Origin of the sequence: Leclercia sp. 29361 (genome assembly GCF_011290365.1) — a bacterium.
In the GTDB taxonomy this organism is placed as follows: Bacteria; Pseudomonadota; Gammaproteobacteria; order Enterobacterales; family Enterobacteriaceae; genus Enterobacter; species Enterobacter tamurae.
Genome location: NZ_CP049786.1, coordinates 517424 through 632766, shown reverse-complemented (window position 1 = coordinate 632766; position 115343 = coordinate 517424). Strand labels below are relative to the sequence as shown.

Here is a 115343-nt window from a genome sequence, read left to right as displayed (position 1 = left end):
GGTGGGTATGGCGCAGGCTCTTTTCACGGAAATCGGCGACGATATCGCTCTGGTTGTTTACCAGCGCCAGCGCCGCCGAGCCGGAGGCGGCATAAAAGCCGGGACTCAGTTGAACGTTGCTGACCGTGCCGTCGGCCTCGGCGTAGATTTTGGTCCAGCCGAGGTTGAGTTGAGCCTCGTCCAGCGCATTGCGGTATTTTTGCAGGGATACGTTATGCTGTTCATCCCGCTCGCCGCGCTCAATACGCAGCTGATGGATGGTGGCCTGCAGATTCGCCACCGACTGCTCGCTGCCCTGCCAGGTGGTACGCACCTTATCCAGATCCGCCTGGGAAACATTCTGCAGGGTGCTGAGTTTCTGATAGCGATCGAAGGTGACTTTATCGTTGCGGGCGGTGAGCTGGGCGGTTTTCAGGCTGGCCTGGGTCGCCACGATCTGCGCGTCCAGCTGCTGATTGGCGAGACGCGCCTGCTGCAGGGCAATCTCAGCGGCCTCCACCTTATTACGGAACGGCGTCGCATCGAGCTCAAACAGCAGATCGCCCTTCTTCACCTGGCTGTTGTTGTGGACATGCACTGCCGCCACATAGCCGGAGACGCGCGCCGACACCGGCGTGACCACGCGCATCACCGTGGCGTCCGGCGTCAGCGGGATCCAGATATCGGCGACGATAAAATAGACAAACATCAGCAGGAAAGAGGCAATACTTACCCTTACCCAGCGGGCAAACTTTTGTTCAGGGGTCATGATTATTGGGTCTTGTTATCTTCTTCGCGGATTGTCCGCAAATTGCAGGCGATTTGATTAAGTGTGGCGCTGAAAATCTCCAGATGCTCCGGGGCGATATTCTGCGATACCCGTTTCTGGAACGTTTCGATAACCCGGGTCAGCGTTTTCAGCACCGCGTTCCCTTCGGGTGTGAGCGTCAGCAGCCGGATGCGCTTGTCATAAGGCGATGTGGTGCGCAGCAGATAGCCCTGCTTTTCCAGCTGTGAAAGGGTGCGCATCAGCGGCGGCAGCTCAATGCCCTGCACCTCCGCCAGTTCGCTCACCGAGACGTTCTCCCCCAGTTGATCAAGCTGCATCATCACCGTCCAGCTCGACTGGGTTAACCCGGTCTCGAGAATGGCGTCGTTAATCACCGCGCGCCACTGACGCACAATCATTGCCATCCGCATGCCCATAGGCCTGCGGCAGAACAGATCTTCTTCACGCATGGGGGAACCTCGCTTCACACGCTGAGAAGATAATAGTTATCAGGGTAAGTATCAAGAAACGAGGATGTTAAGAGCAGGAATTGCGAAAGCGTGCATGCCCCTCAAAGGATCAAACACGCTGATCAAATTTCTTATACAAGCCGGTCAGATTGGTCACGGCGAATTTTCGATAAATATTGCGTCGATGATGGCTGACGGTTTTTCCGGTCACGTCCAGGTAACGGGTAATTTCTTTATTCTTTTTCCCCGACACAATATAGGGCAACAGCATGGTCTCCATGCGTGTTAAGCGTTGCTCTTTTTCAAGATGATGCCAGCGGGCATTTTTAAAAATAGTGACCGGCTGATCTTCCTGTGCAAGGTGGGTAAGACAGGCGTGTAATTTTCGCACGGCACTTTTACAGTCGATGGTGTAATCGGCGATGGTATTAATGAGAATATTTTCAATCGTGCTTTCGTAGCACACATCCCGGGTAATAAAAATAAAATAGCTCTGCTCGTAACGGTTTTTAACGTCCAGCAGCGCATTCAATACTTTAATATCCGACTCGCCATAATCCACCACAATGGCTTTGGTCAGGGCAAGATCCTCTTTCGTCGCTTTTTTAATGTCATCAAGATAAAGCACCCGTTGAAATGAAGGCGCGTCGATCATTAACCGATCGACCAGCATGTTAAAGCCCTGCTGAAAGTATCTACAGGATGTTAATACTATAATCATTGCTCATATCCTTATCATCACTGTGGATTTAATCATAATCCTTGAGAATGTAATTATTTTCAATTAACAGTTTTCCGGGGGATTGTAGGAATATTCTCAAGCAATTAGCGGCAATTCGTGCTGTTGCTCACAAAAAAGCATATTTAAAGAAAATATTAATCAATTATTACAGCGGGATATCCGACTAATTAAGATTTTTCCAGGCAAGGAAAGATCAATCCGACCCTGAGTTTTATTTTCTTTTGATATGCTGCGAAATGTAACGAAGGATTAAACGGTGTATGCATTTTTATATTCGCCATCGCGAAATAAAATCATTACGTAATTAGAGGGACACCTTATGAATAAATCATTTCGCCTGAATCAACTGGCTATCAGTATGAGTATGATTCTGGGCAGCAGTTTAATTTTGGCACCAGCACTGGCAAATACCTGCGCGGGCACGGTATTTACCGGGACCTGCGGGTTAACGCAATATGACATGACGTCCCCGATAAATCCAAAACCTACCGCGTGGTATTTTACGCAAAAAACGCAGGATGCGGCCATTAATAGTGCGGCTGAAGCGAAAAACATCTATTTTGCCAGCGGCAGCTCTTCCCGAACCTCTTCGGATATTCAACAGCTTCTTGTCGATGGCGCGAATCTGAGCGGTCATTATATCAACATCAGTAAAGATGGTTCAGCCACCGTGGTCCTGAACAATGGGGCCGCGGTGGATGCCATTGAGGCGGGAAGCTCAAAATACGAAACAAATACCCATATCATCGTTGATCACTCAACCCTGAACGGTGCCGCTAAGGGGGTGGATTATGATATGAAAAACACTGCGAATCCGAAGAGTTATTTTGTCGGGAGTGCCATTTATCTGGATGCCGCTGACGGCGGCAATACCGATATTGATATCCAGAACAATAGCCTGATTACAGGCAAGATCTACGCAGGCGGCGCGGGGACACACGACATTAATGTGCAGGACAGCCGTATTCTGGCAGGCAGCATTTTGCTGTACAACACCAAAGATAACAACACGATTAGGGTTGAGCGCAGCACCATCGATACCACCGATGCCGTTGCCAAAACGGCCAATGCAATAGAAATCACTAACCTCAGCGTCACAGATAAAACGCACGCAATTGTGGTCGACCACAGCCAGTTGACGGGCTCGGTGGCCCTCGCGACCTCAGGCAGTAACAGCACGCTGTCCGTTACGGATTCCAGTATCACCAAAACCACCCAGAAAGACGGTAACGCCATTAGCATGTCTAATGGCAAAACCACCCAGCTGACCGTCAACAACGACAGCACCATTGTCGGCCATGCGGTGCTTTCCGGCTCGGACAGCATTACCGCCTCGCTGGCAGACTCCTCCCTTAACGGCAACCTGATTGCCAACAAAGCCGCACTGATAGCGATGAATATCACCCGCTCCGTGCTGACGGGCAATATCGACGCCAGCACCGGCAAAGGCAGCGTGGATCTGCATCTGACCGACAGCACCCTCTCCGGGGATGTCAATCTGAAAGGCACAACGGTGCTCCGCTCCGACATCTGGCTGGATAACACTGAGGTGGCGGGCAATCTGTACGGCAGCGGCGACGCAAGTACCCTGCACCTGGCGAACATGCCTGAGTTTGGCGGGACGCAGTTCAGCAACTTTGGCAAGCTGGCCGTCGCGGGCGACCTGGTCCTGACCGACGGCTTTACTGACGCCAACGTGGGCACCGCCCTGACCGTTAACGGCACCACGATGACCGCCCCGGTGCAGCTGAGCAGCGGCAATTTAACCTTTGATAACACCAAACTGATCGCCGATACCCTGGCGCTGAGCAGCGGCGCGTCGCTGAACATGGTCAACCATAGCCAGCTGCAAACCAGTTCCGACCAGCTGTTCAACCTGGCGGCCTCCTCCCTGCTGCCTGAGGGCTATAACGAGACCGGGGCAGGCATGAGCTTTACCGACAGCACGCTGATCCTGACCGATGACACCTACCATCTGGACTATGTGAAGGCGGTCAATGATCTGCTGGGCGCGACGGAAGGCAACAGCCTGGTGATGCTCGGCACCCTGCAGAATGCGGATAACGTGGCGGGCACCGCCAGCGTAATCGACGCCGCTATGACCCAGGCGGTGCTGGCCAATACCCAGGTCACCTCCAGTAAAAACCAGCTCAGCATCGGCGAGAAAGATGCGATCACCGATGATGCCATTTTCGTGCGTAACGGCTTTGGCGCGGCACAGCTGCGGTTTGAAGGTGAAGGCCAGCCGTCAGTGGAAATTGGCGGCAACCAGACCCTGACCCTGACCGGGGCTGCAGGCGCGTTGTTCGACGTGGCTGGCGCACCGGATACGCCTGTTGCGGTCGCGGTCAATAACGGAACGCTGAACTTAGGCACCACGGCGATGCAGGATGTGACCAGCCACCTCACCGGTACCGTCACCGTGGCCCCGGAAGGCACACTGAACATCGTGGCAGGCGACCATACTCTGGTCTCCGGCGGATCCGCGGCCGGCGTTATCAGCAGTGGCCTGGTCACCGTGCAACAGCAGGCCACCCTGCACAGCGACATGGCGCTGCAGGAAAGCGCCCAGCTGGCGGTGAACGGTTCCCTGCAGGCAGGGCAGCTTACGGCCAGCCAGGATGCGCAGATCACCGTCGGTGATGTCACCGCTGCGGGTACGCTGATGGCAGAACGTTTGGATCTGCAGGGCGCGCGGATGTTTATCGACCCGGCATGGACCGAGGGCGGCACGCTGGCTAACGCCTCCCGCGTGACGAGTGGCGGCAATGAGATCAACGGTCGCGTGACCGTGGGTCAGAACGCCCTGCTGGTACTGGGGGATACCACTACTACCGCAGCAGAAGCCCGTTTCGCCGACAGCGGCTTAACCTGGGGTGAAAATGCCATCACGGCGGCGGTCTCTGTCCATACCCCGCAATTCCTTAACGCCTCCCAGGGCGGTCTGCGGGTCGACGGCTCTCTGACCGGCAACTCCGCCGACCGTGACGCCGCCTTTAATACTGTCGACTTTGCCGACCACTCTCTGCTGATGGTTAACACCAAAGAGATGACCAACGGCCAGGCGGCGCTGAATGCGATCGACGGCAGCCTGAACGTGGCGGACAGCGCCGCACTCTACGTTGCCGATGCGAAGGCCAACCAGACCTACGCGGTTGCCCGGGGCTTTAGCGACGTCAATCTCACCGGAAACGGCTGGCAGAACGAGAACCTGCTGCTGAACAAACTGCTGACGGCCACCACCGAAGAGCGTGACGGCGCGGTGCTGGTCACCACGCAGGCCCGCGCGGCACAGGACGTCCTGCCGGGCGTAGTCACCACCCATGCGCTGGATCAGCTTATCGCCAGCGGGGAGAACTCACGTTCTGCCAGCCAGGCGGGGGCGCGTTATCTGTCGGTTGCCATCGATACGCCACAGGCGAGCGTGGATGAGGTGGTGAGAACCGTCAACAGCGCGGCGCAGATCGCCACCGCGGGTGGGGTGCAGCACAACACCTGGGCGGCGGGCAATGCGGCGGTGGATGCCGTCCTGGAGCGTAACTCCGTTGCTAACCTGGCTCTTCAACCTGCGGACACCGACGCCAGCGTCTGGGTTCACACTCTGTACGGTAACCCGCGCAGCAGCGACCTGAACGCCGGGAACCTGAGCTACGGCCAGAACAGCAAATTCTATGGCCTGATGATGGGAGGAGATAAAGCCTGGCAGACCGAACACGGCACCCTGCGCAGCGGCGCGGCGTTCCATGCCGGTAATGGCGACAGTGATTCACGCGGCGACGTCAACGCCACCCACAATGATTTCAGCTTCTGGGGCGTTACTCTGTACCAGAACTGGAACCAGGATCGCTGGAACCTGACGGGCGATGTCAGCCTGACCCAGACCAGCAACGATGTTGACCAGAAACAGCCGGGCTGGATGGAAGCAGGCAATAAGCTGAAGGCGAACGTGGACGGGATGCTGTTCAGCGCGGGCGTGCGGGGCGAGTACCTGATCGAAACCGACGTGCTGGATATCATTCCTCATGCGGGCGTGCGCTATAACCAGCTCACGACCGAGGCCTTTGATACCAAAAATGGTCAGGATGAACGTGTCTTCCATACCGATAAAGGCACCCAGAACATCTGGCAGTTCCCGGTAGGGGTGAAAGTGGCGAAAACCTTCGCGCTGGATTCCGGCTGGAAGATGAGTACTCAGGCCGATGCGGGCGTGGTTGCCGTCACCGGCGACCGGGAGAGTCAAAATACCCTGCGCACCGTGGGCATCAGCGGCAGCGATACCATCCGCGCAGAGATCATGGACGATACCGCCTTCAACGGCCAGTTGGGGGTCAAAATGCAAAAAGGCACGATGACCTTCGGCGTGGGCTATAACGTGAATGCCTCTCAGCACGACACCAATCAGACAATGAGCGCCACCTGGTCGCTCGCCTTCTAAAACAAATAAGCCGCATACGTGAGTATGCGGCTTTCTTTTATAACCAGAGGCGAATATTAATTTATCGCGTTATGCGAATGACGCTCAGATCCGTTTTTCCCTTCAGAAAATAACAGAAACTGTGACGCCGAAATATATTGTTCAACCGCATTCCACGCCACCACGTCAGTATATAACTCCGTAATCAGGGTCAGCAGACACTGCTTTTTGCTCATCCATGCGGCATGACTGCCGGTCTGGCTGTAGTTTTTTTCGATAAGCGCTGCCAGAAGGCCTTTAACATCGTTAAGCGCTTTGCGCAGCGGAATGGGGACATCACTGCTTCCGAGACGGGATATATAATTTTCGGACAGTGCGGCAAGGCTGTCTACCGTCCCTGTGCCCTCCGATAATGAAATAATACTCTGGAACAGCACGCTCTCTGCGTAACTCTTCATTTTAGACACAATATATCTTCTCCCTGTTAATACATTGCACTTTTAAACAACTCGCTATTTAGCTGGCGGGATCGCAGCTTAATTTTTTATGCTACATGAGAATCCTCAATCACGATAATAGTAAAAAGCGACATGCGAAAATTCTCAAACCAAATAGATTTAATTTATGAATAAGTTCAGCGTTACATATAAGCGATGCAAATAATTATGAAGTAGCGTTACGCGCTGACGCCGGGTGGGTGCTGTTTTTGTAGGCCCGGCAAGCGTGCGCCGCCGGGCGTTGTCTCAGTGGCTAAAATGCCGCTCGATGGCACGCTGACCTGATGCTGTCACTGCCACTTCGCGAAACCCCACGACCCGCTGGATCCAGCCTTTGGTTTCGAGATGCACCAGCAGCGCCGCACCCGCCTCGCCGCCCAGATGAAACCGCCGCTCGCTCCAGTCCAGACAGGCGCAGCAGGCTTTACGCCGGGTTTTGCTATTTAACGTGATCCCCAATGTCAGAAACGCCTCGCGCCCGCTCAGGGTGAGGCCCGACCCATCTGCCACCAGCCAACCCTCCGCCTGCATAAAATCATAGATCTGCACCGCGACCGTGCCCGCCAGATGGTCGTAGCAGGTGCGGGCGTGACGCATCGGTTCCGGCGCGGTGGTCTGCGGCGGCGTGATACGTCCCCACGACAGCCCCATCATCTGCTCCACCAGCTCCGCGACGTCATGCCCCGCCAGCCGATAGTAGCGATGCCGACCCTGAGACAGGCAGGTGATCAGCTTCCCGTCCAGCAGCCGGGTAAGATGCCCGCTGGCGGTAGAGGGGGCCACATCCGCCACGGCGCTGAGCTCGGTGGCGGTCCACGCCCGCCCGTCCATCAGGGCGCAGAGCATTTTTACCCGGGACGGATCCGCCATCGCCGTCGCAACGGCCGCAACGGCCAGCTCCAGCGCGGCGCTGTTATCAGGAGGTAAACTGGTCTTTAGCATTGGCAACCCACGGCCCGGTGATCTCTGCGGCCAGCTTATCATTATCCGTCAGCAGAATAAGATGGTTCGCATGATCGCTGTACTGGGTGAGGATGGACACTCCCTGCCCTGCCAGCGCGGCGGCGATCTCCCCCAGCTCGCCGGGACGCTCCTGTTTCAGCTTACGGATCAGCGGCTTGCGCACCGCCTGCACGTTAAACCCGCCATCGAGCAGCACGCGCCGGGCCTTTTCACCCTCCTCCACCAGAAAATGCGCCTCCACGCCAAATACGCCGCCGCCCTCCAGCCCCACGCCGTGTTGCCCCAGCAGCTGACCAAAGCGTGCCAGCTCCCCGGGCACGTCGTTGAAAATCACATGGACGTCATACATCGGCGTGCCCTCCGGTTTCTGAGGCGTATTCCCGTATCACCTGCGCCACGCGAATGCGGTAGCAGGCAAAGATCGACGCTCGCCCTTCGGCCTGCGCGGCCTGGTGAAAGACGTTTTGCTTCCAGCTCCGGATCGCTTCTTCGTCCCGCCACCATGAGAGGGAGAGGATTTTGCCGTCGGTGGTCAGGCTCTGAAAACGTTCGATATCGATAAAGCCGTCGATATCCGCCAGCAGCGGCTTCAGCTCGGCGGCCAGCTGCAGGTAACGCGCCTGATGCGCGGGTTGCGCTTTGGCTTCAAACAGGACTGCAATCATGAGGATCTCTCCGTTGTGAGGGTCAGGAGAGGATGAAGGAAAGAAAAAGGTGATGCTTCGGTGAGGAGCGAAATGTTATTGCCGGGTGGCCGCGTGGCGCTGCGCTTCCCCGGCCTGGAAAGGCCCAAACCGTAGGCCCGGCAAGCTTGCGCCGCCGGGCGTTTTTTAGCCGAGGATCGACTTCGGTTCCATAAACGCGTTTATCCCCCACGTCCCCATCTCGCGCCCCACGCCGGAGTGCTTGAACCCGCCAAAGGGCGCTTCAGGCTCATGGGCGAGGGTATTTACCAGCACACGACCGGACTGGATCTGCTCCGCCACGCGGCGGGCGCGTTCCGCGTCACTGCCCAGCACCAGCGCGCTCAGGCCGTAGTCGGTGTCGTTGGCAATAGCGATGGCTTCTGCCTCGTCGCGATACGGGATCACGCACAGCACCGGGCCAAAAATCTCCTCCCGGGCGATGGCCATCTGGTTATGCACATCGGTAAACAGCGTTGGACGGACAAACCAGCCGTCCCGGGTGCCTTCCGGCCGTCCTTCCCCGCCCGCGAGCAGGCGCGCGCCCTCCTCCAGCCCTTTGCGAATATACCCCTGCACCCGCTGCCACTGTTTTTCACTGACCATCGGGCCGACTTCGGTGGCGCTATCGCGCGGATCGCCCGATTTGACCGCCGCGATAGCCTGGGCCAGGGCCTGCTCGAATTCCGCTTTCTGCGACTGAGGCACCAGGATACGCGTACCGGCCACGCACGCCTGCCCGCTGTTCATCAGCCCGGCCTGCACCGCCAGCGAAACGGCCTGTTTGATATCGGCATCATCAAGAATAAGCGTCGGGGATTTGCCGCCCAGCTCCAGAGTGACGCGGGTAAAGTTCTCTGCCGCGTTGCGCAGGATCGCTTTGCCGGTCTGCGTTGACCCGGTAAAGGAGATTTTCGCAACAAGAGGGTGACGGCTGATGGTCTCCCCCACCGTATCGCCGCGCCCGGTAACGATGTTAAACACCCCCGGCGGCAGGTCGGCGGCGTGCAGCGCCTCGGTCACGATCTGCGTCTGCAGGGCGCTCATCTCGCTGGGTTTGATCACCGCCGTACAGCCCGCGGCCAGTGCCGCCGCCAGTTTGCCGCAGATAAAGCCCGCGTCGCTGTTCCACGGGGTGATCAATCCGGCAACGCCCAGCGGAATCATCTCTACCCTGGCCGCGCCTGCCGTGGTGGTGAATTCGAACGCCTTCAGCGCCGTAATCGCCTGGCCAATAACCTCCGCCGGATAGCTTGCCATCCACGCTGAGCGCGACGCGGGTGCGCCGTACTCCTCAATCACCGCCTCCAGCAGATCGTCGTGGCGGGCCGCCACCGCAGCCTGCATCCGTTGCAGCGCGGCAATACGCTCCTGCTTCGTGGTTTGCGACCACGCCGGAAAAGCGGCTTTCGCGGCGGCAATGGCGCGTTCGGCATCCACCGCGTCGGCCAGCCGCACCTGACCGATCGTTTTCGCCGTCGCCGGATTACAGAGATCAAAACGCTCAGTGCCGTGTGGGGTGACAAATTCACCGTTGATATAGATCTGTTCGATATGCTGCATATAAACCTCCTCAGGCTGGATGAACCCAGTCTGGCACGCCTTCTCCGTTGCGATAATCCACGCTATGCTGCAAAGGTTGTTTCGATTTTCAGGATAATCTATGCACCGTTCAGGACTGACCGAGCTGGAAGTGGTGATGGCCGTCGTGCGTCGCGGCAGCTTTCGCGCCGCCGCCCAGGAGCTGGGGATGTCGGCCACCGCCGTAAGCAACGCCATTGCCGGGCTGGAGAACCGTCTGCAAACCCGCCTGTTTAACCGCACTACCCGCAGCGTGGGGCTTACCGACGCCGGGCAGCGCTATGTGGCGCGCATCGGCCCGGCGTTGCAGGAAATACGTCAGGCAGATGAAGAGATCCACAGCGACACCGACGAGCCTGCCGGCACTCTGCGCCTGAACGTTCCGAACAACGTCGGCACGCTGTTCCTGGATGCGCTGCTGATCGACTACATGATCCGCTACCCGAAAATGCGCGTCGAGGCGGTGAGCGAAGCGCGGATGATCGATATCGTGGCGGAGGGCTACGACGCCGGGGTGCGCCTCGCGGAGTCGGTGCCGCAGGACATGATCGCCGTCCCGCTCACCCCCGACATTCGTCAGCTGGTCACCGCCACGCCGGATTATTTTGCCCGTTACGGCATACCGCAAACCCCGGACGATCTGCTGCATCACCAGGGGATCGGGATGCGGATGGCCCACGGGGGGATCTATCGCTGGGAGCTGGCGCGGCGCGGGGAACAGATCGCCCTGGCGGTGCCGCCGCGTTTTGCCACCTCGGATCTGTTTGCTTCGATCCGGGCAGTAAAAGCGGGTCTGGGGGTGGGATTTTTACCGGAACTCTATATTCAGCAGGAGCTGGAAAGCGGGGAGCTGGTGAGCGTGCTGGAGGAGTGGTCCCAGCCCTTTGCCGGGCTGCGTCTCTACTACCCCGGGCATCGCCACGTCCCGCCCGGGCTGCGGGCGCTGGTGGCGATGATCCGCGAGCGCGGTCTTACTCGAGGTTAGCTTTGTTCAGGCCGTAGGCGCCATCCAGCGCGCCGGGTTCCATCCGGGAGGTGATCCCTAAGCGGTTCCAGGCGTTGATCGCCACGATCGCAAAGTTCAGCTCGGAGATCTCAATTTCCGAATAGTGTTCCGCCACGCTGCGGTACAGCACGTCGCTGACGCCGTGCGGGCCGATCTGGGTCAGGGCTTCGGTGAAGGCCAGCGCCGCTTTTTCACGGGCGCTGAACAGCGGTGACTCGCGCCATGCGGTCAGGTGGTAGAGGCGCAGCTCGCGCTCGCCGGCAATTTTGGCCTCTTTCGCATGCATATCCAGACAGAAGGTGCAGCCGTTGAGCTGGGAGACGCGGATGTCGATCAGGTGCTTCAGCGCCGGGTCGATGGAGGTCTGGCTCACCGCCATGCTCAGGTCGGAGAGCGCTTTAGCGAGGGCAGGTGTGGCTTTATGGTGGTTAACGCGAGTGCTCATTGTCTTTCCTCTTGATGTGCGGCATATGAAATGCAATGGGGCAAATCTACGCCGTTCATGACATAGTAAAAAGATACAAAAAGCGCGAAATGAGGTAGGACATGAAGCCGGGCTATCACGACATCTACACCCGCTACCGGGACAACATCACCCGCGGCGTCCTCAAACCCGGCGACAAGGTGCCCGCCATCCGCGTGATGGCGGAAGAGCTGAAGGTGGCGCGCAAAACGGTTGAAACCGCCTATGCCATTCTGATCGGCGAGGGCTATCTGGTGAGCCAGGGGGCGCGCGGCACACGGGTCAACCCGGACTTAACCCTTCCCGCCATGCCTCCACCGCCCGATGACCCGCTGACGGGCAAACTGCCGGAATCGCTGGTCAGCCAGCGGGAACGGGCGGGCTTTTTGCGCCCCGGCATCCCGGCGCTGGACAGTTTCCCGTATAAAAAGTGGCTGCTGCTGGCCGGACAGGCGGTGCGCGCCATGCGTCAGGAGGAGATGCTCAACCCGCCGGTGATGGGCTGGGGGCCCCTGCGCCAGGCGATCGCCAGCTACCTGAATATCTCCCGTGGCTTGTCCTGCACGCCGGACCAGGTGCTGATCACCAGCGGCTACAGCGGCAGCCTGCGGCTGATCCTCGACACCCTCGCCAGCCGCAGCGACAAGGTGGTGTTTGAAGATCCGGGCTATTTTATGGGCCAGCAGCTGCTCCGGCGGATCGTGCCGCGCCTGCACACCGTGCCGGTGGATCGTTCCGGGATGGACACCGACTATCTGCTGCGCCAGCACGCCGACGCCCGCTTTGCCATTGTCACTCCGTCGCACCAGAGCCCGCTGGCGGTGACGCTGTCGCTGCCACGCAGGCAGCAGCTACTCGACTGGGCCGGGCAGAACGAGGCCTGGATCATCGAGGACGACTACGACGGCGAGTTTCACTACACCCGCAAGGTGCTGCCGTCGCTGAAAAGCCTCGATCGTCAGGATCGGGTGATCTACATGGGTACCTTCAGCAAAACGGTGATGCCGTCCCTGCGCCTCGGCTACGTGGTGATGCCCGCCAGCACGGTATCGGCCTTTAACGACTGCGCCGATCTGCTCGCCAGCGGCCAGCCGGTGCTGACGCAGAAGATCCTCACCGCCTTCCTCAACGACGGCCACTTCTTCCGCCATCTGAAAAAGATGCGCGCCCTCTATCAGCAGCGGCGCGACTGGATGATTGCCGCCCTGCACGAGGTCTATGGGGATCGGTTCTTCACCGAGCAGAACGACGGTGGGATGCATATCGTGGCGTTTTTAACCACAGGCAGCTGCGACCTGGAGATCGCCCGCTGCTGGCAACAGCAGCAGCTGCAGGTCAATGCCCTGTCGGCGTGGTACAGCGGGTCGGACAAGCGCTACGGGCTGGTGATGGGGTACAACAACGTGCGCAGCTATGACGAGGCCGTTGCCCTACTCACGCGACCGAAGATCCAAACCTGCGATCTTCTTAAATAGCAACCCCCTGATTTTGCACCATAAAAGGCTGGATTCAGATAATGATAAAGGTATGAATTACCGCGACGGCCTTTATAATCAACGCGCAAATTTAACACCTACAGGGACAAGAAAAATGAAATCACTTCTGGGATTCGATTATCTGTTAACGCCGCGCGTGCTGGTCTTCTTCTACTGGATCGCCATGCTGTTTATCCTCATCGGCGGGATTTACTCCATGTTTACCGAACATCTGATCGCGGGCTTTTTCGGGATGCTGTTCAGCCTGATCGGTACCCGCGTGATGTTCGAGTTGATCATGGTGGCATTTAAAAATAACGAATATCTGCGCCGTATTGCGGAAAACACCGGAAAACCTGGCGTCGAGTGATGCCTTTTATGCCGGGTGGCGGCTGCGCCTTACCCGGCCTACGATTCGGATGTGTTTGTAGGCCCGGTAAGCGCAGCGCCACCGGGCAATACACTACACATCAAATCGCGACAGCCCGACATCCTTTAACTGCTCATCGCTCATGCCGTGCAGAATCCGGCGCGTGCGGTTAATGCGATACCACTTTTTCACCGCCCGCCCGATCCAGATAAACACCGCAAACGGCCGTTTGGCCCGGTTTTCGTAAAATTCCATGATGCGCTCCTCATCGTGTCAGTAGGCTTATCATCACGGAAATCGGGAGCGGCAATACAGATTCAAAAACAACTTTTGTTTAACATACAGATCCGCTAATAATGCCTCTGAATGGCATTTATTGCCGCAATCTGTACTGGTCTTTACATCTGTATGGTGAAAACAAAGGATACAGCATGACGCGCTACCAACATCTGGCCAATCTGCTGGCCCAACGCATTGAACAAGGGCTGTATCGCAGCGGGGAGCGTTTACCCTCGGTGCGCACGCTGAGCCAGGAGCATGGGGTCAGCATCAGCACCATACAGCAGGCCTATCACATCCTCGAAAATTTACAGCTGATCACCCCCCAGCCGCGCTCAGGCTACTTCGTCTCCTCACGCAAAGCGCAGCCGCCGGTTCCGGCGATGACCCGCCCGGTGCAGCGCCCGGTAGAGGTGACCCAGTGGGATGAGGTGATGATGCTCCTCGATGCCCGCGCCGATAAGGAGATGATCTCCTTTGGCGGCGGCTCGCCGGATCTGAACCAGCCGAGCCTGAAGCCGCTGTGGCGCGAGATGAGCCGCATCGCCCAGCATAATCCCGGGGAAATGCTGAGCTACGACGTGCTGGAGGGGCGGCAGGAGCTGCGCGAGCAGATCGCCCGTCTGATGCTGGACGGCGGCTCGACGGTGGCGGCAGATGAGATTGTGATCACCAACGGCTGTCACGGGGCGCTGTCGCTGGCCCTGCTGTCGGTATGCCAGCCGGGGGATATCGTGGCGGTGGAGTCGCCGTCGTTCCACGGCACCATGCAGATGCTGCGCGGGTTTAACATCAAGGCGATTGAGATCCCTACCGATCCACAAACCGGGATCAGCATTGAAGCCCTGGAGCTGGCCCTGGAGCAGTGGCCGATCAAAGCGGTGATCCTGGTGCCCAACTGCAATAACCCGCTCGGGTTTATCATGCCGGAGGCGCGCAAACGTCAGGTGCTGGCCCTCGCCCAGCGCCACGATATTGTCATTGTGGAGGATGATATTTACGGCGAGCTGGCGGCGGAGTACCCGCGCCCGCGCACCATTCACTCGTTAGATATCGACGGCCGCGTGCTGCTCTGCAGCTCCTTTACCAAAACCGTGGCCCCCGGGCTGCGCGTCGGCTGGATTGTGCCGGGGCGGTATTACGACCGGGTGATGCACATGAAATATGCCGCGGGCGGGTTTAACGTGCCGGGCACGCAGATGGCGGTGGCGGCGTTTATCCGCGACGGGCATTACCATCGTCACGTGCGCCGTATGCGCCAGATTTATCAGCAGAATATGGAGCGTTACACCTGCTGGGTGCGGCAGTATTTCCCGGCGGAGATTTGCGTCACGCGCCCGCAGGGCAGTTTCCTGCTGTGGGTTGAGCTGCCGGAACAGGTGGATATGGTGTGCGTCAGCAAGCAGCTGAGTCGCCTGAAGATCCAGGCCGCGGCGGGATCGCTGTTTTCGGCGTCGGGTAAGTATCGCAACTGCTTGCGGATCAACGTGGCGTTACCGCCGAATGAGAAAAACCGCGAGGCGTTGAAAAAGATGGGTGAGGCGATTCATATTGCGATGGAGGAGTAGTGCGGCATAGTGCGGCCTGTTTGCCCTCACCCCGGCCCTCTCCCACGGGGAGAGGGAGCAAACACAAAAAACGGCAACGAGGTTGCCGTTTTGCTTTTACCTCCACATCAGAACTTCCACGACACGCTGCCAACGATGCTGCGCTCGGCACCAAAGTAGCAGTATGACAACGAGTTACACGCCGCCACGTAGCTTTCGTCCGTCAGGTTGTTAACGTTCAGCTGGGCACTCACTCCCGTCAGCCCGACCTTCGACAGGTCATAGCCCACCGCCAGATCCACCAGCGTGTACGACGGCAGCGTATGGGTGTTCATGCGATCGCTGGTCACACCGTTCACATACCGCACGCCGGAGCCCACCGTCAGGCCATCGAGAGGTCCGGTTTTGACGTCATAGCTGAGCCAGCCGCTGGCCATATTGCGCGGTGCATAGACCGCACGCTTGCCCTCTTCCTCCGGGCTGCTCTTCTTGTAGCGGATGTCAGTGTAGGTATAGGCCGCCTGCAGACGCAGGTTGTCGGTCAGCTGCCCTACCGCCTCCAGCTCCACCCCTTCGGATTCGATCTCGCCGATAGAGCGGTACGGATCGGTCGGCTCCTCTTTGGTGGCGATGTTCTTCTGGTTGATGCGGAACACCGAGGCGCTGAACTGGCTGTTCATCCCTTCCGGCTCAAACTTCACCCCCGCTTCCCACTGCTTGCCTTCCATCGGATCCAGCAGATCGCCGTTGGCGTCGGCAAAGCTGGTCGGCGTAAAGGCGGTGGAGTAGCTGATGTACGGCGCGATACCGTTATCAAACAGGTACAGCAGCGCCGCACGGCTGCTGAAGTTGTTCTTATCCAGATCGCTACGGGTATCGTTGAGCTTGTCGATATTCGACACGCTCACCTGGTCGTAGCGCCCGCCCAGGGTCAGACGCCAGCGGTCCAGCGAGAGCTGATCCTGTAGGTAGTAGCCGGTCTGGCGCAGCTTGTGCTTCTCCTGACTGTACATGGTGATGTAGTCAGGCTTCGCACCGTACACCGGGTTAAAGGCGTTGATCGGCGGGAAACCGCCGTAGTAGCTGGTGGTATTGTTGCTGCGATCCTGATAGTCGAGGCCAATCAGCACCCGGTGGTTCACCGCCCAGGTATCGAAGCTGCCGTCGATCTGGTTATCGAGGGTGATGGCATCCATCTTCTCGTCCGAGCCGGAATATCCGCGGTTAAGCTCGGTTTCGTTCAGCCAGCCGGCGGCGTAGACCTGATTCAGCTCCACTTTGGTATGCAGATAGCGCAGCTTCTGGCGCACCGACCAGCCGCTGTCAAACATATGCTCAATGTTGTAGCCGACCATCTCCTCGCGGCGATCGTACTTGTCATAATCATCCTCGCCTTCGAAGAAGGTGTTGGAGATCATCTTCCCGTTATGCGGCACCACGGTGCCGTCGTACGGCAGGCCGGAGTGGCTCCCGCCCTCAGGGTCGCGGTGCAGATAGGCCATCAGATCCAGACGGGTGTTATCGGTGATGCGCCAGGTCAGGCTTGGCATCAGGGCGTAACGCTCTTCCTTCAGGGGATCGAACTGGGAGTCGGCATAGCGGGTCATGCCGCTAAGACGGGCTGCCACGCGGTCGTTGTCGTCCAGCGCGCCGGTGACGTCAAACATCGCCCCGCGCTGATCGTTATTCCCGGCGAACAGCTTGATCTCGCCGCCCGGATCGAACGAGGGTTTGCGCGAGGTGAGCGCCACGATCCCGCCCGGAGAGGAGCGGCCATACAGCACCGAAGCCGGGCCGCGCACCACTTCAATATTTTCCAGGAACCAGGGATCGACCACCAGCGAGCTGTGGGAGTTGGTGTCGCCCATCATCTTCAGACCGTCGAGGTAGACGTTGTCCAGGCTGCCGTCGGAGAAGCCGCGCAGCACGATGTAGTCGAAGCGGTTTGAGGCGCCGATCTGGTTGCTGTAGACGCCCGGGGTGTAGCTCACCGCCTGACGTACGCTGGTAGCACCCTGCTCTTCGAACTGCTCGCGGGTAACGATCGACACCGCCTGCGGGGTCTCGATATCCGGGGTCGCCAGCTTGGTGGCGCCGCTCTGCATTTGCGAGGTCACCACCACGGTTTCGGTTTTCGGCGTCTCCTGCGCCATCAGGGGGAGTGCAACGCTCCCGGTAACCCATCCCACTACCAGTGCCAGCCGCGATTTAGCGAACATGAAAATCTCCAAAACCATTTCTAATTGTTAATAAGAATTATTACCTTTTTCATTTGGAAGATAGCTATGCGCGCCGCCAGAGTACGTATGCGTAATGCCAAACCGCATCAATAGCGTTGGCGATCGGGGAAAAGCGGGTTAACGGCTGCTGCGGATCGTGCCGGGACAGACGCCGTAGCGACGACGAAAGGCGGTGGCAAAGTTGGTGGCGTGCTGATAGCCCGACATCCACGCCGCCTGCTGCACGCTGTGGCCTTCCAGCAGATAGCGCCGCGCCTGCGCCAGACGACAGTCGCGCAGGTAGTCGAACACCGTGCAGCCGTAGGCGTGACGGAATTTGCTGCGCAGGCTGCTGGGGCTCATCGCCGCCCGGGCCGCCAACTGGGCGAGGGTGTAATCCTGCTCCGGGGCCTGTTCGAGCAGGTGACGGATCTGCTCCAGCCGGGCGTGCTCCCCGCTGGACGCCGCTGCCAGCGCCGTACCCTGCTGCTCCCGCAGGTGCAGGCCGTGGCCCAGCAGTTGGTACATCACCCCTTCAAGCAATAGCTGGCGCGAGAGGCTGCTCCGCTCGCGCTGTCGGGCATGCTGAATGCCGGCCAGCACAAAATCGGGTACCTGCCAGACAAAGGTGGGCGCGTTAAGTTTCTCCCACTGCGTCAGCAGAGAGGCGAGCAGGCTTTCACGGCGGGCATCATCAGGGTAGACGCCAAAGGAGAGGGTTTTCAGGGCAATATCCGCATCGTGACGGGCAGACATCGCCTGCTGTTCGCTCAGCCTGGCGCTGAACGCCATGCCGGGCCGGACCGAGTAAACTTCGCCGCTGAGGGTCAGGGTCACGCAACCTTCCAGCACCACCAGCACGTACAAGGGGCTGCTGTGGCGGGAGGTGGTTTCATAGGGTTGCAGCACGCGTACATCGGAATGGGTTAACGAAATGCCGGACGAGAGGGTCATCTCTTCGACATCACCGTGCAGCACGGGGCTGGTGTTGGCACAGGAATCGGTCAGCAGGGGAAAGCGGTAGTCAATGCCGTAGCGCTCGCCAAATACCTTAAAGTCTGCCACGGAAAAGGTTTTTTTCGTTGCAGCGGTCGGATTATGGAGCCTTGTGTTGGACATGCCTGCGCCTGGAGGAAGCTATTAAAAATAAAACAGTATCACTCCTTTAGCGCGGCGGCAATGCAGGTAAAATTGCCGCCTTTGCAGCAATATTAAGCTCCGGCGAAACGCCAGAGCCAAATATTAATAAAGTGGATCGTCAGAGAATTACGCCTCTTGCCAGCTCGCAAACGTCTCTTCATGATTTTTATTCAGCACCACTTTATTGCCGTCAATTTTATCGACCCATTCCAGCGGGATATAATGGTGTTTGCCGCCGGATTCGGAATCGTTTTTTGCCAGCTTAATACGCTCGCCGTCAAGATGGTCAACCGTGCCGACATGGTGACCGCAGCTTGCAACAACCGGAGCATGTTCCTTGATTTCACTCTTGTTTACCATGGTTAATTCTCCTCATCATGTGTTTGCGCGTTGTGATACGAAACTAACTGTAGACCATAAATCCATTATTTACCGCTTCATTAGCATTTCGAAACATTATTTATGCAACGGCCTGGAGGTTATATTAAATATATAAGAATGTGCCGAGAAATATTCTACACCCGTTACTGTGCGACATAATTAATATCACGCACTCAACACGGAGGCATATATGGTAGAAGCAAATCACATCGAAATATCCCTGGCTCTTGGTGAAGCGGTTTTAGAGGTTGTGCAAAAAGGCCAGGAGGTGTCGAGAGAAAATCTTGCCCGGGCCATGAAAAGCAAAGCCGAGCGAGAAAGCGATGACGAGCGTCTTCTGGATTACTGGAGAGCCTGTCATATCCTCGCGGCTTAACGTTGGCGGCGTGGGGCCTGCGCCCTGCGCCGCCGGTACGATCACTCGTCGAAGAACCAGTACCCCTGGTTAATCAGACCGGTCAGCTCTTTTACAAATGCCGGATTTTGCAGCGCAGCGCCCAGCTCCGCCTGGCCCAGCTCGGTGTAGCGGCACAGGGCATCCGCCGCCGTCGCGTCCACCGTTTCCAGCTGTTCGCTGTTGATAAAGACGCTACCGCCGATATTCAGCACCCGCAGCCCGCTCAGGCGCGTCAGGATTTCACCGCCGAGCAGCGCGTCGAGCACCTCTTCAGACGTATATTCCGGCTCGGCAGGAGCGATATCCAGCTCGTGACGCGGGGTGGAGATGAAGCTGCCAAACCACTGTTTAAAGTCGTCCGGCTGGCTGATCATCTCGATCATCATCTTGCGCAGGCGTTCGAGTTCGTACTCCTCTACCCGACCCGGGTGTTCGCGACAGGTCAGATCCGGATCGCTGTAGTGCTCGCCGCCCAGATCGTTTTCCAGCGCGTAATCGGCAAAGCTGCTGATCAGATCGCGGCCGTTCGGACCACGGAAGCCCACCGAGTAGTTAAGGGCCGTCTCATGGGTGAAACCGTCGTGCGGGAATCCAGGTGGAATGTAGAGGATATCGCCCGGGGCCAGATCTTCGTCGATGATCGGCTCAAAAGGATCGACATGCAGCAGCGCCGGATGCGGGCAGAACTGGCGCATCGGCAGTTTGTCCCCCACGCGCCAGCGACGACTGCCCATTCCCTGGATGATAAACACATCGTACTGGTCGATATGCGGACCCACGCCGCCGCCCGGGACGGAGAAGGAGATCATCAGGTCGTCCAGACGCCAGTCCGGCAGCACGCGGAACGGACGTACCAGCTCGGCAGCCGGGGCGTGCCAGTGGTTGACCGCCTGCGCCAGCAGCGACCAGCCGGTTTCGCCCAGACCGTCGAAGTGCTCGAACGGACCGTTGCTGGCCTGCCATTTACCTTCTTTATGGCTGACCAGGCGACTGTCCACTTCCGGCTCCATCGCCAGCCCTGCCAGCTCATCCGGGCTGATAGGATCGATAAAATTGGGCAGGGCGTTTTTTAATACGACAGGTTTCTTTTGCCAGTATTTTTCTAAAAATTCCGGCCAGTTGAGGTTGAGTTGATACGCCATGGTTAGCACCAGTGAAAAGACAAACGGGCCTGATTATAGAAAGAGGCCGGGCCAGGCTGCTTTGTCGTGGGTCAAGCGGGGATGAAATCTGCTGCATTCAGCCATTCGCATGACACAGCCTGACAGTTTCACGCTTTATCGTGAGCGCGAGTTACAGAGCGACTTATATCGTTAATGACAAAGAGTGTATTGCTATGAGGCCTGCCATGAGCCCATTTATCGAATTGCCCGTTTCCGCCAGTGTGAAGACCCTGATGGGGGTCTATACGCGAAAACAGAACCCATCCGTTTTCGCACCTGTGGCCGACGAGCTGCCTGCGGGGAGCCGTATCAGCGTGCAGGCGACAGTGGTGGGCGATGCGGTGCAGGGCAATCCGCACTGGTACCGGATTGATGAGGAGACGTTTATCTGGTCGGGTGCCTGTACCCGGATTGAGCCTTGCCCCGCGTTTCCGCCATATACCAGAGTCAAATGGACGGCGGTGGTGTTTGAGGTGCGTTAGGCGATGATCACCCGCACATCCTGCGCCGCAAAGGCCGCGATCGCCTCCTGATCCAGGTTCGCCTCTACCACCAGCACGTCGATGTCGCGGCTTTTCGCCACCACAAAGCGCGCCACGCCGGGGATTTTATCGGTGGTGAGCGCCACAATGGTCTGGCTGCTCTGGGCGATCACCGCTTTCTTGAACTCACAATCGGCAAAGTCGAACCCGGTTAACCCCATCCCCGGATCCATCGCGCAGCCGCCGATAAACGCCTGATCGAAAATAATCCCCTGGATCTGGCTCGCCGCCGTGGCCCCCACCGCGCCGCCGGAGCTGCGCTGGATCTGGCCGCCGGTAATAATCACCTCGCAGAGGGGATGACGCAGCAGCTCCGCGGCAATCGCCGGAGAGTTGGTCACCACGGTGATCGCCAGATCCGGCGGCAGGGCCTTCGCCAGCGCGAGGTTAGTGGTGCCGGTATCAATAAAAATAGAGCTGCCTGGTTTGATGAGGGTTGCCGCTTTCTGCACGATCGTGACCTTTTTTGCGTAATTTTTTTGCTCGCGGCTAAAGAAGTTCCCGGCATCCGCCAGCTGCAGCACCGCCCCGCCGTAGACCTTCTTACAGAAACCCTCTTTGCTAAGCTCATGTAAATCCCGGCGAATAGTGTGTTCCGAGACCTGCATTCGGGTCGCCAGCTCGGCGCACACTACCCTGCCATTTTCCTGCAGGATCTGGCGGATCAGATCTTGTCGTTGTTCCGGGAAAGCTGCATAATCGAGCATAAATTATCTTCTCTGGATTTGAATCGAGCAACAATGCGCATAATGTTGCATGACGGCGCACTCTGTCAATCCACCAGGCCCGAAACCGGAGCGTCACGATGAAATACGATGATAATTACCGCCAGCAGGTGCCCGCCACCAGGCCCCATGACGGCTTCCTGTTTGAGCCTGTAACCGCCAATGCGCGTGCCGGGGAGAAGGAGCAGCATAAAACACCGGCCTCCCCGGGACTGAAACCTTATAAGGATGTGAAATGACCCAGCAGACCACCGGCGCCGTTCAGCGGCTTGCCACCCGGATCGTCTTTTTTATTGCCGGCTACGTCACCGCCACCTGGGCGGTGCTGGTGCCCTACGCGAAGGCCAATACTGGTGTCAACGAGGCCACGCTCGGCTCGCTGCTGCTGTGCCTGGGAATGGGGGCGCTGATTGCGATGCCCCTCACCGGGATGCTGACCAGCCGCTACGGCTGCCGTCGGGTGATTGTCACCGCGCTGGCGATCGTGATGCTCACCACGCCTCTGCTGGCGATCATTCCGGATCCGCGCCTGCTGGCCGCCGCATTGCTGCTGTTCGGCGTGGGCGTAGGGGTGACGGACTGCGCCATGAACATTCAGGCGATCATCGTCGAGCGCGACTCGCCCACGCCGGTGATGTCCGGTTTTCACGGTATGTACAGCGTCGGCGGGATTGCGGGCGCGGGGGCGATGACCCTGCTGCTGACCCTCGGAGCCAGCGCCTTTGCCGCCTGTCTGATCATTATCCTGAGCGTCATTCTGATGCTGGCCGCCAGCCTGAAAGGGCTGCTGCCGTGGGCCAATCCTGCCTCCGGCCCGGCCTTCGCCGTACCGCGCGGCGTGGTGCTGCTGATTGGTGCCATCTGCTTTGCGGTGTTTCTCGCCGAAGGGACGGTGCTGGACTGGAGCGCGGTGTTCCTGACCGAAGTGCGGGGCGTACCGGAGTCGTTGGGCGGGCTGGGCTTCACCTGCTTTGCGGTGGCGATGACCCTTTTCCGCTTAACCGGCGACAAACTGATTGCCCGTACCGGCGCCCTGCGCGCGGTGGTCGGCGGCGCGCTGGTAGCTGCCGTCGGTTTTGCTCTGGTGACCTTTGTCCCGCAGTGGCAGCTGTCGCTGGTCGGTTACGTGCTGGTGGGTGCCGGCTGCGCCAATATCGTGCCGGTGATGTTCTCCGCCGTTGGCCGTCAGACCCGCATGCCGCAGGCGGTTGCCGTCCCGGCCATCACCACGCTGGGCTATCTCGGCGTGCTCGCCGGGCCGGCGATTATCGGCTACGTGGCGCATGCCACCTCGTTAACCCAGGCGTTTATGGTCATTATGGTGCTGATGCTGGTCGTCGCCGCGCTGTCTGTGACCGTCACCGCCAACCAACCCGCCCGCAGCGAGGGATAAGATGAATATTGCACATGTCGCACTCTGGACCCGCAACCTGGACGCCCAGGTTCACTTCTGGGAAACGGTGTTTGGCGCACGCCGCAACGAACGCTACCTGAGTAAAAACCGCCCGGGGTTTGCATCGCACTTTATGACCCTCAGCGACGGGCCGACCATCGAGCTGATGACCGTCCCGGATTTGCCCGATGCCCCCGCCCACCCGGAGTTTATCGGCTGGGCGCATATCGCCCTGAACGTCGGTAGCAAAGCGGATGTGGATCGCATGGCGGAACAGGCGCGGTTAAACAACACGCTGCTGAGCGCCCCACGAATGACCGGAGATGGCTATTATGAGGCGGTGATTGCGGATCCGGATGGGAACCGTATTGAGCTGGTGGGGGAGTGAGTACCCACTGAATACTATCTAAAGTAAAAGCCCCGCAATGCGGGGCTTTTTCGTTTATTTCGTTTGTTGTGCTTTTCGTTTGTTTCGATTACAGTTCTCTATGGTGTACTTTTACTCACCGTAAACATGAAACTCGACACTAGTGGAATACTGAAATGACAAACTCACTTCTGAACAGCCTTACGTTACCGGCTCCAAAGGAGATTGAGGCAGCTGTACGCGGACAAAGGGAGCTTGCTACGTTCCTGTCTACAAAACAGGAAACGCAGAAAATTACGATTCAGGATGCACAGGATGTGACCCATCAAATAGAGCTACCCACATCTTCACTGACGCTTCTGATGAGTATTCTCGGTGAACTTGCTGCGGGCAACGCCGTCCAGGTTGTGCCTGTGCATGCTGAATTAACGACGCAGGAAGCTGCCAACATCCTGAACGTTTCTCGCCCACATATGGTGAAACTTCTCGAGGAAGGCAAGCTACCGTTCCATAAAACTGGCCGTCATCGCCGTATTCTTTTTGCAGACCTGATGAAGTACAAAGATCAGCGTGATGCAGAAAGCATACAAGCACTTCGCGAGCTGGCGGAACAAAGTCAGGAGCTTGGCTTTTACTGATGACACACTCACCCTATCCCGTCGTTCTTGATGCCTGCGTGCTATACCCATCAATGCTGCGGGATCTTCTCATGCACATAGGGAAGACTGGCTTATATCAGCCCAAATGGACTACCCAGATACACGATGAATGGCAGCGAAATCTGCTTATCAACCGCCCTGATATAACCCCAGACCAGCTGAAGCGCACCGAAATGCTAATGAATAAAACCTTCGGTGACGCCTGCGTATCAGGGTATGAGAGCATTATTGATGGCCTTAACCTGCCGGATCAGGATGACAGGCATGTGCTCGCCGCGGCTATTCGTTCGGATTCCGAAGTGATTGTGACCTACAACCTTGTCGATTTTCCTGGCGGAAACCTCGCTGAATTTGATGTCGAAGCGCTTCACCCTGATGAGTTCTTATCAGACCTTTTTGACCTGAACCATGCGCTGGTTCTCGAGGCGGTGAGAATGCAGCGTTCGCATCTGCGTCATCCGCCCCTCACCCCAGACCAATTTTTGCAAGGCCTGCTACAGCTGGGCTTGCCGAAAACAGTGACTGAGCTGGAAAAATATAGAGTAATGATTTAGCCCTCTCTCCGGCATGCGCCTGAACCCACTGCGTTTATCACTCACCGCTTCTCAATTGCCGACAATTTAACCATTTCTGGCCTACGCTTACTCAATGTGAAAAGCGGTTTTGAAAAACCACATATTGCTTTCATATAGTTATCATATTGTTAAATGATAATGAGAATTAATGTGTTAGAGTAGTTGCGTTCGAAGGCTGCCACCATAATCGCTTGAACATCAGGGGGTGGTTTTCACGCTGAGCGAAAATCCTCTCATCTCTGTCAGGCTGAATCATTGGGGCTATTAATGGAACACATTGTTTACGTCGTTGATGATGATCACGCTGTCAGGCGGTCCGTGGTCGGGCTGCTGGAGTCTGCCGGGCTGAACGCCCTCGACTTTTCTTCGGCAGAATCTTTTCTGCAACACACCTTTGAAGATGTGCCCTCCTGCGTGATCCTCGATATGCAGATGCCGACCATCAGCGGGTTTGAGGTGGCGGATGCCCTGAAGGCCGGCGGGCGCGAAATCCCGATTATCTACCTCACCGGCCACGGGACCATTCCCATGTCGGTGAAGGCGATGAAGGGCGGCGCGTACGAGTTTCTTACCAAACCGGTGGCGTCGAACGATCTGATCGACTCCATTGGTGCGGCGCTGAAGCTGGCGGAAGATAACGCCTCGCACCTGCGGGAGCAGTACTCCCTCAAGCAGCGCCATCTCTCCCTCACCCCGCGCGAGCAGCAGGTGTTACAGCTGGCGATCAGCGGCCTGCTGAACAAGCAGATTGCCGCCGAGCTGGGGGTGAGTGAAATCACCGTCAAAGTCCATCGCCGCCGGGTGATGGACAAGATGCAGGCCCGCTCGCTGGCGGATCTGGTCAGGGCCGCCGAGCGCCTGACCTGAAGCCTGCCGTCAGAGTGATTCCTCGCTCGCTGCCAGCGGCAGGGTAAAGGCGAAGATACAGCCGTGCGGCTCGCGATTGCGGGCCGTCAGCTTGCCCCGGTGCCGCTCGATAATGCTGTAGCTGATGGTCAGTCCCACCCCCATCCCCTGGGCTTTGGTGGAGTAGAACGAGTCAAAGATGCGCTCGCTCAGCCCCGGTCCGATGCCGGTACCGCTGTCGGCGATTTCAAAGGTAATCCCCCCGCCCTCCGGGTTCGAGGTCGACAGCAGCAGGGTGCCGGGACGATCCTTGATCTCGGCCATCGCCTCCACCGCGTTCATCACCAGGTTCAGCAGCACCTGCTGGATCTGCACGCTGTCCCCCACGATAAAGCTGTCCGCCGCCGCCAGGGCATAGTTGACGCTGATGCGTCGCTGCTCCAGCTCGCTGCGCGACAGGGTGATAATGTGCCGCACCAGATGGTGCAGATCGATGCGGGCGAAAGCCGGGTCCTGCTTGCGGGTGAGAGATTGCAGGCTACGAATGATCTCCCCTGCCCGCTCGCCCTCGGAGACGATCTCCTCCAGCCCGATGCGGGCCTTATCCAGTCGGGCTGGATCGCGGTTGAGCCAGCGCAGGCTGGCCCCGGCGTTGGAGACAATCGACATCAGCGGCTGGTTGATCTCATGGGCAATCGACGAGGTGAGTTGCCCGACGGTGGTGGCGCGCGAGACGCGGGCCAGCTCCGCCTGCGCCACCCGCATGGCGTCTTCCGCCGTCCGCTGGGTGGTAATGTCGGTGATGATGCCGTAATACTCGTTCACTTCGCTGCCCACCCCCACCGGATCGCCAATCCCCAGAATGGTGCGGGTGGCGCCGTCGGCGCGGATGATGCGGAACTCGGCGCGCATGGTCAGGCCATCGCGCACGCTCTCGGTCACCAGGGTGCTGATGCGCGGGTAGTCATCCTGATGCACAAACGTCAGGAACTCGGCCATCGAGATCATCTTCTGCTGTTCGGGCAGGCCAAGAATACGGGCGTACTCTTCCGACATAAACATCAGATCCTGCTGCAGCTCCCAGCGCCAGCTGCCGGTGTGGCTGATCTGCTCCCCGAGCATCAGCGAGGTCTGGCTGGCCCGTAGCTCTTTCTCAACCCGACGGCGCTGGAGGTTCTCTTCCAGCAGCTCGGCATACAGCCGGGCGGTCTCCAGCGAGATGGCGGCGTGTGCCCCCAGCAGGCTCACCACCCGGGAGTGTTCCACGGTAAAGACTTCCGGCATCAGGCGGTTCTCCAGATAGAGCACCCCCACCAGCCGCGCCTGCTTGAACATCGGGACGCACATCACCGCCGCGCCGGAGGTCACCAGATACGGGTCCTGACTGAAAGGATGGAACTCCTCCGGTTTGCCGGTGTGGATCTCCTGCCCGGTGCGGATCACCGCCGCCAGTACCGTCAGCGGCATGTCGGTGGCCAGCGGCACCTGTTTGCGGATCTGCACCCGCACCCCGTCGGTGGTGGTGCTGGCGCTGGCCTCGATCTCCGGGATGTTGTTGTCATTCACCCGGATCAAAAAGCCGCGCTGGGCCCCGGCCCGCTCCAGCAGGATGGTCATCAGAGTTTCGATCAGCCGCTCGAGGTTGATCTCCTCCGACAGGGCGCGCGAGGCCTTGATCACGCTCTGCAGATCGCGGATCTCCTCGTTGCGGGCAAAGGTCACCGTGTCCCAGGCGTTGGCCTGGCCGGGGGTCAGCAGGTAGGGGAAATCCCGCTCCAGCTGGCGCACTTTAGACTGCGCCCCGGCCCGGCCCCAGGCGGTTATCGCCCCGCGGAAATGGGCATCGGCGGCGGTGGTATAGCCGCAGGCGTGGGCGAAGCGTCCCGCCAGCTCGTGGGCCAGAGCATTGAACGCGTTAAAGCCCCCCTCGCGCGACAGGCGCACCGCCTTCTCGTACTGCTCAAGGGCGATGCTGTTCATGCCGTCGAGCCGCACGATCTCGGCGTAGATCAGCGCCTCTTTATCAGCAAAGGTGCCGGGATTGATCCGCGCCCAGAGAACGATTTTATCGTAATGAAGGTGGATCTGACGGCGCAGATCGGCGGAAAAGGTCTCCGGCGTCAGCTGCTGCGAGAGCGTCAGGGCGCTGTAAAGATGGTAATCCAGGAGATGAATATGGCCCGGCGCGGACCAGGCAAATCGCCCGGCCTGGGCGAGGTTATCCGCCGCCTGCGGGAACTCGCCGCAGGCGAAATGGGCCATCCCGCGGTAGAGCCAGAACCAGAACAGCATGGTGGAGGTCTGCTCCGTGGCCTGCTCTGGCGCGGCAGGCAGCAGGGTTTGCGGCAGTACATCGATGGCGGTCCAGTGGCCGCTCGCCGGGGTGCGCAGGTGCTCCACGTAGTGGCGCTGGATCATCAGGATCGCCTCCACGTCCTGGAAATGGGTTTTGCGCACAAAGGCCAGCCCGCGCTCGATGCTGGTCAGCACCCCGTCGAGATGATCGCCCCGGGTGAGGAAATTGATCACCTGGTGGCAGGCGGCAAAGCAGGCCATCGTCATGTCCCCATGGGTCACGGCGGAGGTGAAGCAGGCTTTGGCGCACTCGATGGCCCAGGAGAGCGGCTGGGTCCAGACGCTGAGCTGATCCAGCGGCAGCAGGGTTTTGGCCTCAAAGGCGTCGAAGCCGTGGCGGTTGACCAGATCCCGCGCCAGGATGCCGTACTGGAACCCGAGACGATACTCGGCGTAACGGTGACCAATCAGCACCCCGAACCAGGCGATCGCCGGGGCGGAGGCGCCGGTAATGCCGTGATCGAGGGTCAGGTGCATCATCCGGCACAGCAGAACGAAATGCAGGCGCGAGCGGGTAAAGCTGGCGAACACGCAGGCGCTGTTGAGCAGGTTCATCACCGCTTCGGTGTCGCCGTCGTTCATCAGCGGCAGCCCGGCAAAGTGGCCCTGCGGGTTATCGCCGACGCGGTTGCACAGGCTGTGCCAGGCCTCATCGCACTCGGCGGCTTCCGGGTAGCGGCTGACGTGAATGCCAAACACCGCCAGCCAGCTCAGGGCCGCCTCCAGCGCCAGCCGGTTGTCGGACTGGCGCATATAAACTTCCGCCAGCAGGTTGGCCGCCCGCGCTTTTTCCGCCAGCCCGCCGGGGGAGTTGAGAATGCGGTCGCACAGCTGGCGGGTGCTGTCGAGATTGCCCAGCGCGAACTGGCACCCGGCCTCCTCGCTGTCGAGGGTGAAATCGCTGGCGCTCTCCGGCAGCGCACCGGCGTTGCCCAGCGCGCGGGCGGTCTGGATATAGCTCAGGGCCGACAGGTAATCCCCCGAACGCCGGGCGCGGCGGGCCGCCAGCAGGCTCAGCTCGCGGAACATCTCCCGCTGGGGCGCAGGCTGAATGCAGTCCAGCGCTGCCGTGACGTGATGCACGGCGCGGAACAGGATCTCGTTGCCCGCCGCCTGACGGGCCGACTCCGCCAGCAGGCTGGCGGTGGTAAGGTGCAGACGGCTGCGCTCGGCGTTATCCAGCAGGGCGAAGGCCGCCTCCTGGACCCGGTCGTGGGTAAAGGCATAGCTGCCGTCGCTGAGGGTCAGCAACTGCGCCGTCACCGCCGGGTGCAGGGCATAGCGGATCTCCGGCACCGACATTGCCACCACGCGGCAGACCATCTCCAGCTCGCCGCTGCCGCCGAGACAGGCGATGCTGCCCAACAGCCGCCGGGTCTCTTCCGGCATCTCCTCCAGCTGCTGCAGCACCAGGGTGACCACGTTTTCGGTGTAGTGCCGGATGCGGATGGCGTGCAGATCGTAGTGCCACTTATCCTGATATTTATTGTGCGTCACCAGCCCGTCATCAACGATGCGGCGAAAGAACTCATGCACAAACAGCGGGTTGCCGCCGGTTTTTTCGTGGATCAGCCCGGCCAGATCGGCGGTGTTCGCCGAGCGGGTATGGAAGATGCTCGCCAGCCAGCGCGAGACCGCCTTCACCGACAGCGGCTCCGGGCGCAGCTCGGTGGTATTGCGCGAGGCCCGGTGCAGGCTGGCCAGTTGATTGTGCAGGACATTGTCCGGCAGCGAGCAGGCATCCCGGTGCGCCACCACCATCAGCAGCGGCACGCTGCCGCCGTGGGTCAGCAGATACTCGAGAATTTGCAGGCTGGCGGGGTCGATCCAGTGGATATCGTCCAGCAGCAGCACCAGCGGGCTGCCCGCGCTGGCGAAGGTGTTGACCAGGGCCAGCACCATGTGGCTGAAGCGCGCCCGGGCATCGATGGAGAAGGTGTCGCTGGAGAAGCGCGGTTTGCTCTCCAGCAGCAGCCGCAGCTCTGGCACCAGGCTGACGGCTAAGGCTTCGTAGCCCTCCAGCTCGCGCGACAGGCGGACCTTCCACTGGACCACCTCCTCCGCCGACAGCCCCAGCAGATGCAGCACCAGGGTACGAAACGCCGAGGTCAGCGCCGCGTAGGGCAGCGTGGGGGAAAACTGATCCACCTTGCCCACCGCCAGCAGCACGCTGCGGTGCTGCAACGCTTTCAGCCCGGAGGCGATCAGCGAAGATTTGCCGATCCCCGACGGGCCGCTGATGGCCACAAATCCGGCGAGCTTATCGCGGCTCACCCGGTCAAAGGCGTGGATCAGATCCGCCGCCTGGGGATGGGCGGTGTAAAGGGTGTCGGTGAGATGAAAGGCCGGAGAGCGATCCTGCAGGCCAGGGGTAAAGGCGGCAATCTCCCCGTCGTCGCTGAGGGTGGCCTGGCAGCGGCGCAGGTCGGCAATCAGGCCATCGACGGTCTGGTAGCGATTCTCCGGTTTTTTTGCCAGCAGTTTGAGGACGATAGCCGACAGCATGGCGGGCACGCCGGGGTACACCGCGTCGGGAGAGCGCGGTTCGGAGGCGATGTGATAGTGCGCCCACTTGCCCTGATCCTCGCCGCTCAGTTCAAACGGCAGGCTGCCGGTGAGCAGTTCGTAGAACACCACCCCCAGGCTGTAGAGATCGCTGCGGCTGTCCACCGCCCGATGGGTGCGGGTGGTGTGCTCCGGCGACATGTAGGCGGGCGTGCCGCCGATGGTTGTCAGCCGCGCCTGCTGTAGCTCTTCTGAGGTGCCGGACGACAGGCCAAAGCCTCCCAGCCGACAGCTGTTGTCATCGTGAATAAAGATATTGCCGGGCTTGATATCCCCGTGCACCAGGTTGCGCAGGTGCATCAGGCGTAAAGGCAGGCTGATGCGGATCGCCAGATCGAGAAAGCTCTGGATACAGGCTATCGGCGCACCGACGATCCTGGTTAGCAGCACAAATGAAAAGGGGGCATAAACCAGTGCAAAGCGCCCGTGGTACTGCGTGCTGGCCACCGGGCGGATAGCCCAGTCGTCACTCAGGTACTCCCGCAGGGCAAACTCGTTGCGCAGCAGGCGCGTTGCGCTGGCCTCTTCTTCATCGCTCACCCCGGTGGCGATGATAAACGACCCGCCGGAACTGGGCAGGCGGGCATTCAGCCAGCAGAGGCTCCCCTCCTGCCCCAGCGGGGTAAAAATGACGTCTTCTTTAAGCACAAAAGCCCGCCCTTCGGATAAATTTCCGGGGGCGGGCCAGAGTGCAGGCAGCGATGTATTGTTCATCCACGTTCCTTATTTTTCTTCATTAATGGTTCTCGTGGGGATGTTTGCAGGTGTTGTCAGGTGGTGAGCGCGCGCTGAATGTGCGCCAGCAGCACATCGACATTAATCGGCTTGCGCAAAAAAGCAACGGCGCCGTGATCAACAGCGTAGCGCTGGATATTGTCATCCGCATGACCGGAGATAAAAATAAGCGGGGGCGGCGAGGTGGCGATAAGGCGCAGTTTGTCGAGCATCTCGAGCCCGGTCATCCCTCGCAGGCGGATGTCGACAATCACCAGCGCCGCGTCTGTCAGCGCGGTGGGGTGGCTGAGAAAACACTCCGCCGAGTCGAAGGCTTCCGTTGCGTACCCCTCCGACTGCAGCAGGTTGCTTAACCCGCTGCGAACAGACCGTTCATCATCAATGATGGCTATGCGCTGCGGCATGCTCTCTTTCCTCAAACGAAACGTGATTAACCCTCGCTACCGTCACCGGGACGGGGTGGAGGCGCAGTGCCGCTGATTTTGGGGACGCATTCATGGCGAAACCAGCTCATCGTCAGCTGACGGCTGAACAGGCGGCGGCCAATCGGGATCAGCTGTTCCCCCACCAGCATGCCAAACAGCCCTAACAGGGCGACAACGGGTGGCGCGGGCGAGTGTACATCAATTGCGGCATAAATCACCCCTGCCAGAATTCCACAGCTCAGCGAAACAACCCAGGCTTTCATGACGAGGCTCCTGTGGAGAGGGTGACGGGCGCTTTTTGCGCGGTGTCATCAGCATGCAGAAAATGGCGGGTGGCCTGTTCGCCTGCCAGCATCCCCAGCAGGCCAATCAGCGCCAGCGCGGGCGGTGCGGGGGAACGGACTTTCAGCAGCGCGTACAGCAGGCCGATTAACACGCCTGCCGCAAGGGAAATTAACCCAGTACTCATGGTGGACTCCAGAGAGGTCAACGGCAGGCCGGATGAGGGCCCAGCCTGCCGCTGAAAACTTAGCGAACCGGAGCCGGAACTGGCGCCAGGGTTTCGTGCTCGCTCTTCTGGCGAGATGGGGCTTTGTGCACCATGGTGTAGGCGTAATCCACGCCCATGCCGTAGGCGCCGGAGTGCTCACGCACGATATCCATCACCGCGTTGTAGGTCTCTTTGTGTGCCCAGTCACGCTGCCACTCCAGCAATACCTGCTGCCAGGTAACCGGGATCACGCCAGCCTGGATCATGCGCTGCATCGCGAAGTCATGGGCTTCTTTCGAGGTGCCGCCGGACGCATCCGCCACCATGTAGATCTCGTAGTCGCCTTCCAGCATTGCGCACAGGGCGAAGGTGTTGTTGCACACTTCAGTCCACAGGCCGGAGACCACCACTTTCTTCTTGCCGTTAGCTTTCAGGGCGTCACGCACTTTCTGGTCATCCCAGGAGTTCATGGAGGTACGCTCAAGAATGTCTTTCCCCGGGAAGACGTCCAGCAGTTCCGGGAAGGTGTTGCCGGAGAAGCTCTGGGTTTCAACGGTGGTGATGATGGTTGGGATGTTGAACACGTTGGCCGCTTTCGCCAGCCCTACCACGTTGTTTTTCAGCACCTGACGGTCGATAGACTGCACGCCAAACGCCATCTGCGGCTGCTGGTCGATGAAGATCATCTGACAGTTATCCGGGGTTAACACTTCGAGTTTTGAGTTAGACATAATGGTATCCAGTGAGGTGAACAAGTGAAATCCGTCGCACGACGCGGCGACGATGCGATACCTGTATCCTGGATGACTCTCCGCGCTGGCGTAATTATCTCTTTGTATAATTAACCTTTCGTATAGTTATACGCAGGTATAGTTATACTTTGGTATAGCTATACCTGCGTATAACTGGTTTTTTCCGGTAACCGGTTCCAATAATCCTGACATTTCCCCTCTCAGTCAGGAGCAGTTATGACTTCCTCTGCTAAAGCAGATTTGATTCTGGTGAATGGCCAGTTTCATACCGTCGATCGTGAAAACCCGCTTGCCGAAGCCGTGGCCGTGCGCGACGGCAAATTCCTTGAAGTGGGCACCGTTGCCGAGGTGATGCAGTACCACGACGACGCTACCAAAGTGGTGGATCTGAAAGGCCACACCGCTATTCCCGGTCTGAACGACTCGCACCTGCACCTGATCCGCGGCGGGCTGAACTACAACCTCGAACTGCGCTGGGAAGGCGTGCCGTCGCTGGCTGACGCCCTGCGGATGCTGAAAGAGCAGGCCCTGCGCACCCCGTCTCCGCAGTGGGTCCGCGTGGTGGGCGGCTGGAACGAGTTTCAGTTTGCCGAGCGCCGGATGCCGACCCTGGACGAGATCAACGCCGCCGCGCCAGATACCCCGGTCTTTATCCTGCACCTGTACGATCGCGCCCTGCTCAACCGCGCGGCGCTGAAGGTGGTGGGTTATACCAAAGATACGCCGAACCCACCGGGTGGTGAGATCCAGCGCGACGCCAACGGCAACCCGACCGGGATGCTGATCGCCCGTCCGAACGCCATGATCCTCTACGCTACCCTCGCCAAAGGGCCAAAACTGCCGCTGGAACAGCAGGTGAACTCCACCCGCCAGTTTATGCGCGAGCTGAACCGTCTGGGCTTGACCAGCGCCATTGATGCGGGCGGCGGTTTCCAGAACTACCCGGAAGACTACGAGGTGATCGCCGAGCTGCACGAGAAAAAGCAGATGACGATCCGCATCGCCTACAACCTGTTTACCCAGCGTCCTGGCCACGAGCTGGAAGATTTCGAGAAGTGGACCGATATGCTCAAGCCGGGCCAGGGCACCGACTTCTTCCGCCATAACGGCGCGGGCGAAATGCTGGTCTTCTCCGCTGCCGACTTCGAAGATTTCCTCGAGCCGCGCCCGGATCTGGCCCCTGGCATGGAGGACGAGCTGGAGCGCGTGGTGCGCCATCTGGTGGAGCACCGCTGGCCGTTCCGCCTGCACGCCACCTACGATGAGTCCATCAGCCGCATGCTGGACGTCTTCGAGAAAGTTAACCGCGAGATCCCGTTCGACGGCCTGCACTGGTTCTTCGACCACGCCGAGACCGTCACCCAGCGCAACATCGACCGCATCAAGGCCCTCGGCGGCGGCATCGCCGTGCAGCACCGCATGGCTTTCCAGGGCGAGTACTTCGCCGAGCGTTACGGGATGGAAGCGGTGCGCCACACGCCACCGGTCACCCGGATGCTGGAGACCGGCGTGCCGGTAGGTCTGGGCACCGACGCTACCCGCGTGGCGAGCTACAACCCGTGGACCGCGCTCTACTGGCTGGTCTCCGGCCGCACCGTAGGCGGGATGCAGATGTACGATCATAGCGCCCGTCTGGATCGCGACACCGCCCTGATGCTCTGGACCCAGGGCAGCGCGTGGTTCTCCAACGAGCAGAGCCAGAAAGGCCAGATCAAAAAAGGCCAGCTCGCGGATCTCGCGGTGCTGAGCAAAGACTTCTTCCGCGTGCCGGAAGAGGAGATCAAAGGCATCGAGTCGGTGCTGACCGTGGTGGATGGCAACATCGTCTACGCCGCAGGCAGCTTCGGCCCGCTGGCCCCGCCATCCATCCCGGTATTGCCGGAGTGGTCGCCGGTGGTCAAGGTACCAGGCCACTACCGCAGCGCGCCACCGCAGGCCACCCGCGTGGGAATGCAGGCTGTGCACCACTGCAGCGGCCCGTGCGGGGTGCATAACCACGGGCATGATTTCGCCCGCAGCGCAGAGATGCCGGTGTCCGACGATAACGCCTTCTGGGGAGCGCTGGGCTGCAGCTGCTTCGCGTTTTAATCATGATGAACTCACACACACAGACCCTGCCCCGGATTGACCTGGGGCTGTTCTTCCTGCGCATCACCGGTAGCCTGCTGCTGCTCTACGTGCATGGCCTGCCGAAGGTGCTGCATTTCAGCGAAGAACTGACGCGGATCGAAGATCCCTTTGGCTTCGGGCCGTATTTCAGCCTGATCCCGGCGATCGTCGCCGAAGTGATCTGCCCGATCCTGATCCTGTTCGGCGTGGCGACCCGGCTGGCCTGCGTACCGATCATCGCCGTGCTGCTGGTGGCGATGCTGGTGGTGCATCCGGGCTGGTCGATTGCTGAAGGCCAGTTTGGCTGGCTGCTGCTGATCATCTTTACGACGCTGGCGATCACCGGCCCCGGCGCGTGGCGGGTACGCTCGCGTGTTACGGAGAGATTCGCATGACCCAGATTACCGACGCGCACGTGGAGCATCCGCCTGCCCCGACGATGTCCACCTGGCAGCCGCTGCACCAGCGGGTATTCCGCATGCTGTGGATCGCCACGGTGGTCTCCAACGTTGGCTCCTGGATGAGCGACGTGGGGGTCAACTGGAGCATGTTGACGCTGAGCGCCGATCCGCTGGATATCGCCCTGGTGCAGGCGGCGAGCAGCCTGCCGATGTTCCTCTTCGCCCTGCCTTCCGGGGTGATGGCGGACATCGTCGACCGGCGTAAATATCTGCTCTTCTCCCAGCTGTGGATGTTTATTGCCGCCGCGGGGCTGGCGGTTCTGAGCTTTACCGGGCAGGTCACGCCGACGGTGCTGCTGGCCGCGGCGTTTCTGCTGAGCGTCGGCAGCGCCATGAGCTCGCCGCCGTTCCAGGCAGTGGTGCCGGATCTGGTGAGCAAGGCGGAGCTGGGCCCGGCGGTAGCGCTGAACTCGCTCGGGGTGAACATCAGTCGCGCCATCGGCCCGGCGCTGGGGGGCTTTTTGCTCTCGCTGGCCGGGCCGTGGATGGTGTTTATGCTCAACGCCCTGTCGGTGTTGGGCGTGGCCTGGGTGCTGTGGCGCTGGAAGCCTGCGGCATCCGTGCAGCGCCTGCCGCCGGAGCACTTCTTCTCGGCGGTGCGCGCCGGGGTGCGCTACGTCCACGCTGCTCCGGTGCTGCGTAACGTCTTGATCCGCACCGTGGCGTTCTTCGTCTTCGCCAGCGCGGGCTGGGCGTTGCTGCCGCTGGTGGCGCGTCGCGAGCTGGGCCTCGGTCCGGCGGGGTACGGCATTATGCTGGCCTGCATCGGGCTGGGGGCGATTGCCGGGGCGGTGCTGCTGCCGCGTCTGCGCCAGCGTCTGAACGCCGACCAGCTGATGGTGGCGGCAAGCCTGGTCTTCGCCCTCACCATGCTGGCTCTGGCCTTTGTGCGCCACTTCTGGCTGCTGAACCTGTTTGAGTTCTTCACCGGCTTTGCGTGGATTGCGGTGCTCTCCACCCTCAACCTGGGGGCGCAGCGCAGCGCCGCACGCTGGGTAAAAGCCCGCGCGCTGGCGGTCTATCTGACGGTCTTTTTCGGCTCGATGACCGCAGGCAGCGCCATATGGGGACAGATTGCCTCGCACGTTAACACCGCCACGTCACTCTGTGTGGCGACGATCGGGATGCTGCTGGCCAGCGCCACGGCGCTGCGCTGGAAGCTGGAGAAAGATCCCAACCTGAACCTCGATACCAGCGGCCTGATTGCCGACGACGCGCGGGAGAGCATCCCCAACGAGCGCGGCCCGGTGCTGGTCTCCTGTGAGTATCTGATTGATCCTGAAGCGGTAAGCGATTTCCTGCAGGCCGTCCACGAGCTGCGCCGGGTGCGCCGCCGCGCGGGCGCCATCAGCTGGGCGGTGTATGAAGATATCGACCAGCCGGGTCTCTATATCGAGACCTTCCTGATGGGATCCTGGGTGGAACACCTGCGCCTGCAGGAGCGTCACACCATGAATGACCACCTGCTGCAAAGCCGCGTGCTGGCTTTTCATCAGGGCGATGCACCCCCGGCGACCCGTTACATGGTGGCGCCGGTTTAAAACCTAAAATAACTTTTTGAGGAAGAGACTATGGCGACGATTAAAGCGAAAGATGGTACTCAGATTTACTACAAAGACTGGGGTGCAGGTAAACCGGTTCTGTTCAGCCACGGCTGGCCGCTGGATGCCGACATGTGGGACAGCCAGCTTAACTATCTGGCTGAGCGCGGTTTCCGTGCCATCGCCTTCGACCGCCGCGGCTTTGGCCGTTCGGATCAGCCGTGGAACGGTTACGACTATGACACTTTTGCGTCCGACATTAATGACCTGATCACCACGCTGGATCTGCGCGACGTGACGCTGGTGGGCTTCTCAATGGGCGGCGGCGACGTGAGCCGTTATATCGGCACTTACGGCACAGAACGCGTGGCGGGCCTGGCGCTGCTGGGTGCGGTAACGCCGATCTTTGGCAAATCCGACTCTTACCCGCAGGGTGTGGATCAGTCTGTTTTCGCCGGTATTCGTGACGGACTGCTGAAAGATCGCGCCCAGTTTATCAGCGATTTCGCCACCCCGTTCTACGGCCTCAACGCCGGGCAGAACGTCTCTGAAGGCGGCCTGACCCAGACCCTGAACATCGCCCTGCTGGCGTCGCTGAAAGGCACCCTCGACTGCGTAACCGCTTTCGCCGAAACCGACTTCCGCCCGGATATGGCGAAAGTCGACGTGCCGACGCTGGTGATCCACGGCAGCAACGACCAGATCGTACCGTTCGAAACCACCGGCAAAGTGGCGGCGGAGCTGATTAGCAAGGCGGAACTGAAGGTGTATGACAACGCACCGCACGGCTTTGCGCTGACCCATCAGGACCAGCTGAACGAAGATCTGCTGACGTTTGTGAAATCGCTGTAAGTTCAGCGCTTAACGCCGGGTGGCGCTACGCTTACCCGGCCTACTTCCGTTTGTAGGCCCGTGCAAGCGCAGCGCCGCCGGGCATCAGGCTGACGTAAAGACCATTCCCGCATAAGGCTTCTGCCGACACGCCGCCAGCCGCGCGGCGAGATCCCCCACGTGCAGTTCCAGCTTATGCCCGTCCGGGTCAAGAAAGTAGAACGACTCCCCTTCGCTTTTGTTCTCTTTCCAGACGGTGACGCCAGCGTCCCTGAGCTTTTGCGTGAAGCTTTCGAAGTGTTCTGGCGCGATGGAGAAGGCGTAGTGGGTGTAGTCGCTGCTCTGCGGCGGGACGAATTTTCGGGTTTCATCATATGACAGGCAGAGCCAGAGATCGCCGCAGGTGAGATACGCCCCGGTGTGCCATTCGGCGTGCTGGCGCAGACCGAGAAGATCGCGCCAGAAAGCGATGCTGGCCGGCAGATTGCTGACGGCGAGGGTCACATGGTTGAGGGCGTGGAGCATGGGGGCTAGTCCTGGATAAGGGTTAATGTCACTTCTTTAGCATGTTTATCGACGTATAAATAGAAACGCCGGGTGGCGCGTAGCGATCCGGCCTACAAAACTCGTAGGCCCGTGCAAGCGAAGCGCCGCCGGGCAATGCCTACTGCCCTCTTTTAGCCCAGGCGGCACGCATAACCGGAATAAACACTGGCGGGATGACGCCCATTTTGGGCAACGGCGTAGCGATCTCCACGCCCGGCGCAACTGCAAACCACTCCGTATTGAAAGGCAGCTTTTGCAGCCGATTAAGATCAAACTTCGTCGGCCAGCTCAGCCCTGCCGTTTCAAGCTGGGTATCGATCACAAACTCGCCTTTATAGACAGGTTCCGTTCGGGATGTGCCGTAGACGATCAGGACGGCATGGAGATCCGGGAAGACATTTAAAATCAGACCGGGGCGCGCTTTTGGCCCCGGATGCCCCAGATCCTCATGTTGAGGAAACTTACACCAGATAATGTCACCGATTGCCGGTAACGGGTTGTAATTATTAATCATAAGCATCCTGCTTATTTAAATAATGGAGAGTCCAGATCGTCCTCGGCAATATCGAGTCCTGACAGTTTCTTGACGGCGGCATGTTGTGCATCGGTCAGCGGGCCATCGTCCTGTTGGTAGGCGGGCAGCACCTCTTTGGCGAGGTTGCGTAACGCCTTATGGACCAACTCGGTCTGGTTCAGGGAAAGCTCAGCCATCAGACGAGCAAAGGTGTCCTCGCTGACGCCAAATTCGTTATCAACGGAACGGAGCTGAAACAGGAATTTTTTCGGCGCGGTACGGGTTGGGGTGGGCATGATTATCCTCTCTTCTTTACAGCTATATGCAAAGTATATAGAGAGGCGAAAAAATGATCCATATAGAATGTATATCCCCTTGCCCTGGCCTGCGGGTGTGAGGGCGCAGGCAGTTTCGCCAGAAGGTAAGCTGATCGACGACTTTTTATTTGTCACCACGCCGCGCACCATCCATACCTGTAATGCCCCCTCTCCGGCGGCGACCTCGGCGATCCCGATTGGTGCCCATATTGTGAGCAAGGTTCAGACCCTGCTCGCCAGTCAGCACAACCCCGGGCGTTCGCTGCGGGCAGCCGGGAGTGTGGAGACCTTACATGCCGCGTTTACCCGTTAATCATTCTGAGACAGGAAGCCATCATGCAACTCAACGATCCCAGCTTATTCCGCCAGCAGGCTTATATAGAAGGAGAGTGGTGCGACGCCACCCGTCAGGAGACGATCGCCGTGACCAACCCGGCGAACGGCGAGACCCTGGGCAGCGTGCCGAAAATGGGCGCCGACGAGACCCGCGAGGCGATTGAGGCCGCGAACCGCGCCCTGCCCGCCTGGCGAGCGCTCACTGCCAAAGAGCGCGCCACTATCCTGCGCCGCTGGTTCGATTTGATGATGGCCAACCAGGACGATCTGGCCCGGCTGATGACCCTCGAGCAGGGCAAACCGCTGGCGGAAGCCAAAGGTGAGATCGGCTATGCCGCCTCCTTTATAGAGTGGTTCGCCGAAGAGGGAAAACGCGTCTACGGGGATACCATTCCGGGCCATCAGGCGGACAAGCGGTTGATCGTGATTAAACAGCCGATTGGCGTGACGGCGGCCATCACCCCGTGGAACTTCCCGGCGGCGATGATCACCCGTAAGGCCGGCCCGGCCCTGGCAGCCGGCTGCACCATGGTGCTCAAACCCGCCAGCCAGACGCCGTTCTCCGCGCTGGCACTGGCCGAACTGGCCCACCGCGCCGGGATCCCGGCAGGCGTGTTCAATGTGGTGACCGGTTCGGCGTCCGATATCGGCAACGAGCTGACCGGCAACCCGCTGGTGCGCAAGCTCTCCTTTACCGGCTCGACCGAGATTGGCCGTCAGCTGATGGCCCAGTGCGCGAAGGACATCAAAAAGGTCTCGCTGGAACTGGGGGGCAACGCGCCCTTTATTGTCTTTGACGATGCCGACCTCGATAAAGCCGTGGAAGGGGCGCTGGCTTCGAAGTTCCGCAACGCCGGGCAGACCTGCGTCTGCGCCAACCGCCTGTACGTGCAGGACGGCGTCTACGACCGCTTTGCCGAAAAACTCCAGCAGGCGGTGGATAAAATGCAGATCGGCGACGGCCTGACCCAGGGCGTGACCATCGGGCCGCTGATCGACAGCAAGGCGGTGGATAAGGTCGAAGAACACATTGCCGACGCGGTGGAGAAAGGCGCGCGGATTATTACCGGCGGATCGCTGCATAAACTCGGCGGCAACTTCTTCCAACCGACTATTCTGGTAGATGTACCCGGTGATGCGAAAGTGGCCAAAGAGGAGACCTTCGGCCCGCTGGCGCCGCTGTTCCGCTTTAAAGATGAAGCCGACGTGATCCATATGGCTAACGACACCGAGTTCGGCCTCGCCGCCTACTTCTATGCCCGCGATTTGAGCCGCGTGTTTCGCGTCGGCGAGGCGCTGGAGTACGGCATCGTCGGGATCAACACCGGGATTATCTCCAACGAAGTCGCCCCGTTCGGCGGCATTAAAGCCTCCGGCCTGGGTCGGGAAGGTTCTAAATACGGCATCGAAGATTACTTAGAAATCAAATATATGTGCATCGGCCTTTAATTCAGGAGCATCCAATGAGCACCAACAAAGAGTTAATGCAGCGTCGTAGCAATGCCGTGCCCCGCGGCGTGGGTCAGATCCACCCGATTTTTGCCGCCCGGGCCGAGAACTGCCGGGTGTGGGACGTCGAAGGCCGTGAGTATCTTGATTTCGCCGGAGGCATTGCGGTGCTGAACACCGGGCATCTGCACCCGGAGGTGGTCAGCGCCGTGGAAGAGCAGCTGAAAAAGCTGTCGCACACCTGCTTCCAGGTGCTGGCCTATGAACCCTATCTGGAGCTTTGTGAAACCCTGAACCAGAAAGTGCCGGGGGATTTTCCTAAAAAGACCCTGCTGGTGACCACCGGCTCCGAAGCGGTCGAGAACGCGGTGAAGATTGCCCGCGCGGCGACTAAGCGCAACGGCACCATCGCCTTTACCGGGGCCTACCATGGCCGCACCCACTACACCCTGTCGCTGACCGGGAAAGTGAACCCTTACTCGGCGGGCATGGGACTGATGCCGGGCCACGTCTATCGCGCGCTCTATCCCTGCGCCCTGCACGGCATCAGCGATGACGACGCCATCGCCAGTATCCATCGCATCTTCAAGAACGATGCCGCGCCGGAAGATATCGCCGCCATCGTGATCGAACCCGTGCAGGGTGAAGGCGGATTCTATGCCACCTCCCCTACCTTTATGCAGCGCCTGCGCGACCTGTGCGACGAGCACGGCATCATGCTGATCGCCGATGAAGTACAGAGCGGCGCGGGCCGTACCGGGACCTTCTTCGCCATGGAGCAGATGGGCGTGGCGGCGGATATCACCACCTTCGCCAAATCCATTGCCGGCGGCTTCCCGCTGGCGGGCGTCACCGGCCGTGCCGAAGTAATGGATGCCATCGCCCCGGGCGGGCTGGGCGGCACCTACGCCGGGAGCCCGATCGCCTGTGCCGCCGCGCTGGCGGTAATCAAGGTCTTCGAGCAAGAAGATCTACTGGGCAAAGCCAACAAGCTGGGTAACACCCTGCGCGAAGGGCTGCTGGCTATCGCTGAAAAACACCCTGAGATCGGCGACGTTCGCGGTCTGGGGGCGATGATCGCCATCGAGCTGTTTGAAGAGGGCGACCACCATAAGCCGGACGCCGCCCTGACGGCGCAGATTGTGACCCGGGCGCGGGACAAAGGGCTGATCCTGCTCTCCTGTGGCCCGTACCATAACGTGCTGCGCATCCTGGTGCCGCTGACCGTGGAAGAGGCGCAGCTCCAACAGGGGCTGGCGATTATCGCCGCGTGTTTTGACGAGGCGAAGCAGGGTTAATCTTTACGCCCGGCGCAGGCCGGGCCGTATTCAAGGAGCACGACCATGACCATCATTTCTCAGGCAACGGCCATCGACGGCTACCGCTGGCTGAAGAACGACATTATCCGCGGGGTGTATCACCCGGATGAGAAGCTGCGGATGAGCCTGCTGACCTCCCGGTATGAACTGGGCGTCGGCCCGCTGCGCGAAGCGCTGTCGCAGCTGGTTGCCGAGGGGCTGGTCACGGTCATTAACCAGAAAGGCTACCGGGTGGCCCCCATGTCCGAACAGGAGCTGCTCGATATCTTTGATGCCCGCGCCAATATGGAGGCGATGCTGGTGCGCCTCGCCATCGAGCGCGGCGGTGAAGAGTGGGAAGCCGACCTCCTCGCCCGGATGCATCTGCTGAACAAGCTGGAATCCCGCGACGCCAGCGAGACCATGCTGGACGAGTGGGACCAGCGCCATCAGGCATTTCATACGGCGATGGTGGTGGGATGTGGGTCGCAGTATCTGATGCAGATGCGGGAGCGGCTGTTTGATCTGGCGGCGCGGTATCGGTATGTGTGGCTAAGGAAGACTGTGCTGTCGGTGGCGATGCTGGAGGAGAAGCACGTGGAGCATCAGAAGCTGATGGATGCGGTGCTGGCGCGGGATGCGGATAAGGCGGGGGAGCTGATGTATCAGCATTTGCTGACGCCGATTCCGATAATTAGGGGGGCGATGGGGGTGGGTCTGGCGACCTGAAGAGGGAAATGCACCTTAAAACAGGCACTTTGAAGTGGATGCGTGTTTGTGGGCCTGAAAGCGATGCGGCACTGGCGGATGCAGATGCGCCGCGCCCCGTCAGAACCCGTAAAACATAAAGTCAATCGCGCCTTTAATCAGGTCGCTCTGGTGGCGCAGGTCCGCCACCTTATCCCCAAAAAGTTCATTTGGCGCGGCCACAATATCGGCCGTAATAAGGCGGTATTGCTGCCCGTTGATGACTACCAGCGGGAACATCCGCTCAGGTATTTTGCTGGAGAAAAAATCACTTTTCGCGAGCGGGATCACCAGCTTCGCCCCCAGATAATCATCCGCCAGTGGGGACTGCACCTCCAGCAGGTACGGATAGGCCTTGTTCTTTCCTTTATTGCGGTAAACGCAGAATTGCATCACAGCTTCCCTAGTTCGTCAGAAAAACGGCCGTGGGTTTCAAAGAAGCGGCGCATCTCTTCCAGCCCTTCCCTGTTCTCTTCTGTCCAGCGAGCGGCCTGCAGCCGTTTCTGTTCGTCGAGCAATGCTTTATTAAGGAGAGCGGATATGTTCGCCCCAGATTGCTTCACTTCATCATAGAGGGCCGGGTCCACGGTCAGGGTAACGGCTCTTTTTGGTTCTGTACGAATCATGATATTTACCTTTATACGTATTGCGGTACATACCCATTATGGCTGGTCCGCCAGTGAAAGCAATCTGCCTTTAAGCACAACCTTCCCACAAGATAATCGGAAGGCCGTATCAGAACGTCAGGAATAATGACTAAGGGGCGCTATTTCCCTTACCTGCGGGCTTAACATCCGCCACCCAGGTAGGTAAATCCCAGGTGCCCCCGAGGTGCAAATTACGGCACATCCCGGTCGTGGCTTCGCGGCTTTTGCGGAATGTCTCACCATCCCAAATCCAGCTTGCCATGCCCCAGCAATCTCCGAGGCCGCGCCCTTTCTGACTCATGTAAATCTTACCCACATCATGATCAGAGCCGGAAACCGTGATCAGTTCTGGTTTTCCCTCAAGCTTGCTATCAACCACCCAGTAACCTTTACCTTCGTTATACGCCGCCCGCCAACAGAGCGCAGAAATCAGGGAGTGCGCATCATCCAGTGGTGTCAGGCTGATCTTTTCTGCCTCTTCATCCTCGGTAGGCTGGATGCGATCGCAGTCGCCATCCTCATTAAGCGTTGCCAGAAGTTTTGGCTTCAATACTGCCAGCTCAGGCGCAGTGAGGGGTCTTTCTTGCGATTTCTCAGGCTTAACCGGGTGAATAACCGGAGCAGGAACGGCAACCCGGACGTTGCTTTCCGGTTTATCGCCTTTTTTGGTCAGCGCGCCTGGCGTTCCGAGCCGCCCCTGAACATCATCCATTTTCAGCAGGACGGCATAGGCCCCATCACCCGAAAGCACGAACGGATCGGGTCCACCTTTAAACTCCACTTTCCCGCTGCCTTTGACCGCCGTAATAATGCCCTGGGTCTGTATGGCCGACAGTGTCCAGCCCTCTTTTTCAGACTTCACTTCTCCTGCTGGCTGGTCATTGATCCAGAGCGTCAGTTTTTCAGGCATAACATCGCTTTCACTCATTTCCGCCAACATTACTTCTCCCGAGACAGCAGTATTTGCTCCAGCCTGACGGGTGAACAATACCGACCCACCGATTCCGTCTTCAGAAGTGTACCCTGCAGCCCGGCAGGTCAGCGTGTTATCGCACACGACTTCCCAGTCCTTATGGCTGAAGGATACGCCGCTTTGTTGCGCTATTCCTGGGGCGCTCAGTATCGCCAGAGCCAATAATCCTGTCCGAAATCCGTTTTTCATGTCATCTCTCCGTAATGGGTAATACCTGTAGTTTGACCCTAATGCGCCTGCGAATAATCCAAATATTATGGCGTTTTAGAAGCGCTTTTAATTATTTTCGTAATGAATCTGTAGCCAAAAACGGCAGACAGCAGATGAAAGCCAAAGGCAACTGTCATAACAAAGTTGGAGTGTGTCTCACCGGCAGGAAAAATCATATCATAGGGCAGCAAACGGAGCAGCGCCCAAAACAGAAAGGTAAAAAGAGCTATTTTCCCGAATCGCCTTAATATGGATAACGCCCACTCTTTTGGAAGCTCAGCAGACTTCGTTTTACGGGTAATAGCGTTATAAGCGCTAATAATCACACCCATTAAAGGAACGCTGATTAGCGTGTTGATGATAAGGCTTATGTAATCGCTGATTGAATCATAGGGTTCAGGATAGGGTTCGCCTAATATCTGTTTCGTAATTTTCTCTGCTTCAGAGTAACTTATGTGCGTGTAGATGAAGGTATCCACGAGATCTTCATAGGGCATCCCCCATGCGACAGCTAGCATGACGATAAAGAAAAGTACGATCCTGATTGATGTCCATATTCCCTGTAAAAACATGCTCCACCTGATGCGCCTGAATAATATGCACGCTATGGTAAAAGGTTTATATTAATCACTCCATATTAACCGTCTGGATAGATTCTTATTTCAGTACCAGGATGATTGATTAAAGGGAGATTGTCTTTATGGAACCAACACTTGAGCAGGTTATTGAGATCATTCAGGAAAACTTCGGGCCTTATCGCAAACCTATCGACGGGAATTCACGCGTTGAAGAGGACCTGCATATCTGTGGCGACGATGGCATAGACCTTTTAGAGGCCTGTGAACAAGCCTTTACTATTTCATTTGATACTGAGGATAATAGCTTCCGTAACAGGTTCTCGCTCGCCGAGGATGAGTACCTGTTTACCGGTGAAGGACTTGATCTTTTTGGCATCTGCCGGTTTGTTGACTGGCTACGCGGCATACCGAAGCCGGTTATTCGGGATGTCACAGTAGGTAAATTGCATCGTGTAATAGTTGAAGCTGTTAGAGAGCAAAACAGGATTGAACGTATATAAATTTATTATCACTAATACAGCATTAAGCCATTCATTATATTAATAGCTAAAAGCCGTCTAATCGCGCTTATTACGTTTTATATTACTCTGGACATATTTTTATTTACTGGGTAAATTTACAGGTGTTATTTAACGCAATACGGGCATGCGCCAACATGCCCGTATTGCTCATCACAATCACTATTTAGAAGGAATAGTAATTATGACTGATATCGATTGTATTGCAGAATCACTGCAACCAGAAGTATTTGAAGCTGACGACCGCGTATTTACCGTGAGTTATGCGACGCGGTATGGAGATTACACCCGCATCCCAGCGTTTATCATGAAAGGCCTGTGGCTCAATGAAGCCGGGTTTAGCACCGGAACGAAGGTGGACGTGAAGGTAATGAAGGGCTGCATGATCCTGACGTCCCGGCAGGGAGAGCCGGAGATAGAGACGCTGATGCGTGAGGTGAGCCAACTGTCGGACCAGAAGCAACAGCAGGTGATGGACTTTGTTGGGGTGATCTCCGGGAAGCTTCGAAAGGCAGACTAAACGATGGAATGAGTAAGGCGCCGGTGGGCGCCTTTCATGTTTGTAGAAAACGGGCTGATGGGTAAAAAGCGAGGCTTCCTGAAAACATACCGGAAGCCCGGGTCATATTATTTTATAAACTGAACACTCCAGCGAATGAATTCAATTATGGAATACTGCCCAAACAGTTCACCCTCATTTGTCACCCAGATCGGGAAAAACAGTAACAGGGACGTTGTGAGCAGGCTTGTCAAAATAAAGCTCATGAACCAGCCGCTACGTAAAATCTTCCTGTTAACCGCCCACTTAGCCAGATGCTGACCCATTCGCCAGCGGACCCATCCCCTGCGCCATAAATAACCCAGGAAAGCGATCGCAATGGCAACGATGGCGATAAATAAGCCACAGTAACGCGCCAGTATTTCCAGGGAAGTGAGTAAATTATGCTGGTTATCCCAGCGCAGGAGCGGGGTAAGATAGACCCGTCCTGTCATGTCGTTGAACCAGAAGTCGCCATAGGCCGTGTACAGGGGCATAAACAGATAGATTACGACCGCGCTGAAGATTGCCCACTTCACCACCGACCAGTTCTGGACCGCCTGGGTAATGGCTTTCAGGCTGGTCAGGGCTTCATCAATATAGGTTGTGGTAACTCCTCGATTCATCGCTTCGCGGAGCATCTCCCCGGATTTACCCGCGCGGTTCGCATCCAGCATATCCTGGTGAGCTTCCGATTCCATAAAGGTGGCCACCGTTTTACGGCTAACCGCCGCAACAAGCGGGTTCAGCAACTTCCCTTTTGTGCTTCGATAGACAAGCTCATTGAGATCGTTTTTCAGCATCAACTCAACGACATGTCCCGCATCCAGTATTTGCGGATGACGACCGTAAACGACCCAGTTAACAGGTTGTTCAGCAAGCTGAGCCTGACGTAACTGGCTCGTAAATCGGGCAAAGGGTACGCTGGCGTTGTAGATAAAATTAACGTTACGAAACCCCTCATCAATACTGGAATCCGCCAGCTCAACGGCGCCATAACTTGCCAGTTCCGGGATGCCCGCTTTGTAGAGGCCATCTTTAATGAACGTCGGCACATCTTCACGATGGTAGATCAACTGGTAACGAGGCACGGCAACGCTGGCAAGCCGGGTAATGCGGGTTGTTTCGCCTGTTCCGTCGCAGGGGGAACAGCGCTGGTTTCCCGAGCCGCTACAGTGGCCGCAGTTCACCTTACCGCCTGTGCAGGTGTAGCACATCCGGTAGTGGCTCTCCGTGCGATACTGATTGGTGTAGTGATCGAAATGGCTTCGCTGTTCCAGTACCTGCCCACTTCCTCCACAGGTGGTGCAGCTCACGCGACCAGAACCATAGCACCAGGAGCAGTTGACCTGTCCGCGTCCATTGCAGCTAGTGCAGTTTTCAATTAAACAGAGGCGTGTTGGATGGGAATAGATCTCTTGCTCTTTTTCAAGAGCCCCGTAAGGCTGGGAAAGGACCAGCGCGTGAGCTTCACGCAGTGTTTCTGCCCGGGACAAGACCGCGCTGGTTTCCGCCTGGAGAGCCTCGTTGTACTGGAAATTACCCGTAAAAATCCGCGTGCCGCTCCCGGGGCTGACTCTCCCCACCTGAGTATATTCTGTAGCCTTAATACGAAAATCGAGACTTAAGTTAATCTGGTAGTCAAAATCGATTTTTTCGACCAGGTCCAGTTCAAGATTATCTGGCTGTAGCCTCGTAGAGCGTTCCACGAAGTTTTGGATGGTGGTAGAGCACGTATCCAGCCACGCGTCTTTCATCTTCATTCCCTAAATTGAGATTTGTTTCGGCAGAATGATATGGCTTTGCCTACGTCAGGCAACTACTAATAAACGGAGTTGGGGGCATTAAGCATGACGCATCGTGCATATATAAAACGAAATGAGTGGAAATCGAACTGAATTAACGCCTCGCGTAAAGCCAATAATTAATTCATTTTTATTAAATGTCATCCCACGCCTGAAAGGCCTAAAAAAACTCATAACCTCAATTTTTTAAAGGTTGCTGATCGACTGAAGCCGGAGCCAGCGCTCTTAGCCTCAGCGCATTTTCGATTTAAACCTCCACCCGCTCAAGGATCCTTCCCAGATATTCCTCAAGCTGATGTTTATGCAAATAAGCCTCAATTTCCCGCGCCCAGTTTTCTCCGTCGCCAAGCAGGGCACGACTATGAGTTGAAGCATAGAGATAGCGGGTATCATAGAGATTAATCAGCGTCTGATTTATCCCCTCAACGTTGCATGCGGGGTTTTTACGTTGCTGTAGCTCCAGCGCATGGACAATACGCTCCTGATGCTGCGGATCAGAGGGAAACTCTCTCTCATGCAGTTCACTGAGCACCAAAAACTGCGGTGGGATCCCCTCTGCAATGGCCGCCTGCAGACGATAATGACCATCAAGGATCACAAAAGACGCCAGCCCGGCAATGTGCCTGACCAACACCGGCGGCAGTGCGCCTTCACGGCATTTTTTACGCCACCATTTCAGCCGCCCCGCATCGGTGTTTATCGGGTAACGTCCCAGCAGCAAATTACCGCCCCACCACCAATCTACATACCTGACTTTTTGCGGATCCGCTAAATCAGGGAAGTCCTCGCCATAGAGCACCCAGTCGCAGCCCATATTTCCGGCGCTGGCGGGGGAATCAAATCGCCAGTCTGCGATGGGTACAGAGGGTTGTGCGGTGTGACTTACCGGTGCCATAGGCCTTAACAGCCAACGGCCCGCAGTCAGCAATGGCACTGGCGAATCCATCAGCCGCCGGGCAAAGTAGCGACACCATTCGCCTGTCCATGCCTGCGCGCCCTGCGCTTTAACCGACTCCACATCTGCCGAGGTCACTGACGGTAATAGCGCCTGCTGACCGGGATGATCGGCATTAAAGACCAGCCAGACGCCGGAATGATCTTTCAACACTGTGGCCCAGAACAGCGTCTCGCCCTGAAACTGCAATGCCATGCGCCCATGGTGGCCGCTGAGCATCTCCATGGCATGACCGGGATGCTGCTCAGCCCGGACCGTCAGCTCCAGCCCCTGCCAGCAATTGTTCCGATCCAATAAATCTTTCCACCAGTATTGCGTCATTTTCCCTTCCCTGTGAGCGGCTTGCAGTGCATTAAAAATATAGGTGATGGTAATGGCAGAGTAAATTTGGTCACCTGATTAAAGGTATTGGAGTGATATCGGCGAAGGCTTCGAGAGGCTGAGCAATCAGATAAGTAAGTAAGGCGTCGGTGGTCGCTTTTATGTTAAGCCGTTGGCCGCTCGCTGCGGTTTAAAATGAACGGGATCACATCATCGCCAGAATGCGCTTTTTCTTTTCAGCATCCATTTTTATCCAGCTCATAAGTAGCGATGCCAGGTCGTCATCTTCGGTATAGAAATACGCCAGGGGGACTTCAAGTACGGCAGAAAGCTGCTGCACAACTTCGATGTTTGCCTGATGGACGCCCTTTTCATACCGGTTAATGCGCGTGCTTGCGACAAACTCATCGATACCCGCAAGGATACCGAGACGTTTTTGAGAGAGTCCCTTCGCCAGGCGCACTTCTTTAAGACGCCGACTAAAGATTTGATTATGAGTAGTAAGTTCGTTCATAACTACGATAGTCGTAGTTATTGTACTTAGCGGATACTACGCAAAACGTAGCTTTAGAATTTTCTCTCCTTCATACATTGGTATTTCACAAAAACTCGATCCTCTTTCCAGAGTTACGATAAACGTAGTTTTCAGTATTCACCTTACGCTACGAATAACGTAGTCTTTTCTTTATAGATAGCTGACAAAAGGAAAAGCACATGAAAATGGACTGGCATAAAGCTGACATCATCGCATCGTTAAGAAAGAAAGGGACTTCCCTTGCTGCGCTCTCCAGGGAGGCGGGATTGAGTTCTTCAACATTATCTAACGCGCTTGAGAGGCCGTGGCCTAAAGGGGAACTCATTATCTCTGAGGCGATTGGCGTTTCGCCGGAGGAGATCTGGCCGAGTCGGTATTATAAGGATGGGGAGCTTGTGGATCGTCGGTTACTGATGAGGAAGAGAGTGGCGTAACCCCTGCCCGCGTACCATCCACTGAACCACCTCACAAATTCATCAATTCGATAGATTCACGGTTTACATCACCCTTCATTTGTTATGTGATCCTGTTACAGGTTTCGGTAGTTAGCTACCTCCCTCACCGTAACAGGATTTCATTGATGGAATTTTACCAGGCTGACCCTACGCTGGAGAACTACTGGCGCGGGGTGATTCTTTTTGGAAAGAACGTCGCATCTTACAAGTTCGCACTGGCCCATGCCCTGTATGAGATTGATAAGACGGGCAGCGACATCATCACCCTCGACGAACTCGCCGTGCCGTTCAGCCGCCATCTTTGCGAACACCTGAAACATGCTCCGAAGCAGATCACCTCGAGCCGCAGCCAGTTTCTGGATACCTGCGCGCAGTTTAATAACGACGAGGTTTCTCATAACCAGCTGATTGAAACTACGGTACGGCGCGGTTTTGCCAACGTGATTGATGCCTTTCACAATGTGAATGGCGGTGAGATCGAGAAACGCTTTTTCATCGATGAGCGTAAAACTAATAACGGCATCCGCCTGACGGATAACTTCTTTCATCTGGGCGAGCGTCAGCAGTATCAGAACCTGGCTTATGAAACCACTGCACGCTGGAACCTGGTCGAGCAGGCCTGGGCGATGGGCGTGTCCCGCAACCTTGTTGGCGTTGAGTTCGACGAAGATAATCAGTTGCTATTCAGCCATGTGAACGCGCGCCGGGTGAATATTACCAGCTGTCGCGACAGTTTAAACGGCTACCAGAAAGGACGTTGCTTCTACTGCTTCAAACCCATCAGCCTGACCCCGGGCGATCCTGACCTGGCCGACGTTGACCACTTTATCCCATGGGCCGCCCGCGATGAGGTTGCCAATATCAATGGCGTGTGGAATCTGGTGTTGGCCTGCCAGTGCTGTAATCGTGGTGCTGAAGGGAAGTTCGCGCGCCTGCCTGGACGCACACTCCTGCAACGATTAAATGCCCGCAACGAGTACTTTATACAGAGCAAACTTCCGCTGCATGAAACCATTGTCCAGCAGACCGGAAACCAGCCTGCCGCGCGGAAAAACTTTCTTGAAAATAACTGGAACGCTGCCAAAGTGAGGCTGTTCCATATCTGGGAACCTAAAGCCGAAGGCGAGGCCACATTTTAATGACGCTTAAATACTATCAGGACAATGCGCAGACCTTCTTCGACGGGACGGTGAATGTTGATATGTCCTCACTGTACGAGACCTTTACCAAACATCTTGCCCCGGGGGCGCGGGTGCTGGATGCGGGGTGCGGTTCCGGGCGTGATGCGAAGGCGTTTTTGGGGATGGGGTATCAGGTGGAGGCGTTTGATGCGTCGCCAGCGATGGTTGAGCTGGCGCGGGAACATACTGGGTTGCCGGTTCAGTTGATGACCTTTGCGGATGTGGACTGGAAGGAAGAGTTTGATGGGATTTGGTGCTGTGCTTCGCTTTTGCATGTTCCGGCGGTTGAGTTGCCCGGGGTGATGCGAAGACTTGCGGATGCGCTTAAGCCTGGAGGGGTATGGTACGTGTCGTTTAAGTATGGGGATGGTGAGCGGGAGGTTGATGGACGGTGGTTTACGGATATGGATGAGAAGGGGTTGCGGGTGCAATTGGGGGCGGTAGAGAAGATTGAGATTGCTGAGTTATGGCTGACTCAGGATAAACGTCCGCAGAGGGATGAAATTTGGTTGAATGCAATATTGAGTAAGGGCTTAGCCCAACGATAGTGTAATGTCATCAATCTTGCTGGTATTGAGCTGGCAACATACAACTGATGTTTTTCAGTCCCTCACATCGCTTCTCATCCACTAATTTTTATGAACCTATATCTGCAGGTTCTAATTAACTTAAACTATTGATATGCAGGCCAGGAAAGTTTGCCCTTCTGGCCCTTACAAAAAAATATTACTTAACCGTTAATAACGTACTTGGCACACCGTACGAAGAAACAAACAGCCCTTTTACCGCGCGGGTTGCAGCCACGTGGAGCAACGCTCGTTCATTAAATAATGCATCGCGCTGTTCAATAGGGTCGTCAGATGCTATTGCTTTTACTTCCGGAACAACGCCATCGTTGATACCCGCAAGGAACACATACTGGAACTCTAGCCCTTTAATGCGGTGCATCGTTGCAATGCGAACACCAGCCCGTTGATCACTATCGCCACTATCATTCCCTAAATTAAAAGTTTCAATTCCCGCTTCATTCAGAGCTGATACATAGCGCTCATTCGAATGCCTCGTGCGGGAAGTAATGCAGATATCCTGGGAACGAACATCATTGGCTAACAGTGCCTGAATTTGCTTGATAAGCGTCTCAGCCTCTTCTTTAAAATCTGAAGCATGAGTAATCATGGGTTTTTCACCGTGAAGCAATGATAAATAATCGTTGCTGGCATCAGTTTCACCATCCAGGTTGTCAACCTTAACTCCGGTTAATAACCCGACAGCAAACTGTCGCGTCTCTTCTGTAGTCCGGTAGTTAATCTTCAGTTTCTTACTACGACGCCCACGAACGTTAATCCCACACTGACCGAGCACGACTTTATTGCGGTAAATACGCTGATGTCCATCACCCACGATAAAGAGATCGTTAGGAGACTCCGGGACCAGGCTACGAAGAAGGGTAAAGGCCGGTGCACCTATATCCTGAGCCTCATCAACTACGATACTGCTATAAGGCAATTGCACCTGTTTTTCTTTAAACAGAATAATAGCCTCATGCATGGCATCCCCCATTTCTCGCAGTTTGGCACGCGCCATTTGTGCCCGGAACTCTTCGAATACAGGCCAGATTTTCGCACGCTGAATACGTGATAATGCTGTGCCACGACCAATACGGCTCACCTTCAGATATTCTTCACGGCTATAAACAGCATTCGGCTGAACAATACGTTGCCACTCTTCTGAATAAAAGTTCTCTGGTAATCCCATTTCAGTAGGGACTTGCTGCAGGGCATAGTTCCAGCATTTACGTCGCCCTTCATCGTTGTTATACACCACGCGGAAATCATATCCATGGCGTTTCAGCTGCTCACTCATCCAGGCATCAATGTTAACAACTTCAATACGCGCCATTTCATCACGACTACACAAACGCTGGAGGTTGGCGCGAATATCAGCCGCCAAGTTGCGGGTGAAGGTCGTGAACAGAATTTTCTTACCCGGTTTATCGGCCAGGCGTTGGGATAACCAACGAGCACGATGCATCGCAACGACTGTTTTTCCCGTACCTGCACCACCTAATACACGTACCGGACCATTTGCCGGAGACTCCACCAGTTTTCGCTGGCTCGGGTGCAGGAATACACGCCATTTTTCCAGTGGCGCATTGAGCATTTGCAGTAACTCCTGTTCATTTTCAACGACATGGAAGCGACGTTTACTTCGCTCAATCGCCTCAATAAAGTCGTTGGTATCAACAGGTTCATCATGATGATCGTTAAACTCTTCCAGCACTTCCTGGTACTCCAGCCCTTCTGCCAGCCAGTGTAGGGGTTCCCAGGCTTCTGCTGGCATCACGCTTTCTAGCTGATTTAGCTCATCTGTATCTACAAGAGCCATTACCTGCTCAATAAACACAGGAGGAACACCGAGCGCGAGGATCTGTTCTGCCGTGTAAGCAGTAAAGAGTTTGGGTTTATCAACAACAGCAGGTTCGGAGGCGGGTTTAATATAGCTGATATCAATCACCTGAATCGCACCAGTAACCGGGTGAATTGCACAATCATGTCGCCGTGCCCAGTCATAAGCTTCGTCGTGCTTATCCACCCACATCAGCATATATAGATCCCCCTGTTCGGGTTTCAGGACTATTCCCCGGTAGGTCTGATCAATACGCACGGAATGCACGTTATTGCTGCGCGCATCGTGGATTTTTTCGTAGTTAATTCCATTACTCGTCGGATCCTGGCGGAACTTGGAGATGAATTCCTGGACCTTTTTTTGCTGTGCTTTAGGAATCCGCGCAAAAGCCCCCAGAAAACCATCAGAAAGTGCCACCATTGGCGTTTGAACCGTCATTTGTCACCTCCGAACAGATGTTGCAATGTACTTTCGTCAATAGGCCCGCACGCAACGTGCCAACCCTTACTTTCGAATAAAGGAATAAAGTCCTGATTATCGATAATCATGGCTTGCTTTTGTAACGGCCAGGCGAGGTCGGCTTCCGCAATAATTTCGCCATCGTCATTCTGTAATTCATATCCGACTGTCGGTGCAGGTAGTGATAATGACTGAAGCAAAGCGATTTCTTCGGCACTCAATAAATCAAACTCAATTATCTCCGCCCAACTCTCATCAGACTGAATCTCTGCCACTACCGGCGTCTCAATTTTTGCCGTTCCAGACTCTTGCGGCGAGTTAACCGCTTTACGACTGGTAAACGTCATATCTGGCAAGAACTGCAATAGATTCACCATCCGCCAGAAACCGTTGAATCCAGCTTCAAAGCCATTATCTTGGGAATAGCGATCGTCAAAGCAAATATGCAACCTTAGCCAATTTCTCATTTGTTCGATACTTGTGCTTTGCTTAATGGCTTGTTGCGGTACAACAGCTGCCAGCTCAATGAACTGTTGCGATGAACTACAGCTATCCAGTAAACCACCAAATACAAACGGTTCAGCAGGCAAAAGTGCATTCAACCGATAAGCAGGAGCGTTCTCCTGCATTTCATAGGCGTACTTTTGTTTGATTCCGGTGTCCTGCGACTTTTTAGGATCCAGCCACACCCAGGTATAGGCAGCGGCCATTTTCTGCCATAGCAGAGTTTGATTACCGGGATCAGAGAGATAATCAAGTAGCAGTGCGAAACTGTTTCTCTCCCTGAATGAACCCTCTAGCGTAGCAAAGTTTGTATCATGGAACAGGTTATAAAACTTAGGCTGTTTCATATCCGGGTTATGCCCAAGCCCCATGACATCCTGAACATGTTTGAGTCCTTGTTCTTGAAGGTCTGCCCAGGTCACTGTCCATACCCAAAAATTCCCGCTGTCTTTAATTGCCTGCCGTTTTTGGACATCATCCGACACGCTATCCTTATGGAATGCAAAACCATCAAGGAAAAGTGCTACCGGTTTTATCTTCTCTGACTGTATTAGGGGGTAGAGCACATAATCTGGTCGGCTGAGGATACCAATCCCTTCTTTAACGCCTAAATCAACCTGTGCTTTGAGATGCCAGCTCATCGCTGGTTCTGTACGGGTATTAATAATCCAGCCTGCATTCTGATGGGCATAACTTCGGCTCACGAGAAGGTTTTTGTTATCTTGCAGGCAGTGAATAAACCGTTTTTCCAGTTCGCTTCCCATCATGGCATCTAGTGAAATGTTTTTGATGGAATCAATGGCCCGTATCGACGCGCTGGCCTTAAGGATTTTTGCAAGCAAAAGACGCGCCTGATCTCTCGACACATACTTCATACGCCCACGGTCACGGTAAGCGTACACACAGCGGTAGCAGCCATCTTTATGCGTATCATGGTTGCAGCTACATTCCGCTAGTGCCTTGTAGGCCAGCTCAAGTAATTTCAGCAGGTTGTCAGGTGTTCTCATCAATTCTTTGAGTGAGCCGGTCCCCCCTGGTGACCTGCCCCCAGGATTAGATACAAGGCTCAGTTAGTAATGTCGGATCCTTCACTCTCAGAATTACCCTTTCTCCAGCTCGCTGCAAATTCAGACGGCGTCTGATAATTCAGCGTGGAGTGCGGGCGACATTCGTTATAATCCTGACGCCATTCGCTGATGGTTTTCCTGGCATGATTGACGTCGCTGAACCAGTGTTCATTCAGGCATTCATCGCGAAAGCGTCCGTTAAAACTCTCAATAAATCCGTTCTGCGTCGGCTTGCCGGGCTGGATAAGTCGCAGCTCCACTCCATGCTCAAAGGCCCACTGATCGAGCGCGCGGCAGGTAAACTCCGGGCCCTGATCGGTTCTTATCGTAGCCGGATAGCCGCGAAACAGCGCAATGCTGTCCAGAATACGCGTGACCTGCACGCCTGAAATCCCGAAGGCAACAGTGACCGTCAGGCATTCCTTTGTGAAGTCATCGACGCAGGTAAGGCACTTGATCCTGCGACCAGTAGCCAGCGCATCCATGACGAAATCCATCGACCAGGTCAGGTTGGGCGCCTCCGGGCGGAGCAGCGGCAGACGTTCTGTTGCCAGCCCTTTACGACGACGTCTGCGTTTAACGCCCAGCCCGTTCAGATGATAAAGGCGGTACACGCGCTTGTGATTAACCAGAAGCCCTTCACGGCGCAGTAACTGCCATATGCGGCGGTAGCCAAAACGCCTGCGCTCCAGTGCCAGTTCAGTAATGCGCCCTGATAAATGGGCATCAGCCGCCGGACGCTGAGCGTCATAGCGGCAGGTCGACAGGGACAAACCTGTGAGTCTGCAGGCACGACGTTGCGACAGACCGGTCGCATCACACATCAACACCACGACTTCGCGCTTCTGGTCTGTCGTCAGTACTTTCGCCCAAGAGCCACCTGAAGCGCCTCCTTATCCAGCATGGCCTCGGCGAGCAGCTTCTTGAGTCTGGCGTTCTCTTCCTCAAGCGACTTCAGGCGCTTAACCTCAGGCACCTCCATGCCGCCATACTTCTTACGCCAGGTATAAAACGTGGCGTCGGAAATGGCGTGCTTACGGCAGAGTTCACGGGCAGAAACTCCGGCTTCAGCCTCGCGGAGAATACTGATGATCTGTTCGTCGGAAAAACGCTTCTTCATGGGGATGTCCTCATGTGGCTTATGAAGACATTACTAACATCGCGGTGTATTAATCAACGGGGAGCAGGTCACTATTGATGGTTATTTGTCCACTTTCGAGCAGAATCTTTTCCACTTGCATGGGAGCAAGATGCAAGGCTTTTGCAATTTCATTGATAGTATTGGATAGAGGTTCGTGTGGATTGCTAATCGTGAAGTGGTTTAGGGCTGCAGCAACGGTATCTGGATGCAATGCTTTTCTGAGAGTGGGAAAGGTGAGGCTGTAATCGTATAGCGCCAAATCATTGTTTATCAGACAGCGAAACAGCTGTTTAGTGGGATCACCTCCAGGACGGCTAGCAAATGCCAGGATTTTTGCCTGTTCGAGTCGATACAACAATGCTGCGGCATCACGATCAGGTGAGTTAAATGCTGTGTAAAGTAGCTGGCTAAATGGCATCGTAGCATTCAACCGTTTATGCTTGAGCAATGATGAAAAATGTTGGCGTGTTAGAGTGAGTAATTTACAGTCTTCTTCGATAGTCCATTTTTTCATTTTTCCTTCCTCTACATCTCAGTCTGAGATTTTCAATTATGTATTTTAAAACGAAAAAAAATAATAAAATATAAATATCGCCAAATTATCACACTAGCTGATAAAATCCATCATTACACAGCCCGCAAACTATTTAATATGAATCCAACAGATGAAAGAGCTAACTTAAACTATTAAAATCATTTACCTACCTTTTGCGAATATAACATTTAACTAATTCATTTACTGAGAAGTAAGTCATAAAGGGCTGAAAACTCTCTGCAAGATACACATAAAAAATTATGCAAAAACCATTTAATCCCAGAAAATTATATCTTAATTATGCCTTTAAATGTTAATTATTATAATAAGAAGTTATAAATCTATTGCGCTTATGTATTTCTTGAGCATAAAAAATAATTAACTGGCAACTATAATAACAATTTAAAAAAATTATGGAGATATTATATATCAGTATTAACAAATAATTTAAATTGAATAAGCTGAAATAGGTGGACTGAAAAAGCGCAAGATACCTTAATGACAACACATCTCAGACACAAAAAAAGCCGCCCTTAAGCGACTTAATTTTTGCATCTTTTGGTGCCGAAGGCCGGACTCGAACCGGCACGTATTTCTACGGTTGATTTTGAATCAACTGCGTCTACCGATTTCGCCACTTCGGCACTGAAGGGGATGCGGAAACGTTGTGGATTATACCTGTCGCGCGCCGCCATGCAAGCGGCGACGCGCTAAACCGCGCTAAGTGCCCAAAAAACCAGCGCCCCTATCAATCCAGTTCCGTAACCGCCAGCCGAATCACCCTCGCCGCCTTCTGCTCCGGCAGCGCAAGCACCTTGGCCCACATCGCCTGCACCAACTCGCAGGTGAGCTTCTCTTTGCCCACTGCGTTCTCCGGCATTACCAGCAGCTGGATCGCCACCCCGTACTGGCTGGCGAGTTCCTGCATAATCGGCCGCACATCATCCACCGCGGCAGCATGTTCCTCCGGGGTAACGGTGTGGCGATCTTTACCCCAGCCCGCGCGCATCATCTCGGCGTCGGCCTGCAGGCGGCGCTGCATCATCGGCTTATCCAGCACACGCATCGGGTTGACGCCCCCCTTCACGGCCGGGAATAAGAAGCGGAAACAGGCGTCGTCACTCACCTTCTGAATGGCGGCGGTCTGCTCCATGTTGATGGTCATCCAGGCCACCGCATTCGCGTCGGGGGCATATTGCAGGCGAGACATCTGCAGCGCGAGGATCTGCGGCTGGACCACGTCGATGATCTCCTGCTCAGACTCCCCCGCTTTCTGCATGGTGAGGATCTGCTCACGGATGCGTGTCACAAACCGGGGGTCCTGCTCTTTCAGCACCTGCCAGGAGGGCATGGCGTTGAGAACGGTATCAAGTCGATGTTCGGGGGTGTTCTGCAGGCGCTGCTTGTCGTAATAAACCCAGAAGGCCACTGCTGCGGAGATAACCGCTACCACTGCTATACGAGTCCACGCTCTTCTCATCGTTACGCATCCTTGTTCCTTTAGCTATGCCGGTTTACACCGGCACGCCGCTATGGAAGCGAAACGTATTGTCCGGTGATGAGATCAGTGTGGCTTCAATTTCGCCAAAAAGCTGTATGCGGGGAGAGATATCGTCATCGCTGACCTGTTGGGCAAGCGTCAGATAGTCCTGATAATGCCGCGCCTCGGAGCGCAGTAAGGATAAATAAAACTTCTGCAACTCCTCGTCGAGGAACGGGGCCAGCGCGGCGAAGCGTTCGCAGGAGCGCGCTTCGATGTAGGCGCCGCAGATCAGCTTGTCGATCAGCGTCAGCGGCTCGTGGGTGCGCACGGCGGACAGCATCCCTTTGGCGTAGCGGCTGGCGGTGATTTTGACATAGGGGATGTTGCGGGAGAGCATCGCCTCGCGCACCTGCCAGAAGTGGTGCAGCTCCTCTTTAATCAGCAGCACCATGCTGTCGATAAGCGCCTGGCCCCAGGGGTCGTTGGTCTTCGGCATCACGCTTTTGCCAATCTGCTTATGCAGGGCGACAAAATCCGGTTCCGGGCCTTCACGGAAGGTAAAGGCTTCATAGGGCTTGAGCCACTCGAGCAGGGCGTCGGCACCGCTCTCGTCGGCAACGTATTTTCGCACTAATAATAGCGCGGTCTGGGCGGCTTTAAGTTCGCACACCATATGGTCGGTGAGCAGCAGCGGCAGGTTGGCCGGGTCGCGGGCTTTATCAATCCATGCTTGCGGGGTCGGGCACTGGAGGAAGTTGAGAACAGGGGCGAGTATCTGCGGGTAATCCATTTTCTGCCTTAAAGTAGCGGCAGCCGAAGCTGCCGCAAATCATACTTAGTGACGCACGCCGTTATCGTCTTCGTCGAAATCTTCGTCGTCTTCTTCGTCACCCTCTTCGCCGTTCGGATCTTCGAAGTAGGTGCCCCAGCCGTCGTATTCCACTTCAAAACGTTCAGCCAGGTCCATCAGCTGTTCAACCTGGGCGTCGATCAGCTCTGCCTTCAGCGCGCCTTCGCTCAGGATGTCGCAGCAGATGACGGTGTCGCCCTCTTCCACTTCCAGCTCTTCTGGCTCTGTCACTTCGTAACCCAGACGGAACGCTTCAACCGCCAGCTTTTCCAGCGCTTCGAAATCATCCGCAGAGAAATGGTGCTCGATGGTGTACAGCGCATCCGGATCGCTGCCGTCTTCCAGCAGTTCTTCAATAATCAGTCGCGTCTCTTCGCGCTGTTCTTCCAGCAGTTCTGGGTTTGCCATGGCTCGTTCCTCTTTAAAGTGCGGCAGATACTTCTATTTTCACACACGGATGTGTTTGCCTCCACCTTTGTAAGAAAGATTTGTGAAACAGGGTTGCAACTGCATATTGATACATATAAATTGAATTTTAATTCAAAAAGTGGCCTTTGCCATGTGAGGATAAAATGTCTGAACTGTATAAAAAACACTTCCTGAAATTGCTCGATTTTACCCCTGCACAGCTCAACTCCCTGCTTGCCCTGTCGGCACAGCTGAAGTCCGATAAGAAAAAAGGGATTGAAGTACAGAAGCTTACTGGAAAAAATATCGCGCTCATCTTCGAAAAAGACTCAACCCGCACCCGATGCTCTTTCGAAGTTGCCGCATTTGACCAGGGCGCACGCGTAACTTATCTGGGGCCGAGCGGCAGCCAGATTGGGCATAAAGAATCAATTAAGGATACCGCCCGCGTGCTGGGGCGGATGTACGACGGCATTCAGTATCGCGGTCATGGCCAGATTGTTGTCGAAACCCTGGCGGAATTTGCCGGCGTGCCGGTGTGGAACGGGCTGACCAACGAGTTCCATCCGACCCAGCTGTTAGCCGACCTGCTCACCATGCAGGAGCATCTCCCGGGTAAGGCGTTTAACGAGATGGTGCTGGTCTATACCGGCGACGCGCGTAACAACATGGGTAACTCGATGCTGGAAGCGGCGGCGCTCACCGGGCTGGATCTGCGTCTGGCGGCCCCGAAAGCCTGCTGGCCGGAAGAGAGCCTGGTGGCGGAGTGCAGCGCCCTGGCAGAGAAGAACGGCGGCAAAATCACCCTGACCGAAGATGTCGCCACGGGGGTGAAGGGCGCGGACTTTATCTATACCGACGTGTGGGTGTCGATGGGCGAAGCCAAAGAGAAGTGGGCGGAGCGGATTGCGCTGCTGCGCGGCTACCAGGTGAACAGCCAGATGATGGCGCTTACCGGTAACCCGGACGTGAAGTTCCTGCACTGTCTGCCGGCGTTCCACGATGACCAGACCACCCTGGGTCAGCAGATGGCGAAGGAGTTCGATCTGCACGGCGGGATGGAAGTGACGGACGAGGTATTTGAGTCGGCGGCGAGTATTGTATTTGATCAGGCTGAGAACCGGATGCACACCATTAAAGCGGTGATGGTCGCCACGCTGGGTGAATAATCTCTGCGTTTAAAATCACGGGAGGGTTGTCGCCCTCCTGATATTTATATTATCCACTCGGGATATTAATTATTTGCCGCGACCCGCGTCTTGCCGTAGGGGCACTTTTTAAAAATACATTTTGCCGTAGCAGTGCACGTCGTACTGTCAGGCTCGCGATGGCCGGGGCAGCTGGACATGTTGTGCATCACGCGCCACAGGGTGGGACTGTATTTGTCGATCTGCAAGATATTGATATCGCATAGCTCGTCATTGACGAATAGACGGTTGTAACACACCTCTATTTTGTCGCCGGGTTTAAATAGCTGCTCGCCGTTATACCACAGAATATATTTATGATTGTGCTGAGTAAGAATTTTGGAAAATAACGTTCCAGTAGCCGGACTGGCAATTGTACCCAAAGAGATCCATGTTTTCGAAGCAGTCATAAAATACCTTTTAAACGAGCCATGCAAAATGCGGAAAGCCATACGGTTAATGAGTGTAAAAGAACAATTACCCTATGAGTAATAGGCACAGCCTATCTTTTTAATTGCAATCCATAAGCATCAGATATGACTTAAGTCAAATTTTACAGCCATGCTCATCAGGGCCGTTATTGCGATCAGCCGGGGCCGCGCCTGCCGGGTCGATTGATTTTTCAGCGCAAACAGGGTAGGTTTTGGCCTTAATTCCAGCGCGGATGTGCCGATCTTATGCCTATTATTCAATCTGTTGAACGTGCCTTGCAGATCCTCGATCTGTTTAACGAGCAGGCGACGGAACTCAAAATCACCGACATCAGTAAACAGATGGGCCTGAGCAAGAGCACAATCCACTCGCTTCTCAAAACCCTGCAGCTGCACGGCTATATCGATCAGAATCCGGAGAACGGCAAATACCGCCCAGGCATGAAGCTGGTCGAGCGCGGTCACTTTGTGGTGAGCACCATGGATATTCGCCAGAAGGCGAAGCACTGGCTGACAGAGCTGTCGGAGCGCACCGGCCAGACCACCCATCTGGGCATTCTGGACGGGCGCGAAGGGGTCTATATCGAGAAGATTGAAGGCAAGCTGGCGGCCATCGCCTACTCGCGCATAGGCCGTCGCCTGCCGGTGCACGCCACCGCCATCGGCAAGGTGTTGATCGCCTGGCTGAGCGACGCCGAGCTGAACACCCTGCTGGAGGGTTATCAGTACACCACCTTTACTCCCGCGACCCTGGCCTCACGCGAGGCGCTGCTGGCCGCGCTGGCGCAAACCCGCGAGCAGGGTTATGCCCTCGACAGCGAAGAGAACGAGCAGGGGGTGCGCTGCGTGTCGGTCCCGGTGCGCAACCACGAATCCCGGGTGATCGCCGCCCTTAGCCTGTCGACCCTGACCTCGCGTGTTGATGATGCTGAACTGACCCACTTCCGCGAGCAGTTGCAGGAGGCCGGGCGCCAGCTCTCACGCGCCCTGGGCTACCCGGCCTGAGCCGTTATACCGGCTCGTAGGTGAAGTAATCAAAATCAGCGTGGCAGCCGTCACCGCTGATGTCCTCGCAGTGCAGCCCCACAAAGGCGCCGGTGAAGAAGCCGCGCCCGCCGATATAATCATCCGACAGTTTCCACGCCTCATACGTGACGGGCACGGTGTGCCACTGCTCCCCGTCAAAGGAGTAACTGTAGCGATAGACCAGTTTATCCACTTCCACGCGCAGCCAGATGCTCTTTGCGCTCTCCGGCACCGGAATAGGCTGCTCGTGCAGCGGCCACGACGGCACGTTGTGGTCAAGCTGGATAACCTTGATGGTTCTGCCCTGCCCCTCCTCGAAATCGACAAAGCAGTAGCTCCAGTTTTTGCTGTTGTAGTAGCAGGTCAGGCCCGCGCTCTGCTGGAAGTGACGCGGGGCGAACTCCATCCGCGTTTCCGCGCGGAAGGCAAAGTGCTGCCAGCGGCGCGCCACGGTGGACTGGGTGAAGGTCGAGTTGAGGGAGTCGTTGCCGTACAGGCGTAAAAAGCCTTTACGCGCCCGCAGGGAGCCGAGGCTATCGTCGAACGGAATGCGCAGGGTCTGTAACTCCGGATCGAGGCGCTCGCCGTCGAAATCATCCCGCCAGTCGGGCTGCACCGCGCCCGGACTCTCGGTCATCTGCGGGCCCGGCACCGTCAGCTGGGCGTGTTTACCCCCTTCCACGTACGGCCAGCCGTCGCGCCACTCGATGCGTGCGATCCCTGTCTCACGCCCCAGGGAGCAATATCCGCGCCCACCGGAGGCCAGCAGCGGAATGCCCGGCAGACGCTGCGGGCGGCTGGTGAGCCAGGCCATATACCACTCCCCGGTGTGGGTCTGGAGCAGCGAGCCGTGCCCGCTTTTTTGCAGCGGGTTCTCCGGCAGATGCCAGCTGGTCATCATCGTCACCTCCGGGTGCAGCTCGTACGGGCCGTCCAGCGTTTTTGCCCGCAGCACCACCACCGCGTGCTCGTAGCTGGTGCCCCCTTCGGCGACCAGCAGATAGTACCAGCCGTCCTTGCGGTAAATATGCGCCCCTTCGGTGTAGCACAGCGGCGTGCCGGTGAAGAGGGTTTTACGCTCAGGCGACAGGGTGCGGGTCTGCGGATCAAACTCCTGCATCACGATGGTGTTATGCGGGTTGCTGTGATGACGCGGCCCCCACGGGCGGTAGATGTAGTATTTGCGGCCATCGTCGTCGTGGAACAGGGAGGGATCGAACCCGCCGTTGCCCATCGGGATCGGCTCGCTCCACGGGCCTTCGATGGAGGGGGCGGTCACCAGGAAGTTACGCCCGTTTTTCCACGGCGAATCGACAATTTTCACATCGGTGTAGAGCAGCCAGAACTGCCCGTCGGCGTAGCTCAGGCATGGCGCCCAGATGCCGCCGGAATCGGGGTTGCCCTTCATATCCAGCATCGACACGCGATCCAGCGGGGTGCTCACCAGCCGCCAGTTTTTCAGGTCGCGGGAGTGGTAAATCCGCACCCCCGGGAACCACTCAAAGGTCGAGGTGGCAATGTAGTAATCCTCGCCCTGACGGCACATCGACGGGTCCGGGTTGAAGCCGGTCAGAATCGGGTTGGTAATGGTGTACATAGTGCCTCCTCCTTAATGAGATGGTGCCGTCGCCGCGTCGGGGATCGCCTCGCCCTGCGCCGCGCGATGCTTGAGTAACTGCTGGCTGATGGCCTCCACTCGCGCATCCGAGAGCTTATAGAACGACAGCATGGTAAACATGCCCACGTAGAGCACCACCGGCACCACGCAGAACAGAATTTTGATGGTGGTTAACACCTCAACCGGCTGGACGCTGTTACCGGCGGAGTAGTTGACGTACGCCAGGATCCAGCCCACCACCGCGCCACCAATCGCCAGGCCAATCTTCAGGCTGAACAGGTAGGTCGAGAACACCAGCCCGTCGAGACGGCGGCCGCTGCGGCTCTCTTCGTAATCCACCACGTCGGAGGCCATCAGCCACTGCAGCGGCGTGGTGGTGTTAAAGACAAACAGGAACAGAATGTTGAGGGCAAAAATCAGGGCCATATGTTCGGCCGGGGTGAAGAAAATCAGCAGGCTGATCAGGGAGTAGATAACGATAATCCACTTGAAGGCCTTCACCCGGTCGAAACGCCCCAGCAGGCGGGAGGAGCAGAGCGAGCCAAACATGGTGGCGATGCTGCCGTACAGCAGGAACTGGGTCGCCATCTCCGGATGGTCCATCACATATTTCACGAAGTAGAGCGTCGCCCCGCCGCGCACCACGTTGGAACAGGTGGCCATCATCTTGAAGGCGCACATGATCCGCCACTGGCTGTTGCCGAGCAGCAGTTTGAGATCTTTTGCTACCGACGATCCCGGCTGCACCTCAAAGGTGTAGCGCTCTTTGGTGGTGAAGAAGCAGACGTACAGCAGCACCACGCCGCGGCGAGGAAGAAGCGCCACGACTGCAGGGCATGACGCTCTTTCGGATCGGCGGTGATCACCCCTGGCATGGCGCAATAGGGCACGTTCACGAAGGTGTAGACCAGGGTCAGCAGGATGTAGGTGACGCAGGCGTAGATAATTTTGCCGTTGGCGGAGAAATCCGGGGTGTAGAAGGTCAGCATACAGACGATGCCAAACGGGATCGCCCCCCACAGCAGGAACGGGCGGAACTGGCCGTGACGGGTGCGGGTGCGGTCCACCAGCAGCCCCATCAGCGGGTCGGTCACCGCATCCAGCACGCGGGAGACTAAAAACAGCGTCCCCATGATGCCCGCGGAGAGGCCAAACACATCGGTATAGAAATAGGCCAGCAGGAACATGGTCGCCTGCCAGACAAAGCCGCAGGCGGTGTCACCCAGCCCGTAGCCAATTTTATCTTTCATGGTTAATTGCATCATAAGATATACACCCTTATTTCGTGTGCTGAATTACAACATCGTGTTAATGGAGTGTAATAAGCTGTTCAATTAACCAGCAATGGTCATATCTTGTTTCTGAATTATGTAATTTTGCTTTTGTGATGCCACGCGATATATATCAACCTATTGTTTTAAATGATAAATAAAAACAAACGAAAACAGCCCGCGGGATATTTCCCGCAGGCTAAAACGGTTAAAAATATAATTACAGTCCGAGCGCTTTTTTACCGGCGTTAATTACCTCGATAATTTTATCGGTATCGTAAATACAGCCTTTCCAGGTCCCGCCGCTTACCGACTGTAATGCTGCCCACAGGCGGGTATCGTCGGGTAAAAAGTCATGGGCGTGCAGTTCCGGGTGTGGCTGACGACGCGCCAGCTCCATCGCCCCCGCTTCCGGGGTGAGCGGTGCCAGTGGTGTGCCGATAAAGTTGACGCTGCCGGTCAGGAAGAGGCGATCCACCGCGATCTCGATGATGTCGTTATCACGCAGTTTACCAATCGGCCCACCCGCCAGCGCTTCGGGGGCGACATGGCCAAAACAGGCCCCGGTGGAGACACCCGAGAAGCGGGCATCGGTGATCAGCGATACGGTTTTACCCCAGGAGACATGCTTGAGCGCCGAGGTCAGCTGGTAGGTCTCTTCCATCCCGGTGCCGGATGGCCCGCCGCCGATCACCACCATGATATCGCCCTGCTCGATCTCGCCGCTTTTAATCGCCTTGATCGCCCGGGCTTCCGAGACAAACACCTTCGCCCGGCCGGTATGGCGGTAAACGCCATCTTCACCCACTACCGACGGGTCGATCGCCGTGGCCTTGATCACCGATCCTTCCGGGGCGATGTTGCCCACCGGGAAGGCCACCGTGGAGGTGAGCCCGCGGGCTTTGGCGCGGTCCGGGGGCAGGATCACGTCGTCTGGCTCCACGCCGTCCTGCTCCCGCAGGCACTGGCGGAAGCGCTCCCGCCGCTCGGAGGCCTGCCACCAGTCGAGGTTCTCCCCTACCGTCTGGCCGGTAACGGTCATGGCATCCAGATGCAGCAGACCGAGGTCGCGCAGATGGAGCATCACCTCCGGCACGCCGCCCGCAAGGAACGCCCGCACCGTTGGATGATAATCCGGCCCGTTGGGCAATACGCTCACCAGCCGCGGCACCTTGCGGTTGATGCGCGTCCAGTGCTCGACGTCCGGGATAGTGCAGCCCGCCGCATGGGCGATGGCCGGGATGTGCAGCAGCAGATTGGTGGAGCCGCCGAATGCGGCATGGATCACCATCGCGTTCTCAATGGCTTTGTCGGTGAGGATATCGCGGGTGGTAATGCCGCGGTTATCCAGGTCAAAGACCGCCCGCGCGGACTGGCGGGAAATCTCCAGCCATACGTCCTGCCCCGACGGAGCCAGCGCGGAATGCGGCAGCGCCAGGCCTAAGGCTTCGGCCACCACCTGGGAAGTGCCTGCGGTGCCGAGGAACTGGCAGCCACCGCCTGGGGAGGCGCAGGCCCGGCAGCCCAGCTCGGCGGCCTCCTGCAAGGAGAGTTCATGGTTGGCGTAACGCGCCCCGATGGTCTGGACCTTCCCGGCATCCTCGCCGAAAGTTGGCGGCAGCGTGGCGCCGCCCGGCACCAGAATGGTCGGCAGGTTGTGCATCGCTGCCAGCGCAATCATGGTGGCGGGCAGGCCTTTGTCGCAGGTGGCGACGCCAATCACCGCCCGGCGCGTGGGCAGGGAGCGGATAAGACGGCGAAAGACGATGGCCGCATCGTTGCGGTACGGCAGGGAGTCAAACATGCCGTGCGTGCCCTGGGAGCGGCCGTCGCACGGGTCGCTGACAAACGCCGCAAAGGGGATCCCGCCGTTACGGGTGATCTCTTTTGCCGCAGCCTGCATCTGCAGGCCAATCTCCCAGTGTCCGGTGTGATAGCCCAGCGCCACCGGGCGGCCATCGCCCGCGCGGATCCCGCCCTGGGTACCGATAATCAGCACCTCTTTGCCGGTGAGCTTATTGGCATCCCAGCCCATCCCGGCGTTCTGGGTCATACCAAACAGGTTGCCGCTCGGGGATTCCATCAGCATCTGCGGGGTCAGGGGCAGCGCCCCCTGTGGCCCGGCGGCGTGAGTGATCACCGAATAGAAGGCATCATCCTGCGGGGTAAAAATCGTTTCTATCGACATCGTGACCTTCCGGTTCAGCAGAGCTTGAGCTGTTGCAGCAGCGCTTTCAGCTGCGCCTTGCGCGGTTCATCCAGCGGCCCGGCAGGCGGCAGCACATGGGTAGAGACCGGACGCACGCAGAGCGCAATCGCCTCTTTAATCACGTTCACAAACGGGGCATCCAGCTGATACATCTGCGGGATTTGCAGCATGGTCTGATGATAGTGCGCCGCCTGCGCCAGGTCGCCGTCGCGGAAGGCCTGCAGCAGATTCACGGAGATCTGCGGGGCAAAGTTACCGCTGGCTGAGATCGCCCCGTCGCCGCCCAGCAGCAGGGTATTGAACAGGTGATCGTCATAGCCGCACAGCACCACAAAGTGCGGGTGCGCCGCTTTAACGGTGAGGATCATGCTGCGCAGATGGGCCACGGAATCAATGGTGTCTTTAATCCCGACGATATTGCGGCGGGAGTCCACCAGGGTTTTCACCAGCGCCGCGGTCAGATCCTGCCCGGTCAGCGCCGGGAAGTTATAGAGGATCACCGGCAGGGTGACGCTGTCGGCTACCTGTTCGAAGTAGCGGATCAGGTTCGCTTCCGACACTTTCCAGTAGTAGGGGTTGATCACCACGATGCCGTCCGCACCCGCGTTTTGGGCGTGCTGGCTGAGCTCGATGGTTTCCCGGGCGTTGGTGCCGCCGGTGCCGATCAGCACCGGTACGCGGCGATCCACATGGGCAATCGCGAATTCGGCAATGGCTTTACGCTCGTCGGTGTTGAGCTGGGAAAACTCGCCCCCGCTGCCGAGAAAGAACAGGCCATTGACGCCGGCGTCGATCATGCTGTCGATTAACGCGGCGGTACCGGCTTTATCCAGGGCACCGTCGGCGCTAAAGATAGTGGAGACGGGGGGAATAATCCCCGAGAACTGTTGAGTCTGCGGCATGCGATCTCCTTGCTGATTCATTTTGTTCTACATTATAGAACAGTGTTCGTTTATTTAACGATCATACTATGACGCAGAAAAAGCGCAGGTAAATGAGAGGAGAACAGGGAGTGCGGGAAATTTAAGCTGGATCACAATTATTTCCCCTCACCCCGGCCCTCTCCCCAAAGGGGCGAGGGGGAAAAGACCGCACCGTGCAGTCCCCTCTCCCCTCCGGGGAGAGGGTTAGGGTGAGGGGGAAGGTATTACCCCACCAGCATCTTAACTACCACCTTGCGCACCTGCGCCGGATTACCCACCGCGCACAGCGGTTTGTGGACTTCGCCCGGGTAAAACACTACGAAGTCGCCTTCACTCAGCACCACGGTTTTCTCCTGCTCGCCGCTCGGCAGAAACGCGATATCTTTATCCGCCAGCCAGTCGGTGTCCGGCGTGCCGTTTGGCAGGGTGCTGAAGGTCATCCCTTCCTGGCCTTTCAGCACGATCTGGATGTCCAGATAACGGGCGTGATACTCCGCGCGACGCTCTTCGAACGGCTGGGTCATGTCCTCAGAAACCAGGAAGAACAGATTGTTGCCGTCGATATCGTGCTTACCGGTTGGGGTCGCGTCTGATACATGCGCTTTAACGTGTTCAATCGCCTGACGCAGCTCCTGCGGCAGCCAGGACTGGAGGTTGTGAATGTTGCCTACGATCATGGTGAAATCCTCAATATAAAACATCGTTTCATTTTCAACTTTTATACGAGAAATTCAGCTGCCATACCACCCCTTTTTGTCCGGGATTTGCTCTTGCGCATAACCATGCACGCGGAAACCTTTACGTTGCTTAAAGTGTGCATTATTCGCTTGATCCGCGATTCAGGCTGCGTATAATGCCCCACAATTTGCCAGGAGGAAGCATGGTCAAACATGGTCGACAGAGTGCCGTAGCGCGTCTTAAAACAGACGCTGGCCTGCCGTTTTTCTTCCCGTTGCACCCCCTATTCCAGAAGCCCCTCATTTGAGGGGCTTTTTTTTGCCCGGCGTCAGGAGATAAAAATGAATCCGCTTTATCAAAAACACATCATTTCCATCAACGACCTCAGCCGTGAAGAGCTGGAGCTGGTTCTGGCAACCGCGGCAAAACTGAAGGCCAATCCACAACCCGAGCTGCTGAAGCACAAGGTGATCGCCAGCTGCTTCTTTGAAGCCTCCACCCGTACCCGCCTGTCGTTCGAGACCTCCATCCACCGTCTGGGCGCCAGCGTGGTGGGCTTCTCCGACAGCAGCAACACCTCGCTGGGCAAAAAAGGCGAGACTCTGGCGGACACCATCTCGGTGATCAGCACCTACGTCGACGCCATCGTGATGCGTCACCCGCAGGAGGGCGCCGCGCGTCTGGCGACCGAGTTCTCAGGCGGCATTCCCGTGCTGAACGCCGGGGACGGAGCGAACCAGCACCCGACCCAGACCCTGCTGGATCTGTTTACCATTCAGGAGACCCAGGGCCGCCTGGAGAACCTGAACATCGCCATGGTCGGCGACCTGAAATATGGCCGCACCGTCCACTCCCTGACCCAGGCGCTGGCGAAGTTCAACGGCAACCGCTTCTACTTTGTCGCCCCGGACGCGCTGGCGATGCCGCAGTACATCCTCGATATGCTCGATGAGAAAGGCATCCAGTGGAGCCTGCACGCCAGCATCGAAGAGATGATGGCCGAGGTGGATATTCTCTATATGACCCGCGTGCAGAAGGAGCGTCTGGATCCCTCGGAGTACGCCAACGTCAAGGCACAGTTCGTTCTGCGTGCCAGCGACCTCGAAGGCGCGCGCAGCAACATGAAGGTGCTGCACCCGCTGCCGCGTATCGATGAGATCACTACCGATGTAGATAAGACCCCGCACGCCTGGTACTTCCAGCAGGCCGGGAACGGCATCTTCGCTCGCCAGGCGTTACTGGCACTGGTTCTGAATCGCGACTTAGCTCTGTAAGGGGAAATGACCATGACACACGATAACAAACTCCAGGTCGAAGCCATCAAACGTGGCACCGTAATTGACCATATCCCTGCGCAGGTGGGCTTTAAGCTGCTGACCCTGTTCAAACTGACCGAAACCGACCAGCGCATCACCATCGGCCTGAACCTGCCTTCCGGCGAGATGGGCCGCAAGGATCTGATCAAAATTGAGAACACCTTCCTGACCGACGAGCAGGTTAACCAGCTCTCCCTGTACGCGCCGGACGCCACCGTGAACCGCATCGACGACTACGAAGTGGTGGGTAAATCCCGTCCGAGCCTGCCGGACCGCATTAACGGCGTGCTGGTGTGCCCGAACAGCAACTGTATCAGCCATGCTGAGCCGGTAAACTCCAGTTTTGCAGTGAAAAAACGCGCCAATGACATCGCACTCAAATGTAAATACTGCGAAAAAGAGTTTTCCCATAATGTGGTGCTGGCCAACTAATCGCAGTGGTAATGCATGCCTGCCTCTCTATAATGGCAGGCATATTCATAACGCTGTTATTCAGGAGAAATCATGACCAAAGTACTCGCGACGGAAAATGCACCTGCAGCTATCGGCCCATACGTTCAGGGCGTTGATCTTGGCAGCATGATCATCACCTCCGGCCAGATCCCGGTGAACCCAAAAACCGGTGACGTGCCGGAAGACGTCTCTGCGCAGGCGCGTCAGTCGCTGGAAAACGTCAAAGCGATCGTCGAATCCGCTGGCCTGAAAGTGGGCGATATCGTTAAAACAACGGTATTCGTGAAAGATCTCAACGACTTCGCCACCGTTAACGCCACCTACGAAGCTTTCTTCACCGAGCACAATGCGGGCTTCCCGGCGCGCTCCTGCGTGGAAGTGGCGCGTCTGCCAAAAGACGTGAAAATCGAAATTGAAGCGATTGCCGTGCGTCGCTAATAGTTGATTTTGATATGCAAAAGGCAGCCTGAGCTGCCTTTTTTATTTCCTGAATACACAGAGCGAAATAACCTTCAAGCATTTTCATTATTCTTTTTCATCGCAGCTTGAAATGACTAATTTTTTATTCCGGACGACACTAGCCGTGCCCAAAAAGCATTAATCCCTTTTAATGGAATAAAAAATGAAACTGTCTAAAATTGCACTGGCACTTGCCACACTCACGGTTGCTTCCTCGGCTTTAGCTCATGGTTATGTAGAATCTCCAGCCAGCCGCGCTTATATGTGTAAGCTCGGTAAAAATATTGATTGCGGTTCCGTACAGTGGGAACCACAGAGCGTAGAACGCACCTCCGGCTTCCCGACTGGCGCACTGCCACCGGATGGACAGCTGGCCAGCGCCGGTATTTCCCAGTATTCTCAGCTGGATCGCCAGAGCCTGAACGCCTGGACTAAAACACCTATTACCGCAGGTAAAAATACTTTTACCTGGTATCACACCGCGCCACATAAAACGTCTAACTGGCGCTGGTATATTACTAAGCAAGACTGGAATCCAAATAAACCGCTGACCCGCGATCAATTTGAATCCACCCCATTCTGTACGGTGAATGGTAATGGCCAGGCACCTGCTGTTCGCCAGGAAATGAATTGTAATGTTCCAGAGCGTACTGGCTACCAGGTTATTTACGCGGTATGGGAAATTGCCGATACCACTAATAGCTTCTACCAGGCGATCGACGTTGATTTCGGTAACGGCGGCAACGTCACCCCAGACGAAACCCCCGCAGTAGTTTCCGAGTGGACCAAAACGCTGGATGGCCAGATCTCTGGTAACAACATCAACGCAGGCGACAAAGTTATCGCTCGCTTCTTCGATGCGAACGGCGAAGTCACTTCCCTGCGCACCGAACTGACTGTCTCCTCTGCGTCTCAGGGCCAGGCAAGCCAGTGGTCATTCGACCTGGCACAGGCGATCAACGCGGCTCACAGCGATGTGCGCGTCGGTATGAAAGATGAAAGCGGTGTGGTTAACCCGGTTCACGGCGCGAACAACGTCTACGTGAAAGACGGCAGCACCCTGAAATCTGTCGCGGTCTCTTATGAAGAGCAGCAGACTCAGGCCAGCGAAGATATCGCTGTGTCTAACGTGCAGTTCAGCAAAATCAAAGATGGCGCAGCAACCGTAACCTTCCACGTCAACACCCAGGGTGATGTAAACCTGGAAGCGCGTGTGATGAACCACGCCGGTGCTGAAAAAGGCTATGTGAAGCAGGACATGAATAACGCCAACCAGGACGTTACCATGACCCTGACTGACGTGACCCCAGGTCACCACATGCTGAAATACTTCGCGACCAACAAAGATGGCGTACTGTTCGCGCAGGACGTGATTGACATGATGCTGGAAGGCGAAGCGTCAAACACCGACAACGGTGCAGCGGGTAACTACGAGTTCACCTTCCCACAGAACATCGCTTCCTACAAAGCGGGTACCGTGGTGCTGCAGCCAAAAAATGGCAAAACGTACCAGTGTAAGCAGGCGCCATACAACGGTTACTGCGTGCAGTACGCAGCCGGCGCTAACCAGTTCGAACCGGGCGTAGGTTCCCACTGGCAGATGGCGTGGACCCTGAAGAAGTAAGGTGTCCTGATGTCCGGCAAACAGGCTTGTGCGGTCTGTTTGCCGGGTGGCGGCTTCGCCTTACCCGGCCTACGGGTTGGTGCGGTTTGTTTGTCCGACAAACGGAACCGTACGGATTTTGTAGGCCCGGTAAGCGTAGCGCCACCGGGCATTTTTTACTGATTGCGCGTCGCGCGCAGCAGTTTCTCCAGCGGGTAAACCGCTGCAATCACCACTTCATCCTGAATCTGCGCCGCCTTATCCAGCTCGCTTTGAATCGACGCAATCTCGGTATCATCCAGCGTCCCCTGACGCGCCACCAGATCGGTTAAGCGCAGCCCAATTGCCGCCAGTTTATCCACCGTCTGAATCACCGGCTTCATCGTTTTTAACTGATAGCTGCTTTCGGCCAGCGCCAGCGCGTCCGGAGTATTGCTCTGCCAGCGGGTAAACAGATGACGCAGCGCCTCCGCGCTTTCACTCTCTTCCGCATCGCTTACCAGCCGCTCGGCCCAGCGGTTCATCTGCCGCACGGTGTTGCTTTCCGGCGCCAGGGCATCCGCCAGGCGGTTCAGCGGCTCAAACAGATCGTAGTTCCCGGCCTGGAACTTGAGATGATTGCGGGTGTAATACTGAGCAGGCTCCAGCGCCTGGGCGAGGATGTTCAACGCCATGGTGTCGGTGGTGTTCCCCAGACGGGTGAACTGCACCTGCTGGCGGGCATGCTGCTGTAGCCCCACCGAGACCGTCGACCAGCTGTCCATCGCCTGCAGGCGGGTGTACATGTTATCCACATCGTTCACCTCCTGCGCCGACCACAGCCGCTCCGCCACCGCAAACGCCCGCGGCCACAGCTTGATATCCAGCACCGGGGCGGCGACGTTTTCTGCCCACAAGGCCGCCTCGCCGCCCAGCAGATTGGCCTGCTGGCTGGCATCCGGCACCGCCGGGGCGATCCCTGCCGGCACCGCATCCAGCCGCTGGCCGGTCACCGGGTAGCGGCTATTGCCCAGCAGGAAATAGCCCTCAATCTTGTCGTCCTTCACCGTCACCACCGGACGGGTCTCCCCCATCCAGGTATCGACGGTAAAGCTCACCTGGTTGTCGCTGCGCCAGTCGATCTCCTGCACCGCCCGCCGGGATTTGCCAGCGAAATCGATAAACCCGCGCCAGCCCGCGTCGCCTTTCACCAGCGTAAAGCTCCCCTCCAGCGGCTTGCCCTTCAGGCGCGGCAGGGTGAAGGACCAGCTCTGGGCGCTGTCGCGGTCAGTGATCGCGTCCACGTTGTTCAGCCCCTGAGGCACGATCTCATTCCGGTAGTGATAGGCGGTGTACTGGGGTTGATCGAGATAAAAGCCGGTGGAGAGGATCCCTTTGTAGCCCTGCTTCGCCACCTCGCCCAGCGCGTCCTGCCCCTGCCAGGACTGGATCAGGATGCTCTTCGGCAGATCCGGGTGGAAGATCTCATCCCAGCCCACCATCTGACGCTGGTTTTTCTCGAGGATCGTCTCCAGCTTGCGATTGAAATACGCCTGCAACGCGTGGCTGTCGGCCAGCTTGTTGTCGCGCATAAACTGCTGAATGGCCGGGTTGGCTTTCCACTGGCTGTCATCCACCTCATCGCCACCGATGTGCAGATAGGGATCCGGGAAGATCGCCGCCAGTTCGGCGATCATCGCGCTGGCAAAGGTATAAGTGGCCTCTTTGGTGGGATCCATTACCGGCTTGAGCACGCCCCAGTGGCGCTCCATCTCATAGGGACCGGGGGTGCTCATCAATTCCGGATAGGCCACCGCAATGGCCGAGGCGTGGCCGGGCATGTCAATTTCCGGCACCACGCGAACGCCACGCGCGGTGGCGTAGCGCACCACGTCGCGCATCTGATCCTGAGTGTAGAACAGGCCGTCGCTGGCCAGCTCGGTCAGTTTCGGGTAGCGCTTCGAGGCAAAGCGCCAGCCCTGATCGTCGGTTAAGTGCCAGTGCAGGACGTTGAGCTTCGCCGCCGCCATGCCGTCGATCTGACGCTTGATGTCGTCGAGCGGAATAAAGTGACGGGCCGAGTCGAGCAGCAGGCCGCGCCACGGGAAGCGCGGGGCGTCCTCGATAGCGACCCACGGCAGGGAGGTGTTCTCCGGGCCATTCTGGATCAGCTGGAGCAGGGTCTCCATCGCCCGCAGGGCACCGAAGCGGGTGTTAGCGGTGATAGCCACCCCGCTGACGTCGACAGTGAGTGTGTAGCTCTCATCGCTGTCCGGTTTGGGCTGCGGCGCCACCTTACGGGCAATGGCGATGGTCACCGTCGGCTTCTCAGGCTTGTCGGTCTGCGGCCGGAGCGTCCAGCCGGTTTGCAGCGCCACCCGCTGACGCAGACGGGTTACCGCGTCGCCGAGATCGTCCCCGGTGACGCTGACGGAGAAGTTATCGTTGATGACCAGCGCGCCCTGAGTGGCAGGACGTTCGACCTTCGCAGGCCAGGGCATCAGGGGGAGATCGCCTGCCGGGGCGGCAAACGCAGAAAAACCGAGCATAAGCCCGGCGGTCAGGAGGCTGTACCGTAACATGAATGTTCCTTATTTGACGGGCCGAAAAAAGGCAAAACATTCTGTTAACATGTGCGCAAATTAGCGTCAAGCGCGGCGGGTGATGAAGATCACAGGTTGTTGAATTTGGGAGGAAACGGATCCCTCTCCCCTCACCCTAACCCTCTCCCCATAGGGGAGAGGGGATTGCACGGAGCCGTCTTTTCTCCCTCGCCCCTTTGGGGAGAGGGCCGGGGTGAGGGGTAAGGTTTCACTGCCACCCATACCGGCGGCTATAGAACCCTTTCACCATCTGGGTCAAAACCATGTACCCGGTAAGGATCGCCACCAGCCACGGGAAGTAGCTCAGCGGCAGCGCCTGCAATTGCAGATACCCCGCCAGCGGCGAGAACGGCAGCGCGATGCCGAGCACCATCACCAGCCCCGTCATTACAATCAGCGGCCAGGCGGCACGGCTCTGCAGGAACGGAATGCGCCGGGTGCGGATCATATGCACAATCAGGGTCTGCGACAGCAGTCCGACCACGAACCAGCCGGACTGGAACAGGGTCTGCTGATCCGGGGTGTTGGCGTGGAACACAAACCACATCAGGCAGAAGGTCAGAATGTCGAAGATCGAGCTGATCGGACCGAAAAAGAGCATGAAACGGCCAAGTTCTGCCGGCTCCCAGCGTTGCGGCTTCTGGATCTGCTCCTCGTCGACGTTATCAAACGGGATCGCCACCTGGGAGACATCGTACATCAGGTTCTGGATCAGCAGATGCAGCGGCAGCATCGGCAGGAACGGCAGAAATGCGCTCGCCACCAGCACGCTAAAGACGTTGCCGAAGTTGGAGCTGGCGGTCATTTTGATGTACTTGAGCATATTGGCGAAGGTGCGGCGACCTTCGATCACCCCCTCCTCCAGCACCATCAGGCTCTTCTCCAGCAGAATGATATCCGCCGCTTCCCGGGCGATATCCACCGCGCCGTCGACGGAGATGCCGATATCCGCCGCACGCAGCGCCGGTGCATCGTTGATGCCATCCCCCATAAAGCCCACCACATGCCCCTCGCGCTTTAGCAGGGTGACGATGCGCTCTTTATGCATCGGGGTCAGGCGCGCAAACAGCGTGGTGCGCTTAGCCAGAGACGCCAGGTCGTCGTCGGAGAGCGTTTCGATCTCGCTGCCCGTTACCACCTCGCCCGGGTCCAGCCCCACTTCACGGCACACTTTCGCCGCCACCAGCTCGCTGTCGCCGGTAAGGATTTTCACCGTAATGCCGCTGGCTTTCAGCGCTTTGAGCGCCGGGGCGGTGGTCTCTTTCGGCGGATCGAGGAAGGCGATGTAGCCCTCGAGGATCAGATCCGATTCGTCGATGCGCTGGTAATCCCCAACGCGGGCCGGCAGGAACTTGCTGGCTACCGCCACCACCCGCAGCCCCTGGCGGTTGAGGTTGTCGGTGACGCGCCGGATGCGGCGCAGCATGCTGTCGTCCAGCGGCACAATTTCACCGTTATGCCACACCTGCGTACATACGATGAGGATCTCCTCCAGCGCCCCTTTGCAGATCAGCTGATGCACGCCCTGCTCTTCGCTCACCACCACCGACATGCGGCGGCGCTCAAAATCAAAGGGGATCTCATCCACCTTCTGCCAGCGGGTTGAGAGGGTACGGGCGGCGGCTTCATCCACCCCTTCCAGCACCGCGACGTCGAGCAGGTTCTTCAGCCCGGTCTGGTAGTGGCTGTTCAGCCAGGCGGTATTCAGTACCCGCTCGCAGACCTTGCCGGAGACGTCGGTATGGTGCTCCAGCACGATCTTGTCCTGGGTCAGGGTGCCGGTTTTGTCGGTGCAGAGGATATCCATCGCGCCAAAGTTCTGAATAGCGTCGAGGTGCTTGACGATCACCTTTTGCTTCGAGAGTTTTACCGCCCCACGCGCCAGGGTCGAGGTGACAATCATCGGCAGCATCTCCGGGGTGAGCCCCACCGCCACCGAGAGCGCGAACAGCGCCGCTTCCCACCAGTCGCCTTTGGTGTAGCCGTTAATCAGCAGCACGATGGGCGTCATCACCAGCATAAAGCGGATCAGCAGCATGCTGACGCGGCCAATCCCCTGCTGGAAGGCGTTGGGCTCGCTCTCCTGCTCGCTGACGCGCCCGGCCAGCTGGCCAAACCAGGTGTTGCCCCCGGTGGCGATCACCATCGCCTGCGCCGTACCGCTGACCACCGTGGTGCCCATAAAGCACAGGGTGTCGCACTCCAGCGGGTTGCTCTGCTGCGGATCGCGGCTGTGGGCGACTTTCTCCACCGGCAGGGATTCACCGGTCAGCGAGGCCTGGGCCACAAACAGGTCCCGGGCCTGGAGAATGCGTAAATCCGCCGGGATCATGTCCCCGGCCGCCAGCTTCACCAGATCCCCCGGCACCAGTTGGTCAATCGGCACCTCCCGCCAGCCGCTTTCGCCTTTATCGTTAAGGGTGCGTAAGACGGTGGCGGTGTTGCTGACCATCGCCTTCAGGGCATCCGCCGCCCGGGTGGAGCGCGCCTCCTGGATAAAATTCAGCAGCGTGGAGATGCCCACCATCAGGCCGATCACCCCGGCGGCAAACAGGTCTTCGGTGGCATAGGAGATAAGGCCCAGCACCGTCAGCAGCAGGTTGAAGGGGTTGCGATAGCAGATCCAGAGATGCACCCACCAGCGGGCCGGTTTTTGCGCCGGGATCTGATTCTCGCCGTGTATGGCGCGGGCGGCATCGACCTCTGCGGCCGTCAGCCCTTCCGGGTGGCTGGTAAAGCTCCGCCACAGCGCGGGCTCGTCCATCGCGGCCACCCGCAGACAGTGGGCGGCAAGCGCACCGGGGATGACGGTATCGGTTTTGCCTGTTGCCATCGGGTCGCGCTGCACCAGACGGCGCGGCAGGTGGCGGCTCAGCCGGGTAAACAGCTGTTGGGTGAAGTTTTTGAACATAATGCGTCTCCCGCCCCCGTAAAAACGGAGGCAGTCTTGCCTTCAGGCGTGACAAAGCCATACCTGAAAGGCGGTATCAGTTATGCAGGGACGCAGAAAAACGTCGCTGCCTTACGCATCCGGTAAGGCAGTGAGAACAGGCTTACCGGAAAGAAAGGGGTCTCCCTGGGGGGAGAGGGGTGGGATCGGGATCCATATCGCCTCCGGTAAGTAAAAAAAGCGTAAGTCGGCGCGCAGTATAGTGTTTTAGCCGTACCGCTCGTGACAATTCGGGCGGTATGATACCGCCCAGGTATTAAACCAAACGTAAACCAGACTTTGCCCATTGCGGATCCACCCCTTCGCTTTAGGCTTAATGATTATTTCATTGATGCGTCACAGGGAAACAAGCATGCAGAACCGCCTCACCATCAAAGACATCGCGCGTCTGAGCGGCGTGGGTAAATCCACCGTCTCACGGGTGCTGAACAACGAAAGTGGTGTCAGCGAGCGCACCCGCGAACGCGTCGAGGCGGTGATGAATCAGCACGGCTTCTCCCCTTCACGCTCGGCGCGCGCCATGCGCGGGCAGAGCGACAAAGTGGTGGCAATCATCGTTACCCGTCTGGATTCGCTGTCGGAAAACCTGGCCGTGCAGACCATGCTGCCCGTCTTCTACGAACAGGGCTACGATCCGATCATGATGGAGAGCAAGTTCTCGCCGCAGATGGTGGAAGAGCATCTCGGGATGCTGAAACGCCGCAACATCGACGGAGTGGTACTGTTTGGCTTTACCGGCCTCGGTGAGCAGATGCTCGGGTCGTGGCAATCGTCGCTGGTGATGCTGGCCCGCGATGCCCGCGGCTTTGCCTCGGTGTGCTACGACGATGAAGGGGCGATTCGCGTTCTGATGCAGCGCCTGTACGACGGCGGTCATCGCCATATCAGCTATCTTGGCGTGCCGCACAGCGACGTCACCACCGGCCAGCGCCGCCACAATGCCTACCTCGAATTCTGCAAGCAAAACGCGCTGCCTGCGGTGGCTGCGTTACCCGGGCTGGGGATGAAACAGGGCTATGAAAAGGTGGCCGACGTGCTGACCCCGCAGACCACTGCGCTGGTCTGTGCCACGGATACCCTGGCTCTGGGCGCAAGTAAGTACTTACAAGAGCAGCGCCTCGACAGCCTGCAGCTGGCGAGCGTGGGCAACACGCCGCTGATGAAGTTCCTCCACCCGGAAATCATCACCGTCGATCCGGGCTACGCCGACTCCGGCCGTCAGGCCGCTATGCAGCTGATTGAGCAGATAAACGGCCGCAGCGAACCCCGCCAGATCGTCATTCCCGTCACCCTCTCCTGAGCGTCAAAAGACGCTTTATTGTGATCCTCGCCCGATTTCGGGAACGTTCCCATTTTCCGCGTTACGCTGAAAGAGTAGGCTTGCCTCCAGTCCATAACCCCTACCATCTGTCATGAGGTTTCATGATGAGCAAAGTAAAACAAACGGATATCGACCAGCTGATCGTGCTGGTTGGCGGACGTGACAATATCGCCACCGTCAGCCACTGCATTACCCGCCTGCGTTTTGTGTTAAACGATCCGGCCAGGGCCAACCCGAAAGCCATCGAAGAGCTGTCGATGGTGAAAGGCTGCTTCACCAACGCCGGGCAGTTCCAGGTAGTGATCGGCACCGAAGTCGGCGACTACTACAAGGCGCTGCTGGCCACCACCGGCCACTCGTCGGCGGATAAAGAGCAGGCCAAGAAGGCCGCGCGTCAGAACATGAAGTGGCATGAACAGCTCATTTCACACTTTGCGGAGATCTTCTTCCCGCTGCTGCCGGCGCTGATCAGCGGGGGCTTAATCCTCGGCTTCCGTAACCTGATCGGCGATATACCGATGAGCGACGGCAAAACCCTCGCCCAGATGTACCCGGCCCTGCAAAGCATCTATGACTTCCTGTGGCTGATTGGCGAGGCGATCTTCTTCTACCTGCCGGTGGGGATCTGCTGGTCGGCGGTGCGCAAAATGGGCGGCACGCCGATTCTGGGTATCGTGCTGGGCGTAACCCTGGTCTCTCCGCAGTTAATGAACGCTTACTTACTTGGGCAGCAGGTGCCTGAGGTGTGGAACTTCGGCCTGTTTACCATCGCCAAAGTGGGCTATCAGGCGCAGGTGATCCCGGCCCTGCTGGCCGGTCTGGCGCTGGGGATGATTGAGACCCGCCTCAAGCGCATGGTGCCGGATTATCTCTATCTGGTGGTGGTGCCGGTGTGCTCCCTGATCATCGCGGTGTTCCTCGCCCACGCCTTTATCGGTCCGTTTGGCCGTATGATTGGCGACGGCGTGGCGTACGCGGTGCGTCACCTGATGACCGGCAGCTTCGCCCCGATTGGCGCCGCGCTGTTTGGCTTCCTGTATGCCCCGCTGGTGATCACCGGCGTGCATCAGACCACCCTGGCAATCGATATGCAGATGATCCAGAGCCTCGGCGGCACCCCGGTGTGGCCGCTGATTGCCCTGTCGAACATTGCGCAGGCCTCGGCGGTGACGGGCATCATCATCGTCAGCCGGAAGCATAACGAACGTGAAATCTCGGTCCCGGCGGCGATCTCCGCCTACCTCGGGGTCACCGAGCCGGCGATGTACGGCATCAACCTGAAATACCGCTTCCCGATGCTCTGCGCGATGATCGGCTCCGGGCTGGCGGGCCTGCCGGGCATCCTCTCTATCCAGACCAGCTACTGGCAGGTCTTCTCCCTGGCGATGGCCATTGCGATTATCGTCCCGATGGCGCTGACCACCATTATCTATCAGCGCAAGTTCCGTCAGGGCACTTTGCAGATTGTTTAATCTCTTTCGGGGCGCCGTTGCACCCCTTCGCATTTGCAGGAACGCATCATGAATACCCTTCCTCACTGGTGGCAGAACGGCGTCATCTATCAGATCTACCCTAAGAGTTTCCAGGACACCACCGGGCGCGGCACCGGGGATTTGCACGGCGTGACCCAACGTCTCGACTACCTCAGCACCCTCGGCATCGACGCCATCTGGCTAACGCCGTTCTATATCTCTCCGCAGGTGGATAACGGCTACGACGTGGCGAACTACGTCAGCGTCGATCCGGCCTACGGCACCCTGGATGATTTCGACCAGCTGGTGGCCGAAGCCCATCAACGCGGGATCCGCATCGTGCTGGATATGGTGTTTAACCACACCTCTACGCAGCACGCGTGGTTCCGCGAGTCGCTCAATAAAGAGAGCCCGTACCGGGAGTTCTATATCTGGCGCGACGGCACCCCGGAGCAACTGCCCAATAACTGGCGATCCAAGTTTGGCGGCAACGCCTGGCGCTGGCATGCCGAAAGCGAGCAGTACTATCTGCACCTGTTTGCCCCCGAGCAGGCAGATCTCAACTGGGAAAACCCCGAGGTGCGCGCCGAACTGAAAAAAGTGTGCGAATTCTGGGCCGATCGCGGCGTGGACGGCCTGCGTCTCGACGTGATTAACCTGGTGTCGAAGGACCAGGATTTCCCGGACGATACCATTGGCGATGGCCGTCGCTTCTATACCGACGGGCCGCGCATTCACGACTATCTGCAGGAGATGAGCCGGGACGTCTTTACCCCGCGCAACCTGATGACGGTGGGCGAGATGTCCTCCACCCGCCTGGAGCACTGCCAGCAGTACGCCGCCCTCGACGGGCGCGAACTGTCGATGACCTTTAACTTCCACCACCTGAAGGTGGATTATCCCAACGGCGAGAAGTGGACGCTGGCGAAACCCGATTTCGTGGCGCTGAAAGCGCTGTTCAGCCACTGGCAGCAGGGAATGCACAATAAAGCCTGGAACGCGCTGTTCTGGTGTAACCACGACCAGCCGCGCATCGTCTCGCGCTTTGGCGACGAGGGCGAGTACCGCGTCCCGGCGGCGAAGATGCTGGGGATGGTGCTGCACGGCATGCAGGGCACGCCTTACATCTATCAGGGCGAAGAGATTGGCATGACCAACCCGCACTTCACCCTCATCACCGACTACCGCGACGTGGAGAGCCACAACATGTTCGCCGGGCTGCGTACCCAGGGACGGGATGCCGACGAGCTGCTGGCGATCCTCGCCAGTAAATCCCGCGACAACAGCCGCACCCCGATGCAGTGGGATAGCTCCGCCAATGCCGGGTTTACCAGCGGCGAGCCGTGGATCGCCCTCGGGAATAACGCCGAGGCGATCAACGTCGAGGCGGCGCTGGCCGATCCGGATTCGGTGTTTTACGCCTATCAGACGCTGATCCAGCTGCGTAAAACCCTGCCGGTGCTGACCTGGGGGGATTATCAGGATCTGCTCCCGGATCACCCGTCCCTGTGGTGCTATCGCCGCCAGTGGCAGGGCCAGACGCTGATGGTGGTCGCCAGCCTGAGCCGTGAGTGTCAGTCGTGGCAGCCGCAGGCGGTTGAGGGCGACTGGCAGGTGGTGATGAGCAACTACACCGAAGTGTCGCCGCAGCCTGGCGCCATGACCCTGCGTCCGTTTGAGGCGGTATGGTGGCTGCAGGCCTGACGTTATCCGCCGGGCACCGCACGGTTGCCCGGCGCACCCCTTTTTTGGTGGAAAATCAACCAGATTAGCGCTTGCAGAATTTACAAACCCCGGATCGCCCGCCATCTGTACACTTCGTTTTTTACCTTGTCCTGAATCAAATAAATCGCAAACTTGTTTGATGCAAAGCACTACATATAGAACTTAAAATGCTCTCCGACCCAAGATGTTGTATTTATCGTCTATTATTGCCACAAGACGATGCCAACCACGCTGCGCAAAAGTGTGGATAAAAAGGGTCGATATCAGGAGAAATCGCGGGCGAGTCGGCAGTTACGGTCCCGACCCCTTTCCCTGCCTCTGTGGATAACCTGTTCTTAAAATGGAGTGATCATGACACCGCATGTGATGAAACGAGATGGCTGTAACGTGCCTTTCAAATCAGAGCGCATTCAGGAAGCGATTCTGCGTGCAGCTAAAGCAGCGGGAGTCGATGACGCAGATTACTGCGCCACCGTCGCAGACGTTGTCAGTAATCAGATGCAAAACCGCAGCAAGGTGGATATCAACGAGATCCAGACCGCGGTAGAAAACCAGCTGATGTCTGGCCCTTATAAGCAACTGGCCCGCGCCTACATTGAATACCGTCACGACCGGGATATCGAGCGTGAAAAACGTGGTCGCCTGAACCAGGAGATCCGTGGTCTGGTGGAACAGACCAACTCTGCGCTGCTCAACGAAAACGCCAACAAAGACAGCAAGGTGATCCCTACCCAGCGCGACCTGCTGGCCGGTATCGTCGCCAAGCACTATGCCCGTCAGCACCTGCTGCCGCGCGACGTGGTGCAGGCCCACGAGCGCGGGGATATTCACTATCACGATCTCGACTACTCGCCGTTCTTCCCGATGTTCAACTGCATGCTGATCGACCTGAAGGGCATGCTGACCCACGGCTTTAAGATGGGTAACGCCGAGATTGAGCCGCCAAAATCAATCTCCACCGCCACCGCGGTGACCGCGCAGATCATCGCCCAGGTCGCCAGCCATATCTACGGCGGCACCACCATCAACCGGATCGACGAAGTGCTGGCCCCGTTTGTGACTGCCAGCTTTAACAAGCACCGTCAGACGGCAGAAGAGTGGCAGATCCCGGATGCCGACGGCTATGCCCGCTCCCGCACCGAGAAAGAGTGTTATGACGCCTTCCAGTCGCTGGAGTATGAGGTGAACACCCTGCACACAGCCAACGGCCAGACGCCGTTCGTCACCTTTGGCTTTGGTCTGGGCACCAGCTGGGAATCCCGTCTTATCCAGCAGTCCATTCTGCGTAACCGCATCTCTGGCCTCGGCAAAAACCGCAAAACCGCGGTGTTCCCGAAACTGGTGTTCGCTATCCGCGACGGCCTGAACCACAAGTTCGGCGATCCGAACTACGACATCAAACAGCTGGCGCTGGAGTGCGCGAGCAAGCGCATGTACCCGGACATTCTGAACTATGACCAGGTGGTGAAAGTCACCGGGTCGTTCAAAACCCCGATGGGCTGCCGCAGTTTCCTCGGCGTGTACGAAGATGAAAATGGCGAGCAGATCCACGACGGACGTAACAACCTGGGCGTGATCAGCCTGAACCTGCCGCGTATCGCCCTGGAAGCCAATGGTGACGAAGCCGCGTTCTGGACGCTGCTGGACGAGCGCCTGCTGCTGGCGCGTAAAGCGCTGATGACCCGTATCGCCCGCCTGGAAGGGGTCAAAGCCCGTGTCGCGCCGATCCTCTATATGGAAGGGGCCTGCGGTGTGCGCCTAAAGGCTGATGACGATGTGTCGGAGATCTTCAAAAACGGCCGCGCCTCTATTTCGCTGGGCTATATCGGCATCCACGAAACCATTAACGCCCTGGCAGGCGATCAGCATATCTACGACAGCGAAACCCTGCGGGCGAAAGGCATCGCTATTGTCCAGCGTCTGCGCGATGCGGTGGACCAGTGGAAAGACGAAACCGGCTACGGGTTCAGCCTCTACAGCACCCCGAGCGAAAACCTGTGCGACCGTTTCTGCCGCCTGGATACCGCCGAGTTTGGCGTGGTGGAGGGGGTGACCGACAAAGGGTATTACACCAACAGCTTCCACCTCGACGTGGAGAAGAAGGTGAACCCGTACGACAAGATCGACTTTGAAGCGGCTTACCCACCGGTGGCGAGCGGCGGTTTTATCTGTTACGGCGAGTACCCGAACATCCAGCACAACCTGAAGGCGCTGGAAGACGTATGGGATTACAGCTATCAGCACGTGCCTTATTACGGTACCAACACGCCCATCGACGAGTGCTACGAGTGCGGCTTTACCGGCGAGTTCGAATGCACCAGCAAAGGCTTCACCTGCCCGAAATGCGGTAATCACGACGCCGCCCGCGTCTCCGTGACCCGCCGGGTGTGCGGTTATCTCGGCAGCCCGGATGCACGTCCGTTCAACGCCGGGAAGCAGGAAGAGGTGAAGCGCCGCGTGAAGCATCTGGGGAATGGGCAGATCGGTTAATTCTGCGCAGGGTTCTCCCCCTCACCCTACCCCTCTCCCTCAAGGGAGAGGGAACCGATCGAGCAGATTGTTAAGCCCGGCACCGGTTTTCTCCCTCTCCCTGTGGGAGAGGGCCGGGGTGAGGGCATCAGGTTAACGCTATGAACTTCCATCAGTACTACCCCGTCGACATCGTCAACGGTCCTGGCACCCGCTGCACCCTGTTTGTCTCCGGCTGCATCCACGAATGTCCCGGCTGCTACAACAAAGGCACCTGGCGGCTCAACTCCGGCATGCCGTTCACCGCAGAAATGGAACAGCGGATCATCGACGATCTCAACGACACGCGCATCAAACGCCAGGGGATCTCCCTCTCCGGTGGCGATCCCCTGCACCCGCAGAACGTGCCGGATATTTTGCGGCTGGTGCGGCGCATTCGCGCCGAGTGTAAGGGCAAAGATATCTGGGTCTGGACCGGCTATAAGCTGGATGAATTAAACGATGACCAGATGCAGGTTGTAGAGCTGATCAACGTGCTGATCGACGGCAAGTTTATGCAGGATCTGAAAGATCCGATGCTGATCTGGCGCGGCAGCAGTAATCAGGTGGTGCATCATTTGCGTTGAACTCAAAAACGACTCAAACACTCCATCGCCACGGTTTTAAACTCGTCAAAATCGTGGCATCCGCACAGTCGGGTCATGGCCCTTTCACGCAGGAAGGTGACGAAGATATCGTAGATCGCCATCGCCTCTTCGTACTCGCTTTTACTGATGGCGAGCAGGAAGATGACGTGCGCGGTATCGTCGCCCCACTGGATGCCCTGCGGGGCCAGCACGGTGTAGACCACGGTTTTTTGCGCCAGCAATCCGAGGGAGTGCGGCAGGGCGATGCCGTCGCCGAGCAGGGTGCTGACGATGGCCTCACGCTCCACCACCGAATCGAGAAACTCCGCGTCAACAAACCCCTCCTCCTGCAGCTGACCGCACAGCTCGCGGAACAGCGTCTGCTGGTCGATGGGGCGATCGATAACCCGGAAATGGCTGGCGTCGAAGAACTTCTCCAGCATCCACGGGCGCGTCCTGTCCACCAGCACCAGCTTGCCGATCTGCTCTAACTGGTAGTCGGTCGGGAACGGGGCGATCTGTACCACCGGCTTGGCTTTTTCCGCGATTCGCGCAGTGGAGATAACGAAATCTTCGCTGATGCTCTCGCACTGCTCGTACTCCCGCAGCGTCAGGGTGCGCGTCACCTCGATTTGCGGGTACTTGCGCTGCAGCACCGCCTCGATCATCCGCACCATCGCGTTGCCCGCGTCGCAGACCAGCAGCACCCGCGGCTGGCGCTGATAGCCAATGTTGTAGTGGCGCTCCAGCCCGACGCCGATGTGCAGCACCAGGAAACCGATCTCGTTTTCGCTGATCACGTATGGGGTGTATTTCCCCCAACTGGAGACCGCGGCGAGGGTCATGTCCCACGCCATCGGGTAGTGCTGCTTGATGTTATCCAGCAGCGGATTGGGGATCATGATCTGGTAGCGCACGCGGGTGATCATGGTTTTTATATGGGTCAGCAGATCCGCATGCAGCTGAGTGTCGTCGAGCAGGTTGTAGTTAAAGTGGGTGTTGATATAGCGCAGGATGTAGTTGACCAGCGCCTCTTCGTCATCGGCGTTAATGGCGCTGGGGGAGATCTCCTGCACCTGGCGCGCGGCGATATGCACCCCCAGCCAGGTCTCTTCCGCGGGCGAAAGGGTCTTATCCGCCAGGCGGGCGATGGCGCTGGCGATATCCCGGGCGGCATCGCGCACGTTCTCGGCCACCTCTTCGGCGTTAAATTCCGGGAGCGGATAACCTTCGCTGATGCGTCGCACCGTCACCGCACCGTAGAGGCGCAAAAACAGTTCGCCCTCGTCGGTGAGGCGAATATGGTGGCGGGTGAAGGTCTCATGCAGGACGGCGGCGAGCTGTTCCGGCACGCCGGCGTTGAGCGCCACTTCCGTCACCAGCGGGTTGAGGTTGTCCTGCTGCGCCAGCTGCCACAGCAGATCGGTCAGACAGGCGCGGATCGCCATCTCACTGCCAAACAGCTTCATGCCGTGGCGCGGGCGGGTCTCCAGCGTCAGGCGGTAGCGGTGAAACCACTCCCGTACCTCCGCCATATCACTTTGCAGCGTGGCCCGGCTGACAAACCACTCGTCGGCCAGATCTTCCAGCTTGAGGGAGAAGGCCGAGGTGAGAAAGCGCACTACCAGGTAGTGCACCCGCTCCGGGCCGGTACGCGGAATACGCAGCATCCGCGGATGGGAATCCTGCAACTGCTGATAGCGGGCCGGATCGTCAATTTTTAGCTGATAGCCGTTCCCGCGGCTGAGAATAAACTGCGCCCCGTTTCCCGCCAGCAGCGCATTGAGTGCGGTAATGTCAGCCCGGACGGTACGCGTGGAGACCGACAACCGTTGCGCCAGTTCATCCTGAGGCAGCGTTTCGTTTTGCAACAGATCGAAAAGTTGCGCTAAACGTTGGTTGGGAAATCGCACGTGGTTGTCCTCTTACAGCTTAGGGTGAAATGACCATCTGGGATGGGCTGCCGACCGGGGTATAGTCTGGTTCGAAGCTCAGCTTGCCGTCCTGCGCCACGCGGAAACGGGTGATGTTGTCGCTGCGCTGGTTCATGACGTACAGCCAGCGCCCCTGTTTATCCAGCGTCAGGGTGCGGGGATAATCGCCGCGCGTCCAGACATCGTCCTGATGGGTCAGCGTGCCATCCGCCGTTACGGTAAAGTGCCCGATGCTGTTATGCAAACGGTTAGCGACATACAGCTGTTTGCCATCAGCACTGAGTGCCAGCCCGGCGGCAAAACTGGTGCCTTTGTAACCGTCCGGCAGCGCAGAGAACGTCTTGCCCTCTTTCAGGGTGCCGTTAGCCTCCACGGCATAATGGGTCAGCGTAGACGCCTCTTCGTTAATCAGCCACAGGGCATCCCCTTTTGGCGTAAAGACGAAGTGGCGCGGTCCGGCCCCTTTCGAGGAGGCGCTGATAAACGGCGGATCGTTCGGGGTCAGTTTTCCGTTTTGATCGTCAAAACGGTACTGGTAGATCCGATCCAGCCCCAGATCGGTGGAAAAGACGTATTTCCCGCTTGGATCGGCGGCGATCATGTGCGCATGGGGGCCGTTGTGATCGCTGATGGCAAAGCTGCCCTCTGCCGCCGCTTCCGGTTTCGCGGCGCCAGGTTCACCCTGATCCTGATGTTTGTCGGTAGCATCACCCAGACTGCCGTCTGCGTTGATCGGCAGAACCGCAATCGAACCGCTGACGTAGTTCGCCACCAGCAGATGCTGGCCGTTCGGCGTCAGGGAGAGATACACCGGACCCGCCCCACCGGAGACCACCTGATTGAGCTCACTCAGCTCGCCGTTATCGCCCACCCGCAGCGCCTGCACCACGCCCTGCTCCACTTCGCTGGCCAGATAGAGCGTTTTGCCGTCGTGCGAGATGGTCAGCTGCGCGGCGTTCGGCAGCGTGCTCACCAGCGTTTTGTTGGCGAGCGCACCGGATTGCGGGTCCAGGGTAAAGCGGTACAGACCTTCACCGTTGGGGTTGTAGGTGCCCACCCAGGCATACTGCGTCTGGGCGACGGCGGCGGTGGCAAGCATTGAGAGTGAAGCGACAAGCAGGTTACGGGTGTGCATGGTGGCTCCTTAAGGTGTGTGCGGTTTGTTCCCCTCACCCCGGCCCTCTCCCCAAAGGGGAGAGGGTGTAAAAGTTCCCTCTCCCCTTTGGGGAGAGGGCTGGGGTGAGGGGTGTTGTTTTTATTACTTCACCAGTTTCTTCGTCATTTCCAGTAGCGTGCGGACATCTTCAGGACGGGTGTCGCCGCTGGCTTTGTCGATGATCGAGCTGTAGATATGCGGGATGATCTTGCTCACGCCCGCGTCGAGGGCGATCTGCAGGATCTCCTCATAGTTTTCCAGATCGATGCCCCCGGTCGGCTCCAGCCAGAAGTCGTGACGGGCGCAGGCTTCCGCCACCGCCTGGTATTCGTCACGGCATTTCAGGCCGCCCATCGGGAAGTATTTGATTGAGCTGCCGCCGAAATCCTTCAGCAGGGCAATCGCGGTTTCCACCGGGACGATACCGTCCGGTGCCGCGCTGCTCAGCGGGCCGGTGGAGATCTTGACCATCCCGACGGTGCCGGTCGGGGAGACCAGGCCGTTGACCACGGATTCACTCTGCCCCAGCAGCGCGCGGCTGGTGGCGACGCCGGTGAAGACCTGGTTGACGTGCTGCGGCTGCACCTGGCGGGAGATCTCGCTCACCATCGCCGACTGGTTCGGATCGCCCGCCCCGAGGCCGACGGAGAGCGCGTTGTCGATAAGCTGAGCATACTCGCGCATATCCGCCACGGCGCTCGCCACGTCCGGGTAGTTTTTGGAGAGCACGCCCACCAGCACATGGCCTTCTGCCGCTTCATAGATGGCGCTGGCGTTAGCTTTGGAACCGGCCAGCACGTTCAGGCAGACGCGGTCGCGATAAAAATTGGGGGTCAGTTTCATGCCTTTTTCTCCTGGCCTAATACTTCGCTGATGCGGCGATAGACGATATTCAGTTGGTCAGCGCTGACGCTGCGCACGTCGGCTTCGATGATCCCTTCGTTGGCCTTGTAGCCGCGGAAGTAGATGGCGTATTCGCCCTGCTTCAGTCTCGCAACCAGGTCGCCGGTGCCGACGCCGGTAGTGGCTTCGTCAAACTTGATCTCGGTCCGGGCGATGTCACGACCGGCGCTGTCCCACACCACGCGGGCGGTGACACCGTTAAGGGTATTCAGGGCATCGATAAACGGGGTCATCTTCGCCACCATCTCGTCGCCGCTCTCTTTGGTCGCCGTCAGGTAGTGTTCGATGGCGCAGGTCAGACCCAGAATGCCCTCTTTACCCACCTTCATGGCGCGGCCAATGCCCGCCGTCTGACGCTTGACCCACTCCACATACTGAGTTCGGCCGATCACCAGGCCGCTGGTTGGCCCTTCGATGGCCTTCGCCCCGCTGTAGATCACCAGGTCCGCGCCGGAACAGTAGTAAGCGTGCAGATCTTCTTCCGCCGCCGCATCGACGATCAGCGGCAGATCGTGTTTCCGGGCGACTACTGCCGCCTGCTCCACGCTGAGCATGCTCTTCTGCACGCAGTGGTGGGATTTGATATAGAGGATTGCCGCGGTGCGCGGAGTGATCGCCGCCGCCAGCTGATCGGCGGAGCATTCGTTGGCGTAACCGGCTTCCACCAGCTTGCCGCCGCCCAGCGCCACCATGGTGCCGACCGGGGCGCCAAAGTTGACGTTGTGGCCTTTCGGCAGGACGATCTCGTTGTTCTCAATCGGGGTGATGTGCAGGTTCTCCAGCAGCCAGTCACTGTCTTTCACCAGCACCGCCGCCACCGACTGGGCGATGCCCGCCGAGGCGCAGGAGACGACGGTCGCCCCTTCCACATCCAGCAGCTTCGCGATGTACTCACCGGTTTTGTTGACCAGATCCTTCATCTCGAAGTACTGGTTCATCCCCTCCATGGCCGCCTGCACCACTTCCGGGCGCGGGGTGGAGACGCCGAGCGCGGTCATGCGCCCGGAGGTGTTAATCACCTGTTTTAAATTGTATTTCTCAAAAATTGAAGGCATGTTCCGTGCTCCCTTGTTCGGTCATGTAGCCCTTGCCCGCGCGGATCGCGGCAAGCGGCACCAGAATATGTTCAGCCTGCAGGCTGTCGTTTTCGGCATCCGTCAGCACGGTTGGCTGGCGTTTAATGGTGAACAGCGTCAGGTCGGCGTCGAGGCCTGGCTGAATGCGGCCTTTATGGGCCAGGCGCAGGCCGTCGGCGGCGTTGGCGGTCACGCACTCAATCACCTGCGGCAGCGACATGCCGATGGCGAGGAATTTCGACATCACGCTGGCCAGCGAGCCCACCGGGCCGTTGATACGGTTGCGGCAGTAGATATCCGAGCTGATGGTGTGCGGCAGAATGCCCAGCGCAATGGCGCGTTTCGCCACCTCAAAGCTGAAGCTCGCCGTGCCGTGGCCGACGTCCAGACGCACGCCGCGTTTCAGGGCGTTGGTGACAGAGGCACGCAGCTCGCCCGACGGGGTCAGAATGCGGTTCGGTTTGCCGTTGTAGCAGTGGGTAATGATGTCCCCGGAGCTCAGCAGGTCGGCAATCTCATCAAGGTTCGGCGGGTTGTTGCCGATGTGCACCATCAGGGGCAGATCGCCGTTCTCTTTCTGGATGGTTTTGGCGCGCTCCAGCGGCGTAATGCCGTTCTCACCAACCACGCTGCTGCTCATGCGCGCTTTCAGGCCGACGATAAAATTCGGGTGGCGTTTCACCGCCTGCTGCACCGCGCTGGCGTCGATATTGGCCATATTGGCCAGTTCGTTCTGGGCAATCAGCCCCACGCGGGAGATGTTCAGCAGGGCAAAGACCTCGGTGGCGGCGTTGCGGGTAATCTCGTAGAAGTCATCCACGTCATCCGCCCCGGTACTGCCCGCGTCCACCACCGAGGTGACGCCAGTGGCAATGCCCACGCTGTCCGGCTCATCATGGTAAATCGGGGAGTTCGGGTAGCAGTGGACGTGGGAGTCAATCCAGCCTGCGCTGACCCAGGTGTCACCGTTTAGCTCAACGGTATGATGGGCGGGATCGGTGAGGTCGCCCACCGCCGCGATCTTCCCGTCCTGAATGGCGATATCGGTCAGGGTATCGTCGGTAAGGCGCGCACGGCGCAGGAGTAAATCAAACATGGGGTTCTCCTGATAAGGCGGGCGCCTGAGCGCCCGCGGGTATTAAAGGGCGACAGGGAACAGCCAGCCCAACAGCATCGCGCCGAGGATGGCGCCACCGGTAATCGGCTTCTGCCAGATGTAGAATAGCAGGGCACCTAACAGGGAACCGATGCCGATAGGAATCGACGCGGTCATGGCGCTGAGGATAATCAACGGCCCAAGGAAGCGGCCGGAGGCGTTACCGGCCCCCATCATCACATCCGCCCCGTAGGTGGAGTTGCTCTGGTTGATGGTGAACTTACGCGCCAGGATGATGATGTAACCAATCGCCAGGCCAATCACCAGGCCGGTTGCCAGCGAGGCAAGGAAGTTGGTCACCGGGAACATAATCCCCGCCCCCAGCAGCAGCGCCGGAACACCTAAGCCCACGCCGGTCTGGATCGCCCCGCCGATATCAAGGATCCCTACCAGGGAGCCTTCGATAATACGGGCGAACAGGAAGCTGGCGCCAAAGGCAGCAACCGCGCCGTAGGCACCGGTATCGATGCCCGCTTTCAGCATCGCCACGAAGGCCACTTCGTTAAAGGCACCGATGCCGTAGAGGTAGTACATGTGCGTCCCGGCGAACACGCCGGAGGAGAGCAGGCCAACGAAGATCGGAAACGACCAGTCGGCATACCAAAAACCTTTATTCTGTTCCATTTAGAGGCTCCTGTTACTTGCCGCTGAGCGAGTTGTGGATCATGTCGAGCCAGTTCGGCACGGTCAGATGGAAGGATTCAATCATCTTCATGTCGAAGCCGCGGAAGAAGCCGCTCAGCACGAACAGCAATACGATGGCGACCATCATCACTTTGGTGACGTGGTTCCAGCCGCTCTCTTCCACACCTTTACCGATCAGGATCCCCAGCACCAGGCCCGGTACGGCGTTACCCATGATCAGCTGCGCCGCGCCGCCAAAGACGGTGGCCCAGAAGCCCGATTTTTTACCCGCGTCGATAGCCGCCAGCCAGAAGATCACCGGCATCACGGTGTTCACCAGCAGGTTTGCGGCCGGTACCAGCACCTTCACGGCGGTGACCTGAAGCGCAGCAGGAACGGACGAGGCGGTGAGGTTCAGGAAGGTGACGACCATCATGCCGATCACACCGCAGGCTATCGCCATTTTGCGGGGATCGTGCAGCGTCTCGCCGACGTTACGGTTTTTGATCATCAGTGCCGCGGCACCCCAGTTCGGGATGATGCGGTGGTCAACGTCCTGGGTGAAGGAACCCGCCGCAACCGACGAGGCCCAGGCGTTGAAGAAGAAGCCTAACCCAAAGGAGAAGTGAGAGGCCGGATCCCCTTCACAGGAGTTCAGCTCCCCCAACGTACGAAATGCGCCCATACCCTGAGTGGTAGGCGCATGGAACATGCGTGCAGCCCCGGCGCCCACGCCGACGCCAACCAGGCCGCCGATGATGAGCGATTTTATTAAAATTATCAGGAACATTAGTCTGCCCTATTAGTAAGAATCAGCGTTGCGTGACAAAGTCCACCTGGTCCAGATTGATGGCAGTCACGTTGACGGTCACATCCAGCTCCACGCTGTAGGTGCGTCTTTCCCGGCGCAAAAAGAAGAACAGAAACGCCTCTTTACGCACCGCTTCTTGCGCCTGAACAACCTGCACATCCTGTGGCTCAATACGCAGTAAGATATGCGGCGATGCTTTCATCACCGCGGCCTGAACGTGGTTCAGCGCGTCGGCAAAGGCGCGCGCTTTGGCGTCACCCTTGCCTTTCACTCTCACCGTGGTGGTGAACTGTTCTTTCATGCTTATGCGCCGTGCTTCTTCTGCCACGCCTGTACCAGACGCTCGCCCAGCTCTTCTTTATCCATAAAGCCAAAACCGAGCACGTTGCAACCTTCGTTGATGGCGGTGACGCCCTCTTCCACGGAACGCATGCCGTACTTCGCTTTGTAGCCATATTTGGTCTGAGCGGTGATCGCCCCCGCGCCGCCGCTGCCGCAGAAGGAGATGCCGAAAGTGGCGTTTTCCGCCTTCATCACGTCACCCAGCTTCATGTCTGCTGCCACGCCTGGCACAACCACGGCACGACCACCCGCTTTTTCAACGCCTGCTGCAACCTTCTGACCTTTACCCAGGCGATCGCCGATAACGACTGTAATTTGTTCCATAGTGTTGCTCCTTAAAGGTTGTCTTTTGCGACTTCAAAGTGAACGGAGAGCAGCCAAGCTTCTTCATCAGGAAGGTTGCCAAACTGCGCCACGACTTCGCGGGCAAGCCGCATTGATTCAGGTGAAATTTCGTCGAACAGGTCAGCCTCAACTTCTGGCAGCGGCTCACCGGTCACCGACCGGTGCGCCATCGCGCGAACGTGGGAGGTGAGCATCTGCTCCTGAACGGCACTGGGGATAATGTGGTGATGACTAAGCAGAGTGAACGTCTGCTTGAGCATGGTGTCGGCGAGCTGTTCAGTTTGCGCCGCCTGGTCTCCAGTGTCGTTTATTACCGTTCCGTTAATCACTCGTCTTACCCCGTTATTGGCTCTGGGATAAAACTAACGCCGGGGGTTAATTGTTTGTAGCGAGTTCCTTTCCACTTCGAAGTGGAAAGGAACCCGGCGCCAGTGATCTGTGCCACATAATTGCGCTGAATGATGATAATTCGCTGGGTTTACGTGATGAATATCACGCTCCTGAGCGGGTAAAGCGGCGTTGTGGAAGTGAAAAAGTTTACGAGCAGACTCGTAGAAATGTGAGCTGGATAAGGTTTTCTTATGCGGATTGGATAGAGTGGCCGTGGGTGCTTGAGACTGACCGTCTCATGCATGGGACGGGAAGTGGAAAGCCCCGCCTGACTAAAAATCAGGGCGGGGGCTCGAAACGACACGTCACACCGTGGAGTTCGCTACCTCGCCCGCTTTAAAAGCAAGGAGGCATCCATGAAACGCAGAGATCCCAGTATCAGGGTTTTGATGATCATTTCTTTGACAATAATCATCTTAACGCTGGTGACGCGGAAAACGCTTTGCGAGATCCGTTTCCGAAACGGTTCCCTTGAAGTGATAGCGCAAATGGATTGTCGCTCCGGATTGTAGGAGCAAACAGGCGGAGGCGTTTAGTGCGCCTCCGCACACGGGAGAGGACGTAAGGCTCAGGCACCCATTAACGGTATTTTTTGTGATAAGTATTACGCGTGGTGACAAACCCATCGGCCGCCGCCTGTGCTTCTTTGACTTTGCCTTCGTTGGCCAGCTTCAGCGCGCCGTCAATCTGCCCCACCAGCGTCTCCAGACCGTGACGGAAATCTTTCATCTCCGCGCTGTTTTCCGCTTTGCCTTCCAGCTTCGGCGGGGTCTCTTTTTGCGCATCCACCGCAGCAGTACGCATTTTGGTCAGGGCGTCTTCCATTTCCGCCGCATTGTCCGTTTTCTGCACCACCTTCAGATTTTCGCTGAGGGTGTCCATGTTGTCTTCCAGGTCAGCCAAAACCGACGTACTCATTACCAGCGTTGAAGCTGCGACGATTGCTAACAGATGTTTACGCATTGCTCACTTCCTTTTTTATTATTAAAAAAAAGCGCACCGGAGTGCGCTTGAGTATTACTGGCCGGCGATCTTCATCTCCGGTAACAACACCGATCCACACTGTATATTACTGCGGGTTTCAATATCGTTGCCCACCGTCACGATATTGCGCCACATATCCTTTAAGTTGCCGGCGATGGTAATTTCGCTCACCGGATACTGAATTTCACCGTTTTCGACCCAGAAGCCGGACGCCCCGCGCGAGTAATCGCCGGTCACGCCGCTAACGCCCTGGCCCATCAACTCGGTTACCACCAGCCCGGTGCCCATCTCTTTCAGCATCTGCTCAAAGCTCAGGCCACGACCAGGTATCCTCCAGTTGTGGATGCCGCCCGCATGGCCGGTGCTTTGCAGCCCCAGTTTGCGTGCGGAGTAGCTGGTCAGCAGCCACTGGGTCAGGACGCCGTCTTTAATGATATCGCGACGCTCCGTACGCACGCCTTCGCTGTCGAACGGCGTAGACGCCAGCCCTTTCAGCAGGTGCGGGTGCTCTTCAATGGTCAGCCATTCTGGCAGAATTTGCGTACCCAGCGCGTCGAGCAGGAAGGTCGATTTACGGTACACCGCGCCACCCGCGATCGCCCCGACCAGATGCCCGAACAGCCCGGTCGCCACTTCATTGGCGAAGATCACCGGTGCTTTCATGGTAGACAGTTTTCGTGGAGCGAGGCGGGACAATGTGCGTTTTGCGCACTCCATCCCAACCCACTCTGGGGACTGAAGATCGCCCAGCGCGCGGCCAATGGTGTAGGCGTAATCACGCTCCATGTCGCCGTTCTCTTCAGCGATGACGCAGCTGGAAAGCGAGTGGCGGGTGGAGCTGTAGCCCTGCAGCATGCCGTGGCTGTTGCCAAACACCTTAATGCCGTAGTGGCTGTTAAAGCTGCCGCCTTCGGTGTTGGTAATGCGCTTATCGGCGTTCAGGGAGGCCTGTTCTGCACGCGCGGCGAAATCAATGGCTTCGTCAGGGGTCACTTCTGCCGGGTGGAACAGATCCAGATCCGGGGCCTCAAAGGCCAGTAATTCTCTGTCTGCCACGCCCGCATAAGGATCCGGGGAGGTGTAGCTGGCGATATCCAGCGCCGCCTGCACGGTACGCGCAATAGCGTCCGGGCTGAGGTCGGTGGAGGAGGCGCTGCCTTTACGGTTCTGGTGATAAACAGTAATCCCTAACGCGCCATCACTATTAAATTCAACGTTTTCCACTTCGCCATAGCGGGTGCTGACGCTCAGGCCGGTGGTTTTACTGACGGCGACTTCTGCCCCGTCGGATTTCGCTGACGCCAGCTCCAGGGCCATGGAGACGGCCTCTTCCAGTGCTTTACGCTGTGCTGCAACTTGTGAGATCACTTTCATCGTAAATGCCATAATGTAAGGTGTAGTTAGCTGAAGTCTATCAGAGAACCGTTTCTCAGTACGCGCCTAAACTGGTAAGATTAGCCTCTTTTTTTAAGGAGCCTGACATGACTAAGCAGCCCGAAGACTGGCTCGACGACGTTCCCGGTGATGACATCGAAGACGAAGATGATGAGATCATCTGGGTCAGTAAAAGTGAAATTAAACGCGACGCCGAAGAGTTAAAACAGCTTGGTGCGGAAATGGTAGAGCTGGGTAAGAACGCGCTGGATAAAATCCCGCTCGATCCGGATCTGCGTGCCGCCATCGAACTGGCACAGCGCATCAAGAAAGAGGGCCGTCGCCGCCAGCTTCAGTTGATTGGTAAAATGTTGCGTCAGCGCGACGTAGAGCCTATCCGCCAGGCGCTGGATAAGCTGAAAAACCGCCACAACCAGCAGGTTGCCCTGTTCCATAAGCTGGAGCAGATCCGCGATCGTCTTATTGATAATGGCGATGACGCCCTGGCGGAGGTGCTGAACCTGTGGCCAGACGCCGACCGCCAGCAGCTGCGCACGCTTGCCCGTAACGCCAAGAAAGAGAAAGAAGGGAATAAGCCGCCGAAGTCTGCGCGTCTGATCTTCCAGTATCTGCGTGAACTGGCGGAAGCCGAAAGTTAATCCTCGTGCATGCTGTTCGCCGGATGGCGGCGTAAACGCCTTATCCGGCCTACAAATGCGCACGAAATGTAGGCCCGGTAAGCGTTAGCGCCACCGGGCTTTTTTATTACTCTGCTACTGCTGCTTTCTTCGCCAGACCGTCCAGCAGCTTCTGATGGATCCCACCAAACCCGCCGTTGCTCATCACCAGAATGTGATCCCCCGGCTGAGCGGCTTTCACCACCATATCCGCCAGCACATCGACATCCGCACTCCAGTGCGCAGGTTGAATACAGGCGTCCGCGACTTCTGCGACCTGCCATGGAATGTGCTGCGGCTGCAGGAGGAAGACCTCATCCGCACGGCCTAACGACGGGGCGAGATCGTCTTTGCAGATGCCCATCTTCATGGTGTTGGAGCGGGGTTCCAGCACCGCCAGAATGCGTGCCGTGCCGCCCACTTTGCCGCGCAGAGCCGCCAGCGTCGCGAGGATCGCCGTCGGGTGATGGGCAAAATCGTCATACACCGTCACGCCGTTCGCTTCGCCGCGCAGTTCAAGACGGCGACGGGCGTTGATGAACGATCCCAGCGCATTCGCCGCGTCGGCAGGCAGCACCCCCACATGACGGGCGGCGGCAATCGCCATCAGGCCGTTATGCATGTTGTGTTCGCCCACCAGCGCCCAGTGCACCTCCCCGACCTTTTCACCGTCCAGCAGCACTTCCCACTGGGAGGCATCGTTGGTCAGTTTTTTCGCCTGCCAGTGGCCCTGCTCGCCCACCAGCTCCTGCTCGCTCCAGCATCCCATCGCCAGGGTCTGCTTCAGATTGACGTCGTTTTCCGGCAGGATGATGCGCCCCTGGCCCGGCACGATACGCACCAGGTGGTGGAACTGCTTCTGAATCGCCTTCAGGTCTTCGAAGATATCCGCATGATCGAACTCAAGGTTATTGAGGATCAGGGTGCGCGGGCAGTAATGAACAAATTTAGAGCGCTTGTCAAAGAACGCGCAGTCGTATTCGTCCGCTTCAATGACAAAGAACGGGCTGTCGCCCAGGCGGGCAGAAACGTCGAAATTCCCCGGTACACCGCCGATCACAAAGCCCGGCTTGTAGCCGCAGGCTTCGAGGATCCAGGTCGCCATTCCGGCGGTGGTGGTTTTGCCGTGCGTCCCCGCAACAGCAACAACCCAGCGATCGCGCAGCACAAAGTCATGCAGCCACTGCGGGCCAGACATGTAAGGAATGTTGCGCTCCAGCACGGCTTCCACGCACGGATTTCCACGGGTCATGGCGTTACCAATGATCACCAGATCCGGCTGCGGCTCCAGCTGGCTGGCGTCGTACCCTTCAATCAGTGAGATGCCCTGGTTTTCCAGCAGCGTGCTCATCGGCGGATACACATTGGCGTCCGAACCTGTCACCTCATGGCCAAGAGCGCGCGCCAGCATAGCCAGGCCGCCCATGAAAGTGCCACAAATCCCCAATATATGAATGCGCATACGTCACTATCCCTCTTCAATGTGGCGCACATTTTACGCATATGTCTGCGGCAGAGAAACGCATTTCAGGAAAATCTGTACCTAGCTGGCGCGATTCACCTCTGCGCGAAGATTTGAAAGTTTGTTAAGATTGTTGGGCATCAACAACTTTACTCAACATCCAATGCAGGGAAGGTGTTATGAAAACGTTAGGTGAATTTATTGTCGAAAAGCAGCACGAGTTCTCGCATGCTACCGGTGAACTCACTGCTTTGTTGTCGGCAATAAAGCTGGGCGCCAAGATCATCCATCGCGATATCAACAAGGCCGGTCTGGTCGATATCCTGGGTGCCAGCGGTGCTGAAAACGTGCAGGGCGAAGTTCAACAGAAACTCGATCTGTTCGCGAATGAAAAACTGAAAGCTGCACTGCGCGCACGCGACATCGTGGCGGGGATCGCCTCCGAAGAAGAAGACGAAATCGTAGTCTTTGAAGGGTGTGAACACGCAAAATATGTCGTTCTGATGGATCCTCTGGATGGCTCCTCCAACATCGACGTTAACGTCTCTGTCGGCACCATTTTCTCTGTTTACCGCCGCGTTACCCCTGTCGGCACCCCGGTAACCGAAGAAGATTTCCTGCAGCCGGGCAACAAGCAGGTTGCGGCAGGCTATGTGGTTTACGGCTCCTCCACTATGCTGGTCTACACCACCGGCTGCGGTGTGCATGCCTTTACATACGATCCGTCGCTGGGCGTGTTCTGCCTGTGCCAGGAGCGCATGCGCTACCCGCAGAAAGGCAGCACTTACTCCATCAACGAAGGGAACTACATCAAATTCCCGTCCGGGGTGAAGAAATACATTAAATTCTGCCAGGAAGAGGATACTGCCACCCAGCGTCCCTATACCTCACGTTATATCGGCTCCCTGGTGGCGGATTTCCACCGCAACCTGCTGAAAGGTGGGATCTACCTCTACCCAAGCACCGCCAGCCACCCGGAAGGTAAGCTGCGTCTGCTGTACGAGTGCAACCCGATGGCCTTCCTCGCGGAGCAGGCGGGCGGCAAAGCCAGCGACGGTAAAGAGCGGATTATGGATATCATTCCTGAGAGTCTGCACCAGCGCCGTTCGTTCTTCGTCGGCAACGATCATATGGTGGAAGATGTTGAACGCTTAATCCGTGAATACCCGGATGCCTGATGGTTGAGTTTGACCAGAAGGGGCCGCAAGGCCCCTTTTATTTTTCCAACGATTTATACCGGTGTTGGTATAAAGCTATATAAAAATGCTGCTGTAACCCGCTGAATCAATCCGTCATCATTACGGCGTTCAAATAGTGTTCAATGGAAATCAGCAGAAATGAAAAATCTCTCTCGCTCATCCACTGGGATCGACCTCAATCTGATTCCGGTATTTATTGAAGTCGTCAGGTGCGGGAGCATGGCCAAAGCCTCTTTACGTCTTGATATGTCCAGACCCGCCGTGAGCCTGGCGCTGAAACGCTTTGGGATGCTTTTTAATGCGCCGCTGTTTAACCGCAAGGGTCTGTTTCTTGAGCCAACGCCTTATGCGCTGCACCTGACCGCCGAGATGGAAAAGCTGCTGGGCTTGATCCACGACCATATCGCCAGCGCGCCGTCCATGGGTGAGAGCATCCCGACGCCTGCTGCGGCGCCGGAATGTGATAACGCTATGCCTGTTGCATCGACAGTTTAAAGGACGACATCGCCTCGATCAGCTCGCGGGACTGCTCTTCCAGCGAGCGCGTCGCGGCGGAAGACTGCTGGACCAGCGCCGCGTTTTGTTGCGCGGTTTCGTCCATCTGATTGACCGCAATATTCACCTGCTCAATCCCCCGGCTCTGCTCGTGCGACGCGTTAGCAATCTCACGCATCAGGCGGGTCATGCGCATCACCTCGGTGGCGATCTCATCCATGGTTTCACCCGCCTGCTGCGCCAGCTCGCTGCCTTCGCTGACGTGTGACTGCGAATCGCTAATCAGAGTGCGGATCTCTTTTGCCGCATCGGCGCTGCGGCTGGCGAGGATACGTACTTCCCCGGCCACCACCGCGAAACCACGGCCCTGCTCACCCGCGCGGGCGGCCTCGACCGAGGCGTTCAGCGCCAGGATATTGGTCTGGAAGGCAATGCCGTCGATAACGCTGAGAATATCGGCGATACGGCCGGCGCTGCCGGAGATGTCGCGCATCTTCTCAATCACGTAGCAGACCATTTCGCTGCCGCGATCGGCGGTATCAGACATCGTCTTCGCCACCTGATGCGCCTGCTCGGCGTTGTGGGCGTTCTGTTTCACCGTGGCGGTGAGCTCTTCCATGCTGGCTGCGGTCTGCTCCAGAGAGGTAGCGGTCGTTTCCGTGCGCTGGGCCAGGTGCATGTTACCGGCGGTCAGCTCCCGGCTGCCGGTGTCGATCTGCGAGCTGGCGTCGCGCACGCGCAGCACCGAGCCCATCAGCGACTGGCGCATCTCTTCGATGGCGGCATTCAGGCGGTTAAACTCCTGGCTGGCGGGCGCGGTCAGGGCGTGGGTCAAATCCCCGGCGGCCACATGTTCCAGCTGGGCGATGGAGGTGGAGAGCGGCTTGAGCAGCATATGGCGCAGGGCCAGCCAGGCCAGCACAATGATGCCCGCGGTCAGCAGCGCGGCGACAATAATCAGCATCATCACCTTACTTTTACTCGCCTGCACCGCCGCCACTTCGGCTTTGCCGCGGCTTTCGCTCCAGGTCTGGAAGGCCTGCATGTCGTTATCAAACTGACGCGCCACCGGCACCAGATGGTTCTCCAGCAGATCGTAATACGCATCGGCACTCTGCGCTTTCAGGGCGTTCTGCATCGGCACGATCCCCTGGGCGTTATAGGCCGCGAGGCTCGCCGCAACCTTCTTCAGCAGCGCTTCACCTTCTGGATCGTCCACTCCGCTATCGATCACGTTTTTCAACGTGGTTTGTGCCTGGGTGATTTCGTCATTGATGTTTTTCACCGACTTGGCGGCGTCATCCAGCAGGCCCACCTCCATCATGCGAACGGCCTGCCCCGCTTCGTTGCGCGCGCGCAGGATCAGGGTGTAGCCCGAATTGAGCTGCACCAGTTGCTCGCCCTGAAGATGATTAATGCGCTGCAGTGAAGCGGAACTCTGCGTGAGGGCATAAATGCCAATACCGCTAACGAGCAGCAGCAGGAGGGTCATGACGGCCAGTAACGAAAGCAAGCCGGTACGAATCGATAGCGTTTTCAGCATGATGTAATTTCCGGTAGCGAGATAAATCTGGACAGAATTAAGGGTTATCGGCCGCTACCGGAAAAGATTTAGACATTGCGAAAATTCAGCGGGTTACCGCTTGAGAGTGGTGGTGCTCACCCGGGTGACTGGCGAGCTCTGGCGGTTCTCCCACAGCACCGTCAGACCACGCTGCAGGGCGATAAAGATAAACAGCAGGATGCCAATCGCAATCTTGGTCCACCACGAACTGAGGGTGCCGTCGAAGTTGATATAGGTCTGGATCAGCCCCTGGATTGCCACCCCGAACAGGGTTCCCAGCACCGTGCCGACGCCACCGCTGAGCAGCGTGCCGCCAATCACCACCGAGGCAATGGCGTCCAGCTCCACGCCCACTCCTGCCAGGGCGTAGCCCGCCTGGGTGTAGATGGAGAAGACGATCCCCGCCAGCGTCGCCAGCCCGGTGGAGAGCATATAGATGCGAATGGTGGTACTGCGGGTGGAGATGCCCATCAGGTTGGCGGAGGTCGCGCTGCCACCGATGGCGTACACCTCGTTGCCGAAGCGGGTGCGGTGGGCAAGGAAGATACCGATCACCACCACCCCCAGCATGATCAGGCCAAGAATGCTCAGCCGACCGCCGCCGGGAATTTTCCACGCCAGGCTGGAGAGGGTGTCATAGACCGGATGGTTAATCGGGATCGACTCCTCCGACACCAGATAGCTGACCCCGCGCAGGAAGAACATCCCGGCGAGCGTGATAATAAACGCCGGGATCTTCAGGGCGTCGATCAGCAGGCCCATAAAGGCCCCGAAGGCGCAGCCCATCACCAGCACCAGCGGGAAAGCCAGCAGCGGGGAGATCCCCCAGTAGCCGATCGCTTTCGCCAGGAAGACGCCGGTAAAGGCGATCACCGACCCGACGGAGAGGTCGATCCCGCCGGAGAGGATCACGAAAGTCATGCCGACGGCAATGATCCCGAGGAAGGCGTTATCGGTCAGGATGTTGCAGATCACCCGCGTCGAGGCAAAGCCGGGGAACTGCGTCAGACAGTAGAGATAGCCCAGCACGAACACGCCCAGGGTGATCATTAGCGGTAAATTACGTTTTATCATGGCCACGCATCCCCTTAATAAGACTGATAAAGCGCGGCGACTGAACGATCAGCACGCAGAGCACCACTACCGCTTTCACCACCTGGTTGAGTTCCGGCGGAAAGCCGGACAGCAGGATCCCAGTGTTCATCCCCTGGATAATCAGCGCGCCAATCACCGACAGCAGCAGGTTAAAGCGCCCGCCCATCAGCGACCCGCCACCGATCACCACTGCCAGAATGGCATCCAGCTCCAGCCACAGGCCGGCGTTGTTGGCATCCGCCCCGCGAATATCCGCCGCAACAATAATCCCGGCAATGGCGGCGCATACCCCGCTTAAGACGTAGGTCAGCATCACCATCAGGCGGGTACTGACCCCGGCGTTTTTCGCCGCGCGAATGTTAATCCCCACCGCTTCAATAAACATCCCGAGCGCGGTTTTGCGGGTGAACAGCCAGAAGGCAATTAGCGTTACCACCACGATGATCACCGGCGTCGGGAAGAACAGCAGCGAACCGCTGCCGATCCACGCCAGATTGGGGGCGTTGAAGGTGACGATCTGCCCGGAGGTGATCAGCTGCGCCACCCCGCGTCCGGCCACCATTAAAATTAGGGTGGCGACGAAGGGCTGTATTTTGAGGATCGCGACCAGGATGCCGTTCCACAACCCCGCCAGCACCCCGGTGCCCAGGGTCACCAGCAGCACTACCGGCAGGCTGTGTCCGGCCACGGTCATCGAGGCCGCGGTGGCCCCGGCGATAGCCATCACCGCCCCTACCGACAGGTCGATCCCTCCGGTGGCGATCACCAGCGTCATGCCAATCGCCAGCAGAGCCACTGGCGCGGCGCGGTTTAAAATATCAATCGGGCTGCCGAACAGGCGGCCATCCTGGAGGATAATCTGATAAAAATGCGGCGAAACGAGGCTATCTACCAGCAACACCAGCAGCAGCGCAATGATTTGCGGCATACCGGTGGGCCAGCGGAAGCGGCGCTTCGGCTCGCCGGTCTGAGAAAGTGAACGTGGCATCACGATCTACTCCTTATGCCGCAATGGCGTTCATGATTGCCGGAACGGAGAGTTCGTCCAGCGGGATCTCGGCCACCTGCTGGCGGTCGCGCATGATGATCACCCGATCCGCGTAGCCCACCAGCTCCTCCAGCTCCGACGAGATAACCAGCAGCGCCAGGCCGTCGGCGCAGAGGGTTTCGATCAGGCGGATGATCTCCGCATGCGCCCCTACGTCGATACCGCGCGTCGGCTCGTCGAGGATCAGGAACTGCGGTTTGGTCAGCAGCCAGCGCGACAGCAGCACCTTCTGCTGGTTGCCGCCGGAGAGAAATTCGATCGGCTGTTCCGCACTCGGGGTACGGATCCCCAGTTGGCGAATAAAGCGCTCGGCAATGGCGTTCTGCTCTTTACGCGGGATCGGTCGCAGCCAGCCGCGCTGGGCCTGCAGGGCCAGAATGATGTTTTCGCGCACCGAGGCGGCGGCAATAATCCCGTCGGTTTTCCTGTCTTCCGGGCAGAAGCCAATCCCGAGGCTGGAGGCCTGATGCGGGGAGCGCAGCGCCTGGGGTTTGCCTTTGATCAGCGCGCTGCCGGTGTCGGCAGGCTTGATACCGAAGATCACCTCCGCGGTTTCGGTCCGACCGGAGCCCAGTAGCCCCGCCAGGCCGATGATTTCGCCAGGGCGCACCTCGAGGTTAAAGGGGGCAATGGTGCCCTTCCTGCCGTAATCCTTGAACGCCGCAATGGGTTTCTCGCTGAGCAGGGTACGGCCCGCACGCTGCAGGGCATTGGTTTCCAGCTCGCGGCCGAGCATCATTTTGACCAGCTCGATTTGCGGCAGCTCGCGGGTTTCACGGCAGCCGACAAAGCTGCCGTTACGCAGGACGGTAATGCGGTCGCTCACTTCGTACACCTGATCGAGGAAGTGGGTGACGAAAATCAGGCTTACCCCCTGATCGCGCAGCTGGCGCATCAGGGTGAAGAGCATCTCCACCTCCTGGGTATCCAGGCTGGCGGTGGGTTCATCGAGGATCAGCACTTTGGCGGAGAGATCGATGGCGCGGCAGATGGCGACGATCTGCTGCATCGCCACTGAAAAACGGTTCAGCGGTTCGCGCACGTCGAGAGAAAAGCCGTAGGACTCCATCAGTCTGGTGGCGCGGGCCTCCATCTCCTTGCGGCGCAAAAAGCCAAAACGCCGCGGCTCGCGACCGATAAACAGGTTATCGGCCACCGACATGTTCGGCAGCAGGTTCACTTCCTGATAGACCGTGCCGATCCCCAGCTGCTGGGCATGGGCGGTGTTTTTGGGCGATATGGCCTGGCCTTCCAGCCAGATGGTGCCGCGATCGGCATGATAGACGCCGGTCAGGGCTTTGATCAGCGTGGATTTCCCGGCGCCGTTCTCTCCCAGCAACGCCATAATCTCACCACGGCGCAGGCTGAAATCAACGTTATCCAGCGCTTTTACGCCGGGAAAGTACTTGCTCAATCCTTCTGTGCGGAGGATTTCCTGGTGTTGGTCTGTGGTCATACTGCTTCCCCCTCACCCTAACCCTCTCCCCGTGGGGGAGAGGGAATTTATCGTGCCAATGGTTAAGTCCCAGCTCCGCCCTGCCTTTCTCCCTCTCCCCTGCGGGGAGAGGGCTGGGGTGAGGGGCTTAGTAGCCCATATTTTTCTTCTTCTCTAACTCTTCTTTCGCGGTATCAGGCAGGTAGAGGGTGGATTTGGTGATGGTGACTTTTTCCGGCATGGTGCCGTCTTTCTTGAATTTTTCCAGCGCGTCGAAGGCCGGGCCTGCCATGTTTGGCGTCAGCTCAACGCTGGCGTTGGCCTCTTTGTCGATCATCGCTTTATAGATATCCGGCACGCCGTCGATGGAGCCGGTCAGGATATCGGTGCCCGGTTTCAGACCCGCTTCTTTAATGGCCTGAATGGCGCCGATCACCATATCGTCGTTATGGGCGTAAACCATGCAGATGTTTTTGCCGTTGTTCTCGGCTTTGATGAAGCTCTCCATAACCTCTTTCCCTTTACTGCGGGTGAAGTCGCCGGACTGAGAACGGATAATCTTGATGTTTGACGCTTTGGAGATGGCATCGGCAAAGCCTTTCTTACGGTCGATGGCCACGCTGGCACCAACGGTGCCCTGCAGCTCAACCACGTTACACGGCTTGCCATCCACCTGTTTCACCAGCCACTCACCGATTAATTTGCCTTCCAGAACGTTGTCGGCAGTGACGGTAGTCATATAGAGAGATTTGTCTTTTACATCGATGGAACGATCGAGCAGGAAGACCGGAATTTCGGCATCTTTGGCTTCTTTCAGTACCGGCTCCCAGCCTGTTGCCACCACCGGTGCAATGAAGATGGCGTCAACGCCCTGGGCGATAAAAGAGCGTACCGCTTTGATCTGGTTTTCCTGCTTTTGTTGACCATCCGCGATTTTCAGCGTGATGCCGCGCTTTTCGGCCTCGCTTTTCGCGACGTTGGTTTCAGCCGCTCGCCAGCCTGATTCCGAGCCGACTTGTGCGAATCCTACGGTTAATGGGGCGGCCATTGCCATAGACGACATGGCTACTGAAACTGCTGTGACAAGAAGTAAGCGCTTCCACATAAGAACGTCCTCGTAGGGTAGTTTATTGTTGGGTAAAAGGTGTTCTGCGAAAAAACTATAGACAATGCGAGATGTAACGGAGTGTGTTACATCACACTTCGAAGAAGTGAATAAAACGTTAATCACAAGTTTGTAATCGCTTTCATTGGACCATTAAAAAAGCGGCTGAGTTTATGGATTATCTTGTCATGATAAAGGGCTGATAGTGACATCAGGGAGCGGGTAATAGCGAAAACAGGCGAAGACATTCCGTGCCAGTTGGCTATAATACTCGCCACTTGATTACCAATCATTTTAAAGGACACAGACATGAGCTTACTCAACGTCCCAGCGGGTAAAGAACTGCCGGAAGACATCTACGTAGTTATCGAAATCCCGGCGAACGCTGATCCTATCAAATACGAAATCGACAAAGACACTGGCGCGCTGTTCGTTGACCGTTTCATGTCTACCGCGATGTTCTATCCGTGCAACTACGGTTACATCAACCACACCCTGTCTCTGGACGGTGACCCGGTAGACGTGCTGGTCCCAACCCCATACCCACTGCAGCCAGGCGCGGTTATCCGCTGCCGTCCGGTTGGCGTGCTGAAAATGACCGACGAAGCTGGTGAAGATGCGAAACTGGTTGCGGTACCGCACACCAAACTGAGCAAAGAGTACGATCACATCAATGATGTGAACGACCTGCCAGAACTGCTGAAAGCGCAGATCACCCACTTCTTCGAGCACTACAAAGATCTCGAGAAAGGCAAATGGGTTAAGGTTGACGGCTGGGACAACGCTGAAGCGGCAAAAGCTGAAATCGTTGCCTCTTTCGAACGCGCGAATAAGAAGTAATTCTTTCTGCGTGAAGAGAGCCCCGACTTGTCGGGGCTTTTTTATGCCCGCCAATTGTCACGAAACTGTCACATATCCACTTTCTCTACACGTATTAATGAGATAGCGCCTTTATCCTGCCCAAATCCCCCTTTGCTCCCTTAAAGTCTGTCTGTCGCGGGTCGATACCCTGTTCACGTGATCACGATCGCTTTATTCAACCAGGGAAATACCTGCTTCAGATGAAACTCAACACCCTTACAATTGGCCAGCGGCTGGGTTTGCTGGCCGCACTGCTGCTGCTTGCGACCCTTTTCACTGGCCTGCGCGGACTGGCTATTAATAACGACAGCCTGACGCAGCAGCAAAAGATTATGGCGATGGAGCAGTCCATCACCGAAAGCATCGATACCGCGCGTAGCGCCCAGGTGCAGTTCAAGATCCAGGTGCAGGAGTGGAAGAACACCCTGCTGCGGGGAGCCCAGGGGCAGGAGGCCTTCGATAAATACAAGACCGCCTTTAGCCGCGAGAGTCAGGCTACCCAGGCGTTGCTCACCCACCTGAGCGACCTGCTGCCTGAAATCGGGATGGATAATCGCGAGGTGCTGGCAACCCGTGAGATCCATGCCGGGCTGGAGCAGCAGTACCTGAAAGCGCTGACGGATTATCAGCCCGGGGATGTCACCAGCGCCCAGCGCGTGGATAAACAGGTCACCGGCATTGACCGCGAGCCCACCCGAATGATCGACGAGGTGGTTGCGAATACCCTGCAGCACGCAAAAGTGCTCCACCAGCAGATCGCTGACCAGAACCAGGCTCGCTATCAGCAGACCCGCTGGATGCTGGTCCTGACGATGGCATTAACTCTCGGCGCCGGAATGCTGGTGACCTGGTGGTTAATCCGCAGCATCACCCGCCCTTTGGCGCAGGCGGTGAACATTGCCCGTACTGTGGCGGCCGGAGATTTGCAGTCCCGCTTTACGGTCGCCGGTCGCGATGAGACGGCTGAGCTAATGCATGCCCTGCAGGAGATGAACATCAACCTGACCCGCATCGTCTCCGGAGTGCGCAGTGGCACCGAGACCATCGCCACCGCCTCGGCACAGATAGCCAGCGGCAGCCATGAACTCTCTTCTCGTAACGAAGCCCAGGCCAGCGCCCTGGAGCAGACCGCCGCCTCGATGGAAGAGCTGACCTCGGTGGTAAAAAGCAACGCTGAGCATTCGCGCACCGCCAACGATCTGGCCCGCGATGCCCGCCAGGTGGCGCGTCAGGGAGAAGAAGCCGTGGAACGTGCCATGCACACCATGAGCGAGATCCATAATTTCTCCAGCGAAATCAACGCTATCATCAGCATGATCGACAGCATCGCCTTCCAGACCAACATTCTTGCGCTGAACGCCGCGGTCGAAGCCGCCCGAGCGGGAACCGAAGGCCGTGGATTCGCGGTGGTGGCTGCCGAAGTGCGTGCCCTGGCCCAGCGCTCCGCCTCGGCCGCCAAAGAGATCCGCGTGCTTATCGATCGTTCCGTAAGCCGCATCGACGAGGGTAACGGTCAGGTCAAAGAGGCCGGAGCCGCCATGGCGGGTATTCTGCACAGCGTCAGCAAGGTAAGTGAGCTGATTGAGGCGATCTCGTTAGCAAGCCACGAGCAGAGCACTGGCATCGATCAGGTGAACGTGGCCGTTACCCATATGGACGCCGCCACGCAGCAAAACGCCACGCTCTCGCAGGAGTCGTCTGCTGCGGCGCAGGCGATGCATCGTCAGGCCGAACAGCTGCTGGAGACGGTGCAGATCTTTAAACTGCGCCAGGAAGGAGTTTAATAAAAAACAACGCCACCCGAAGGTGGCGTTGTTTATCTCAGTACTGGTCTCTGTCTAACCAGTTACCGCTTTCAATCAGCGTCAGGCCGTCGACCGAACGTTGGTACACATACATCCATGCACTGCCGTAGGGGGTCTGGATCAACCGGCGAGCGTATTCCCCGCCCTTGGTGCGCAAGGCATCAAGTTCGGCCAGCGTAGCGTTATCAATACGATAAACCTCACCCTGTACCGTTCCGTTCCCCGGAACCGCGCCTGGATAGTGGCCCAGACTGTACAACTGGTAGTGTTCAATATTGTAATTTCCCAGCAACTGGGCGTTGGTCATCCAGTGGCTGTTGCCTTGCTTGGTTCGTAAACTGCCGTAAACAAATATTCGCATTGCTAAAACTCAAACTGATAGAGCAAATCGAGCGCCTGGTCTACGCCAGACACCGCTTCCAGATATAGCTTAGGCATCAGGCGATAGCGTAACGTGAGTGTCGCCAGCGAGTCAAAGATCCCCACGCCATATTTCACCTGCAGACCCGGCAGTACATAGCCGCTGACCACCACCTGCGAAGAGTCACCGACTCCCTGGGTGTCCAGCGCCAGATTGCTTACGCCAAACGTCTCCCCGATTTTACCCACAACCTGACCACTTTGTGCAACCCCCAGACCGACTAACATTGAGGTCATCGCTGCACTGTCGCTCTGATTGCTGTCCAGACCTTGCCCGCGCAGCAGGTATGAGAGCGCTTCCTGCTGGGACATTGCCGGGTCGGAGAAGATTTCCGCTTTCGGTTCGTCGGCGGTGCCGGTCACGCGCACCCCGGCGATCACGTCATTCTCGGTGGATTCCGGATTACGGATCGCTTCGATATTCAGCAGCGGCTGATCCGGCGGACCGGAGAACAGCAGCTCGCCTTTACGCACGATCAGATCCTGGCCGTAGGCGTGGAAGCGCCCTTCCGGAATGGTGATCTGCCCGTTCAGGCCCAGCCCCTGTTTATCCTGCGCGACCTTCAGATCGCCGGTCAGCCTCGCCTTCAGACCAAAGGCATCCAGCCGCACGTTGTTGCCCACGTGCACGATCAGGTTGCTGTTGATCGGAATCGAAGCCCGCTGCGCCTCTTCCGGCTGCAGATTTTTATCGAGCATCACCTCGTCGCTGGAGACGCCTACCGCGCTCTCCGGCAGGTCATGCACCACGATACGCGCCCAGGGCACGTCAACCCGGCCGTCGAGGGTGAACAGCTGCGGCGTGGCCTCAAAGACCACATCCGGCGAGACGTCCAGACGCACCATCGGCGGCACCGTGATGCGCACCTTGCTGCCCTTGGCCGCCACCCGCGCGCGCCAGTTATCGAGCTGGCTCCAGTCGGCATCGCCGCTAAGGTTGATCTGCCCCTGCTGGGTACGCACCGTCCCGGTCAGGGTCGAACTCATGCCGTTGAAGTTCATCGCCAGCTGGCTCGGCTGCATATCGAATGGCATAAAGTTGCCGTCGATATCCACGCCATTGAGCTGCATCTGCCCAAACAGCTGTGGGCTTTGGGCGTTACCCGCCAGCCGCAGGTTGGCATTCAACATGCCTGCCGCCTTCTCGCCGCGGGAGAAAATGGCATTCGCCATCGCCAGGTTGAGATTGCGGATATTGACGTTGCCGCCCAGGTTGCGCTGCCCTTGCGGATCGGTGACCTGGATCTGGCCGTCAAACTGGCCGTTGTTGGCAAGACGGATCAGCCAGCCCAGCTCGGCGCGGTTGTTATGCAGATCGGCGGTGAGATTGAGGGTGGTAAATGCCAGCGGCAGCGGTGCGTCGTTCACCACCTGGGTGACCTTCACGTTACGCCCGGAAAGCGTGACGTTGCCCTGCGGCAGCCCCGGCTTAGTGGCATCCCAGGCGACATCAGCCTTGCCGCTGAACACGCCGCTGGCCTGGGTCGACTCCGGCATAAACGGCTTGAGCATCGCCAGGTCGAAACGGTTGAGATTGACCACCGCCCGCCCTTCGGCCCCAGCGTCAACGGTCTGTGGCACGCACAGCTCGGCGTTCGGGTTGGTCCAGCAGTGTGGCCCGATGCTGATCTTCTGCTCCGCATTGCGATAATCCAGCGCAATCGATCGGGTTAAAGACCATGGCCCCACCGGGGTGGCGAAGCGGGTGTTATCCAGCGTGCCTTTCCAGCGCATCTCTTTGCGGTCAAAACTGCCCGCCAGGTGCAGCTGGCCGGAGACCGGCTCGCCCTGGACGCGCAGCTGGAGGTCGTGCTGTTTCTCGCTGCCTTTCGCTTCCAGAGTAACCTGACTGAGGTTCACGCCCGGCTGGGAAATACGATCGACGCGCAGGTTGAGATGCCCGGCGATCTGATCGGTGGATTTGACGTCGCCATCAACGCGCAGGCGGGCAATGGTAAGCTCCTGCCAGCGCAGGCCGTTGGCGGTGATATCGGCCAGCAGCTGTGGGGCTTCGACCGTGCCGCGCACTTTCACCAGCCCTTTCGCCGTCCCGCCCAGCCCCGGCAGGGCATTATCAAGATTCGGCGCGTCGATGGTGGCATCCAGATCGAGATCTTTCACCCCCAGCTCGCCCTTGATGTCGGCGGTATTGCGGCCCAGCGCCACGTGCAGACCCGGAATGATCCACTGCAGGTAGCTGTTGCCCTTCAGCGAGCCATTCACGTTGACCTTGTTCTGCTTCACGTTGCCGGTGATTTTCAGCTCCGGGACATCCATCTGCCAGCTGCCGCCGTACAGACTGCCGCGGGTTTTAATCAGCCCGTCGAGCTTCGATGGCCAGTCCGGCACCTCTTTGGCGGTGTTGATCCCGGTGAGCTTCAGCTCCCCGCGCCAGCTGATCGCCTTCTGCCAGTCGAGCAGCGCCGTCAGCTCGGTTTTACCCTCCAGCGCCGCGACCGTCAGCTTATCGAGGTTGATCTGCTGCTCGTTGCCCTTCGCATCAAGGGTAATGCCCGCGGAGGGCAGCCCCTCCCCTTTCACCGCCGTGCGGAACGACAGGGTGTAGTCGGTCATTTTGCCGGTGAGCTTCAGCTTCACGTCATCGGCCTGGTACTGCTTCTCGCCGGTGAAAGGCCAGTAGAGCTGTTCGCTGACCACTTCCAGGTTGAGCGGCAGGCCCGCTTCGGCAAGCCGGGTCTGGCCGCGCAGCACCATATCCACCGGGCCGGAGAGGTTAACGCCAAACTCCAGCTGCTCGCGCAGGGCACCGCCCACCTTCAGCTTCACCTTCTCGCCCTTGATCGGGTCGATGTTCAGGCTGCTGTTAAGGGTGATATCCACCGGCCAGTTATCGCGCAGCTGCGCGTTACCGGTGGCGTTGACGCTTCCCTGGTTGGTATCGATATCCAGCGCATCGAGCTTCATATCGCCGTCGATGCTGCTCACCTTCAGCAGCATGTTGAAGACCGTCAGATCGGTATCGCCGGTCAGACGCAGCTGCTCACCCTTGAACTCCTCGATGTTGAGGTTCAGCGGCAGGTGAACGTCGGTCATCTCCGGCAGGACCGGTTTCGAGAACAGATCTTTCAGCGTTTCGCCCAGCGGCTTCTCTTCCGGCTGCGGGTTCTGAATTTTTGGTTCGACGATCTCTTCCTGCGCCACCTCCGCCACTTTTGGCAGAGCGATCAGCAGCCCCTGCAGGCTGGTCGGGGTCAGGGTCAGGTTCTTCTCCTGCCAGCGCAGGCCGGAGGTGAAGTCCATCACCGACACGGTGGTGTCGTCGATTTTAACGTTGACGTTGTTCAGCGCCACCCGGCTAAGGGCAATCGGGTATGGCGTGGAGAGATCCAGCGGCCCGCTATCCTCTTCGGCGACCTGCTCCGATTGCGGCATTTTTTTCGAATCTATGGTCACGAAGACGTCTTTTAACGACAGATCGTTGATGCACAGGCTGCTGTCGCGCAGACAGCTGAGCTTCACCGCCAGGTGCAGATCCCCGGCGTTGACCGCCACGCCCGGCTGGTCATAGCGGACGTTTTTCAGATGCAGGTCGCGCCAGCCGCCGGTGACCTGGCCAATCTCCAGCCCCGGCACCCAGCGGTTAGCCGCCTTAAACAGCAGATGTAGCCCGCTGGTGGTGCCCACCAGGAAGGCCACCGCAGACAGCAGCAGCAGAATAAACAGCACAACGCCGAGGCTGATTTTCTTCCATAAACTCATAATTCAGGCCCCAGACCGATGTAAAACTGTAAACCGTGCTCATCTTTATCACCCACCGGCACGGCGAAATCGAGCTTGATCGGCCCGACCGGTGACTCCCAGCGCACCCCGACACCGGCGCCGGTTTTGAAGTCGCTGCGGCGGATATCGCTCACCGCCTCCCCGCTGTCGATAAAGGTCGCCCCCCACCATTTTCCGGTGACGTTGTACTGATACTCCAGCGAGCCGGTGGCCAGCTTCGAGGCCCCGATCAGCTTGCCGTCGTCATCTTTTGGCGCGATGGATTTATATTTATAGCCACGAATGCTGCGATCGCCCCCGGCGAAGAAGCGCAGATCCGGCGGCACTTTTTCGAAGT

At 57.7% G+C, this 115343-nt stretch carries 107 protein-coding genes, 1 tRNA gene and 4 pseudogenes (2 of these 112 running past the window's edge); 45 read left to right on the top strand and 67 right to left on the bottom strand.

The genetic code is table 11. From position 1 onward, the window contains the following. The 3 genes from G7090_RS03030 to G7090_RS03020 all read right to left on the bottom strand — a co-directional run. On the bottom strand, nt 1-751 hold the 5' portion of the coding sequence (locus tag G7090_RS03030; RefSeq protein WP_166185067.1) for an HlyD family secretion protein. Its footprint begins 317 nt before the window's first position; the window shows 751 of its 1068 coding nt (coding positions 1-751); its start codon is at nt 749-751; the stop codon falls past the left edge of the window. Then, complete coding sequence (locus G7090_RS03025; RefSeq protein WP_166181487.1) at nt 751-1218, bottom strand: MarR family winged helix-turn-helix transcriptional regulator; 468 nt, start codon at nt 1216-1218, stop codon at nt 751-753. Before G7090_RS03025 ends, G7090_RS03030 begins: the two co-directional genes overlap by 1 nt. A gap of 109 nt (nt 1219-1327) precedes the next feature. Beyond that, nucleotides 1328-1891 (bottom strand): LuxR C-terminal-related transcriptional regulator, encoded by a 564-nt coding sequence (locus G7090_RS03020; protein ID WP_166181486.1) that lies wholly within the window; start codon nt 1889-1891, stop codon nt 1328-1330. A 388-nt stretch (nt 1892-2279) separates the two neighbouring features. Here G7090_RS03020 and G7090_RS03015 point away from each other — a divergent pair, with 388 nt between their 5' ends. Continuing rightward, complete coding sequence (locus tag G7090_RS03015; RefSeq protein ID WP_166181485.1) at nt 2280-6395, top strand: autotransporter outer membrane beta-barrel domain-containing protein; 4116 nt, start codon at nt 2280-2282, stop codon at nt 6393-6395. A gap of 56 nt (nt 6396-6451) precedes the next feature. Here G7090_RS03015 and G7090_RS03010 read toward each other — a convergent pair whose 3' ends face one another. The 5 genes from G7090_RS03010 to G7090_RS02990 form a co-directional block, all read right to left on the bottom strand. Further along, entirely contained in the window at nt 6452-6841 is a 390-nt protein-coding gene (locus tag G7090_RS03010; RefSeq protein ID WP_166181484.1) for a hypothetical protein, read from the bottom strand. Nucleotides 6842-7117: 276 nt separating this feature from the next. Beyond that, complete coding sequence (locus G7090_RS03005) at nt 7118-7813, bottom strand: helix-turn-helix transcriptional regulator (protein WP_166181483.1); 696 nt, start codon at nt 7811-7813, stop codon at nt 7118-7120. Beyond that, the gene (locus G7090_RS03000; protein ID WP_166181482.1) at nt 7788-8183 is read right to left on the bottom strand and encodes an amino acid-binding protein; all 396 of its coding nucleotides are present in this window, start codon (nt 8181-8183) and stop codon (nt 7788-7790) included. Before G7090_RS03000 ends, G7090_RS03005 begins: the two co-directional genes overlap by 26 nt. Further along, on the bottom strand, nt 8176-8499 hold the full coding sequence (locus G7090_RS02995) for an antibiotic biosynthesis monooxygenase (protein ID WP_166181481.1): 324 nt from the start codon (nt 8497-8499) through the stop codon (nt 8176-8178). Before G7090_RS02995 ends, G7090_RS03000 begins: the two co-directional genes overlap by 8 nt. Nucleotides 8500-8664: 165 nt before the next feature. Beyond that, the gene (locus G7090_RS02990) at nt 8665-10080 is read right to left on the bottom strand and encodes an aldehyde dehydrogenase family protein (RefSeq protein ID WP_166181480.1); all 1416 of its coding nucleotides are present in this window, start codon (nt 10078-10080) and stop codon (nt 8665-8667) included. Between the two features lie 100 nt (nt 10081-10180). On the opposite strand from G7090_RS02990, the gene G7090_RS02985 reads away from it, so the two are divergent. Further along, complete coding sequence (locus tag G7090_RS02985) at nt 10181-11083, top strand: LysR family transcriptional regulator (RefSeq protein ID WP_166181479.1); 903 nt, start codon at nt 10181-10183, stop codon at nt 11081-11083. Here G7090_RS02985 and G7090_RS02980 read toward each other — a convergent pair. Then, nucleotides 11070-11549: a carboxymuconolactone decarboxylase family protein gene (locus tag G7090_RS02980; RefSeq protein WP_166181478.1), complete on the bottom strand. Its 480-nt coding sequence runs from the start codon at nt 11547-11549 to the stop codon at nt 11070-11072. The genes G7090_RS02985 and G7090_RS02980 overlap by 14 nt on opposite strands. 101 nt (nt 11550-11650) lie before the next feature. Between G7090_RS02980 and G7090_RS02975 the strand changes: the two genes are divergently transcribed. Continuing rightward, nucleotides 11651-13042 (top strand): PLP-dependent aminotransferase family protein, encoded by a 1392-nt coding sequence (locus G7090_RS02975; protein ID WP_166181477.1) that lies wholly within the window; start codon nt 11651-11653, stop codon nt 13040-13042. Nucleotides 13043-13157: 115 nt separating this feature from the next. Beyond that, complete coding sequence (locus G7090_RS02970; protein ID WP_106995664.1) at nt 13158-13412, top strand: DUF4282 domain-containing protein; 255 nt, start codon at nt 13158-13160, stop codon at nt 13410-13412. Between the two features lie 93 nt (nt 13413-13505). On the opposite strand, the gene G7090_RS02965 is transcribed toward G7090_RS02970, so the two are convergent. Next, on the bottom strand, nt 13506-13667 hold the full coding sequence (locus tag G7090_RS02965) for a DUF1127 domain-containing protein (RefSeq protein WP_166181476.1): 162 nt from the start codon (nt 13665-13667) through the stop codon (nt 13506-13508). Between the two features lie 176 nt (nt 13668-13843). Between G7090_RS02965 and G7090_RS02960 the strand changes: the two genes are divergently transcribed. Then, complete coding sequence (locus G7090_RS02960; protein WP_106995662.1) at nt 13844-15259, top strand: PLP-dependent aminotransferase family protein; 1416 nt, start codon at nt 13844-13846, stop codon at nt 15257-15259. A gap of 107 nt (nt 15260-15366) precedes the next feature. On the opposite strand, the gene foxA is transcribed toward G7090_RS02960, so the two are convergent. The 3 genes from foxA to G7090_RS02945 form a co-directional block, all read right to left on the bottom strand. Beyond that, the gene (foxA, locus tag G7090_RS02955; RefSeq protein ID WP_166181475.1) at nt 15367-17475 is read right to left on the bottom strand and encodes a ferrioxamine B receptor FoxA; all 2109 of its coding nucleotides are present in this window, start codon (nt 17473-17475) and stop codon (nt 15367-15369) included. A 120-nt stretch (nt 17476-17595) separates the two neighbouring features. After that, on the bottom strand, nt 17596-18576 hold the full coding sequence (locus G7090_RS02950; RefSeq protein ID WP_166181474.1) for a helix-turn-helix domain-containing protein: 981 nt from the start codon (nt 18574-18576) through the stop codon (nt 17596-17598). A gap of 147 nt (nt 18577-18723) precedes the next feature. After that, nucleotides 18724-18957 carry a DUF2171 domain-containing protein gene (locus G7090_RS02945; protein WP_106995659.1) on the bottom strand — a complete coding sequence of 78 codons (234 nt, stop codon included), beginning with the start codon at nt 18955-18957 and terminating at the stop codon, nt 18724-18726. A 211-nt stretch (nt 18958-19168) separates the two neighbouring features. On the opposite strand from G7090_RS02945, the gene G7090_RS02940 reads away from it, so the two are divergent. After that, entirely contained in the window at nt 19169-19354 is a 186-nt protein-coding gene (locus G7090_RS02940) for a DUF2767 domain-containing protein (RefSeq protein WP_166181473.1), read from the top strand. A 41-nt stretch (nt 19355-19395) separates the two neighbouring features. Here the strand turns inward: G7090_RS02940 and G7090_RS02935 are convergent, their stop codons facing one another. Next, entirely contained in the window at nt 19396-20517 is a 1122-nt protein-coding gene (locus tag G7090_RS02935) for a cupin domain-containing protein (RefSeq protein ID WP_166181472.1), read from the bottom strand. Nucleotides 20518-20723: 206 nt separating this feature from the next. Between G7090_RS02935 and G7090_RS02930 the strand changes: the two genes are divergently transcribed. Continuing rightward, complete coding sequence (locus G7090_RS02930) at nt 20724-21020, top strand: SH3 domain-containing protein (protein ID WP_166181471.1); 297 nt, start codon at nt 20724-20726, stop codon at nt 21018-21020. Here the strand turns inward: G7090_RS02930 and G7090_RS02925 are convergent. Further along, nucleotides 21017-21787, bottom strand: a complete 771-nt coding sequence (locus tag G7090_RS02925) for a DeoR/GlpR family DNA-binding transcription regulator (RefSeq protein ID WP_166181470.1) — start codon at nt 21785-21787, stop codon at nt 21017-21019. The two genes, G7090_RS02930 and G7090_RS02925, sit on opposite strands and share 4 nt — an antisense overlap. A gap of 98 nt (nt 21788-21885) precedes the next feature. On the opposite strand from G7090_RS02925, the gene G7090_RS02920 reads away from it, so the two are divergent. The 6 genes from G7090_RS02920 (at nt 21886) to G7090_RS02895 (ending at nt 25666) form a co-directional block, all read left to right on the top strand. Next, nucleotides 21886-22044: a hypothetical protein gene (locus G7090_RS02920; RefSeq protein ID WP_166181469.1), complete on the top strand. Its 159-nt coding sequence runs from the start codon at nt 21886-21888 to the stop codon at nt 22042-22044. Beyond that, nucleotides 22041-23198 (top strand): MFS transporter, encoded by a 1158-nt coding sequence (locus G7090_RS02915; RefSeq protein ID WP_166181468.1) that lies wholly within the window; start codon nt 22041-22043, stop codon nt 23196-23198. Before G7090_RS02920 ends, G7090_RS02915 begins: the two co-directional genes overlap by 4 nt. A 1-nt stretch (nt 23199) precedes the next feature. Continuing rightward, nucleotides 23200-23586, top strand: coding sequence for a VOC family protein (locus tag G7090_RS02910; RefSeq protein WP_106995645.1), 387 nt, complete (start codon nt 23200-23202; stop codon nt 23584-23586). 155 nt (nt 23587-23741) lie between these two features. Further along, nucleotides 23742-24203 carry a helix-turn-helix domain-containing protein gene (locus G7090_RS02905; RefSeq protein ID WP_106995644.1) on the top strand — a complete coding sequence of 154 codons (462 nt, stop codon included), beginning with the start codon at nt 23742-23744 and terminating at the stop codon, nt 24201-24203. Beyond that, entirely contained in the window at nt 24203-24778 is a 576-nt protein-coding gene (locus G7090_RS02900; protein WP_166181467.1) for a PIN domain-containing protein, read from the top strand. The genes G7090_RS02905 and G7090_RS02900 overlap by 1 nt, the downstream gene beginning before the upstream one ends. Nucleotides 24779-25066: 288 nt before the next feature. After that, a complete protein-coding gene (locus tag G7090_RS02895) occupies nt 25067-25666 on the top strand; it encodes a response regulator transcription factor (RefSeq protein WP_106995642.1) in 600 nt (199 codons plus the stop codon). 9 nt (nt 25667-25675) lie between these two features. Here the strand turns inward: G7090_RS02895 and G7090_RS02890 are convergent, their stop codons facing one another. The 5 genes from G7090_RS02890 to G7090_RS02870 are packed head-to-tail and all read right to left on the bottom strand — an operon-like array spanning nt 25676 to nt 32946. Beyond that, on the bottom strand, nt 25676-31279 hold the full coding sequence (locus G7090_RS02890) for an ATP-binding sensor histidine kinase (protein ID WP_166181466.1): 5604 nt from the start codon (nt 31277-31279) through the stop codon (nt 25676-25678). 56 nt (nt 31280-31335) lie between these two features. Continuing rightward, the gene (locus G7090_RS02885) at nt 31336-31704 is read right to left on the bottom strand and encodes a response regulator (protein ID WP_166181465.1); all 369 of its coding nucleotides are present in this window, start codon (nt 31702-31704) and stop codon (nt 31336-31338) included. A gap of 26 nt (nt 31705-31730) precedes the next feature. Then, on the bottom strand, nt 31731-31988 hold the full coding sequence (locus G7090_RS02880; RefSeq protein WP_106995639.1) for a DUF1427 family protein: 258 nt from the start codon (nt 31986-31988) through the stop codon (nt 31731-31733). Continuing rightward, nucleotides 31985-32194: a DUF1427 family protein gene (locus G7090_RS02875; protein WP_032616311.1), complete on the bottom strand. Its 210-nt coding sequence runs from the start codon at nt 32192-32194 to the stop codon at nt 31985-31987. The genes G7090_RS02880 and G7090_RS02875 overlap by 4 nt, the downstream gene beginning before the upstream one ends. A gap of 59 nt (nt 32195-32253) precedes the next feature. Further along, nucleotides 32254-32946 (bottom strand): hydrolase, encoded by a 693-nt coding sequence (locus tag G7090_RS02870; protein WP_106995638.1) that lies wholly within the window; start codon nt 32944-32946, stop codon nt 32254-32256. A 237-nt stretch (nt 32947-33183) separates the two neighbouring features. Between G7090_RS02870 and G7090_RS02865 the strand changes: the two genes are divergently transcribed. From G7090_RS02865 to G7090_RS02850, 4 genes are read left to right on the top strand one after another with little or no spacing between them, the layout of a single operon-like run. Further along, nucleotides 33184-35055, top strand: a complete 1872-nt coding sequence (locus tag G7090_RS02865; protein WP_106995637.1) for an amidohydrolase — start codon at nt 33184-33186, stop codon at nt 35053-35055. Between the two features lie 5 nt (nt 35056-35060). Further along, entirely contained in the window at nt 35061-35471 is a 411-nt protein-coding gene (locus G7090_RS02860; RefSeq protein ID WP_370635197.1) for a DoxX family protein, read from the top strand. Then, nucleotides 35468-37078: an MFS transporter gene (locus tag G7090_RS02855; protein ID WP_106995635.1), complete on the top strand. Its 1611-nt coding sequence runs from the start codon at nt 35468-35470 to the stop codon at nt 37076-37078. The genes G7090_RS02860 and G7090_RS02855 overlap by 4 nt, the downstream gene beginning before the upstream one ends. 30 nt (nt 37079-37108) lie before the next feature. Beyond that, the gene (locus tag G7090_RS02850) at nt 37109-37930 is read left to right on the top strand and encodes an alpha/beta fold hydrolase (protein WP_166181463.1); all 822 of its coding nucleotides are present in this window, start codon (nt 37109-37111) and stop codon (nt 37928-37930) included. Nucleotides 37931-38014: 84 nt separating this feature from the next. Here G7090_RS02850 and G7090_RS02845 read toward each other — a convergent pair whose 3' ends face one another. From G7090_RS02845 to G7090_RS02835, 3 genes are all read right to left on the bottom strand, one after another. Continuing rightward, nucleotides 38015-38434, bottom strand: coding sequence for a FosA8 family fosfomycin resistance glutathione transferase (locus G7090_RS02845; protein WP_166181462.1), 420 nt, complete (start codon nt 38432-38434; stop codon nt 38015-38017). 139 nt (nt 38435-38573) lie between these two features. Then, on the bottom strand, nt 38574-38969 hold the full coding sequence (locus tag G7090_RS02840; RefSeq protein ID WP_207630094.1) for a hypothetical protein: 396 nt from the start codon (nt 38967-38969) through the stop codon (nt 38574-38576). A gap of 11 nt (nt 38970-38980) precedes the next feature. Beyond that, complete coding sequence (locus G7090_RS02835) at nt 38981-39265, bottom strand: hypothetical protein (RefSeq protein WP_106996114.1); 285 nt, start codon at nt 39263-39265, stop codon at nt 38981-38983. An 82-nt stretch (nt 39266-39347) separates the two neighbouring features. Between G7090_RS02835 and G7090_RS02830 the strand changes: the two are divergent. The 4 genes and pseudogenes from G7090_RS02830 to csiR form a co-directional block, all read left to right on the top strand. Continuing rightward, nucleotides 39348-39599 (top strand): annotated as a pseudogene (locus G7090_RS02830) (L-2-hydroxyglutarate oxidase); the annotation flags it as partial. Nucleotides 39600-39622: 23 nt separating this feature from the next. Beyond that, nucleotides 39623-41071 carry an NADP-dependent succinate-semialdehyde dehydrogenase gene (gene gabD / locus G7090_RS02825; RefSeq protein ID WP_166181460.1) on the top strand — a complete coding sequence of 483 codons (1449 nt, stop codon included), beginning with the start codon at nt 39623-39625 and terminating at the stop codon, nt 41069-41071. 14 nt (nt 41072-41085) lie between these two features. Further along, nucleotides 41086-42369, top strand: a complete 1284-nt coding sequence (gene gabT / locus G7090_RS02820; protein ID WP_166181459.1) for a 4-aminobutyrate--2-oxoglutarate transaminase — start codon at nt 41086-41088, stop codon at nt 42367-42369. Between the two features lie 45 nt (nt 42370-42414). Further along, nucleotides 42415-43098: a DNA-binding transcriptional regulator CsiR gene (gene csiR, locus G7090_RS02815; protein ID WP_166181458.1), complete on the top strand. Its 684-nt coding sequence runs from the start codon at nt 42415-42417 to the stop codon at nt 43096-43098. A gap of 99 nt (nt 43099-43197) precedes the next feature. Here the strand turns inward: csiR and G7090_RS02810 are convergent, their stop codons facing one another. The 4 genes from G7090_RS02810 to G7090_RS02795 all read right to left on the bottom strand — a co-directional run bounded on the left by G7090_RS02810 (nt 43198) and on the right by G7090_RS02795 (nt 45518). Further along, nucleotides 43198-43509 (bottom strand): CcdB family protein, encoded by a 312-nt coding sequence (locus tag G7090_RS02810; protein WP_106996107.1) that lies wholly within the window; start codon nt 43507-43509, stop codon nt 43198-43200. Continuing rightward, nucleotides 43509-43742: a type II toxin-antitoxin system CcdA family antitoxin gene (locus G7090_RS02805; RefSeq protein WP_166181457.1), complete on the bottom strand. Its 234-nt coding sequence runs from the start codon at nt 43740-43742 to the stop codon at nt 43509-43511. Before G7090_RS02805 ends, G7090_RS02810 begins: the two co-directional genes overlap by 1 nt. Nucleotides 43743-43872: 130 nt before the next feature. Further along, a complete protein-coding gene (locus G7090_RS02800; protein WP_166181456.1) occupies nt 43873-44925 on the bottom strand; it encodes a DUF1176 domain-containing protein in 1053 nt (350 codons plus the stop codon). A 65-nt stretch (nt 44926-44990) separates the two neighbouring features. Beyond that, the gene (locus tag G7090_RS02795) at nt 44991-45518 is read right to left on the bottom strand and encodes a hypothetical protein (RefSeq protein ID WP_166181455.1); all 528 of its coding nucleotides are present in this window, start codon (nt 45516-45518) and stop codon (nt 44991-44993) included. Nucleotides 45519-45646: 128 nt separating this feature from the next. Between G7090_RS02795 and G7090_RS02790 the strand changes: the two genes are divergently transcribed. Both G7090_RS02790 and symE read left to right on the top strand, forming a co-directional pair. After that, complete coding sequence (locus G7090_RS02790; RefSeq protein WP_166181454.1) at nt 45647-46024, top strand: acyl carrier protein; 378 nt, start codon at nt 45647-45649, stop codon at nt 46022-46024. 202 nt (nt 46025-46226) lie between these two features. Then, the gene (gene symE / locus G7090_RS02785; RefSeq protein ID WP_166181453.1) at nt 46227-46562 is read left to right on the top strand and encodes an endoribonuclease SymE; all 336 of its coding nucleotides are present in this window, start codon (nt 46227-46229) and stop codon (nt 46560-46562) included. A gap of 107 nt (nt 46563-46669) precedes the next feature. Here symE and G7090_RS02780 read toward each other — a convergent pair whose 3' ends face one another. The 3 genes from G7090_RS02780 to G7090_RS02770 form a co-directional block, all read right to left on the bottom strand. Beyond that, a complete protein-coding gene (locus G7090_RS02780; RefSeq protein ID WP_166181452.1) occupies nt 46670-48337 on the bottom strand; it encodes a hypothetical protein in 1668 nt (555 codons plus the stop codon). Nucleotides 48338-48632: 295 nt separating this feature from the next. After that, nucleotides 48633-49661, bottom strand: coding sequence for a hypothetical protein (locus G7090_RS02775; RefSeq protein WP_166181451.1), 1029 nt, complete (start codon nt 49659-49661; stop codon nt 48633-48635). A gap of 205 nt (nt 49662-49866) precedes the next feature. Continuing rightward, complete coding sequence (locus tag G7090_RS02770) at nt 49867-50175, bottom strand: helix-turn-helix domain-containing protein (RefSeq protein WP_166181450.1); 309 nt, start codon at nt 50173-50175, stop codon at nt 49867-49869. A 200-nt stretch (nt 50176-50375) separates the two neighbouring features. On the opposite strand from G7090_RS02770, the gene G7090_RS02765 reads away from it, so the two are divergent. The 3 genes from G7090_RS02765 (at nt 50376) to G7090_RS02755 (ending at nt 52380) form a co-directional block, all read left to right on the top strand. Next, a complete protein-coding gene (locus tag G7090_RS02765; RefSeq protein ID WP_166181449.1) occupies nt 50376-50630 on the top strand; it encodes a helix-turn-helix transcriptional regulator in 255 nt (84 codons plus the stop codon). 146 nt (nt 50631-50776) lie between these two features. Then, nucleotides 50777-51790: an HNH endonuclease domain-containing protein gene (locus G7090_RS02760; RefSeq protein ID WP_166181448.1), complete on the top strand. Its 1014-nt coding sequence runs from the start codon at nt 50777-50779 to the stop codon at nt 51788-51790. Next, entirely contained in the window at nt 51790-52380 is a 591-nt protein-coding gene (locus G7090_RS02755) for a bifunctional 2-polyprenyl-6-hydroxyphenol methylase/3-demethylubiquinol 3-O-methyltransferase UbiG (RefSeq protein WP_166181447.1), read from the top strand. The genes G7090_RS02760 and G7090_RS02755 overlap by 1 nt, the downstream gene beginning before the upstream one ends. 178 nt (nt 52381-52558) lie before the next feature. Here G7090_RS02755 and G7090_RS02750 read toward each other — a convergent pair whose 3' ends face one another. From G7090_RS02750 to rraB, 8 genes and pseudogenes are all read right to left on the bottom strand, one after another. Beyond that, nucleotides 52559-54676, bottom strand: a complete 2118-nt coding sequence (locus tag G7090_RS02750; protein ID WP_166181446.1) for an ATP-dependent helicase — start codon at nt 54674-54676, stop codon at nt 52559-52561. Then, nucleotides 54673-56238: pseudogene (locus G7090_RS02745) on the bottom strand (hypothetical protein); the annotation flags it as partial. The pseudogene G7090_RS02745 and the gene G7090_RS02750, both read right to left, overlap by 4 nt. Before the next feature lie 29 nt (nt 56239-56267). Then, nucleotides 56268-57388 (bottom strand): IS3 family transposase gene (locus G7090_RS02740; RefSeq protein WP_118929462.1). Its coding sequence is split into 2 segments (ribosomal slippage): nt 56268-57130 and nt 57130-57388, totalling 1122 coding nucleotides; the frame shifts between segments, so codons are not numbered across the junction. 70 nt (nt 57389-57458) lie between these two features. After that, nucleotides 57459-57923: pseudogene (locus tag G7090_RS02735) on the bottom strand (hypothetical protein); the annotation flags it as partial. 580 nt (nt 57924-58503) lie between these two features. After that, a tRNA-Leu gene (locus G7090_RS02730) sits at nt 58504-58588 on the bottom strand. Nucleotides 58589-58692: 104 nt separating this feature from the next. Further along, nucleotides 58693-59424 carry a topoisomerase II gene (locus G7090_RS02725; protein ID WP_166181445.1) on the bottom strand — a complete coding sequence of 244 codons (732 nt, stop codon included), beginning with the start codon at nt 59422-59424 and terminating at the stop codon, nt 58693-58695. A 34-nt stretch (nt 59425-59458) separates the two neighbouring features. Continuing rightward, nucleotides 59459-60217: a tRNA isopentenyl-2-thiomethyl-A-37 hydroxylase MiaE gene (miaE, locus tag G7090_RS02720; RefSeq protein ID WP_166181444.1), complete on the bottom strand. Its 759-nt coding sequence runs from the start codon at nt 60215-60217 to the stop codon at nt 59459-59461. A gap of 45 nt (nt 60218-60262) precedes the next feature. Next, nucleotides 60263-60685: a ribonuclease E inhibitor RraB gene (gene rraB / locus G7090_RS02715; protein ID WP_166181443.1), complete on the bottom strand. Its 423-nt coding sequence runs from the start codon at nt 60683-60685 to the stop codon at nt 60263-60265. Between rraB and G7090_RS23905 the strand changes: the two genes are divergently transcribed. Together G7090_RS23905 and argF are read left to right on the top strand one after the other, a co-directional pair. After that, entirely contained in the window at nt 60575-60880 is a 306-nt protein-coding gene (locus tag G7090_RS23905; RefSeq protein ID WP_371811782.1) for a hypothetical protein, read from the top strand. The genes rraB and G7090_RS23905 overlap by 111 nt on opposite strands. Next, nucleotides 60850-61854 carry an ornithine carbamoyltransferase gene (gene argF, locus G7090_RS02710; RefSeq protein WP_166181442.1) on the top strand — a complete coding sequence of 335 codons (1005 nt, stop codon included), beginning with the start codon at nt 60850-60852 and terminating at the stop codon, nt 61852-61854. Before G7090_RS23905 ends, argF begins: the two co-directional genes overlap by 31 nt. A gap of 65 nt (nt 61855-61919) precedes the next feature. Here the strand turns inward: argF and G7090_RS02705 are convergent, their stop codons facing one another. Then, the gene (locus G7090_RS02705; RefSeq protein WP_166181441.1) at nt 61920-62282 is read right to left on the bottom strand and encodes a hypothetical protein; all 363 of its coding nucleotides are present in this window, start codon (nt 62280-62282) and stop codon (nt 61920-61922) included. Between the two features lie 267 nt (nt 62283-62549). Here G7090_RS02705 and G7090_RS02700 point away from each other — a divergent pair, with 267 nt between their 5' ends. Then, nucleotides 62550-63308: an IclR family transcriptional regulator gene (locus G7090_RS02700; protein ID WP_166181440.1), complete on the top strand. Its 759-nt coding sequence runs from the start codon at nt 62550-62552 to the stop codon at nt 63306-63308. A 4-nt stretch (nt 63309-63312) separates the two neighbouring features. Here G7090_RS02700 and G7090_RS02695 read toward each other — a convergent pair whose 3' ends face one another. From G7090_RS02695 to G7090_RS02675, 5 genes and pseudogenes are all read right to left on the bottom strand, one after another. Beyond that, complete coding sequence (locus G7090_RS02695) at nt 63313-64926, bottom strand: glycoside hydrolase family 43 protein (protein WP_166181439.1); 1614 nt, start codon at nt 64924-64926, stop codon at nt 63313-63315. 12 nt (nt 64927-64938) lie between these two features. Continuing rightward, nucleotides 64939-66212, bottom strand: a pseudogene (locus G7090_RS02690) (MFS transporter). 226 nt (nt 66213-66438) lie between these two features. Further along, nucleotides 66439-68406, bottom strand: coding sequence for a xylonate dehydratase YagF (yagF, locus tag G7090_RS02685; RefSeq protein ID WP_166181438.1), 1968 nt, complete (start codon nt 68404-68406; stop codon nt 66439-66441). 14 nt (nt 68407-68420) lie between these two features. After that, nucleotides 68421-69329 carry a dihydrodipicolinate synthase family protein gene (locus G7090_RS02680; protein ID WP_166181437.1) on the bottom strand — a complete coding sequence of 303 codons (909 nt, stop codon included), beginning with the start codon at nt 69327-69329 and terminating at the stop codon, nt 68421-68423. Between the two features lie 245 nt (nt 69330-69574). After that, nucleotides 69575-70027, bottom strand: a complete 453-nt coding sequence (locus tag G7090_RS02675; protein ID WP_166181436.1) for a YhcH/YjgK/YiaL family protein — start codon at nt 70025-70027, stop codon at nt 69575-69577. 203 nt (nt 70028-70230) lie between these two features. On the opposite strand from G7090_RS02675, the gene G7090_RS02670 reads away from it, so the two are divergent. The 5 genes from G7090_RS02670 (at nt 70231) to gbpA (ending at nt 73880) form a co-directional block, all read left to right on the top strand. Then, entirely contained in the window at nt 70231-70335 is a 105-nt protein-coding gene (locus G7090_RS02670) for a pyrBI operon leader peptide (protein ID WP_207630093.1), read from the top strand. Between the two features lie 34 nt (nt 70336-70369). Continuing rightward, nucleotides 70370-71302, top strand: coding sequence for an aspartate carbamoyltransferase (gene pyrB / locus G7090_RS02665; protein WP_106994112.1), 933 nt, complete (start codon nt 70370-70372; stop codon nt 71300-71302). A gap of 12 nt (nt 71303-71314) precedes the next feature. Further along, entirely contained in the window at nt 71315-71776 is a 462-nt protein-coding gene (gene pyrI / locus G7090_RS02660; protein WP_106994111.1) for an aspartate carbamoyltransferase regulatory subunit, read from the top strand. A 72-nt stretch (nt 71777-71848) separates the two neighbouring features. Continuing rightward, nucleotides 71849-72235 (top strand): 2-iminobutanoate/2-iminopropanoate deaminase, encoded by a 387-nt coding sequence (gene ridA, locus G7090_RS02655; RefSeq protein WP_106994110.1) that lies wholly within the window; start codon nt 71849-71851, stop codon nt 72233-72235. A 184-nt stretch (nt 72236-72419) separates the two neighbouring features. Next, nucleotides 72420-73880: an N-acetylglucosamine-binding protein GbpA gene (gene gbpA, locus G7090_RS02650; protein ID WP_166181434.1), complete on the top strand. Its 1461-nt coding sequence runs from the start codon at nt 72420-72422 to the stop codon at nt 73878-73880. Nucleotides 73881-74035: 155 nt separating this feature from the next. Here the strand turns inward: gbpA and G7090_RS02645 are convergent, their stop codons facing one another. After that, the gene (locus G7090_RS02645) at nt 74036-76420 is read right to left on the bottom strand and encodes a beta-N-acetylhexosaminidase (RefSeq protein WP_166181433.1); all 2385 of its coding nucleotides are present in this window, start codon (nt 76418-76420) and stop codon (nt 74036-74038) included. A gap of 229 nt (nt 76421-76649) precedes the next feature. Next, nucleotides 76650-79352 carry a magnesium-translocating P-type ATPase gene (gene mgtA, locus G7090_RS02640; RefSeq protein WP_166181432.1) on the bottom strand — a complete coding sequence of 901 codons (2703 nt, stop codon included), beginning with the start codon at nt 79350-79352 and terminating at the stop codon, nt 76650-76652. 391 nt (nt 79353-79743) lie between these two features. On the opposite strand from mgtA, the gene treR reads away from it, so the two are divergent. The 5 genes from treR (at nt 79744) to nrdG (ending at nt 87004) form a co-directional block, all read left to right on the top strand. After that, the gene (treR, locus tag G7090_RS02635; protein WP_166181431.1) at nt 79744-80691 is read left to right on the top strand and encodes a trehalose operon repressor TreR; all 948 of its coding nucleotides are present in this window, start codon (nt 79744-79746) and stop codon (nt 80689-80691) included. Nucleotides 80692-80816: 125 nt separating this feature from the next. Then, on the top strand, nt 80817-82184 hold the full coding sequence (gene treB, locus G7090_RS02630; protein ID WP_166185064.1) for a PTS trehalose transporter subunit IIBC: 1368 nt from the start codon (nt 80817-80819) through the stop codon (nt 82182-82184). 48 nt (nt 82185-82232) lie between these two features. After that, entirely contained in the window at nt 82233-83888 is a 1656-nt protein-coding gene (treC, locus tag G7090_RS02625) for an alpha,alpha-phosphotrehalase (RefSeq protein ID WP_166181430.1), read from the top strand. A 372-nt stretch (nt 83889-84260) separates the two neighbouring features. After that, nucleotides 84261-86399, top strand: a complete 2139-nt coding sequence (nrdD, locus tag G7090_RS02620; protein WP_166181429.1) for an anaerobic ribonucleoside-triphosphate reductase — start codon at nt 84261-84263, stop codon at nt 86397-86399. Nucleotides 86400-86539: 140 nt separating this feature from the next. Further along, nucleotides 86540-87004: an anaerobic ribonucleoside-triphosphate reductase-activating protein gene (gene nrdG / locus G7090_RS02615; RefSeq protein ID WP_166181428.1), complete on the top strand. Its 465-nt coding sequence runs from the start codon at nt 86540-86542 to the stop codon at nt 87002-87004. 2 nt (nt 87005-87006) lie between these two features. Here nrdG and G7090_RS02610 read toward each other — a convergent pair whose 3' ends face one another. From G7090_RS02610 to G7090_RS02565, 10 genes are all read right to left on the bottom strand, one after another. Beyond that, nucleotides 87007-88917 (bottom strand): transcription antiterminator, encoded by a 1911-nt coding sequence (locus G7090_RS02610; protein ID WP_166181427.1) that lies wholly within the window; start codon nt 88915-88917, stop codon nt 87007-87009. A gap of 19 nt (nt 88918-88936) precedes the next feature. After that, nucleotides 88937-90073, bottom strand: a complete 1137-nt coding sequence (locus tag G7090_RS02605) for a lactonase family protein (protein ID WP_166181426.1) — start codon at nt 90071-90073, stop codon at nt 88937-88939. A gap of 123 nt (nt 90074-90196) precedes the next feature. Continuing rightward, nucleotides 90197-90937: a KDGP aldolase family protein gene (locus tag G7090_RS02600; RefSeq protein ID WP_166181425.1), complete on the bottom strand. Its 741-nt coding sequence runs from the start codon at nt 90935-90937 to the stop codon at nt 90197-90199. Beyond that, on the bottom strand, nt 90934-92052 hold the full coding sequence (locus G7090_RS02595; protein ID WP_166181424.1) for a DgaE family pyridoxal phosphate-dependent ammonia lyase: 1119 nt from the start codon (nt 92050-92052) through the stop codon (nt 90934-90936). The genes G7090_RS02600 and G7090_RS02595 overlap by 4 nt, the downstream gene beginning before the upstream one ends. Next, a complete protein-coding gene (locus tag G7090_RS02590) occupies nt 92036-93169 on the bottom strand; it encodes an amidohydrolase/deacetylase family metallohydrolase (protein ID WP_166181423.1) in 1134 nt (377 codons plus the stop codon). Before G7090_RS02590 ends, G7090_RS02595 begins: the two co-directional genes overlap by 17 nt. A gap of 42 nt (nt 93170-93211) precedes the next feature. Further along, nucleotides 93212-93853: a DUF4310 family protein gene (locus G7090_RS02585; protein ID WP_106994094.1), complete on the bottom strand. Its 642-nt coding sequence runs from the start codon at nt 93851-93853 to the stop codon at nt 93212-93214. A gap of 13 nt (nt 93854-93866) precedes the next feature. Then, nucleotides 93867-94643, bottom strand: a complete 777-nt coding sequence (locus G7090_RS02580) for a DUF4311 domain-containing protein (protein ID WP_106994093.1) — start codon at nt 94641-94643, stop codon at nt 93867-93869. 22 nt (nt 94644-94665) lie between these two features. Beyond that, nucleotides 94666-94965 (bottom strand): DUF4312 family protein, encoded by a 300-nt coding sequence (locus G7090_RS02575; RefSeq protein ID WP_006810338.1) that lies wholly within the window; start codon nt 94963-94965, stop codon nt 94666-94668. A 2-nt stretch (nt 94966-94967) separates the two neighbouring features. Continuing rightward, nucleotides 94968-95330: an SFCGS family glycine-rich protein gene (locus tag G7090_RS02570; RefSeq protein ID WP_002437459.1), complete on the bottom strand. Its 363-nt coding sequence runs from the start codon at nt 95328-95330 to the stop codon at nt 94968-94970. Between the two features lie 11 nt (nt 95331-95341). Further along, nucleotides 95342-95680 (bottom strand): glycine dehydrogenase, encoded by a 339-nt coding sequence (locus G7090_RS02565; protein WP_166181422.1) that lies wholly within the window; start codon nt 95678-95680, stop codon nt 95342-95344. Between the two features lie 417 nt (nt 95681-96097). Between G7090_RS02565 and G7090_RS02560 the strand changes: the two genes are divergently transcribed. After that, nucleotides 96098-96253 (top strand): Hok/Gef family protein, encoded by a 156-nt coding sequence (locus G7090_RS02560; RefSeq protein WP_156653786.1) that lies wholly within the window; start codon nt 96098-96100, stop codon nt 96251-96253. A 67-nt stretch (nt 96254-96320) separates the two neighbouring features. Here the strand turns inward: G7090_RS02560 and cybC are convergent, their stop codons facing one another. After that, nucleotides 96321-96704: a cytochrome b562 gene (cybC, locus tag G7090_RS02555; protein ID WP_166181421.1), complete on the bottom strand. Its 384-nt coding sequence runs from the start codon at nt 96702-96704 to the stop codon at nt 96321-96323. 54 nt (nt 96705-96758) lie between these two features. Further along, a complete protein-coding gene (gene pmbA / locus G7090_RS02550) occupies nt 96759-98111 on the bottom strand; it encodes a metalloprotease PmbA (RefSeq protein WP_166181420.1) in 1353 nt (450 codons plus the stop codon). A 95-nt stretch (nt 98112-98206) separates the two neighbouring features. Between pmbA and yjgA the strand changes: the two genes are divergently transcribed. Next, a complete protein-coding gene (yjgA, locus tag G7090_RS02545; protein ID WP_106994089.1) occupies nt 98207-98758 on the top strand; it encodes a ribosome biogenesis factor YjgA in 552 nt (183 codons plus the stop codon). Between the two features lie 106 nt (nt 98759-98864). On the opposite strand, the gene mpl is transcribed toward yjgA, so the two are convergent. Further along, nucleotides 98865-100238, bottom strand: coding sequence for a UDP-N-acetylmuramate:L-alanyl-gamma-D-glutamyl-meso-diaminopimelate ligase (gene mpl, locus G7090_RS02540; protein ID WP_166181419.1), 1374 nt, complete (start codon nt 100236-100238; stop codon nt 98865-98867). Between the two features lie 179 nt (nt 100239-100417). Here mpl and fbp point away from each other — a divergent pair, with 179 nt between their 5' ends. Both fbp and G7090_RS02530 read left to right on the top strand, forming a co-directional pair. Then, nucleotides 100418-101416, top strand: a complete 999-nt coding sequence (gene fbp, locus G7090_RS02535) for a class 1 fructose-bisphosphatase (protein ID WP_166181418.1) — start codon at nt 100418-100420, stop codon at nt 101414-101416. A 159-nt stretch (nt 101417-101575) separates the two neighbouring features. Further along, a complete protein-coding gene (locus G7090_RS02530; RefSeq protein WP_166181417.1) occupies nt 101576-101932 on the top strand; it encodes a LysR family transcriptional regulator in 357 nt (118 codons plus the stop codon). Here G7090_RS02530 and G7090_RS02525 read toward each other — a convergent pair. The 5 genes from G7090_RS02525 to ytfQ form a co-directional block, all read right to left on the bottom strand. Further along, nucleotides 101907-103475: a methyl-accepting chemotaxis protein gene (locus tag G7090_RS02525; RefSeq protein ID WP_166181416.1), complete on the bottom strand. Its 1569-nt coding sequence runs from the start codon at nt 103473-103475 to the stop codon at nt 101907-101909. The genes G7090_RS02530 and G7090_RS02525 overlap by 26 nt on opposite strands. Before the next feature lie 93 nt (nt 103476-103568). Beyond that, nucleotides 103569-104570, bottom strand: coding sequence for a galactofuranose ABC transporter, permease protein YjfF (gene yjfF, locus G7090_RS02520; RefSeq protein WP_106994084.1), 1002 nt, complete (start codon nt 104568-104570; stop codon nt 103569-103571). Next, entirely contained in the window at nt 104557-105582 is a 1026-nt protein-coding gene (ytfT, locus tag G7090_RS02515) for a galactofuranose ABC transporter, ATP-binding protein YtfT (RefSeq protein ID WP_166181415.1), read from the bottom strand. The genes yjfF and ytfT overlap by 14 nt, the downstream gene beginning before the upstream one ends. A gap of 10 nt (nt 105583-105592) precedes the next feature. Further along, a complete protein-coding gene (ytfR, locus tag G7090_RS02510) occupies nt 105593-107095 on the bottom strand; it encodes a galactofuranose ABC transporter, ATP-binding protein YtfR (RefSeq protein WP_166181414.1) in 1503 nt (500 codons plus the stop codon). A 127-nt stretch (nt 107096-107222) separates the two neighbouring features. After that, entirely contained in the window at nt 107223-108179 is a 957-nt protein-coding gene (ytfQ, locus tag G7090_RS02505; RefSeq protein ID WP_166181413.1) for a galactofuranose ABC transporter, galactofuranose-binding protein YtfQ, read from the bottom strand. A 309-nt stretch (nt 108180-108488) separates the two neighbouring features. On the opposite strand from ytfQ, the gene ppa reads away from it, so the two are divergent. Continuing rightward, complete coding sequence (ppa, locus tag G7090_RS02500) at nt 108489-109019, top strand: inorganic diphosphatase (protein WP_166181412.1); 531 nt, start codon at nt 108489-108491, stop codon at nt 109017-109019. A 221-nt stretch (nt 109020-109240) separates the two neighbouring features. Beyond that, complete coding sequence (locus G7090_RS02495) at nt 109241-110824, top strand: methyl-accepting chemotaxis protein (protein WP_166181411.1); 1584 nt, start codon at nt 109241-109243, stop codon at nt 110822-110824. A 37-nt stretch (nt 110825-110861) separates the two neighbouring features. Here G7090_RS02495 and G7090_RS02490 read toward each other — a convergent pair whose 3' ends face one another. The 3 genes in view from G7090_RS02490 to tamA are tightly spaced (at most 2 nt apart) and all read right to left on the bottom strand, a layout consistent with a single transcriptional unit that may run on beyond the window. Beyond that, nucleotides 110862-111206 (bottom strand): gamma-glutamylcyclotransferase, encoded by a 345-nt coding sequence (locus G7090_RS02490; RefSeq protein WP_166181410.1) that lies wholly within the window; start codon nt 111204-111206, stop codon nt 110862-110864. A gap of 2 nt (nt 111207-111208) precedes the next feature. Further along, nucleotides 111209-114985 (bottom strand): autotransporter assembly complex protein TamB, encoded by a 3777-nt coding sequence (gene tamB / locus G7090_RS02485; protein ID WP_166181409.1) that lies wholly within the window; start codon nt 114983-114985, stop codon nt 111209-111211. Further along, on the bottom strand, nt 114982-115343 hold the final stretch of the coding sequence (gene tamA, locus G7090_RS02480; RefSeq protein WP_166181408.1) for an autotransporter assembly complex protein TamA. It continues 1372 nt past the right edge of the window; 362 of the gene's 1734 nt are visible here — the last part of the coding sequence; its start codon lies beyond the right edge, outside the window — the gene reads right to left on this strand; the stop codon is at nt 114982-114984. Before tamA ends, tamB begins: the two co-directional genes overlap by 4 nt.

Coding starts and splice junctions, on each gene's coding strand:
- G7090_RS02970 (WP_106995664.1), top strand. CDS start 13,158: ATGAAATCACTTCTGGGATTCGATTATCTGTTAACGCCGCGCGTGCTG.
- G7090_RS02865 (WP_106995637.1), top strand. CDS start 33,184: ATGACTTCCTCTGCTAAAGCAGATTTGATTCTGGTGAATGGCCAGTTT.
- miaE (WP_166181444.1), bottom strand. CDS start 60,217: ATGGATTACCCGCAGATACTCGCCCCTGTTCTCAACTTCCTCCAGTGC.
- G7090_RS02585 (WP_106994094.1), bottom strand. CDS start 93,853: ATGGAACAGAATAAAGGTTTTTGGTATGCCGACTGGTCGTTTCCGATC.
- ppa (WP_166181412.1), top strand. CDS start 108,489: ATGAGCTTACTCAACGTCCCAGCGGGTAAAGAACTGCCGGAAGACATC.
- G7090_RS02575 (WP_006810338.1), bottom strand. CDS start 94,965: ATGAAAGAACAGTTCACCACCACGGTGAGAGTGAAAGGCAAGGGTGAC.
- G7090_RS02765 (WP_166181449.1), top strand. CDS start 50,376: ATGAAAATGGACTGGCATAAAGCTGACATCATCGCATCGTTAAGAAAG.
- nrdG (WP_166181428.1), top strand. CDS start 86,540: ATGAACTTCCATCAGTACTACCCCGTCGACATCGTCAACGGTCCTGGC.
- tamB (WP_166181409.1), bottom strand. CDS start 114,985: ATGAGTTTATGGAAGAAAATCAGCCTCGGCGTTGTGCTGTTTATTCTG.
- G7090_RS03005 (WP_166181483.1), bottom strand. CDS start 7,813: ATGCTAAAGACCAGTTTACCTCCTGATAACAGCGCCGCGCTGGAGCTG.
- G7090_RS03015 (WP_166181485.1), top strand. CDS start 2,280: ATGAATAAATCATTTCGCCTGAATCAACTGGCTATCAGTATGAGTATG.
- ytfR (WP_166181414.1), bottom strand. CDS start 107,095: ATGACCACAGACCAACACCAGGAAATCCTCCGCACAGAAGGATTGAGC.
- G7090_RS02930 (WP_166181471.1), top strand. CDS start 20,724: ATGAGCCCATTTATCGAATTGCCCGTTTCCGCCAGTGTGAAGACCCTG.
- G7090_RS02795 (WP_166181455.1), bottom strand. CDS start 45,518: ATGTTTTTACAGGGAATATGGACATCAATCAGGATCGTACTTTTCTTT.
- G7090_RS02780 (WP_166181452.1), bottom strand. CDS start 48,337: ATGAAAGACGCGTGGCTGGATACGTGCTCTACCACCATCCAAAACTTC.
- G7090_RS02835 (WP_106996114.1), bottom strand. CDS start 39,265: ATGCCCACCCCAACCCGTACCGCGCCGAAAAAATTCCTGTTTCAGCTC.
- G7090_RS02810 (WP_106996107.1), bottom strand. CDS start 43,509: ATGCAATTCTGCGTTTACCGCAATAAAGGAAAGAACAAGGCCTATCCG.
- G7090_RS02855 (WP_106995635.1), top strand. CDS start 35,468: ATGACCCAGATTACCGACGCGCACGTGGAGCATCCGCCTGCCCCGACG.
- G7090_RS02525 (WP_166181416.1), bottom strand. CDS start 103,475: ATGCTGAAAACGCTATCGATTCGTACCGGCTTGCTTTCGTTACTGGCC.
- G7090_RS02870 (WP_106995638.1), bottom strand. CDS start 32,946: ATGTCTAACTCAAAACTCGAAGTGTTAACCCCGGATAACTGTCAGATG.
- G7090_RS02680 (WP_166181437.1), bottom strand. CDS start 69,329: ATGCCGCAGACTCAACAGTTCTCGGGGATTATTCCCCCCGTCTCCACT.
- G7090_RS02945 (WP_106995659.1), bottom strand. CDS start 18,957: ATGGTAAACAAGAGTGAAATCAAGGAACATGCTCCGGTTGTTGCAAGC.
- G7090_RS02895 (WP_106995642.1), top strand. CDS start 25,067: ATGGAACACATTGTTTACGTCGTTGATGATGATCACGCTGTCAGGCGG.
- G7090_RS02595 (WP_166181424.1), bottom strand. CDS start 92,052: ATGCCTTCAATTTTTGAGAAATACAATTTAAAACAGGTGATTAACACC.
- G7090_RS02940 (WP_166181473.1), top strand. CDS start 19,169: ATGGTAGAAGCAAATCACATCGAAATATCCCTGGCTCTTGGTGAAGCG.
- pyrB (WP_106994112.1), top strand. CDS start 70,370: ATGAATCCGCTTTATCAAAAACACATCATTTCCATCAACGACCTCAGC.
- G7090_RS02530 (WP_166181417.1), top strand. CDS start 101,576: ATGAAAAATCTCTCTCGCTCATCCACTGGGATCGACCTCAATCTGATT.
- G7090_RS02570 (WP_002437459.1), bottom strand. CDS start 95,330: ATGGAACAAATTACAGTCGTTATCGGCGATCGCCTGGGTAAAGGTCAG.
- G7090_RS02670 (WP_207630093.1), top strand. CDS start 70,231: ATGGTCAAACATGGTCGACAGAGTGCCGTAGCGCGTCTTAAAACAGAC.
- gabT (WP_166181459.1), top strand. CDS start 41,086: ATGAGCACCAACAAAGAGTTAATGCAGCGTCGTAGCAATGCCGTGCCC.
- G7090_RS02760 (WP_166181448.1), top strand. CDS start 50,777: ATGGAATTTTACCAGGCTGACCCTACGCTGGAGAACTACTGGCGCGGG.
- G7090_RS02910 (WP_106995645.1), top strand. CDS start 23,200: ATGAATATTGCACATGTCGCACTCTGGACCCGCAACCTGGACGCCCAG.
- gbpA (WP_166181434.1), top strand. CDS start 72,420: ATGAAACTGTCTAAAATTGCACTGGCACTTGCCACACTCACGGTTGCT.
- yagF (WP_166181438.1), bottom strand. CDS start 68,406: ATGTCGATAGAAACGATTTTTACCCCGCAGGATGATGCCTTCTATTCG.
- G7090_RS02600 (WP_166181425.1), bottom strand. CDS start 90,937: ATGAAACTGACCCCCAATTTTTATCGCGACCGCGTCTGCCTGAACGTG.
- G7090_RS02985 (WP_166181479.1), top strand. CDS start 10,181: ATGCACCGTTCAGGACTGACCGAGCTGGAAGTGGTGATGGCCGTCGTG.
- G7090_RS02975 (WP_166181477.1), top strand. CDS start 11,651: ATGAAGCCGGGCTATCACGACATCTACACCCGCTACCGGGACAACATC.
- G7090_RS02880 (WP_106995639.1), bottom strand. CDS start 31,988: ATGAAAGCCTGGGTTGTTTCGCTGAGCTGTGGAATTCTGGCAGGGGTG.
- G7090_RS03000 (WP_166181482.1), bottom strand. CDS start 8,183: ATGTATGACGTCCATGTGATTTTCAACGACGTGCCCGGGGAGCTGGCA.
- G7090_RS02560 (WP_156653786.1), top strand. CDS start 96,098: ATGAAACGCAGAGATCCCAGTATCAGGGTTTTGATGATCATTTCTTTG.
- G7090_RS23905 (WP_371811782.1), top strand. CDS start 60,575: ATGGTGCTCGATGGTGTACAGCGCATCCGGATCGCTGCCGTCTTCCAG.
- G7090_RS02860 (WP_370635197.1), top strand. CDS start 35,061: ATGAACTCACACACACAGACCCTGCCCCGGATTGACCTGGGGCTGTTC.
- treC (WP_166181430.1), top strand. CDS start 82,233: ATGAATACCCTTCCTCACTGGTGGCAGAACGGCGTCATCTATCAGATC.
- G7090_RS02990 (WP_166181480.1), bottom strand. CDS start 10,080: ATGCAGCATATCGAACAGATCTATATCAACGGTGAATTTGTCACCCCA.
- G7090_RS02605 (WP_166181426.1), bottom strand. CDS start 90,073: ATGCACACCCGTAACCTGCTTGTCGCTTCACTCTCAATGCTTGCCACC.
- G7090_RS02980 (WP_166181478.1), bottom strand. CDS start 11,549: ATGAGCACTCGCGTTAACCACCATAAAGCCACACCTGCCCTCGCTAAA.
- G7090_RS02840 (WP_207630094.1), bottom strand. CDS start 38,969: ATGATTAATAATTACAACCCGTTACCGGCAATCGGTGACATTATCTGG.
- G7090_RS02770 (WP_166181450.1), bottom strand. CDS start 50,175: ATGAACGAACTTACTACTCATAATCAAATCTTTAGTCGGCGTCTTAAA.
- G7090_RS02900 (WP_166181467.1), top strand. CDS start 24,203: ATGACACACTCACCCTATCCCGTCGTTCTTGATGCCTGCGTGCTATAC.
- G7090_RS02995 (WP_166181481.1), bottom strand. CDS start 8,499: ATGATTGCAGTCCTGTTTGAAGCCAAAGCGCAACCCGCGCATCAGGCG.
- rraB (WP_166181443.1), bottom strand. CDS start 60,685: ATGGCAAACCCAGAACTGCTGGAAGAACAGCGCGAAGAGACGCGACTG.
- G7090_RS02890 (WP_166181466.1), bottom strand. CDS start 31,279: ATGAACAATACATCGCTGCCTGCACTCTGGCCCGCCCCCGGAAATTTA.
- G7090_RS02960 (WP_106995662.1), top strand. CDS start 13,844: ATGACGCGCTACCAACATCTGGCCAATCTGCTGGCCCAACGCATTGAA.
- csiR (WP_166181458.1), top strand. CDS start 42,415: ATGACCATCATTTCTCAGGCAACGGCCATCGACGGCTACCGCTGGCTG.
- G7090_RS02950 (WP_166181474.1), bottom strand. CDS start 18,576: ATGTCCAACACAAGGCTCCATAATCCGACCGCTGCAACGAAAAAAACC.
- G7090_RS02845 (WP_166181462.1), bottom strand. CDS start 38,434: ATGCTCCACGCCCTCAACCATGTGACCCTCGCCGTCAGCAATCTGCCG.
- gabD (WP_166181460.1), top strand. CDS start 39,623: ATGCAACTCAACGATCCCAGCTTATTCCGCCAGCAGGCTTATATAGAA.
- G7090_RS02805 (WP_166181457.1), bottom strand. CDS start 43,742: ATGATTCGTACAGAACCAAAAAGAGCCGTTACCCTGACCGTGGACCCG.
- cybC (WP_166181421.1), bottom strand. CDS start 96,704: ATGCGTAAACATCTGTTAGCAATCGTCGCAGCTTCAACGCTGGTAATG.
- G7090_RS02775 (WP_166181451.1), bottom strand. CDS start 49,661: ATGACGCAATACTGGTGGAAAGATTTATTGGATCGGAACAATTGCTGG.
- G7090_RS02885 (WP_166181465.1), bottom strand. CDS start 31,704: ATGCCGCAGCGCATAGCCATCATTGATGATGAACGGTCTGTTCGCAGC.
- mpl (WP_166181419.1), bottom strand. CDS start 100,238: ATGCGCATTCATATATTGGGGATTTGTGGCACTTTCATGGGCGGCCTG.
- G7090_RS02920 (WP_166181469.1), top strand. CDS start 21,886: ATGAAATACGATGATAATTACCGCCAGCAGGTGCCCGCCACCAGGCCC.
- G7090_RS02580 (WP_106994093.1), bottom strand. CDS start 94,643: ATGTTCCTGATAATTTTAATAAAATCGCTCATCATCGGCGGCCTGGTT.
- G7090_RS02590 (WP_166181423.1), bottom strand. CDS start 93,169: ATGTTTGATTTACTCCTGCGCCGTGCGCGCCTTACCGACGATACCCTG.
- G7090_RS02850 (WP_166181463.1), top strand. CDS start 37,109: ATGGCGACGATTAAAGCGAAAGATGGTACTCAGATTTACTACAAAGAC.
- pmbA (WP_166181420.1), bottom strand. CDS start 98,111: ATGGCATTTACGATGAAAGTGATCTCACAAGTTGCAGCACAGCGTAAA.
- G7090_RS02645 (WP_166181433.1), bottom strand. CDS start 76,420: ATGTTACGGTACAGCCTCCTGACCGCCGGGCTTATGCTCGGTTTTTCT.
- G7090_RS03025 (WP_166181487.1), bottom strand. CDS start 1,218: ATGCGTGAAGAAGATCTGTTCTGCCGCAGGCCTATGGGCATGCGGATG.
- ridA (WP_106994110.1), top strand. CDS start 71,849: ATGACCAAAGTACTCGCGACGGAAAATGCACCTGCAGCTATCGGCCCA.
- G7090_RS02905 (WP_106995644.1), top strand. CDS start 23,742: ATGACAAACTCACTTCTGAACAGCCTTACGTTACCGGCTCCAAAGGAG.
- G7090_RS02935 (WP_166181472.1), bottom strand. CDS start 20,517: ATGGCGTATCAACTCAACCTCAACTGGCCGGAATTTTTAGAAAAATAC.
- pyrI (WP_106994111.1), top strand. CDS start 71,315: ATGACACACGATAACAAACTCCAGGTCGAAGCCATCAAACGTGGCACC.
- G7090_RS02965 (WP_166181476.1), bottom strand. CDS start 13,667: ATGGAATTTTACGAAAACCGGGCCAAACGGCCGTTTGCGGTGTTTATC.
- G7090_RS03020 (WP_166181486.1), bottom strand. CDS start 1,891: ATGCTGGTCGATCGGTTAATGATCGACGCGCCTTCATTTCAACGGGTG.
- G7090_RS02495 (WP_166181411.1), top strand. CDS start 109,241: ATGAAACTCAACACCCTTACAATTGGCCAGCGGCTGGGTTTGCTGGCC.
- ytfQ (WP_166181413.1), bottom strand. CDS start 108,179: ATGTGGAAGCGCTTACTTCTTGTCACAGCAGTTTCAGTAGCCATGTCG.
- G7090_RS02925 (WP_166181470.1), bottom strand. CDS start 21,787: ATGCTCGATTATGCAGCTTTCCCGGAACAACGACAAGATCTGATCCGC.
- G7090_RS02800 (WP_166181456.1), bottom strand. CDS start 44,925: ATGAAAAACGGATTTCGGACAGGATTATTGGCTCTGGCGATACTGAGC.
- G7090_RS02705 (WP_166181441.1), bottom strand. CDS start 62,282: ATGACTGCTTCGAAAACATGGATCTCTTTGGGTACAATTGCCAGTCCG.
- G7090_RS02490 (WP_166181410.1), bottom strand. CDS start 111,206: ATGCGAATATTTGTTTACGGCAGTTTACGAACCAAGCAAGGCAACAGC.
- treB (WP_166185064.1), top strand. CDS start 80,817: ATGAGCAAAGTAAAACAAACGGATATCGACCAGCTGATCGTGCTGGTT.
- G7090_RS02700 (WP_166181440.1), top strand. CDS start 62,550: ATGCCTATTATTCAATCTGTTGAACGTGCCTTGCAGATCCTCGATCTG.
- G7090_RS02915 (WP_166181468.1), top strand. CDS start 22,041: ATGACCCAGCAGACCACCGGCGCCGTTCAGCGGCTTGCCACCCGGATC.
- foxA (WP_166181475.1), bottom strand. CDS start 17,475: ATGGTTTTGGAGATTTTCATGTTCGCTAAATCGCGGCTGGCACTGGTA.
- yjfF (WP_106994084.1), bottom strand. CDS start 104,570: ATGATAAAACGTAATTTACCGCTAATGATCACCCTGGGCGTGTTCGTG.
- symE (WP_166181453.1), top strand. CDS start 46,227: ATGACTGATATCGATTGTATTGCAGAATCACTGCAACCAGAAGTATTT.
- G7090_RS02695 (WP_166181439.1), bottom strand. CDS start 64,926: ATGTACACCATTACCAACCCGATTCTGACCGGCTTCAACCCGGACCCG.
- mgtA (WP_166181432.1), bottom strand. CDS start 79,352: ATGTTCAAAAACTTCACCCAACAGCTGTTTACCCGGCTGAGCCGCCAC.
- G7090_RS02725 (WP_166181445.1), bottom strand. CDS start 59,424: ATGAGAAGAGCGTGGACTCGTATAGCAGTGGTAGCGGTTATCTCCGCA.
- nrdD (WP_166181429.1), top strand. CDS start 84,261: ATGACACCGCATGTGATGAAACGAGATGGCTGTAACGTGCCTTTCAAA.
- G7090_RS02750 (WP_166181446.1), bottom strand. CDS start 54,676: ATGACGGTTCAAACGCCAATGGTGGCACTTTCTGATGGTTTTCTGGGG.
- G7090_RS02875 (WP_032616311.1), bottom strand. CDS start 32,194: ATGAGTACTGGGTTAATTTCCCTTGCGGCAGGCGTGTTAATCGGCCTG.
- G7090_RS02790 (WP_166181454.1), top strand. CDS start 45,647: ATGGAACCAACACTTGAGCAGGTTATTGAGATCATTCAGGAAAACTTC.
- argF (WP_166181442.1), top strand. CDS start 60,850: ATGTCTGAACTGTATAAAAAACACTTCCTGAAATTGCTCGATTTTACC.
- treR (WP_166181431.1), top strand. CDS start 79,744: ATGCAGAACCGCCTCACCATCAAAGACATCGCGCGTCTGAGCGGCGTG.
- yjgA (WP_106994089.1), top strand. CDS start 98,207: ATGACTAAGCAGCCCGAAGACTGGCTCGACGACGTTCCCGGTGATGAC.
- fbp (WP_166181418.1), top strand. CDS start 100,418: ATGAAAACGTTAGGTGAATTTATTGTCGAAAAGCAGCACGAGTTCTCG.
- G7090_RS02755 (WP_166181447.1), top strand. CDS start 51,790: ATGACGCTTAAATACTATCAGGACAATGCGCAGACCTTCTTCGACGGG.
- G7090_RS02675 (WP_166181436.1), bottom strand. CDS start 70,027: ATGATCGTAGGCAACATTCACAACCTCCAGTCCTGGCTGCCGCAGGAG.